General features: G+C 62.6%; 106 protein-coding genes, 1 tRNA gene and 1 riboswitch (1 of these 108 running past the window's edge). Of the genes, 63 read left to right on the top strand and 44 right to left on the bottom strand.

The genetic code is table 11. The features are described from left to right. A protein-coding gene (hmgA, locus tag KHO30_RS28200) for a homogentisate 1,2-dioxygenase (RefSeq protein ID WP_211702961.1) crosses the window boundary here: on the bottom strand, positions 1-197 show its 5' end (the start). The gene continues 1150 nt to the left of window position 1, outside the view; 197 of the gene's 1347 nt are visible here — the first part of the coding sequence; it begins with the start codon at positions 195-197; the stop codon falls past the left edge of the window. A 47-nt stretch (positions 198-244) separates the two neighbouring features. Continuing rightward, positions 245-1609, bottom strand: a complete 1365-nt coding sequence (locus KHO30_RS28195; protein ID WP_093644699.1) for an MFS transporter — start codon at positions 1607-1609, stop codon at positions 245-247. Positions 1610-1962: 353 nt separating this feature from the next. Between KHO30_RS28195 and KHO30_RS28190 the strand changes: the two genes are divergently transcribed. After that, positions 1963-2796: an EAL domain-containing protein gene (locus KHO30_RS28190; RefSeq protein WP_093644739.1), complete on the top strand. Its 834-nt coding sequence runs from the start codon at positions 1963-1965 to the stop codon at positions 2794-2796. A gap of 45 nt (positions 2797-2841) precedes the next feature. Here KHO30_RS28190 and KHO30_RS28185 read toward each other — a convergent pair whose 3' ends face one another. Next, positions 2842-3627 carry an IclR family transcriptional regulator gene (locus KHO30_RS28185; RefSeq protein ID WP_093644697.1) on the bottom strand — a complete coding sequence of 262 codons (786 nt, stop codon included), beginning with the start codon at positions 3625-3627 and terminating at the stop codon, positions 2842-2844. Positions 3628-3744: 117 nt separating this feature from the next. Between KHO30_RS28185 and KHO30_RS28180 the strand changes: the two genes are divergently transcribed. Beyond that, positions 3745-4935 (top strand): acyl-CoA dehydrogenase, encoded by a 1191-nt coding sequence (locus KHO30_RS28180; protein ID WP_093644695.1) that lies wholly within the window; start codon positions 3745-3747, stop codon positions 4933-4935. A 156-nt stretch (positions 4936-5091) separates the two neighbouring features. Here KHO30_RS28180 and KHO30_RS28175 read toward each other — a convergent pair whose 3' ends face one another. Further along, positions 5092-5730: a peroxiredoxin gene (locus KHO30_RS28175; RefSeq protein ID WP_211702960.1), complete on the bottom strand. Its 639-nt coding sequence runs from the start codon at positions 5728-5730 to the stop codon at positions 5092-5094. A gap of 342 nt (positions 5731-6072) precedes the next feature. On the opposite strand from KHO30_RS28175, the gene KHO30_RS28170 reads away from it, so the two are divergent. From KHO30_RS28170 to KHO30_RS28160, 3 genes are all read left to right on the top strand, one after another. Next, positions 6073-6375 (top strand): ElaB/YgaM/YqjD family protein, encoded by a 303-nt coding sequence (locus KHO30_RS28170; RefSeq protein ID WP_028198798.1) that lies wholly within the window; start codon positions 6073-6075, stop codon positions 6373-6375. A 140-nt stretch (positions 6376-6515) separates the two neighbouring features. Beyond that, complete coding sequence (locus tag KHO30_RS28165) at positions 6516-6902, top strand: phage holin family protein (protein WP_211702959.1); 387 nt, start codon at positions 6516-6518, stop codon at positions 6900-6902. Positions 6903-7031: 129 nt separating this feature from the next. Further along, positions 7032-7511 (top strand): DUF3318 domain-containing protein, encoded by a 480-nt coding sequence (locus KHO30_RS28160; RefSeq protein WP_093644689.1) that lies wholly within the window; start codon positions 7032-7034, stop codon positions 7509-7511. 122 nt (positions 7512-7633) lie between these two features. On the opposite strand, the gene KHO30_RS28155 is transcribed toward KHO30_RS28160, so the two are convergent. The 7 genes from KHO30_RS28155 to glyA all read right to left on the bottom strand — a co-directional run bounded on the left by KHO30_RS28155 (position 7634) and on the right by glyA (position 12417). Next, a complete protein-coding gene (locus KHO30_RS28155) occupies positions 7634-8065 on the bottom strand; it encodes a type IV pilin protein (RefSeq protein WP_200619324.1) in 432 nt (143 codons plus the stop codon). 10 nt (positions 8066-8075) lie between these two features. Continuing rightward, positions 8076-8657 (bottom strand): pilus assembly PilX family protein, encoded by a 582-nt coding sequence (locus tag KHO30_RS28150; RefSeq protein WP_408312473.1) that lies wholly within the window; start codon positions 8655-8657, stop codon positions 8076-8078. Beyond that, positions 8654-9463 carry a PilW family protein gene (locus KHO30_RS28145; protein ID WP_211702957.1) on the bottom strand — a complete coding sequence of 270 codons (810 nt, stop codon included), beginning with the start codon at positions 9461-9463 and terminating at the stop codon, positions 8654-8656. The genes KHO30_RS28150 and KHO30_RS28145 overlap by 4 nt, the downstream gene beginning before the upstream one ends. Further along, a complete protein-coding gene (locus KHO30_RS28140) occupies positions 9460-9891 on the bottom strand; it encodes a type IV pilus modification PilV family protein (RefSeq protein ID WP_093644735.1) in 432 nt (143 codons plus the stop codon). Before KHO30_RS28140 ends, KHO30_RS28145 begins: the two co-directional genes overlap by 4 nt. 23 nt (positions 9892-9914) lie before the next feature. After that, entirely contained in the window at positions 9915-10481 is a 567-nt protein-coding gene (locus KHO30_RS28135; RefSeq protein ID WP_425312919.1) for a GspH/FimT family pseudopilin, read from the bottom strand. 199 nt (positions 10482-10680) lie between these two features. After that, positions 10681-11163, bottom strand: coding sequence for a transcriptional regulator NrdR (gene nrdR / locus KHO30_RS28130; protein WP_027799387.1), 483 nt, complete (start codon positions 11161-11163; stop codon positions 10681-10683). A gap of 6 nt (positions 11164-11169) precedes the next feature. Beyond that, positions 11170-12417, bottom strand: a complete 1248-nt coding sequence (glyA, locus tag KHO30_RS28125) for a serine hydroxymethyltransferase (RefSeq protein WP_093644683.1) — start codon at positions 12415-12417, stop codon at positions 11170-11172. A gap of 166 nt (positions 12418-12583) precedes the next feature. Next, positions 12584-12692: riboswitch (ZMP/ZTP riboswitch) on the bottom strand. A 238-nt stretch (positions 12693-12930) separates the two neighbouring features. Between glyA and ydfG the strand changes: the two genes are divergently transcribed. From ydfG to KHO30_RS28070, 11 genes are all read left to right on the top strand, one after another. Beyond that, a complete protein-coding gene (ydfG, locus tag KHO30_RS28120; protein WP_093644681.1) occupies positions 12931-13677 on the top strand; it encodes a bifunctional NADP-dependent 3-hydroxy acid dehydrogenase/3-hydroxypropionate dehydrogenase YdfG in 747 nt (248 codons plus the stop codon). Positions 13678-13747: 70 nt separating this feature from the next. Further along, the gene (gene ybgC / locus KHO30_RS28115; protein ID WP_093644679.1) at positions 13748-14227 is read left to right on the top strand and encodes a tol-pal system-associated acyl-CoA thioesterase; all 480 of its coding nucleotides are present in this window, start codon (positions 13748-13750) and stop codon (positions 14225-14227) included. Positions 14228-14382: 155 nt separating this feature from the next. Continuing rightward, positions 14383-15060: a protein TolQ gene (tolQ, locus tag KHO30_RS28110; protein ID WP_012431821.1), complete on the top strand. Its 678-nt coding sequence runs from the start codon at positions 14383-14385 to the stop codon at positions 15058-15060. 10 nt (positions 15061-15070) lie between these two features. Beyond that, entirely contained in the window at positions 15071-15514 is a 444-nt protein-coding gene (gene tolR / locus KHO30_RS28105; protein ID WP_093644677.1) for a protein TolR, read from the top strand. After that, the gene (gene tolA / locus KHO30_RS28100; protein WP_093644675.1) at positions 15511-16503 is read left to right on the top strand and encodes a cell envelope integrity protein TolA; all 993 of its coding nucleotides are present in this window, start codon (positions 15511-15513) and stop codon (positions 16501-16503) included. The genes tolR and tolA overlap by 4 nt, the downstream gene beginning before the upstream one ends. A gap of 139 nt (positions 16504-16642) precedes the next feature. Beyond that, the gene (gene tolB, locus KHO30_RS28095) at positions 16643-17935 is read left to right on the top strand and encodes a Tol-Pal system beta propeller repeat protein TolB (RefSeq protein ID WP_093644673.1); all 1293 of its coding nucleotides are present in this window, start codon (positions 16643-16645) and stop codon (positions 17933-17935) included. 32 nt (positions 17936-17967) lie between these two features. Beyond that, complete coding sequence (gene pal, locus KHO30_RS28090; RefSeq protein WP_035552920.1) at positions 17968-18477, top strand: peptidoglycan-associated lipoprotein Pal; 510 nt, start codon at positions 17968-17970, stop codon at positions 18475-18477. A gap of 19 nt (positions 18478-18496) precedes the next feature. After that, positions 18497-19246 (top strand): tol-pal system protein YbgF, encoded by a 750-nt coding sequence (gene ybgF / locus KHO30_RS28085; RefSeq protein ID WP_093644671.1) that lies wholly within the window; start codon positions 18497-18499, stop codon positions 19244-19246. Between the two features lie 199 nt (positions 19247-19445). Beyond that, positions 19446-19521: transfer RNA gene (locus tag KHO30_RS28080), tRNA-Lys, on the top strand. A gap of 433 nt (positions 19522-19954) precedes the next feature. After that, positions 19955-20326, top strand: a complete 372-nt coding sequence (locus KHO30_RS28075; protein WP_200619347.1) for a hypothetical protein — start codon at positions 19955-19957, stop codon at positions 20324-20326. 193 nt (positions 20327-20519) lie between these two features. Then, positions 20520-21332 carry a mechanosensitive ion channel family protein gene (locus tag KHO30_RS28070; RefSeq protein ID WP_211702955.1) on the top strand — a complete coding sequence of 271 codons (813 nt, stop codon included), beginning with the start codon at positions 20520-20522 and terminating at the stop codon, positions 21330-21332. 169 nt (positions 21333-21501) lie between these two features. On the opposite strand, the gene KHO30_RS28065 is transcribed toward KHO30_RS28070, so the two are convergent. Beyond that, positions 21502-22176: a DedA family protein gene (locus KHO30_RS28065; RefSeq protein WP_093644667.1), complete on the bottom strand. Its 675-nt coding sequence runs from the start codon at positions 22174-22176 to the stop codon at positions 21502-21504. 273 nt (positions 22177-22449) lie between these two features. Between KHO30_RS28065 and mutL the strand changes: the two genes are divergently transcribed. Together mutL and miaA are read left to right on the top strand one after the other, a co-directional pair. Next, complete coding sequence (gene mutL / locus KHO30_RS28060) at positions 22450-24495, top strand: DNA mismatch repair endonuclease MutL (RefSeq protein ID WP_211702954.1); 2046 nt, start codon at positions 22450-22452, stop codon at positions 24493-24495. A gap of 43 nt (positions 24496-24538) precedes the next feature. Next, positions 24539-25495, top strand: coding sequence for a tRNA (adenosine(37)-N6)-dimethylallyltransferase MiaA (miaA, locus tag KHO30_RS28055; RefSeq protein WP_211702953.1), 957 nt, complete (start codon positions 24539-24541; stop codon positions 25493-25495). Positions 25496-25567: 72 nt separating this feature from the next. Here miaA and purM read toward each other — a convergent pair whose 3' ends face one another. Further along, on the bottom strand, positions 25568-26635 hold the full coding sequence (gene purM / locus KHO30_RS28050; RefSeq protein ID WP_211702952.1) for a phosphoribosylformylglycinamidine cyclo-ligase: 1068 nt from the start codon (positions 26633-26635) through the stop codon (positions 25568-25570). A gap of 157 nt (positions 26636-26792) precedes the next feature. Between purM and KHO30_RS28045 the strand changes: the two genes are divergently transcribed. The 7 genes from KHO30_RS28045 (at position 26793) to panB (ending at position 33125) form a co-directional block, all read left to right on the top strand. Then, positions 26793-27869, top strand: coding sequence for an AI-2E family transporter (locus KHO30_RS28045; RefSeq protein ID WP_093644661.1), 1077 nt, complete (start codon positions 26793-26795; stop codon positions 27867-27869). Positions 27870-27973: 104 nt separating this feature from the next. Then, the gene (hda, locus tag KHO30_RS28040; protein WP_054040965.1) at positions 27974-28747 is read left to right on the top strand and encodes a DnaA regulatory inactivator Hda; all 774 of its coding nucleotides are present in this window, start codon (positions 27974-27976) and stop codon (positions 28745-28747) included. Next, positions 28740-29426: a histidinol-phosphatase gene (locus KHO30_RS28035; RefSeq protein WP_093644659.1), complete on the top strand. Its 687-nt coding sequence runs from the start codon at positions 28740-28742 to the stop codon at positions 29424-29426. Before hda ends, KHO30_RS28035 begins: the two co-directional genes overlap by 8 nt. Beyond that, the gene (pcnB, locus tag KHO30_RS28030) at positions 29423-31000 is read left to right on the top strand and encodes a polynucleotide adenylyltransferase PcnB (RefSeq protein WP_211702951.1); all 1578 of its coding nucleotides are present in this window, start codon (positions 29423-29425) and stop codon (positions 30998-31000) included. Before KHO30_RS28035 ends, pcnB begins: the two co-directional genes overlap by 4 nt. Positions 31001-31048: 48 nt before the next feature. Continuing rightward, complete coding sequence (gene folK / locus KHO30_RS28025; RefSeq protein ID WP_200651164.1) at positions 31049-31597, top strand: 2-amino-4-hydroxy-6-hydroxymethyldihydropteridine diphosphokinase; 549 nt, start codon at positions 31049-31051, stop codon at positions 31595-31597. Then, positions 31594-32274 carry a deoxynucleoside kinase gene (locus tag KHO30_RS28020; protein ID WP_200619332.1) on the top strand — a complete coding sequence of 227 codons (681 nt, stop codon included), beginning with the start codon at positions 31594-31596 and terminating at the stop codon, positions 32272-32274. The genes folK and KHO30_RS28020 overlap by 4 nt, the downstream gene beginning before the upstream one ends. A gap of 35 nt (positions 32275-32309) precedes the next feature. After that, positions 32310-33125, top strand: coding sequence for a 3-methyl-2-oxobutanoate hydroxymethyltransferase (gene panB, locus KHO30_RS28015; RefSeq protein ID WP_211702950.1), 816 nt, complete (start codon positions 32310-32312; stop codon positions 33123-33125). A gap of 360 nt (positions 33126-33485) precedes the next feature. Here the strand turns inward: panB and pabB are convergent, their stop codons facing one another. The 5 genes from pabB to grpE all read right to left on the bottom strand — a co-directional run bounded on the left by pabB (position 33486) and on the right by grpE (position 39781). Then, the gene (gene pabB / locus KHO30_RS28010; protein WP_211702949.1) at positions 33486-35366 is read right to left on the bottom strand and encodes an aminodeoxychorismate synthase component I; all 1881 of its coding nucleotides are present in this window, start codon (positions 35364-35366) and stop codon (positions 33486-33488) included. A 24-nt stretch (positions 35367-35390) separates the two neighbouring features. Next, positions 35391-36533 carry a molecular chaperone DnaJ gene (gene dnaJ, locus KHO30_RS28005; RefSeq protein WP_054040973.1) on the bottom strand — a complete coding sequence of 381 codons (1143 nt, stop codon included), beginning with the start codon at positions 36531-36533 and terminating at the stop codon, positions 35391-35393. Positions 36534-36799: 266 nt separating this feature from the next. Beyond that, a complete protein-coding gene (gene dnaK / locus KHO30_RS28000; RefSeq protein WP_175052137.1) occupies positions 36800-38755 on the bottom strand; it encodes a molecular chaperone DnaK in 1956 nt (651 codons plus the stop codon). 153 nt (positions 38756-38908) lie between these two features. Next, positions 38909-39127 carry a hypothetical protein gene (locus tag KHO30_RS27995; RefSeq protein WP_372342033.1) on the bottom strand — a complete coding sequence of 73 codons (219 nt, stop codon included), beginning with the start codon at positions 39125-39127 and terminating at the stop codon, positions 38909-38911. A gap of 69 nt (positions 39128-39196) precedes the next feature. After that, positions 39197-39781, bottom strand: a complete 585-nt coding sequence (gene grpE, locus KHO30_RS27990) for a nucleotide exchange factor GrpE (RefSeq protein ID WP_054040977.1) — start codon at positions 39779-39781, stop codon at positions 39197-39199. A 377-nt stretch (positions 39782-40158) separates the two neighbouring features. Between grpE and KHO30_RS27985 the strand changes: the two genes are divergently transcribed. After that, positions 40159-40320 carry a hypothetical protein gene (locus tag KHO30_RS27985; RefSeq protein ID WP_012431795.1) on the top strand — a complete coding sequence of 54 codons (162 nt, stop codon included), beginning with the start codon at positions 40159-40161 and terminating at the stop codon, positions 40318-40320. Here KHO30_RS27985 and KHO30_RS27980 read toward each other — a convergent pair. The 3 genes from KHO30_RS27980 to hrcA all read right to left on the bottom strand — a co-directional run bounded on the left by KHO30_RS27980 (position 40292) and on the right by hrcA (position 42974). Continuing rightward, positions 40292-40699 (bottom strand): RNA-binding S4 domain-containing protein, encoded by a 408-nt coding sequence (locus KHO30_RS27980; protein ID WP_054040979.1) that lies wholly within the window; start codon positions 40697-40699, stop codon positions 40292-40294. The genes KHO30_RS27985 and KHO30_RS27980 overlap by 29 nt on opposite strands. Before the next feature lie 8 nt (positions 40700-40707). Then, positions 40708-41778, bottom strand: a complete 1071-nt coding sequence (hemH, locus tag KHO30_RS27975) for a ferrochelatase (RefSeq protein ID WP_093644645.1) — start codon at positions 41776-41778, stop codon at positions 40708-40710. 176 nt (positions 41779-41954) lie between these two features. Beyond that, positions 41955-42974, bottom strand: a complete 1020-nt coding sequence (gene hrcA, locus KHO30_RS27970; protein WP_054040981.1) for a heat-inducible transcriptional repressor HrcA — start codon at positions 42972-42974, stop codon at positions 41955-41957. 213 nt (positions 42975-43187) lie between these two features. Here hrcA and KHO30_RS27965 point away from each other — a divergent pair, with 213 nt between their 5' ends. Both KHO30_RS27965 and recN read left to right on the top strand, forming a co-directional pair. Further along, positions 43188-44090, top strand: a complete 903-nt coding sequence (locus KHO30_RS27965) for an NAD kinase (protein WP_093644643.1) — start codon at positions 43188-43190, stop codon at positions 44088-44090. A gap of 94 nt (positions 44091-44184) precedes the next feature. Continuing rightward, complete coding sequence (recN, locus tag KHO30_RS27960) at positions 44185-45855, top strand: DNA repair protein RecN (protein ID WP_211702948.1); 1671 nt, start codon at positions 44185-44187, stop codon at positions 45853-45855. A 29-nt stretch (positions 45856-45884) separates the two neighbouring features. On the opposite strand, the gene glnE is transcribed toward recN, so the two are convergent. After that, positions 45885-48677 carry a bifunctional [glutamate--ammonia ligase]-adenylyl-L-tyrosine phosphorylase/[glutamate--ammonia-ligase] adenylyltransferase gene (gene glnE, locus KHO30_RS27955; RefSeq protein WP_211702947.1) on the bottom strand — a complete coding sequence of 931 codons (2793 nt, stop codon included), beginning with the start codon at positions 48675-48677 and terminating at the stop codon, positions 45885-45887. Positions 48678-48862: 185 nt separating this feature from the next. Here glnE and KHO30_RS27950 point away from each other — a divergent pair, with 185 nt between their 5' ends. The 6 genes from KHO30_RS27950 (at position 48863) to KHO30_RS27925 (ending at position 57984) form a co-directional block, all read left to right on the top strand. Then, positions 48863-53056: a YhdP family protein gene (locus KHO30_RS27950; RefSeq protein ID WP_211702946.1), complete on the top strand. Its 4194-nt coding sequence runs from the start codon at positions 48863-48865 to the stop codon at positions 53054-53056. Between the two features lie 123 nt (positions 53057-53179). Then, on the top strand, positions 53180-54070 hold the full coding sequence (locus KHO30_RS27945) for a carbon-nitrogen hydrolase family protein (protein WP_211702945.1): 891 nt from the start codon (positions 53180-53182) through the stop codon (positions 54068-54070). Between the two features lie 96 nt (positions 54071-54166). Then, complete coding sequence (tldD, locus tag KHO30_RS27940) at positions 54167-55633, top strand: metalloprotease TldD (RefSeq protein ID WP_054037784.1); 1467 nt, start codon at positions 54167-54169, stop codon at positions 55631-55633. Between the two features lie 404 nt (positions 55634-56037). Further along, complete coding sequence (aroG, locus tag KHO30_RS27935; protein ID WP_093644635.1) at positions 56038-57111, top strand: 3-deoxy-7-phosphoheptulonate synthase AroG; 1074 nt, start codon at positions 56038-56040, stop codon at positions 57109-57111. Positions 57112-57309: 198 nt separating this feature from the next. Further along, positions 57310-57648: a type II toxin-antitoxin system RelE/ParE family toxin gene (locus tag KHO30_RS27930; protein WP_054037780.1), complete on the top strand. Its 339-nt coding sequence runs from the start codon at positions 57310-57312 to the stop codon at positions 57646-57648. Between the two features lie 3 nt (positions 57649-57651). Further along, a complete protein-coding gene (locus KHO30_RS27925) occupies positions 57652-57984 on the top strand; it encodes a helix-turn-helix domain-containing protein (RefSeq protein WP_063494819.1) in 333 nt (110 codons plus the stop codon). Positions 57985-58042: 58 nt separating this feature from the next. On the opposite strand, the gene hmpA is transcribed toward KHO30_RS27925, so the two are convergent. Beyond that, the gene (gene hmpA / locus KHO30_RS27920) at positions 58043-59248 is read right to left on the bottom strand and encodes an NO-inducible flavohemoprotein (RefSeq protein WP_200651172.1); all 1206 of its coding nucleotides are present in this window, start codon (positions 59246-59248) and stop codon (positions 58043-58045) included. 98 nt (positions 59249-59346) lie between these two features. Continuing rightward, entirely contained in the window at positions 59347-59901 is a 555-nt protein-coding gene (locus tag KHO30_RS27915) for a cob(I)yrinic acid a,c-diamide adenosyltransferase (RefSeq protein ID WP_093644725.1), read from the bottom strand. Positions 59902-60124: 223 nt separating this feature from the next. On the opposite strand from KHO30_RS27915, the gene KHO30_RS27910 reads away from it, so the two are divergent. From KHO30_RS27910 to proC, 6 genes are all read left to right on the top strand, one after another. After that, positions 60125-61540 (top strand): FAD-linked oxidase C-terminal domain-containing protein, encoded by a 1416-nt coding sequence (locus KHO30_RS27910; protein ID WP_093644631.1) that lies wholly within the window; start codon positions 60125-60127, stop codon positions 61538-61540. Between the two features lie 115 nt (positions 61541-61655). Further along, positions 61656-63149: an FAD-linked oxidase C-terminal domain-containing protein gene (locus tag KHO30_RS27905; protein ID WP_093644629.1), complete on the top strand. Its 1494-nt coding sequence runs from the start codon at positions 61656-61658 to the stop codon at positions 63147-63149. Between the two features lie 270 nt (positions 63150-63419). Continuing rightward, positions 63420-64508 carry a glycolate oxidase subunit GlcE gene (gene glcE / locus KHO30_RS27900; RefSeq protein ID WP_093644627.1) on the top strand — a complete coding sequence of 363 codons (1089 nt, stop codon included), beginning with the start codon at positions 63420-63422 and terminating at the stop codon, positions 64506-64508. A gap of 8 nt (positions 64509-64516) precedes the next feature. Further along, positions 64517-65743: a glycolate oxidase subunit GlcF gene (gene glcF, locus KHO30_RS27895; RefSeq protein ID WP_093644625.1), complete on the top strand. Its 1227-nt coding sequence runs from the start codon at positions 64517-64519 to the stop codon at positions 65741-65743. A gap of 151 nt (positions 65744-65894) precedes the next feature. Beyond that, complete coding sequence (locus KHO30_RS27890; protein ID WP_093644623.1) at positions 65895-66593, top strand: YggS family pyridoxal phosphate-dependent enzyme; 699 nt, start codon at positions 65895-65897, stop codon at positions 66591-66593. A 52-nt stretch (positions 66594-66645) separates the two neighbouring features. After that, entirely contained in the window at positions 66646-67461 is an 816-nt protein-coding gene (gene proC / locus KHO30_RS27885) for a pyrroline-5-carboxylate reductase (protein ID WP_211702944.1), read from the top strand. A 117-nt stretch (positions 67462-67578) separates the two neighbouring features. Here the strand turns inward: proC and ubiA are convergent, their stop codons facing one another. From ubiA to recG, 7 genes are all read right to left on the bottom strand, one after another. Beyond that, positions 67579-68442 (bottom strand): 4-hydroxybenzoate octaprenyltransferase, encoded by an 864-nt coding sequence (gene ubiA / locus KHO30_RS27880; protein WP_093644619.1) that lies wholly within the window; start codon positions 68440-68442, stop codon positions 67579-67581. Positions 68443-68669: 227 nt separating this feature from the next. Beyond that, the gene (locus KHO30_RS27875; protein WP_027777895.1) at positions 68670-69158 is read right to left on the bottom strand and encodes a Dps family protein; all 489 of its coding nucleotides are present in this window, start codon (positions 69156-69158) and stop codon (positions 68670-68672) included. 154 nt (positions 69159-69312) lie between these two features. Beyond that, entirely contained in the window at positions 69313-69474 is a 162-nt protein-coding gene (locus tag KHO30_RS27870) for a hypothetical protein (RefSeq protein ID WP_200651176.1), read from the bottom strand. An 80-nt stretch (positions 69475-69554) separates the two neighbouring features. Next, complete coding sequence (locus KHO30_RS27865; RefSeq protein ID WP_211702943.1) at positions 69555-71009, bottom strand: catalase; 1455 nt, start codon at positions 71007-71009, stop codon at positions 69555-69557. 73 nt (positions 71010-71082) lie between these two features. Further along, on the bottom strand, positions 71083-71232 hold the full coding sequence (locus tag KHO30_RS27860) for a hypothetical protein (RefSeq protein WP_167378513.1): 150 nt from the start codon (positions 71230-71232) through the stop codon (positions 71083-71085). Between the two features lie 182 nt (positions 71233-71414). Next, positions 71415-72374 (bottom strand): hydrogen peroxide-inducible genes activator, encoded by a 960-nt coding sequence (locus KHO30_RS27855; protein WP_054037761.1) that lies wholly within the window; start codon positions 72372-72374, stop codon positions 71415-71417. Between the two features lie 124 nt (positions 72375-72498). Next, entirely contained in the window at positions 72499-74805 is a 2307-nt protein-coding gene (gene recG, locus KHO30_RS27850) for an ATP-dependent DNA helicase RecG (protein ID WP_211702942.1), read from the bottom strand. 148 nt (positions 74806-74953) lie between these two features. Between recG and queA the strand changes: the two genes are divergently transcribed. From queA to secF, 5 genes are all read left to right on the top strand, one after another. Next, positions 74954-76012, top strand: coding sequence for a tRNA preQ1(34) S-adenosylmethionine ribosyltransferase-isomerase QueA (gene queA, locus KHO30_RS27845; RefSeq protein ID WP_093644723.1), 1059 nt, complete (start codon positions 74954-74956; stop codon positions 76010-76012). Between the two features lie 88 nt (positions 76013-76100). Further along, positions 76101-77306, top strand: coding sequence for a tRNA guanosine(34) transglycosylase Tgt (gene tgt, locus KHO30_RS27840; RefSeq protein ID WP_093644611.1), 1206 nt, complete (start codon positions 76101-76103; stop codon positions 77304-77306). A 205-nt stretch (positions 77307-77511) separates the two neighbouring features. After that, positions 77512-77841, top strand: a complete 330-nt coding sequence (gene yajC, locus KHO30_RS27835) for a preprotein translocase subunit YajC (RefSeq protein WP_007179286.1) — start codon at positions 77512-77514, stop codon at positions 77839-77841. A gap of 118 nt (positions 77842-77959) precedes the next feature. After that, positions 77960-80008: a protein translocase subunit SecD gene (secD, locus tag KHO30_RS27830; RefSeq protein ID WP_211702941.1), complete on the top strand. Its 2049-nt coding sequence runs from the start codon at positions 77960-77962 to the stop codon at positions 80006-80008. A gap of 18 nt (positions 80009-80026) precedes the next feature. Then, positions 80027-80977 carry a protein translocase subunit SecF gene (secF, locus tag KHO30_RS27825; RefSeq protein WP_211702940.1) on the top strand — a complete coding sequence of 317 codons (951 nt, stop codon included), beginning with the start codon at positions 80027-80029 and terminating at the stop codon, positions 80975-80977. 89 nt (positions 80978-81066) lie between these two features. Here secF and KHO30_RS27820 read toward each other — a convergent pair whose 3' ends face one another. The 4 genes from KHO30_RS27820 to KHO30_RS27805 all read right to left on the bottom strand — a co-directional run bounded on the left by KHO30_RS27820 (position 81067) and on the right by KHO30_RS27805 (position 84423). Further along, the gene (locus KHO30_RS27820; RefSeq protein ID WP_211702939.1) at positions 81067-82344 is read right to left on the bottom strand and encodes an MFS transporter; all 1278 of its coding nucleotides are present in this window, start codon (positions 82342-82344) and stop codon (positions 81067-81069) included. A 293-nt stretch (positions 82345-82637) separates the two neighbouring features. After that, on the bottom strand, positions 82638-83207 hold the full coding sequence (locus tag KHO30_RS27815) for a YceI family protein (protein WP_093644721.1): 570 nt from the start codon (positions 83205-83207) through the stop codon (positions 82638-82640). An 83-nt stretch (positions 83208-83290) separates the two neighbouring features. Continuing rightward, the gene (locus tag KHO30_RS27810) at positions 83291-83854 is read right to left on the bottom strand and encodes a YceI family protein (RefSeq protein ID WP_093644603.1); all 564 of its coding nucleotides are present in this window, start codon (positions 83852-83854) and stop codon (positions 83291-83293) included. An 8-nt stretch (positions 83855-83862) separates the two neighbouring features. Further along, positions 83863-84423 (bottom strand): cytochrome b, encoded by a 561-nt coding sequence (locus KHO30_RS27805; protein ID WP_093644601.1) that lies wholly within the window; start codon positions 84421-84423, stop codon positions 83863-83865. A 448-nt stretch (positions 84424-84871) separates the two neighbouring features. Between KHO30_RS27805 and KHO30_RS27800 the strand changes: the two genes are divergently transcribed. The 8 genes from KHO30_RS27800 (at position 84872) to KHO30_RS27765 (ending at position 94265) form a co-directional block, all read left to right on the top strand. Beyond that, a complete protein-coding gene (locus KHO30_RS27800) occupies positions 84872-85627 on the top strand; it encodes a paraquat-inducible protein A (protein ID WP_211702938.1) in 756 nt (251 codons plus the stop codon). Between the two features lie 7 nt (positions 85628-85634). Then, positions 85635-86285 carry a paraquat-inducible protein A gene (locus KHO30_RS27795; RefSeq protein WP_211702937.1) on the top strand — a complete coding sequence of 217 codons (651 nt, stop codon included), beginning with the start codon at positions 85635-85637 and terminating at the stop codon, positions 86283-86285. Beyond that, entirely contained in the window at positions 86278-87936 is a 1659-nt protein-coding gene (locus KHO30_RS27790; protein WP_093644597.1) for a PqiB family protein, read from the top strand. The genes KHO30_RS27795 and KHO30_RS27790 overlap by 8 nt, the downstream gene beginning before the upstream one ends. After that, positions 87933-88649, top strand: coding sequence for a PqiC family protein (locus KHO30_RS27785; protein ID WP_211702936.1), 717 nt, complete (start codon positions 87933-87935; stop codon positions 88647-88649). Before KHO30_RS27790 ends, KHO30_RS27785 begins: the two co-directional genes overlap by 4 nt. 711 nt (positions 88650-89360) lie before the next feature. Then, positions 89361-91466: a site-specific recombinase gene (locus tag KHO30_RS27780; RefSeq protein ID WP_211702935.1), complete on the top strand. Its 2106-nt coding sequence runs from the start codon at positions 89361-89363 to the stop codon at positions 91464-91466. Between the two features lie 94 nt (positions 91467-91560). Then, entirely contained in the window at positions 91561-92856 is a 1296-nt protein-coding gene (locus KHO30_RS27775; RefSeq protein ID WP_054037740.1) for a THUMP domain-containing class I SAM-dependent RNA methyltransferase, read from the top strand. A 218-nt stretch (positions 92857-93074) separates the two neighbouring features. Beyond that, the gene (locus tag KHO30_RS27770) at positions 93075-93458 is read left to right on the top strand and encodes a VOC family protein (protein WP_093644591.1); all 384 of its coding nucleotides are present in this window, start codon (positions 93075-93077) and stop codon (positions 93456-93458) included. A gap of 66 nt (positions 93459-93524) precedes the next feature. After that, on the top strand, positions 93525-94265 hold the full coding sequence (locus KHO30_RS27765; protein ID WP_211702934.1) for a helix-turn-helix transcriptional regulator: 741 nt from the start codon (positions 93525-93527) through the stop codon (positions 94263-94265). Between the two features lie 57 nt (positions 94266-94322). Here KHO30_RS27765 and KHO30_RS27760 read toward each other — a convergent pair whose 3' ends face one another. Genes KHO30_RS27760 through KHO30_RS27750 form a run of 3 tightly spaced genes read right to left on the bottom strand, consistent with a single transcriptional unit; the run spans position 94323 to position 97262 of the window. Further along, complete coding sequence (locus tag KHO30_RS27760) at positions 94323-95777, bottom strand: NAD(P)(+) transhydrogenase (Re/Si-specific) subunit beta (RefSeq protein ID WP_175052100.1); 1455 nt, start codon at positions 95775-95777, stop codon at positions 94323-94325. Beyond that, positions 95777-96109, bottom strand: a complete 333-nt coding sequence (locus KHO30_RS27755) for an NAD(P) transhydrogenase subunit alpha part 2 (protein ID WP_028198874.1) — start codon at positions 96107-96109, stop codon at positions 95777-95779. The genes KHO30_RS27760 and KHO30_RS27755 overlap by 1 nt, the downstream gene beginning before the upstream one ends. A 10-nt stretch (positions 96110-96119) precedes the next feature. Continuing rightward, positions 96120-97262: a Re/Si-specific NAD(P)(+) transhydrogenase subunit alpha gene (locus KHO30_RS27750; RefSeq protein ID WP_171926300.1), complete on the bottom strand. Its 1143-nt coding sequence runs from the start codon at positions 97260-97262 to the stop codon at positions 96120-96122. A 235-nt stretch (positions 97263-97497) separates the two neighbouring features. Here KHO30_RS27750 and KHO30_RS27745 point away from each other — a divergent pair, with 235 nt between their 5' ends. The 9 genes from KHO30_RS27745 to KHO30_RS27705 all read left to right on the top strand — a co-directional run bounded on the left by KHO30_RS27745 (position 97498) and on the right by KHO30_RS27705 (position 107716). Continuing rightward, positions 97498-97980: an NUDIX hydrolase gene (locus KHO30_RS27745; protein WP_211702933.1), complete on the top strand. Its 483-nt coding sequence runs from the start codon at positions 97498-97500 to the stop codon at positions 97978-97980. A 118-nt stretch (positions 97981-98098) separates the two neighbouring features. Continuing rightward, the gene (gene mnmA / locus KHO30_RS27740) at positions 98099-99244 is read left to right on the top strand and encodes a tRNA 2-thiouridine(34) synthase MnmA (RefSeq protein WP_054037731.1); all 1146 of its coding nucleotides are present in this window, start codon (positions 98099-98101) and stop codon (positions 99242-99244) included. A gap of 226 nt (positions 99245-99470) precedes the next feature. Beyond that, entirely contained in the window at positions 99471-101081 is a 1611-nt protein-coding gene (locus KHO30_RS27735; RefSeq protein ID WP_093646557.1) for an FMN-binding glutamate synthase family protein, read from the top strand. Between the two features lie 161 nt (positions 101082-101242). Next, positions 101243-102088, top strand: coding sequence for an FkbM family methyltransferase (locus KHO30_RS27730; RefSeq protein WP_244864148.1), 846 nt, complete (start codon positions 101243-101245; stop codon positions 102086-102088). A gap of 206 nt (positions 102089-102294) precedes the next feature. Next, positions 102295-103302, top strand: a complete 1008-nt coding sequence (gene glyQ, locus KHO30_RS27725) for a glycine--tRNA ligase subunit alpha (protein ID WP_093646553.1) — start codon at positions 102295-102297, stop codon at positions 103300-103302. Between the two features lie 15 nt (positions 103303-103317). Next, positions 103318-105417: a glycine--tRNA ligase subunit beta gene (glyS, locus tag KHO30_RS27720; RefSeq protein WP_211702931.1), complete on the top strand. Its 2100-nt coding sequence runs from the start codon at positions 103318-103320 to the stop codon at positions 105415-105417. A gap of 10 nt (positions 105418-105427) precedes the next feature. Further along, entirely contained in the window at positions 105428-105982 is a 555-nt protein-coding gene (gene gmhB / locus KHO30_RS27715; protein WP_211702930.1) for a D-glycero-beta-D-manno-heptose 1,7-bisphosphate 7-phosphatase, read from the top strand. A gap of 40 nt (positions 105983-106022) precedes the next feature. Continuing rightward, a complete protein-coding gene (locus KHO30_RS27710) occupies positions 106023-106781 on the top strand; it encodes a lysophospholipid acyltransferase family protein (protein ID WP_093646546.1) in 759 nt (252 codons plus the stop codon). A gap of 44 nt (positions 106782-106825) precedes the next feature. Next, on the top strand, positions 106826-107716 hold the full coding sequence (locus tag KHO30_RS27705) for a M48 family metallopeptidase (protein WP_175052091.1): 891 nt from the start codon (positions 106826-106828) through the stop codon (positions 107714-107716). A gap of 79 nt (positions 107717-107795) precedes the next feature. Here the strand turns inward: KHO30_RS27705 and KHO30_RS27700 are convergent, their stop codons facing one another. The 5 genes from KHO30_RS27700 to KHO30_RS27680 all read right to left on the bottom strand — a co-directional run bounded on the left by KHO30_RS27700 (position 107796) and on the right by KHO30_RS27680 (position 112463). After that, complete coding sequence (locus tag KHO30_RS27700; RefSeq protein WP_093646541.1) at positions 107796-108194, bottom strand: hypothetical protein; 399 nt, start codon at positions 108192-108194, stop codon at positions 107796-107798. 26 nt (positions 108195-108220) lie between these two features. After that, positions 108221-108607, bottom strand: a complete 387-nt coding sequence (gloA, locus tag KHO30_RS27695; protein WP_093646538.1) for a lactoylglutathione lyase — start codon at positions 108605-108607, stop codon at positions 108221-108223. 116 nt (positions 108608-108723) lie between these two features. Then, positions 108724-110544 (bottom strand): alkyl sulfatase dimerization domain-containing protein, encoded by a 1821-nt coding sequence (locus tag KHO30_RS27690; RefSeq protein WP_211702929.1) that lies wholly within the window; start codon positions 110542-110544, stop codon positions 108724-108726. Positions 110545-110653: 109 nt separating this feature from the next. After that, on the bottom strand, positions 110654-111343 hold the full coding sequence (locus tag KHO30_RS27685; protein ID WP_211702928.1) for a TetR/AcrR family transcriptional regulator: 690 nt from the start codon (positions 111341-111343) through the stop codon (positions 110654-110656). Positions 111344-111506: 163 nt separating this feature from the next. Further along, positions 111507-112463, bottom strand: a complete 957-nt coding sequence (locus tag KHO30_RS27680; RefSeq protein ID WP_211702927.1) for a LysR family transcriptional regulator — start codon at positions 112461-112463, stop codon at positions 111507-111509. A 102-nt stretch (positions 112464-112565) separates the two neighbouring features. Between KHO30_RS27680 and KHO30_RS27675 the strand changes: the two genes are divergently transcribed. Then, positions 112566-113912, top strand: a complete 1347-nt coding sequence (locus KHO30_RS27675; protein WP_211702926.1) for an MFS transporter — start codon at positions 112566-112568, stop codon at positions 113910-113912. Between the two features lie 107 nt (positions 113913-114019). On the opposite strand, the gene KHO30_RS27670 is transcribed toward KHO30_RS27675, so the two are convergent. Next, entirely contained in the window at positions 114020-115129 is a 1110-nt protein-coding gene (locus tag KHO30_RS27670; RefSeq protein WP_093646529.1) for a porin, read from the bottom strand. Positions 115130-115343: the final 214 nt, after the last annotated feature.

Raw genomic sequence — 115343 nt, 5'->3', positions numbered from 1 at the left:
CGCGGCGCGGTGAACGCGGTGCCCGACAGTTGCTCGGCGTACAAGCCATAGGCCGCGCGTTGCGGCGAATTGCGGCCTTCGGGCAGCGCGCCCGGCAAAGCCTCCGTAGCGAATTCGTTCGCGAATCCCGACTGATAGCCCGGCTCGATTTCGAGTCGCGAGCTGGCGGTATTCGGCGTGCGGGTTGAGGTATCCATACAAGGTTCTCCGTTGATACTTGATCTGTCGACGTGCGCTGTCTGTCTCAGGCCGTCTGGGGCTCTGACGGGCTGCCGCGTTGCCGCGTGGCAGCGGCCAGCGCGATCACCAGCAACGCGGAGCACAGCACCGGTACCGCAGCCGCATGAAACAACGATTCATTCGACCAGTTCAGCGCGATCAGTTGTCCACCGACCAGCGGCCCGATCACCGAGCCAATGCGGCCGATGCCGAGGCTCCAGCCGATCCCTGTGGAACGCAACGTGGTCGGATAAAAATGACCGGCCAGCGCGTTGACCGCCGGCTGTCCGCCGACCACGCAGAAGCCGCCCGCGAATACGACAAGCAACAGCCACGGCAGCGCATGCGCGACCGTTCCGATGGTGCCGACCGCCAGCGCCGCGCCCGCGAAACACACGAACAGCACACGCACAAAACCAAAGCGCTCAATGAACCAGCCGAGCAACAAGGTGCCCACCACGCCGCCCGTCTGCAATACCGTGCCGACGATCACCGCCGTGCTCGGCGAGTAACCGGCATCGCGCATCACGGTGGGCAGCCAGTTCGACAGGAAGTAAAGATCGATCAGGTTCATGAAGCTGATCGCCCACAAAATCAGCGTGACCGGGCCACGACCCGCGCGGAACAGTTCGGCGACGGGCGCGCCGCCGTTGCCCTTTTCACGCACAACGATACGTGTATTCGCGTCAATCGGTAGCGCCGGATTGAACTTCGCGAGCCAGCGCAACGCGCGATCGCTGCGCCCTTTGAGGACCAGAAACTGCAGCGACTCCGGCAATGCGGCCAGCATCGCGAACGCGAGCAGCAAAGGCACGGCGCCGCCCACCCAGAACACCGCGCGCCAGCCGTACGCTGGGATCAGCCCGGCGCTGATGAAACCACCCAAAGCCGCGCCCAGCGTGAAGCCGCACGACACCAGCATCATGCGCTTGACGCGATGCGCGGGGGTCGAGAATTCGCCGACCAGCGCCATCGCATTCGGCATGATGCAGCCGAGTCCGAGGCCCGTGATGAAGCGCAGCGTGATCAATGCGGGGATCGTCTCAACGAAGGGCGTGGCCAGCATCGATAGCGCGAAGAAAAACGTCGCGCCAATCAATACCGGGCGCCGGCCAATGCGGTCAGCCAGCACCGACAAGCCCAACGCACCCAGCAACATGCCGAACAGACTGGCGCTGAACACGGGCCCGAGCGCCGCCTTCGAGACATGCCATTCACCGATCACGCTCGGCGCGACGTAGCCCATCGCTTGCGCGTCGAAGCCGTCGATCACGAGGCATAGCCCGCATAGCGCGAGCAGCATCAACTGGAATGCCGGGTGATGCGTTTCGCCGAGCACGCGCTCGACTTCGATCACATTGGCGGCGGCCACGGCCGGTTTGGCGCTCATTGGGTCGTCTCCTCGTCCTGACTGGATTGTTTGGGTTTGGTCGCGGCGCGCGCCCGGTCGGTCCGCGGTCAGGGACCACGCCCTTTCCCGCAAAGGAGACACAAACACGCCCGCCATCGCAGCCGCGCTGCAATTTACGTATAGTAAAACGAATTACGTATAGTGAAATTAACGTATACCCTGGAAACTCGCCGCGAAATCCGCGGCGGCCTGTGCCGACAAGCGTTCGGCCGATAACGTTATGAGCATTTTGTTCAAGTGCGCGCGGCGCGGACTGCTACCATCAATGGATGCGGCAACCGAGTCGCGTTGCCGAGCGCCGAGTGCGCACCTATCGCCATCCATTCGCCTACATGATTCCGCCGACCATCCCCAACCTGATTGCACGCGCCGCCGATCACCCATTTCTCGGTGAACATCTGGTGATGGGGACCGGCGTGCATAGCGATGTCGCGCTGGCGCAGTTCGACGGCTTCGAGCTCGCCAGTGCCTATGAGCCGATCTTCGATATCAGCGTGCATGCGTTGGCGCAGTCGTTGTCGTCGGGCGCCGAGGGCGTGGATCGTTTCGGCGATGAGCTCGGGTTCCAGGCCGTCACGCAGCGCCTCGACGGCGCGCCCTTCGATGCCTTCGATCCCTTCGACCGTATTGCAGACGATCAGGAACTAGTCGCCCTCGACCGCATGTCACGCGCGCTGCACGCCATCAATTTCTTCGGCGCGCAACGGCACGGCTTGCTATTTCTGCGCGTGCACGAGCGCCTGCTCAAGAGCGTCAAGTACGACCATGGACGGCATTTTTCGAGCGTGCTGCTGTCGTTCGGACTGAACCCGTCGCGTGTGGTAATCGAGTTGCCGGCGTCCGCGGTCGCACATAAGACATTCCTCGGCTATCTGACCACGAGCTATCAGCGCTATGGCTTCAAGGTGGCGGGAAATCTTTCGAACGCGGGGCAGATTCTGTCGGTGTCAGAAACCGCGCGGCTCGACTTCATCAAGATGGATGCGGCGGTCGCATTGCGCGACGCGATGGTGAAGCCGCTGGTCGGCTATGCGAGCCGGCTGCGGGTTCCGCTGATCTTCAATCGGGTGATGGATGAGCCGCAGTTCCTCGCGCTGCAGCAGTACGACGTGCGCTTCGTGCAAGGGCCGTTATTCACGGCCCATTATCACGATCGGGCGGTGTGAGTATTTCTTGTGCTGACGCTGCGCGGCGCAGCGCGGCCCGGTGCTTCAGCCGGTATCGCCTAATCGCCGCGCCAATGCCTTCAGCCGCGGCGCGACGCTTTCCCGGAACACCTCCTCTCCCATCGAAGACGCCGGCCCGCTGCAACTGAGCACCAGCCAGCGGCCTTCGCGCGGCTCGCGAAACGGCACCGCGACCGCGTTCACGTCGTCATGCCAGGCGCGGAACGAATAGCAGCAGCGCTCCTGGGCGAAGGCTTCGATTTCCTTTTCGGCATCGGCCAGCAACGCAGCGCCCTCTTTGCCCGCTAATTTCTTGAGCTCGACCAGCAAGGCGGCGCGCACGTCCAATGGCTGCACCGCCAGATACGCGCGCCCCATCGAACTGGTCAGCATCGACAGTTTCGAGCCCGAGGCGAGTCCAAGCGTCAGCGCGGTTTCACTGCGGATCGTCTCGAGATAAATCATGTCGAGGCCGTCACGGCATCCAAGCGACACCGCCGCGCCCACTTCGCGCGCGAAAGTGCGCATGTGCGGACGCGCGAGTTCGAGCGTATCGGTGCCCGAGAGCAGCGCGAAACCGAGCGAGAGCACGCCGGCGTCCAGCGCATATTTGCCAAGTGTTTCGTCGAGCCGCAGATAGCCGAGCACGGTCAGCGTGTAGGCCAGACGGTTGACGGTCGCCTTCGGCAAGCCCGTGCGTTCGACGAAATCGCGATTGCCGAGCATGGTTTCGCCCGGCTTGAACGCGCGCAGCAAATCCAGCCCGCGAGCAAGGGCGACGACAAATTTGCGCTCGTCGAGCGGTTCGGAGAGAGTGGATATGGGCGTCATGTGGTGATACACTCGGGCGTGGTTTGCAAAACATTGTTTCGCATAGCGGAACTTAAGTCAAGCTCGAACACGTTTAACGAACACGTTCAAGTCAAGCAGGAAATCAGGAGATACGTCATGGCAGAGGCCGCGCAGTTTCACTGGGAAGACCCGTTGCTGCTGGATCAGCAGCTCACCGAAGACGAACGCATGGTGCGCGACGCCGCCGCCGCGTACTCGCAGGACAAGCTGCAGCCCCGCGTGCTCGAAGCGTTCCGTCACGAGAAGACCGACATCGAGATCTTCCGCGAGATGGGCGAACTCGGCCTGCTCGGCCCGACGATTCCCGAGCAATACGGCGGCCCTGGTTTGAACTACGTGGCGTATGGTCTGATCGCGCGTGAAGTGGAGCGCGTCGATTCCGGCTACCGGTCGATGATGTCGGTGCAGTCGTCGCTCGTTATGGTCCCGATCTACGAATTCGGCTCGGAAGCGCAAAAGCAGAAGTACCTGCCGAAGCTCGCCACCGGCGAATGGATAGGCTGCTTCGGCCTGACCGAACCGAACCACGGCTCCGATCCCGGCAGCATGATTACGCGGGCGAAGAAGGTGGACGGCGGCTATTTGCTGTCGGGCGCGAAGATGTGGATCACCAATTCGCCGATCGCCGACGTGTTCGTTGTGTGGGCCAAGCTCGAAGAGGACGGCAAGGATTCGATCCGCGGCTTCATTCTCGAGAAGGGGTGGAAGGGGCTGTCGGCGCCGACCATCCATAGCAAGGTGGGTCTGCGTGCGTCGATCACCGGCGAGATCGTGCTCGACGACGTGTTCGTGCCGGAGGAAAACCGCTTCCCCGAAGTCAGTGGCTTGCGCGGCCCGTTCACCTGCCTGAATTCGGCGCGCTACGGTATTGCCTGGGGCGCGCTCGGCGCGGCGGAAGCGTGCTGGCACACGGCGCGTCAGTACGTGCTGGATCGCAAACAGTTCGGCCGGCCGCTTGCCGCCAACCAGTTGATCCAGAAAAAACTCGCCGACATGCAAACCGAAATCACGCTCGGCCTGCAAGGCGTGCTGCGTCTCGGCCGCATGAAAGATGAAGGCACGGCTGCCGTCGAAATTACGTCGATCATGAAACGCAATTCGTGCGGCAAGGCGCTGGACATCGCACGGCTCGCGCGCGACATGCTCGGCGGCAACGGGATCTCGGACGAGTTCGGCATCGCGCGTCATCTGGTCAATCTGGAAGTCGTGAACACCTATGAAGGTACGCACGACATTCACGCGCTGATTCTCGGGCGCGCGCAGACGGGGATTCAGGCGTTTTTCTGATGCATTAAGCTGAGTGCTTCGATGGCGGCGTTTCGTGCTGGCCGCTGAACGGAAGATCGAACAGTAGAAAAGGAAAGGCCGGTTCTTTTGAACCGGCCTTTTTTCGTTGCGCCGCCGCGTTACAGCTAGCGGTGCGTTTCGTGACGCGTCAGCCGCTTACTTGTTCGGCTGCGGTGTCAGACGCAGATACGGGCGCAGGGCCTTGTAGCCCTTCGGGAATTTCTGCTTGATGACTTCTTCGTCTTTCAACGACGGCACGATCACCACATCGTCGCCCTGCTTCCAGTTGCCAGGCGTTGCGACTGAGTGGCTGTCGGTGAGTTGCAGCGAGTCGATCACGCGCAGCACTTCGTCGAAGTTGCGCCCGGTGCTGGCCGGGTAGGTAATGGTCAAACGCACTTTCTTTTTCGGATCGATCACGAACAGCGATCGGACCGTGAAGGTCTCACTGGCGTTCGGGTGGATCATGTCGTAAAGCTCAGCAACCTTGCGATCGCCGTCGGCGAGAATCGGGAAGCCGACACTGGCGGCTTGCGTCTCGTTGATGTCCTTGATCCATTCCTTGTGCGACTCGGCGCTGTCGACCGACAATGCAATCGTCTTCACATTGCGCTTCTCGAATTCGTCGGCCAGCTTCGCCGTCAGACCCAGTTCGGTCGTGCAAACCGGCGTGAAGTCAGCGGGGTGCGAAAACAGCACACCCCAACTGTCGCCCAGCCAGTCGTGGAACTTGATGCGGCCGACACTCGACTCCTGCTCGAAATCCGGTGCGATATCGCCAAGACGTAGACTCATATTGCAGCTCCTTGATTGTATTCGGACATTCCGCGCGAGCATTCGCTCGCGACGCGCAGCAAAAATACAGCATACGGGAGTGACAGTGAACAACTAACCAACATCGCGTCACTACTTTATGCGTTTTTGTAATTTTCACCGATTTAGTGGAAACTTTGCGGGACAGATCAACTCCATCTTATGCAAACTTCGCAACCCTGTGCCGCACAGGGTGGAGTTTTTAAGGTCTTGCTTCAACCAGGAACGGTTCGTGCGATTGTTCATGAATCGAGCGCTGCGCTCGCCAGCAGCCGTTTCTTTGGTTACGATTCACGCGTGGCGTGAGACGAAGGGGAGCTGTCAATGTCGGAAGTCAACAAGGAGAGATTGATGTCGGATATCAAAACCGTCCTCGCGGACGCTGAAGATTTGCTGAAACAGGCCGCGAGCGCAACTGGCGAGCGCGCTTCGGAACTGCGTGAAACGGCGCTTACGCGCCTGAAGCAGGCTAAGGAAAAGGCGGCTGACGTGCAGGTCGTGGTGGTCGAGAAAGGCAAGAAGGCCGCACGCGCCACCGACGACTACGTGCATGAGCATCCGTGGGCATCCATCGGCATCGCCGCGGGCGCCGGCGTATTGCTCGGGCTGTTGATCAACCGCAAGTAACACTGGTGAGGCTGCCGGGGCGAATCCGCCTCCGGCACATCAGCGAATCGAGTTGACCGGCGCACGTTTGGCCGGTCCGCTTCTTTTGGCGCGCTCGTTTTCACGCGCCGGTTAAGCATTCACGCGCAACGCCCAGAGCCATGACGATCGAAACACAATCGCAGCACGGCGAACATAGTCCGTTGCGCCGTATCATCGGATCCGTGTTTGCTATTTTGCAGACACGGCTTGAACTGGTCGGCATCGAACTCGCCGAAGAAAAAGACCGTCTGCTCGGCGTGCTGTTCCTCGGCCTCGCGGCCATGATGCTCGCGACGATGGCCTTGATCGCATTGACGGCGCTGATCGCCATCGCATTCTGGGACACCTACCGGTGGCAAGCGCTCGCCGGCATCACGGTGGTTTATGCCGTCGCAGGAATAGCCTGTGCACTAAAAGCGCGCAGTGGTTTGCGCAATGCTCCCATGGTGTTCGAAGCCACGCTTGCCGAGTTCGAAAAAGACCGCGACGTGTTCCGCAAACCGTGACGCAGCAGGCATAACAATGGGCTCATGGGCGGATGTCAACTGCCCTGCGCCTTCGAAGAGACTTCGCCAATACCTCGAGCGATTTGCAGCACAGTTTTACTGCCCCACCTCCACTGCCGCCGACACGCCATGAGCCAAACCCATTCCGATACCGCATTCCGCAACAAACGCCACCAGGTCAGAGATCTGAGTGCGCCGCACCTGCGAGCGCTACGCAAGGAACTGCTGCTGGTACGCGCGGATGTCGAGCGCATGGAACTCGCTCAGGCAACCATCGAATTGCGGCAGGCAGTCACGCATTTCAGCTGGCTCAAATTCATTCTGCCGGGCTTCGGCGGCATGCGCGTGGGCCGCGGATCGAAGGCGGGCTTCCTCAACGCGGGGAGCATAGGCGCGCTTCTCAAACAGTATCCGCTAGTCAGTTCGATCGCTTCGCTGGTGTTGGCGAAGCCGCTGCGCGCGACCATTGCAGCAGGTGCAAAACCCGCACTCAAATGGGGCAGCCTTGCACTTGCCGGCTGGGAAGCGTATCGAATCTGGAAGCAGATAAAGAGTGATTCCGCCGCGTCTGCCGATGACAAGAAAGAGACGGTTGATAGCGGGTACTGAAGCGCGGGGATAGTCGACCGGTTCCTGCGTGGGGCTTGCAGCAGTAGCGTGTCGCTTGGCCCTGCGGTTCGCAGGCACTAGAACGCCTCGACTCGCCAACCCTCGTTCTGCAGTAAGGGTCCCTAGCTTGTATTCCAGCACTCGCCGCTTGCCGGTGCTGTGCCGTTTGTTCCACTTCTATTGCCTCGCAGCCCTGTCGCATCCAGCGTGAAGGTGCCGCAGGCGTCGTCTCGCATAGGGCCGGCTTCGGCCGGCACGGCCTCTACCGAATAACCACCGTTTGCATCGTCTGCCGGCAGCACTTGCAACCGGTAGATCGGTGTGCCGAACTGGGGAGCCTGATCCAGGCCCATCGGCAATGTCGCGGGGCCGTCGCTTGCCGATCCCTCGACGAATTGCGCCGCGCGATAAAGGGCTGACGCAGCGTCGACCCGATGTGCTCGCGCGACATGGCTCCGATACGAGGGCACGGCAAACGCAAGCAGCGTGGCGGCTATTGCCAGCGCGATCATCAGTTCCAGTAGCGTGAATGCGGATGTGTGCGGTCTCGCCATAAACCTCCCGTCAAAATGGGTGTGCGGCAACGCGACGCCAATGGCGCTCGATCTGCTCGCCTGTGATCACGAGCTCCATCTGCAACCACACCTGCGACTCTCCGGTCCGGCCGAAGCCACGCGAAGTCAGCAAATAAGCTCGGGCATCGGTGCGAGTGCCCAGACGCCACGCTTCGATCAAACATTGCGGCGCTCGCAGCGATCCGGGCCATTGTGCGACGGGCGTGACGGCGCCGGCTTCAAAGGCGGCTTCGTGCGTCCATTGCATCGGCTCGCCGGGTGGAAGCGACGCCACCGGTTGCGGCTCGAAAGCTGCCGCGGCGACGACGCTCCGGGCGCATAAGGTCAGCGCCGAGTCCGCGGCATGAAATGCCTGCAAATAGTCGCGCACGTTGCTGGCGCCGCGCGCCGCTGCAAGCGATGTCTCAAACCAGGCCGCGGAGGTGGTCAACATCATCGCGGAAATCAGCAAAACGATCGGCAGGACAGTGCCGCTATTGAGAACGCGTGAGCGACGACCCGTGCAGGTAAGACGCGTCAAATGTTGCGACGACGCGCGGCGGTGCGTTGGATTGCAAAGTCTTTCCGTCACAGGAGATCCTCCGCGTGATTACGTATCGCCACCCGCCGCCAGAAAGCCTGCCGCGCCCGCATGTCGGCGCCAAGCACGCTCGCACCTTCGCAATCTACATAGCGCATACGCCGTCCTTGCGGCGCTCCCCGGACGAGCACGCAGAGATCGACCGCGACGATCTTTGCCCATTGACTGTCCGTCACCGCCGATGCATCTACTGCGGCCAGCCCACCGGCCAGCCAGTACCTGAATCGCACTCGCTCGACGCCTTCGACCAAGGGTTGCGCGGACCCTGCCTTTCCGTTGCCTTCGCAGTAAAGCTCCGGCTCACCTGTCGACGCGCTGACTCTCGCGAAGTATCGGTTGACCACCAATACGCCCTGGTCGCCGAGTGCCGCGTTGTTGTTCGTTACAGCCTGGCCGAGACAGTCGGTCGTTTGGCCGGTCGCTGACGGCCACGTCGAAACGGCGTCCCCGACATAACGGACCACGATGCCATCCGAGCGACCCGGCAACGCCTCGCAGGCGACGCTGTCGTCCGCGCCGGTCGGGCGACCGCCAGAACAACCGAACAACGGCGGTGGACTATTGAACCTCACGACGTCCGCGGGCACGAAGCCGGCCATTTGAATTTGCTGGCCCATCAGCGTAAGCGCGCTCAGGCCGGCTTCGCGGATCCGCATCGCATCGCCCGCGCGCTCGAACACGTTACGCTGCGTTGTATAAAGCGCGACCGCGCCGGCGGTCACCACCAACCCCAACGCAATTGCGATCACGAACTCGACGAGCGTATGCCCACGCGCGGTAGCCATACGTCGTGTCATTTTGCGAACGCCAGCACAACGCATGAGGAGCCCGCTGGAACATCCACCCCACCGCACGACTCGGGCTTGTCGATGACATCGCCGGCGCGTGGCGTGTCACGCAGGGTCGCCCACGTAACGCGTGCGGCAGATACACCGCCACTCTCGCCTACCGAAGCCTCACCATGCGGCAACAAGACCGTTGCACGCGCGCTCCATTGCCTGATCGCAGAATCGCCTGCCGAAGGCTCGCGCATTGCTTCGACAACGGAATCGGCTATCCATGCTGCGTGCTCGCGCATTGCCATCGCACGGGCTTCGCGCGCAGTCCACAATTGACCGGCGATCAACCCGAGCGCTGTCACTGCCATCAAGGCAACGGCCAGCATCACTTCGATCAGCGAACTACCCCTATGCCTCGTTGAGCGCGTTGCTGCGCGGTTGCGCACCCGTAAGTTGGACGGATATCGGCTCACGACGCCGCTCCACACGCGCCCTCGACAATCCGCGCGCGCCCGCCCGCCGCGATGCGGATGCAGCGCCGCCACTTGTCGCCTTGCGTCGCGTTCGACGGCACGCGCGGCGCGATCTCAAAGCTGCGAAAGGTGCCGATCAGCTGCCCCGCCGGTGGCGTAAATGTGAGATTTATCTGCGTCCCGGTGATGCTGACTGCTGCGAGCAAAGGGTGCGCGCGCAGCAGTGAGAGCGTGCCACCGCGTTCGGCCAATACGGCCCAGCCACACGACCAGTCCGTGACGCCGTTGCCACAAGCTTGCCCTGCGGCAAGACAACGCCGTGCCGCGTCGATCCGGCATACGGTGACGCGAGCACCGCGGCGCAATGCCTCGCTGCGCGCATAGGCGAGCGTTGAGGCAAGCGCTTTCGCACGTGCGTCAACCTGGTCCCGCAGGTGCCATGCAACGAACGACGGTGTCGCCATCACCGCGACTATCGCCAGCAGCGCGACAACAGCCAGTGTTTCGACAAGCGTAAAGCCGCGGCGCGGCCGCAAACAGACTGCATCCCATTTCATCTGCATCCCTGATCGTTTCAAAGCACGCAGCCAATCTAGCGATTCGCAAGCGGGTCAACAATCGGCCGAATGGCCAGGTGGCACTCAGACGCTATCCCGCGCAAAAATGCACGCGTGACGAACCATAACGGGAGCGGAGATGCAGATGCGCGAACCTACGCAGCGGAAAACAGAACCTGGCGCGCAACTTCAGGCGCGACAGAAATCAGCGCTTGCGGGACGGCTTGGGAGGAGAGGAGGCGCGGCGAAATTCCTCGATCACGTCCTCGAATTCGGAGACGTCTTCGAAGCGCCGGTAGACAGAGGCGAAACGAACATAGGCAATCGTGTCGAGCGCACGCAACTCGTTCATCACGAGTTCGCCGAGGCGCTCGCTGCGCACCTCGCGCTCGCCGCTGCCGAGCAGTTGATACTCGATGCGGGCGACTGCCGCATCGATCGCGTCCGCTGCCACTGGCCGCTTACGCAGCGCCAGTTGCATGCTTGCGACGATCTTGCGGCGATCGAATTCCGTGCGGCTGCCGTCCTTCTTGACGACCGACGGCAACGCCAGCTCAACCCGCTCATACGTCGTGAAACGTTTGTCGCAGGCCGGGCAGCGGCGGCGCCGGCGAATCGTCGCGCCGTCTTCGGATACGCGGGAATCCACAACTTGCGTATCGGCGTGACGGCAGAAGGGGCAGTGCATGGCGGCTTAGCGGTAAACCGGGAAGCGCTGGGTCAGCTCGGCGACTTGCGCGCGCACACGTTCGATCGTGGCTGCGTCTTCCGGGTTGTCCAGCACGTCGGCGATCAGGTTACCTACCTGCTCCGCTTCCTTCACGCCAAAGCCACGCGTGGTCATGGCCGGCGAGCCGAGACGCACACCGCTCGTAACGAACGGCTTTTCCGGGTCGTTCGGAATCGCGTTCTTGTTGACCGTGATGTGTGCCGCGCCGAGCGCCGCTTCCGCTGCTTTGCCGGTGATTTTCTTCGCGCGCAGGTCGACCAGCATCACATGGCTTTCAGTGCGACCGGAGACGATGCGCAGCCCGCGCTTGACCAGCGTTTCCGCCAGCACGCGCGCGTTCTCGACGACCTGTTGCTGATACGCCTTGAACTCCGGCGACAGCGCTTCCTTGAACGCGACGGCCTTACCGGCGATCACGTGCATCAGCGGACCACCTTGAATGCCCGGGAAAATTGCCGAATTGATCTGCTTTTCGAACTCGGCCTTCATCAGGATCACGCCGCCGCGCGGGCCGCGCAGGCTCTTGTGCGTGGTGGTGGTGACGAAATCAGCGTGCGGCACCGGGTTCGGGTAGACGCCAGCGGCGACGAGGCCGGCATAGTGCGCCATGTCGACCATGAAATACGCGCCGACCGACTTGGCGATCTTCGACATCCGTTCAAAGTCGATGCGCAGCGAAAACGCCGACGCGCCGGCCACGATCAGCTTCGGCTTGTGTTCCTGAGCCAGTTTCTCAGCAGCGTCGTAGTCGATGTCTTCGGCTTCGTTGAGGCCATAGCTCACCACGTTGAACCACTTGCCCGACATGTTGACCGGCGAACCATGCGTGAGGTGACCGCCGTGCGCGAGGCTCATGCCCATGATCGTGTCACCCGGCTTGAGCATGGCGAAGAACACGCCCTGGTTCGCCTGCGAACCGGAGTTCGGCTGCACGTTGGCGGCGTCGGCGCCGAACAGTTGCTTAACGCGGTCGATCGCCAGCTGCTCGGCGACGTCCACGAACTCGCAACCGCCGTAGTAACGCTTGCCCGGATACCCTTCGGCGTACTTGTTGGTGAGTTGCGAGCCTTGCGCAGCCATCACGGCCGGACTCGTGTAGTTTTCCGACGCGATCAGTTCGATGTGCTCTTCCTGACGGCGGTTTTCCTGCTCGATGACCTTCCAGAGTTCAGGATCGACGTTGGCGATGGTGCTTTGGGCTCTATCAAACATACGGATTCCGTTGAGTGTGTGCAGGTTGACCGGATCGTGCGCCGAATCTTGCGTAGAGGGTACGCAGCGCTGCTGGCGGCTGGGCCAGCCCTGACGTGGCGGATGGAGAGTCGCCGCACACGCGAGGCAGGACAGCCACCGTCAGCGCAGATCAATGCGCGCGGATCACGGCTGCCCAGGCGAACGGCAAAACGGCTCCCTGCGCTTCACGGTGGGTTGCTCCACCTTGAACCCGATTGCTCGAATCGGTTCTATCGCCAGTCACGCAGGGATGAGCGCGTTAGTTTATTGGAAGAGGATCGAATAGGCAACCGGCTTCCTGCCGGGCCCGCGGATGCTCGCGAAGCCGGTCCTGGCGCCGCTGCGAGCGGCGCACAAACGTCTGATGAAAGCGCGCCCGGAAGCCGCTCCGCGTCATTGCCGCAGCCACTCGTGCGACTGGTTCATCCTTGCCGCAGCGCCGCATTGGAAGTAGGCTTGGGGCCTTTCTCTCCTACCAACCAGGGAACTGCAATGATCGTGTTCGTCACCGGAGCGTCCGCAGGATTTGGCGCCGCTATCGCTCGTGCTTTTGTCAAGGGCGGCCATCGTGTCGTCGCCACCGCGCGCCGCAAGGACCGCCTGCAGGCACTCGCCGACGAACTCGGCGATGCCCTTCTGCCGTATGAACTCGACGTGCGCGACCGCGCCGCCGTCGAGGCCGTGCCGGCCTCGCTGCCCGCCGATTTCGCCGCACTCGACGTGCTCGTCAATAACGCCGGCCTCGCGCTCGGCATCGAACCGGCGCAAAGAGCGAGTCTGGACGAGTGGAACACCATGATCGAGACCAACTGCACAGGCCTCGTGCAGGTCACGCATGCGCTCCTGCCCGGCATGGTGGAGCGCAACCGCGGGCACATTTTCAATCTGGGCTCGGCGGCCGGCAGTTGGCCTTACGCGGGCGGCAACGTGTACGGCGCAACCAAGGCGTTCGTGCGCCAGTTCAGCCTGAATCTGCGGGCCGATCTGGCCGGCACGGCACTGCGCGTGACGGACATCGAGCCGGGCCTGTGCGGCGGCACCGAGTTCTCGAACGTGCGTTTCCGCGGCAACGACGAAAAAGCGGCCAAGATGTACGAGAACGTACAACCGCTGACACCCGAAGATATCGCCGACTCGATCTACTGGATCGCCACGCGTCCCGCTCACGTCAACATCAACACGATCGAGCTGATGCCGGTGGCCCAATCCTTCTCCGCTTTGTCCGTTCATCGCGGCTGAAATCCCGGCTGAGGCCCGCCAGACGGGGCGCACATCTTGAAACAGACCTCGGGGTGTGCGTTCCGGTAAAATGCGCCGCATGAATATGTCGACCAGCCAGCCCGGCACGGAAATCGGCTTCACGTGGCCAATCCGCGTGTACTACGAAGATACCGACGCCGGCGGCATCGTGTTTTACGCGAATTATCTGAAGTTTTTCGAACGTGCGCGCACCGAATGGCTACGCGCGTGCGGCGTCGACCAGAACCGTCTCGCCGGCGAATCGGGCGCAATTTTCATCGTGCGCAGCACCGCAGTCGACTATCGGGCACCGGCCCGGCTCGACGATGTCGTCAAAGTGGTGAGCCGAATCGAACGTCTTGGCCGCGCGTCGGTCGATTTTGCGCAGGAAGCGTGGCGGGACGGCACGCTGCTTGCTACCGGTTCCATCCGGGTCGGCTGCGTCGAGCGCATTGCGCTGCGGCCGGTCGCGATTCCTCCGCCGGTTCTCGCGGCTTTGCGGCGTGGGCCGGGCGTGAACGACGGTGGCATGTCAACGGACAACGACTGAACCCCGTTGTTACGGGGCCAGTGAACTCGTATCGATCAAGCAACACAAAGCATGGTTCGGCTTGCAATATCGCCGATGCTTCCGTTTTGCTCACGGCAAGCTTCGAGTGACCTTGCAGCCGGACGCCCCCTTCCGGGACGTTAAAACGAACCTTTATGAACACTACACAAGATCTGTCGATCGTTTCTCTCGTACTCAATGCGAGCCTGCTGGCGCAGGCCGTCATGGCGCTGCTGCTTCTGCTGTCGCTGTTGTCGTGGACTTTCATCTTCCGCAAGTGGTTTGCGATCCGCCGGGCGCGCGCGCAAACTGAACGCTTCGAACGCGATTTCTGGTCGGGCGGCGACCTGCAGGCGCTCTATCAGAGCGCCGCGAACAACCGCCACACGATCGGCGCACTGGAGCGGATTTTCGAGTCCGGCATGCGCGAATTCCTGAAGGGCAAGGAAAAGCGCTTGAACGATTCGGGCGCGATTCTCGATGGCGCACGCCGCGCCATGCGCGCCGCGTTCCAGCGTGAAATGGACGTGCTCGAGGCAAATCTGGCATTTCTCGCGTCGGTCGGTTCGGTCAGCCCGTATATCGGTCTGTTCGGCACGGTGTGGGGGATCATGAATGCGTTCCGCGGCCTCGCCAACGTCCAGCAGGCTACGCTTGCGAACGTAGCTCCAGGCATTGCCGAAGCGCTGACCGCTACCGCAATCGGCCTGTTCGCGGCGATTCCGGCCGTGGTCGCCTACAACCGCTACGCACACGACATCGACCGTCTGGCGATCCGCTTCGAGACCTTCATCGAAGAGTTCTCGAACATTTTGCAGCGTCAGGCACAGTAAGGAGTCCACGATGGCAGGCTCTTCCTCCAGCATGCGCGGCTCCCGTCAGCGCCGCGCGATGGCCGACATCAATGTCGTGCCGTACATCGACGTGATGCTCGTGCTACTCGTGATCTTCATGGTGACCGCGCCGCTCGTCGCCCCGTCGATCGTCAATCTGCCGACCGTCGGCGGCTCCGCGCCTCAGCAGCAGACCCCGCCGGTGATCGTCAATATTCGCGCGGACGGCAATATGAGCGTCAAATACAAGGACGACGCGGGCGCGCAGCAGCAGGAAGACATGACCAAGGCCGATCTGCACGGCTTTATCGCGGACCGCGCGCAGTCGCACCCTGACCAGCCTGTCGTGATCGCCGCCGACAAGACCGTGAAGTACGAAGTCGTGATGAACGTGATGTCCGAGTTGAAGGCTCAGGGTGTCAAGCGCGTTGGATTGCTCGTCAAATCACAATGATCCGCAAGAATTCCGAATACCCGCTTCAGCCGCCGCGTGAACGCGGCACCTGGCGAGCCTTTGTGTTCGCCCTGGTGATGCACGCGCTGCTCGGTTTCTTCCTGTATCACGGCATTCAATGGCAGAACAGCACGCCTGAAGGCGCGGAAGCAGAACTGTGGACCGAGGTGCCGGATTCGGCTATTCCGCGCCCGCCCCCACCGCCACCCGTTCCTGTCGCCCCTGCCCCGCCGCTGCCGGATGAACAGGCCGACATCGCGCTGCAGGAAAAGAAACGCCAGCAGCAGGAAGCGGCCCGTCAGGCGCAACTGGCCGAGCAACTGCGTCAGCAGAAGCTGCAAGCCCAGCAGGAAGCCGAGGCGAAGCGCCAGCAGCAACTGGCAGCCGATCAGGCTGCGCAAAAAGCCGCGGCGGCCAAGCAGAAACAGTTGCAACAACAGCAACAGCAGCAGGCCGACAAGCTGAAACAGCAGCAATTGGCCGATCAGCAAAAGCAGCAGCAGGAACAGCAGAAACAGGCCGACGCAGAGGCGCAGAAGAAGGCTGATGCGCAGAAAGCGGCGAAGGCCAAGGCTCAGGCCGATGCAGCGGCACAAGCCAAGAAGCTTGACGCGGAACGTCGTGCGCGGCTGGCCCAGATGCAAGGTTCGGCGGGCGCTCCTGGCTCGACCGGCAATGGACTTGCGAAGAGCGGCACGGGTAGCGGCTCGGGTGGCACGGCGACATCGCCGGGTTACGCGGACAAGGTGCGCCGTGTGGTGCGTCCGAACATCTCGTGGGGTGGCGAAACGGAAGGTCTGGAGACAGTCATCTCCGTGCGCTGCTCGCCGACAGGCACGCTGTTGGACGCGCAGATCGCGCACAGCAGCGGTAACTCGGCGTGGGACGATGCGGCACTGCGGGCCGTCCAGCGTTCCAATCCGATGCCTCAGGACATCGACGGGAAGACGCCGACCAGCTTCAAGATTACGTTGCGCCCAGCAGGTTGATTGCAACAGTTTGACAGTCAGTTGACAGCAGACGCCGCGCCCCGCCCAGCGCGGCGCGCCCGGGAACGAATTAGATGTTTTCGGGTCTCTCTGCTGTCATGAAGTGTTAGTAAAACCGTTTTTGGGGAAACCATTCAGCATGAGTTTGATGACCAAGCTAGGCCTGCGGACACTTGTAGCATCGTGTTTGATCGCCGTCGGCGGCGCCGCCCACGCACAACTCAACGTCCTCGTGACAGGCGTCGGGTCCACCCAGTTTCCAATCGCAACGGCGAATTTCGCCAATGAAGCGAACTCGCCGCAGCAGGTCAGTACGATCGTGCGTCAGGATCTGCAACGCAGCGGCAAATTCACGAATATCGACGCGGGCAGCACGCCCGTCGCAGAAACCGATTCCGTCGACCTCGGCAGCTGGAAGGCCAAGGGCGCCAACGCGTTCGTGTCGGGCAGCGTGAACCGCTTGCCGAACGGCCAGTACGAAGTGCGCTTCAAGCTGTACGACACCGTCAAGGGCGAAAGCCTGGGTGGCCTCGTGCTGGTGAGCCCGGAAAGCGGCTTGCGCATGAGTGCGCACAAAGTCGCGGACTATATCTACGCGAAACTGATGGGCGGCCGCGGCGTGTTCGCCACGCGCCTCTCGTACGTCATCAAGACCGGTGGCCGTTATCAGTTGCAGATCTCCGATTCGGACGGCCAGGACGCGCACATCGCGCTGTCGAGCCCCGAGCCGATCATCTCGCCGGCATGGTCGCCTGACGGCACCAAGGTCGCTTACGTTTCGTTCGAAAAGAAGAAGCCGATCGTCTACATCCACGACCTGCCTACGGGCCGGCGCGTGGTCGTATCGGACCAGAAGGGTAACAACAGTGCGCCGGCATGGTCGCCAGATGGCCGCACGCTGGCCGTCGCGCTCTCACGCACCGGCAACACACAGATTTTCGCCGTCAATGCAGACGGCAGCGGCCTGCGGCGCCTGACGCAAGGCAGTTCGATCGACACCGAACCGTGCTTCTCTCCTGACGGCCAGTCGATCTATTTCACCAGCGACCGCGGCGGTCAACCGCAGATCTACAAGATGTCGGCCCAAGGAGAAAACGCCGGCGCCGCGCAACGCGTGACCTTCACGGGCAGCTACAACACCAGCCCGCGCGTGAGCCCGGACGGCAAGCAACTCGCCTATATCTCGCGCGTCGGCGGCGGCTTCAAGCTGTATATCCAGGACCTGCAAGGCAACACGGCAACGGGCCTGACGGACACCACACACGACGAATCGCCGAGCTTCGCGGCGAACGGTCAGTACATTCTTTACGCCACAGAGGTGAACGGCCGTGGCGTGTTGGCCGCAGTATCGACCGACGGTCGCACTCGGCAGGTCCTGTCCGTTCAGGGTGGCAGCGTACGCGAGCCATCCTGGGGCCCGTTTATGCAGTAACGTTCATGCAACAACACAAGGAGAGTAACAAAATGATGTCAAAACTTCGTTTCGCATTTGCCGTATTGATGGTCGGTGCGCTGGCCGCATGTCACTCGGGCGTCAAGCTCGACGAAAACGCTAACAAGGGTGGCGCAGTTTCGACGCAACCGAATCCGACCGATGTCGCTCAGGTCAACGTCGATCCGCTGAACGATCCGAACAGCCCGCTCGCCAAGCGCAGCATCTACTTCGACTTCGACAGCTACTCGGTCAAGGACGACTATCAATCGCTGCTGCAACAACACGCGCAATACCTGAAGAGCCATCCGCAACGTCACGTCCTGATCCAGGGCAACACCGACGAACGCGGCACCAGCGAATACAACCTGGCACTCGGCCAGAAGCGTGCAGAAGCGGTTCGCCGTTCGCTGTCGCTGATGGGCGTGACGGACTCGCAAATGGAAGCCGTGAGCCTCGGCAAGGAAAAGCCGCAAGCTACCGGTCATGACGAATCGTCGTGGGCACAAAACCGCCGCGCCGACCTCGTGTACCAACAGTAAGTAACAGGTGATGAGCCGAATGACGCATCGTTTCTCCTGGCTGCGGTTTGCCGCAGCGGCCTGCGTCGCGGGCACGGCCTTCGCGGCTGTGCCCGCGCATGCAGGCATCTTCGACGACGATCAGGCCCGTCAGGCCATTCTCGATCTGCGCTCGAAGACCGATAGCCTGTCGAGCCAGCTGTCGGCCGCACAACGCACGATCCTCGATCAGTCCAACCGCCTCGATCAGCTGAATCAGCAGGTCGCGACGTTGCGTGGGCAGAACGAAGATATGGGCAACCAACTCACCACGCTGCAAAAACAGCAGAAGGACTACTACACCGACCTGGACACGCGCCTGAAGAAATTCGAGCCGCAGCAACAGACGGTGGACGGCGTCCAGGGTGAGGTGCAGCCGGGTGAAACCGATTCGTTCAACGCGGCTTCACAGCAGTTCCGCAACGGCGACTTCAAGAATGCGGCGGCGTCGTTCCGCAGCTTCATCGCCAAGTTTCCGAACAGCCCCTACCAGCCGACCGCGCAGTACTGGCTCGGCAACGCGCTGTACGCGCTGCGTGACTACAAGGGCTCGACGGCGACCTGGCAAGGTGTGGTGGCCAAGTATCCGCAGCATCCACGTGCGCCGGAAGCGTTGCTCGCGATTGCGAACAATCAGCTCGAGCAAGGTCAGAAGGCTGCGGCCAAGAAGACGCTGGAGCAGATCGTTGCGCAGTACAGCGGCACGGACGTCGCGCAGTCGGCTCAGAGCAAGCTGTCGCAGATCAAGTAGTCAGTCGTACAAGGTTTGGCAGTTGATGTAACGCGCAGTGGCCACGCAGTCTTCAAATCAATAGTCACGCGCGCCTCTCGCTGGAAAGCCCAGGGTAGCGATACCTTGGGCTTTTCACTATCTGAAGTGCAGAAAATTCGACCCACCACCATGGGTTGACAACCTGCGGGTGTCATCGCTATAATCTCGCTTCTCTTTTGGGTCGTTAGCTCAGCTGGTAGAGCAGCGGACTTTTAATCCGTTGGTCACAGGTTCGAATCCCGTACGGCCTACCAAAAGATTCAAGGGCTTGCACGCGTCAGCGTCGCAAGCCCTTTTCTTTTTGCGGCTCGAATCCGCGCGAGGTCCGGGCGAATCACGCCCTCACCGTTCACACCGTATCGCTCGCATCACCCCGACCGAATGACGTCGCGAAAACGCCGTTTGAGTGATGAGCGAAATCGGTGAAATCGAAACGATATCGCCGCACCCTTTACACGCGCGCGAAGCATTCTCACAGCGTCAATCACAAAACCTCACGCAACCACGAGACCTCTCTTACATCACGCCTCTCCGATCCTGAACAGATACAACGGACTCCGAACATTGATATTTATTGAGACATAAAGACGTGCAATGATCGCCGCCGATTCTGCGAATCACGCTGCAACGCTGCGTGAGCAAACGCTTTGGCAACGCCACATACCTCTGCGCTTTCATTCCGTCAACATGACCAATTTTCTGTTCGACCTCGTCTCAAACCTCGTTTTGCTCGCTATCGTGCTGAGCGCATGTCATCTGTGCAACCGGCTCGTACCCAGCGCTGCGCTCAATGGCGCGCACATTTTCGTAGCGCTGGTTTCTGCCGCCTTGCTACTCGACGCCGCGCTGACCTTCCTCGTGTTCGCCGATGCGCAGAGCCGCTACGGCAGATTCAGCACGCCTACCGCGTTCTTCGAACGCGCCGGCGCGTATGCGCTTGCAGCCATTGCCGCATTGGCGTCGCGCTACGTGGCACGTCGCGCGCGCACCGTCAAAACTAACCACAACACGCTGGTCATTCGAACGTCCCCGTATTCCGAATCTCATCTGCCGATGTAAGCCCACGCAGCCCGCTTTCTTCCATTACGCAATCCGCATCATCAACAGGAACGGACCTTGCGGTTGCGCGCGCCGTCGCGTATAACTTTCGAAGACCGAGATTTACCGTGTGCGCCCGTCGCCGGGCATTTGCCGCTGTATTGCACTACCGCCGTTCAATCAGTCGAAGGCAACTCAACCAGCGAGGAACATCTTGGATCTCGAAACCGTACGCGTATTCATCATGACCCGAGGCATCGACCTCGGCACCAAGGTACTCGGCGCAATTGTCTTGTGGATCGTCGGCCGGTGGGTCATTGGCCTCATCACCGGCTTGCTTCGCAAACTGTTGTCGAAAAACGGCCGCGTCGATCCAACACTCGCTCATTACCTCGGTTCGATTCTCGGCGCACTGCTGAACCTGCTGCTGATCCTTGCAATCCTGCAGGTGTTCGGCGTCCAGACTACTTCGTTCGCCGCGTTGCTCGCCGGCCTCGGCCTTGCAATCGGCACGGCGTGGGGCGGCTTGCTCGCCCATTTCGCGGCAGGCATCTTCATGCAGGTGCTGCGGCCGTTCAAGGTGGGGGATTTCGTGATGGCGGGCGGCGTCACGGGCACGGTCTCGGAACTGGGGCTATTCGGCACGACCATCGTAACGCCCGACAACGTGGTAACCATTGTGGGCAACAACAAGATCTTTTCGGACACAATCTCGAACTACAGCGCATTGCCGGTGCGGCGCGTCGAGCTGACCGCGAAGATTGCGAACGGCGTCGATCCTACGGATGCGATGGTCCGGTTGAAGGCGGCTGTTACGCAGATCCCCAACGTGGCCGAGAGTCCCGCACCGGATATCGAAGTACTAAGCTTCACGCCAGAAGGACCGCTACTGTGCGTGCGGCCCTACACGCACACCGACCACTATTGGCAGGTCTACTTCGACACCAACCGCGCGATCATCCAGACCTTCAAGGATGCAGGCTATCCGACACCGGAAACACCGATTGCACCGCGCATCGTCAGTTGAGCATGATCGGGGTTTAGTAGGTCTCTAGATCCAGCCCGACGTCCGCTAAGGTGAAGCGTTCTTCGCTGTCTCAGCGCTTCAACCGATCAGACGCCAGAGCGCAAAACGAAAACGGCGTCGCGAGATTCGCGACGCCGTTTGTTCGTTCAGCTTCTTACTAGGTGAAGCGTTAGTGGCTACCCGGCTTGGCCGCGGCGTTCTTACGTGTCATCTTCCATACCGCGCCGAGCACAACCGGCACCACGGCCGCGCCGATACCCACCAGCACGATCAGGTTCAAATACTGACGGATGAACGGAATGTTGCCAAAGAAGTAACCGAGAAACACTAGCAACAACACCCAAAGCAGCGCACCCAGAATATTGAAAAGCTGGAACCGGCTAACCGTCATCTCCGACGCGCCCGCCACGAATGGGGCGAAAGTCCGCACCACCGGAATGAAACGCGCCAGCACGATGGTCTTGCCGCCGTGTTTTTCGTAGAAGTTATGAGTTTTCTGCAGCGCACTGCGGTCGAGGAAGCGTTCAAGGAAAGGGATGTGCGAATTGAACACCCGAGGCCCGATAGACCGCCCGACCATGTAATTAACCGTGTTGCCGACGACCGCAGCGATGAGCAGCAGCACGATCAGCAAACCGAGATTCATCTCGCCGGTCGCGCAAAAAGCGCCACCGATGAACAGCAGCGAATCGCCCGGCAAAAACGGCAGAACGACCAGCCCGGTTTCGCAGAACACGATCAGAAACAGCACCGCGTAGACCCAGGCGCCGTACTCGTGAATAAAGACTCCCAGAAACTTGTCGATGTGCAAGACAAGGTTGGCGAACTGTAGCAGCGTGTCCAAAAAGCGTCCTTTATTAAGCGAATGTGAGCGTGGCGGGAGCGGCCGCGTCAGCAGCCTTGCGGGCGATGCGCAGCGAGCGCGTGCTCGCCGCCGGAAATTGACCGCGTCATGATACCGAAAGTGCCCGGCTGCGATTAAAAAACTGCCGCATGCGGGCAATTTCGGCGCCGCGCAGCGATTCGGCAGTTCTGTGGTCCCCGGCCGCAAGACCGCGGCGATTCCTACCTTCGGCCCGCATCCAGCCTGTTCGCGCCGAATCGCTATAATTTCGCCATGTCAGAATTCTCCGAAACGCCTGCCGGCACCGCCGACGCGGCCGCAGTTTCCGCCGCAGCGCCCGTCCCACGCCCGTTGCGGGCGATCCAGCCCCTGCCCGATCAGTTGATCAGCCAGATTGCCGCCGGCGAAGTGGTCGAGCGGCCGGCCTCGGTGGTCAAGGAATTGCTGGAAAATGCGCTCGACGCCGGCGCGCAGACGCTGCGCATCCTGCTCGACGAAGGCGGCGTCAAACGCATCTCTATCACCGACGACGGCTGCGGCATCCCCGAAAACGAGCTCGCGCTCGCGCTGATGCGTCACGCGACCAGCAAGATCCGCTCGCTCGCCGAACTGGAAGCGGTTGCCACGCTGGGGTTTCGCGGTGAGGCGCTGGCGTCGATTGCATCCGTCGCGCAGATGGCCATCACGAGCCGCACGGCCGACGCACCGCACGCCGTGCGCGTCGACGCGCAGACCGGAGTGCTCAGCCCCGCCGCGGGCACCCAGGGCACCACGATCGAAGTCCGCGAGCTGTACTTCAACACGCCCGCGCGCCGCAAATTCCTCAAAAGCGAGCAGACCGAACTCGGCCATTGCCTCGAACAGATTCGCCGCGCTGCGCTGGCGCGGCCGGATGTGGCGATTTCGGTCCTACACAACGGTAAGGCGGTCGAACACTGGAACGCCAGCGAACCGCCCGCGCGGGTCGCCAAGATTCTCGGCGAGACCTTTGCGACGGCTCATTTGCCGCTCGACGAATCCGCTGGACCCCTCGCCGTCTACGGCTGCGCCGGCTTGCCGACCGCGAGCCGCGGACGCGCCGATCAGCAGTATTTCTTCGTCAATGGCCGGTTCGTGCGCGACAAGCTGCTCACGCACGCCGTGCGCGCCGCCTACGAAGATGTGCTGCACGGCGACCGCTATCCGTCCTACGTGCTGTTTCTCGATCTGCCGCCAGAAGCGGTCGATGTGAACGTGCATCCGTCGAAAATCGAAGTGCGGTTTCGCGATTCACGCTCGATTCACCAGTTCGTATTCCACGCCGTGCAGCGTGCGTTGGCGCGGCACGCGGGCGCGTCGCCGGAAACGACCGCCGGTGGGCACGCGGCGCATCTGGAAGCGTCTCTGGGTGGTCCGGCTTCGTTCGGCGCTACACCGCTCGGCGGCGCGGGCGTTGGAAGCGGCGGTGGCTTTGGCACCAGTGCAGGCGTAGGCGGCCTGGGCGGCGGCTTTGCTAGCGGATCCGGATCCTCGCAACCGGGCAATACCTGGATGCGCCAGGCGCGCATGACACAAGGCACGCTACCGGTTGCCCAACCGTTGGCCTTCTACGACGCCCTTTTCGGCCGTAGAGACACGAACACCGGCACAGCGGAAGGCGCTACGCTCTTCGAAGCGCGCGACTCGGCTACGGACGCGCCGTCCCTGTACAACACCGCAGCGCCATACGCATCGCCTGCGTTCAATGTCTCGGACGAGCAGCCGCTGGGCTTTGCCCTCGGCCAGATTCACGGCATCTATGTGCTCGCGCAGAACGCGCATGGCCTCGTGATTGTCGACATGCACGCCGCGCACGAGCGCATCCTGTACGAGCAGTTCAAGAACGCGCTAGCCGATCGCACGATTGCCGTGCAGCCGCTGCTGATCCCGCAAACCATGCAGGCCGATCCGATCGAAATCGGCACAGTCGAAGAAGAGCGCGACACGCTGGACGCACTCGGCTTCGACCTCGCCGTACTGTCGCCAACTACGCTCGCGATCCGCGCCGTGCCCGCCTTGCTGAAAGACGCCGATCTGCAGGCGCTGGCCCGTGCGGTCCTCTCGGACCTGCACGCGTTCGGTGGCTCACGCGTATTGACCGAGCGTCAGCACGAACTGCTCGGCACGCTCGCCTGCCATCACGCGGTGCGCGCGAACCGGCGTCTGACGCTCGACGAAATGAACGCCCTGCTGCGCCAGATGGAGGCGACCGAGCGCGCCGACCAATGCAACCACGGGCGTCCGACGTGGTATCAGTTGACGCTGTCCGATCTCGATCGGCTGTTCATGCGTGGGCAATGACGGTGCGCCTGATTACGTTGATTTGGTGCGCGCCGTCTTGCCCATGACCTCAAGCATTTCACGCACACCCACGCCGATCCCTTGCCTGCTCGGCCCGACCGCATCCGGTAAAACCGCTGCCGCGCTGGCGCTGGCCGCGCGGCGCCCGGTAGAAATCATCAGTGTCGATTCAGCGCTGGTGTATCGCGAGATGGATATCGGCACCGCCAAGCCCACTGCGGAAGAACGGGCGGTGGCGCCGCATCATCTGATCGACATCGTCGATCCGACGGACGCATATTCGGCGGCGGAATTTCGCAGTGACGCGTTGCGCCTGATCGGCGAGATCAGTGCGCGTGGCCGGCTGCCCTTGCTGGTCGGCGGGACGATGCTGTACTACAAGGCGCTCACGCAAGGGCTAAACGACCTGCCCGGCGCCGATGCCGACGTGCGCGCGACACTCGATGCCGATGCCGCACGCGAAGGCTGGCCCGCAATGCATGCGCGACTTGCCACTGTCGACCCCGTTACGGCCGCGCGTCTGGCGCCGAACGATTCGCAGCGAATTCAACGCGCGCTCGAAGTTTTCATGCTGACGGGGCAAGCGATGTCCGCTTTGCTGGCCGCGCCCGCTCGAACGGACGACGCCGCTTTGGCCTGGCGCTTTGTGCCCATTGCGCTCGAGCCTTCCGAACGGAGCTGGCTGCATGCGCGCATCGAAAAGCGCTTTGACGCCATGCTGGCCGACGGCTTTATCGACGAAGTGGTGAAATTGCGCGAACGTGGCGATCTGTTGCCCGAGATGCCGTCCATGCGCTGCGTGGGATATCGGCAGGCCTGGGAATATCTCGACGGAGCGGTCGATTACTCGACCATGCGGGATAAGGGGGTGTTTGCTACCCGGCAATTGTGCAAACGGCAGCTCACGTGGTTACGCAGCATGACAGAGCGGGTTGTTGTTGATTGCTGCGACCCCAATGCTACCGGGCAGGTCGTGAGCTTGATTGAAGAGCTAATTTGAGGTTTTACCCGCGCGACGCGTTCTTTCTGTACGCCGCGCAGGCAAACAAACCTTGAGTCAAGCAGGGGCTGGTTAGACGACTACCGTCTGAGCTTCGCCGGCCGCGCTTTCGCGAATCACGCCGATTTTCCACACCTGCTCGCCAGCCGCCGACAAAGACGCGATCGCAGCGTCAGCATCCGCAGCGGCAACCACGACCGCCATGCCGATCCCGCAATTGAACACGCGGTGCATTTCCGCATCCGCCACGCCACCGTGCTTCTGCAGCCACGAGAACAGCGGCGGCATCGGCCAGCTACCCTGATCCAGCTCAGCCGTCAGACCTTCGCGCAAAACGCGCGGAATGTTCTCGACCAAACCACCGCCGGTGATATGCGCCATACCCTTCACAGCGATCTGCTGCATCAAGGCCAGCAAAGGCTTCACATAAATATGCGTGGGCGCCATCAGCGCATCGGCCAGCGAGCGGCCGTCGAAATCCGCATTCAGATCCGGCTGTGCGCGCTCGATGATCTTGCGCACCAGCGAAAAACCATTCGAATGGATGCCGCTGGAGGCCAGGCCCAGCACCACATCGCCGGGGGCGATCGTGCTGCCGTCGATAATCTTGCTCTTTTCCACCGCACCGACCGCAAAACCGGCCAGATCGTATTCACCGTCCGGATACATACCCGGCATTTCAGCCGTCTCGCCGCCAATCAGCGCGCAACCCGACAGTTCGCAACCATGCGCGATACCCTTCACGACCGTTGCCGCGGTACCGACGTCCAGCTTGCCGCAGGCGAAATAATCGAGGAAGAACAGCGGCTCAGCGCCCTGAACCAGAATGTCGTTCACGCTCATCGCCACCAGATCCTGGCCGACGGTGTCATGTTTGTTCAGTTGGAATGCGAGGCGCAGCTTGGTGCCGACACCGTCGGTGCCGGAAACCAGCACCGGTTCCTTATATTTCTTCGGCACTTCAAACAGCGCGCCAAACCCGCCGATGCCACCCAGTACGCCGTCGCGCATCGTCTTTTTGGCAAAGGGCTTGATCGCGTCGACAAGGGCGTCGCCTGCGTCGATGTCCACGCCAGCGTCGCGATACGACAAACCTTGGGCCGAATCAGTTGAATTCGGGGCGGATTTCGGTTGATTCATGGGGAAGCGCTCGAAGGTCGGTAAAATGCGATTTTACCCGATGCCGACCAGAGTTGGCGCTTCGGCGCTTACTCTGATCCCATACAGTTGCCGGCCGGCTGGCTGGAATTTGAATCATCCTGAATCCTCCGGTCACGACGACACCAGGGAAATAACTTTGCAACAGAACTCCTCGATCCTGACACCTGTGCAGCGCCGCGCCTTTATCTGGCTGGCGATCGCGCTAGTCGTCGGCATTCTGCTCTGGCTCCTGAGCCCGGTCCTCACACCGTTCCTGCTGGGCGCCATTCTCGCGTACATTCTGCAACCGGGCGTCGCGTGGATGGTGCGCCGGCGCGTGCCGCGCGGACTCGCCGCCTTGCTCATGATGCTGCTGTTCTCGTTGCTGATGACGCTGCTCGTACTGCTGGTGCTGGCCGTCATCCAGAAAGAAGGGCCGCAACTGAAACAGCAGGTGCCCGTGCTGTTCGCCCACGTGAGCGCCTGGCTGCAACCCAAGCTGGCGCTGCTGGGCCTCGCCGACTCGCTCGATTTCGCCAGCATCCGCGATCTCGTGATGGGCCAGCTCGAAGGCAGCGCGCAGCAGGTCGCGCTCTACGTATGGACCTCCGTTCGCACCAGCGGCAACGTGATGATGACGGTGGTCGGCAATCTCGTGATGGTGCCGCTCGTGCTGTTTTATCTGCTGTACGACTGGAACCGCATGCTCGCTCGCATGCAGAGCACGGTGCCGCGCCGCTGGCTCGACAAGACGCTGCAACTCGCGCGCGACATGGACCAGATGCTGTCGCAATACCTGCGCGGCCAGCTGCTCGTGATGGGCGTACTCGCGGTCTATTATGCGATCGCGCTGACCATCGCCGGCTTCGAGATTGCGCTGCCGGTGGGTATTTTCACGGGCCTCGCCGTGTTCATCCCGTACATCGGTTTTGCAACCGGTCTGGCGCTGGCGCTCCTCGCGGCGCTGCTGCAGTTCGGCGACTGGTACGGCTTCGGCGCGGTCGCGCTGATTTACGGCGTCGGCCAGATCGTGGAGAGCTTTTATCTCACGCCGCGCCTCGTCGGCGAACGGATCGGCCTGCACCCGCTCGCGGTAATCTTCGCGTTGCTCGCGTTCGGGCAGCTGTTCGGCTTTTTCGGTGTGTTGCTGGCGTTGCCGGTCAGCGCCATTCTGTCGGTAGCCATGCGCGAGTTGCGTCAAAGCTATCTGACGAGCACGCTTTACAACAACTGAGTCACTGATTGCTCATTGACTGCTCATTGACTGTTTAGGGACGTTTTAGGGCCCGCGATCCGGGCCATTTGCGGCCTAAGCCTCATTTTCGGCATTAACCTACTGTGCTTCGTCAACTGACGCTCGATCTCGGCACCCCGCCGCCATCGACATTCGACAATTTCTTCGCCGGCGCCAACGCCGAGCTGGTCACGCGGCTGCGCGAGCTCGACAACGCGCTCGCGGCCGGGCCAGTGGCCGATCGCACCTTCTATGTCTGGGGCGAAGCCGGCAGCGGGCGCACGCATCTGCTGCAGGCGCTGGTCCACGAAGCGCCGCCGGGTCATGCACGTTTTGCCGGTCCACAAAGCAGCCTCGCCGCTTTCACGTTCGACCCGCGCGTCGCGCTGTATGCGATCGACGATTGCGACGGCCTGTCTGCGGCACAGCAGATTGCCGTGTTCAATCTGTTCAACGAAGTGCGCGCACATCCTACCAGCGCGCTCGTCGCCGCAGGCAATGCGGCACCGATCGGCATGACGGTACGCGAGGATCTGCGCACCCGCCTCGGCTGGGGCCTCGTGTTTCACCTCGCGCCGCTGCCGGACGAAGGCAAGGCCGCGGTGCTGAAACACGCGGCGCGCGAGCGCGGCATCATGCTCGCCGACGACGTCCCCGCCTACCTGCTCACGCATTTTCGCCGCGATATGCCGAGTCTGATGGCCTTGCTCGACGCGCTCGACCGCTTCTCGCTCGAACAGAAACGCGCGGTTACGCTGCCGCTCCTGCGCACCATGCTGGCCTCGCCCGACGCCGACGATCGGCGAGCCGCGCCGCCTTCATCCGCCTCATCCGCGTCCCCCGCCGCCGCTTCAAGTAAAATAGGCCCCCATGGCTAACCTCGCACTCTTCGACCTCGACCACACCCTCATTCCCACCGACAGCGACCACGAATGGGGCCGCTTCATGGTGAAACAAGGCATGGTCGACGCCGAAAACTTCGCTCGTGAAAACGACCGCTTTTTCGCCGACTACAAGGCCGGTAAGCTGGACATTCACGCTTATCTGATCGCCATGCTCACGCCGCTCGCCAAGTACACGCGCGCCGAGCTCGCCGACCTTCACGCGCAGTACATGCATGAAGTAATCAAGCCGGCGATCTTTCCGGTCGCGCTGGAGCTGGTCAGGGAGCACCGTGAAGCCGGCGATCTCTGCTGTGTGGTCACGGCAACCAACGAATTCATCACCCGTCCGATCGCGCAGGCGTTCGGCGTCGACGCGCTGATTGCCTGCGAAGCGGAAACCGTCGACGGCCAGCCGCATTCGCCGTACACGGGCCGCCCCACCGGCACGCCGAGCTACAAGGAAGGCAAGATCGTCCGTACCGAGGCGTGGCTGGCATCGCTCGGCAAAACCTGGAGCGACTTCGAGCACAGCTATTTCTATAGCGACTCGCACAACGACATCCCCCTGCTCGAAAAGGTCACCGATCCGATCGCGACCAATCCCGACGACACATTGCGCGCCCATGCGCAGGCCAAAGGCTGGCGCATCCTCGAACTCTTTCAACCCTCGTGATCAAAAAACTTATCCGCAAGCTATTCGGCCAGGACCCGGCGCCCGCTGACGACACCCCGCCCGCCGAAGCAGACGAAGCCGGCGAGGCGCCGGCACGCAACGCGTCCAGCGCCACCAAAGCGCGCCGCAAACCGGCGCGCCCGGCCGCCAAAACCGTGCGGGACCCCGACGTGCCAGTCATCATTCCGCACGACGTGCATGGCATCGATCAGTCGCTGATCTCGAGGAACGCGATTCGCGTCACCGAGGGTCTGCAGGAAGCGGGGCATCGCGCGTTTATCGTCGGCGGTGCGGTGCGCGATCTGCTGCTCGGCATCAAGCCGAAAGACTTCGACGTCGCAACCGACGCCACGCCAGAACAGGTGCAGAAGCTGTTCCGCCGCGCGCGCATCATCGGCCGCCGGTTCCAGATCGTGCACGTGCAGTTCGGCCAGGAAATCATCGAAACCTCCACGTTCCGCGCGCTGGTCGATCCGCCCGCAGCCGACGCGGCGCCGCCGCGCCGCCTGAAGCGCGACGAGCTCGACCGCCGCACGCACGCGGTGGATGCCAGCGGCCGCGTGCTGCGCGACAACGTCTGGGGCGAGCAGCACGAAGACGCCACGCGCCGCGACTTCACGATCAACGCGATGTACTACGATCCGGCCACGCAAACCGTGCTGGACTATCACAACGGCATGGCCGACATGCGCGCGCGTCTGTTGCGCATGATCGGCGACCCGGCCACGCGTTATCGCGAAGATCCAGTGCGCATGCTGCGCGTGGTGCGTTTTGCCGCCAAGCTCGAGTTCGAGATCGAAGACACGACCCGCGCACCGATCGCCAAAATGGCCGATCTGATCAACAACGTGCCGGCCGCGCGTCTGTTCGACGAGATGCTCAAGCTGATGCTGTCGGGCCACGCGCTTGCCTGTTTGAAACGTCTGCGCCAGGAAGGCTTGCATCACGGTCTGCTGCCGCTCCTCGACGTGGTCCTGGAGCAGCCGATCGGCGAGAAATTTATCACGCTCGCGCTGACCAATACGGACGCCCGCGTACGCGGCGGCAAGCCCGTTTCACCTGGCTTCCTGTTCGCCACGCTGCTGTGGCACGACGTACAGACGCGCTGGCAGCAATTTGAAGCGAACGGTGAGTATCCGGTGCCTGCCCTGCATCGCGCGATGGACGAAGTCCTCGACATGCAAACCGAGAAACTCGCGATCCACAAGCGCTTTTCGTCGGATATGCGCGAGATCTGGGGTCTGCAGCTGCGCCTGGAGAAACGCTCGGGAAGAAGCGCGCTGAAGCTGCTGGAACACCAAAGATTTAGAGCGGGGTATGATTTCCTCCTGTTGCGCTGCGAATCGGGCGAACTCGAAGAGTCGGTCGGAGCGTGGTGGACGGAGTTCATCGAAGGAGACGTCGCTGCGCGTGAGACATTGCTCACGCAAGGCGGGAAGGACCGAAGCCCCAGAAAACGACGGCGGCGCAGCAGTGGCGCGAGGAGCCGCAAACCGGGCGACGGAATGGAGGGCGGCACGCAAGCCGAACGCACAGCCAGCGATGCGGGTCATGACGGCCCGCACGAAGACTGACACAGCGTTGGCTATTGCCGTCGAACGATAGTTGCAGGAAGTTATGCCATGACGGTTGCCTATCTCGGCCTCGGCGCGAATCTCGGGGACGCGCGCCAGACCCTGAAAGACGCGGTGGTGTGCCTGGCACAACAGCACACCATCTCCGTGCTCGCCAAGTCGAGCCTGTATCGCACTGCCCCGATCGACGCGGGCGGTGACGACTATTTCAATTGTGTCGTGAAGGTCGAAACGACGCTCCCCGTGCGGCATCTGCTAGCGCTATGCCACAAAATCGAGCATCAGTTCGGCCGTGAACGGCCATTTCGCAACGCCCCGCGCACGCTCGATCTGGACATCCTGCTATACGGCGATCAATCGATCGACGAAGCCGATCTGATCGTGCCGCATCCACGTTTGATCGAACGCGCCTTTGCACTCGTGCCGCTCATCGAGATCGACCCGACGCTGATCATCCCGCAACACGGCCGTGCCGAGGCGCTGCTGAATGGCGTGAGCGATCAACGCATCGAAAAGGTGAAGGGCCCCTGCCAGTGTCCGATGCTCAATGCATTGAGCGCCGGCGCCCCAACTGTGGACAAGGGCCGTTGCGAATGAATTCGCCGCCACTCACTGTCACTGCGCCTCAATTACGACCGCCCTTCGGCTATCTGGCGATCGAAGGGCCGATCGGCGTCGGCAAAACCTCACTCGCGCGGCGGCTCGCCCAGCGCTGGTCGATGCAGGAACTGTTCGAGCGGCCGCAGGACAATCCCTTTCTCGAACGCTTTTATCGCGACACCACGCGTTATGCGTTGCCTACGCAATTGCACTTCGCGTTGCAGCGCGCACAGCAGGCCCAGGACGTGGCAGCCGCGCATGTGGCGGGCACACCGCTGATCGCCGATTTCATGACGCAGAAGAACGACATTTTCGCGCGTCTGACACTGCAGGAAGACGAGTGGCAGCTTTATCGCGCCCTCGCCGCGCGAATCGACGTGAGCGCGCCAGCGCCGGATTTCGTGGTCTACCTGCAGGCCAGTCCCGAAGTGCTGTTCGCGCGCATCCAGAAACGCGCGGTGCCAATGGAACTGCAGATTTCCGATGCATATCTGCACGCGCTCTGCGACGCCTACAACGAGTTTTTCTATCACTACGACCGCACACCCGTGCTGACGGTCAACGCTGAACACCTGAATCCGCTCGACTCGGACGCGGACCTTGCGCTACTCGCCGAACGCATCGAAACCATGCGCGGCCGCAAGGAATTCTTTGTCAAAGGCACGTCGCTTTAAGCGACGCGCCGCTCTTCTTTCCAACGGATTTCCCCATGACCTATTTGCAGGAAGCGAGCCGGAACGCCATCACCGTGCCGAAACTGCAGGCAATGCGCGACGCCGGCGAAAAGATCGCCATGCTGACCTGTTACGACGCGAGCTTCGCCGCGCTGCTGGATCGCTCGGGCGTCGACGTGCTGTTGATCGGCGACTCGCTCGGCAATGTGCTGCAAGGCCAGACGACCACGCTGCCGGTCACGCTCAGCGAAATCGCGTATCACACGGCGAGCGTCGCGCGGGCGCGGCCCTCGGCGCTCGTGGTCGCCGACCTGCCGTTCGGCACGTATGCCACACCGGAAGACGCCTTCAGGAGTTCCGTGGAACTCATGCGCGCCGGCGCGCAGATGGTGAAACTCGAGGGCGGTGAGTGGCTCGCGGACACGGTGCGCTTCCTGGTCGAACGGTCGATTCCGGTGTGCGCGCACGTCGGCCTTACGCCGCAATCGGTGCATGCGTTTGGTGGCTTCAAGGTGCAGGGCAAGACCGACGCCGGCGCGAGCCAGGTTCTGCGCGATTCCCTTGCCGTGCAGAATGCAGGCGCCCAACTGATCGTGATAGAAGCGATTCCCACGCTGCTCGGCAGTGAAGTCACCAAGCAATTGCGGATTCCGACGATCGGCATCGGCGCGGGTCTGGATTGCTCGGGTCAGGTGCTGGTGCTGCACGATATGCTGGGAATTTTCCCAGGCAAGCGGCCACGCTTTGTGAAAGATTTCATGCAGGGGCAGCCGAACATTCAAGCTGCAGTGGAAGCGTATGTGCGTGCCGTAAAGGACGGCTCGTTTCCGGGGCCGGAGCATACGTTCTGAACATGCGGTCCGTTCGCGCACTAAATTGATCGGGCGCGGTTGCGCCTGTTTGAGACCCGTCTGATATCGCCTGAAAACGTGGTCGTCTATCTTCGTCTACCCATTAACGCGGCGCTGCCGCGAGCCGAAGAGAGATGACCATGAGCCCCTTTTGCCTGATCGACGTAGCGGGAATCCGCGAGCACGCCACCGCACCGCATGACGTGCGGGAATCGACTTGGCGCGCACGCCTGTCTGGATGGGTGATGCGCGTGCTACATGTTCGCCAGAGTTGAGTTGGCGCGCGGGTTTCGTGGCGTTCAAAGGCGGCGGCACGACTGGCTTTAAGCCTCAGCCCTGCTCTTAGTAGCCCTCCCTGCCTTAGCCCAGCACGCGCGCCTTTACCGCGCCTCGCAGTGCGTTGCACACCAGAAGCGCTTCAGCATTCTGCACATCGACTCGAGTCAGCATGCGTTCAGCAGCACGAAGGCCGAGATCCTCCAGCAACACACCTCGCATGATCCCGGGCAGTACGCCCGACTCCAATGGCGGCGTCCACCACCGTCCCGCCAGCTTCACAAACACGTTCGACCGGCCGCCTTCGGTCAACTCACCGCGCTCGTTGAAGAACAGCGTGTCGAAAGCACCCTTCGCTTCGGCTTCACGCCAGCCGCGATCGTATGCGGCGCGGCGCGTGGTTTTGTGGCGCAGCAGCGGATCATTGGCGTCCATCGTGGGGAAATTGTGATCCGGCCCGAGCAGCACGCCGACCGTCGCGTCGACCAGCGGCGTCAGCACTACCGTCGTTATTTGTAGCGTGCCGTCTTTGCTCAACGCGAGTCGCATACGGTGCGGAGTTTGCATTGGCAACGCCGCACATTTCTCCGCGATTTGCGCGCGAATGTCGTTTTCGTCGTCGAGCTTGAAACCCAGCGTCGCGGCGCTCGCCGAGAGTCGCGCGAGATGACGCGACAGATGCCGCACGCCTTCTTCCCGCGTCGCATACATCGTTTCGAAGAGCTCGAAACCCGGCTCGGCGCCGGTTAGAAAGCTGGCCTTCAATTGGCACTCCGCATATTCGTCGGCAGCGACGCTGTCGAGCACGATGCCTGCGCCGACCCCCATCTTGCCTTGCAGTTCGCCCGGTTGTGCGCTCGGGGTCAAGGTCAACGTGCGGATCGCGACGGATAGGCAAAAGTTGCCGCAAGCGTTTTCGCTTGTAGTGGCATCGAGCCAGCCGATCGCGCCAGTGTAGAGGCCACGCGGCGTGCTTTCCAACTCCTCGATCAGTTGCATCGTGCGATGCTTCGGCGCACCGGTGATCGAGCCGCATGGGAACAGCGCACGCATGATCTCGGCGAAAGACGTGCCGGCGCGCAACGTCGCATGCACCGTCGACGTCATCTGCCAAACCGACGCATACGGCTCGACCGAAAACAGCGCCGGCACGCTAACCGAACCCGTCTGCGCCACGCGCGACAGATCGTTGCGCAACAGGTCGACGATCATCACGTTTTCAGCGCGATTCTTCGGGTCGTTCGCGAGGAAATCGGCGGCACCACGATCGACGACAGGATCTTCCGAGCGTGGCGCCGTGCCTTTCATCGGACGGGCGCGCAACAACGAGCCTTCCTTCTCGATGAACAACTCCGGCGAGCACGACAGCACCCACTCGTCGCCCGGCAACCCGATCAACGCGCCGTACGGAACCGGTTGACGCACTCGCAGCCGCCGATAAAGCGCGGTCGGCGAGCCGAATACATCGAAACCAAGCCGATACGTGTAGTTGACCTGATAAGAATCGCCCGCGCGCAGAGCGGCATGGATCGCATCGATCGCTTCGTTAAATTGCTTTGGATCGACGCTCGCACGCACGTTTGCGGTACCCGCCACCGACGCCTCAACGGTTCCGCCGTCGCGCGCCATGAGCCATGCGTCGACCTCGTCGCGTGACAGCTTTTCGCAACGTTCGAACAATAAAAAACGCAGCGTGGCATGGCCACGCTGCGTTTCTTTCAATGCCTGGTGAGAAAGGCCGCCGTCCAGAAGATGCCGGCCAAACTCATAGTCGGCGAGCACGACAGCATGCAAACCACACCGTGTGTCCGCGGCCACAGTCTCGCACACATTTTCGAGTTGCGCGGCGTCCGCACAAACCCGTTCATGCACAAAACCCGTGTACAGACGACTCGAACGGCGCGCCGCCGTCGCGTCGCAGTCGTCGAGCAACGCGAACACTGCGTCGCGCTCATCTGCCGTCATGCTTACCGCCACATCAAACCGCTATTAATCGAAGAAGCTCTTCACCCGATCGAACCAGCTCTTGCTCTGCGGGCTATGCCGCGCGCCGCCTTCCACGAGTGCCTTCTCGAATTGCTGAAGCAACTCGCGCTGCGGCTCGGTGAGCTTGACCGGCGTTTCGACTTGCACGTGCACGTAAAGATCGCCGGCAATACTCGAACGCAGCCCCTTGATCCCCTTACCGCGCAGACGGAACGTCTTGCCCGACTGCGTGCCTTCCGGCACCGTGAAGCTCGCGCGGCCCGCGAGGGTCGGCACTTCGATTTCGCCGCCAAGCGCCGCCGTGGTAAACGGAATCGGCATCTGGCAATGCAGGTCGTCGCCGTCGCGTTCGAACACCGAGTGCTGCTTGATGTGAATCTCGACGTACAGATCGCCCGACGGACCGCCGTTGATGCCCGGCTCACCGTTGCCGGCCGAGCGGATTCGCATGCCGTCGTCGATACCTGCCGGGATCTTCACTTCCAGCGTCTTGGTTTCCTTCACCTTGCCCGCGCCGTGGCAATGGCCGCACGGCTCAGGGATATAGGTGCCGGTGCCGTGGCACTTCGGGCAGGTCTGCTGGATGCTGAAGAAGCCCTGTGACATCCGAACCGAACCCGAACCGCTACAGGTCGGGCAGGTCTCCGGCTTGGTGCCGGGCTTCGCGCCCGAGCCGTGACAGATTTCACACGACACCCAGCTCGGCACGCGAATCTGCGTGTCGTAGCCGTGCGCGGCCTGTTCCAGCGTGATTTCCATGCTGTAGCGCAGATCGGCGCCGCGATACACCTGCGGGCCTGCGCGGCCGCCACCGCCGCGTGCGGCACCGCCGGCCGCCTGGCCGAAGATGTCGCCGAAAATATCGCCGAATGCATCGGCAAAACCGCCGAAGCCTTGCGCACCCGCGCCGCCCATATTCGGGTCGACGCCCGCGTGACCGTACTGATCGTACGCAGCACGCTTTTGCGAGTCCGACAGCATTTCATAGGCTTCCTTCACCTCTTTGAAATGCTCTTCCGCATCCTTGTTGCCGGGATTGCGGTCGGGGTGGTGCTTCATCGCAAGCTTGCGATAAGCCTTCTTGATTTCGTCGTCGCTCGCGTTCTTTGCGACGCCCAGAACCTCGTAGTAATCCCGTTTCGCCATATCGGTTCAACGCCACTCGCGCAATGCGACGCGGTGGCTCCTCTTGAATGCTGGAGTCTTGCGACTCGTCCGGCCGCTGCTCACGCCGTTTTTACGCGGCTTAAACAACGCCCTCCATAAAACAAATGTGCCCGGAGAGCCCAAAAAGGCTCACCAGGCGCGATAACCGCTTTGCAGGTTCATGCACCCGGACGGGAGCAAACCGTTTTGCAGCCAGGCCGCACACATCGCTGTGTGCGGCTTTACGGTCAGATTGCGACCCGGCTTTAGTCTTTCTTCACTTCCTTGAACTCGGCGTCGACCACATCGTCCTGCTGCTGGTGGCTCGCGCCACCTGCCGATGCGCCCGCACCTGCCGCGCCCGCTGCCGCAGCTTCGGCACCTTGCGCAGCCTGCATGTCGGCGTACATCTTTTCGCCCATCTTCTGCGAGGCGGTGGCCACCACTTCGATCTTGGCTTCGATCGCAGCCTTGTCGCTCGAACCGCTCTTCAGCGTTTCTTCGAGGTCCTTCAGCGCGGTTTCGATCGCTTCCTTCTCAGCGGCTTCCAGCTTGTCACCGTACTCGGTGAGCGCCTTCTTCGTGCTGTGGACCAGCGCGTCGCCCTGGTTGCGGGCATCGGCCAGCTCACGCAGCTTGTGATCTTCTTCCGCGTTCGCTTCGGCGTCCTTCACCATCTTCTCGATTTCGGCTTCGGACAGACCCGAGTTCGCCTTGATCGTGATGCGGTTTTCCTTGCCGGTCGCCTTGTCTTTCGCACCGACGTGCAGAATGCCGTTCGCGTCGATGTCGAAGCTCACTTCGATCTGCGGCGTGCCGCGCGGTGCCGGCGGAATGCCTTCAAGGTTGAACTCGCCCAGCAGCTTGTTGCCCGCTGCCATTTCGCGCTCGCCCTGGAACACCTTGATCGTCACGGCACCCTGATTGTCGTCAGCCGTCGAGTAGACCTGTGCGTGCTTGGTCGGGATCGTGGTGTTCTTGTTGATCATCTTCGTCATCACGCCACCGAGCGTTTCGATGCCGAGCGACAACGGGGTCACGTCGAGCAGCAGAACGTCCGTGCGGTCGCCCGACAGAACCTGGCCTTGAATCGCGGCGCCAACGGCCACGGCTTCGTCCGGGTTCACGTCACGGCGCGGGTCCTTGCCGAAGAATTCCTTAACCTTTTCCTGCACCTTCGGCATGCGCGTCATACCGCCGACCAGAATCACGTCGTCGATTTCGCCGACCTTCACGCCTGCGTCCTTGATGGCCATGCGGCAAGGTTCGATCGTGCGTTCGATCAGTTCTTCAACCAGTGCTTCCAGCTTGGCGCGCGTAATTTTCAGGTTCAAGTGCTTCGGACCCGACGCGTCGGCCGTGATGTACGGCAGGTTGATTTCCGTTTGCTGGCTCGACGACAGTTCGATCTTCGCCTTTTCAGCCGATTCCTTCAGGCGTTGCAGCGCGAGCACGTCTTTCGACAGGTCGACGCCTTGTTCCTTCTTGAACTCGCCGATGATGTAATCGATGATGCGTTGGTCGAAGTCTTCACCGCCGAGGAACGTATCGCCGTTCGTGGACAGCACTTCGAACTGCATTTCGCCGTCAACGTCAGCGATTTCGATGATCGACACGTCGAACGTACCGCCGCCCAGGTCATACACCGCGATCTTGCGGTCGCCCTTTTCGGCCTTGTCCAGACCGAATGCCAGCGCAGCTGCGGTCGGTTCGTTGATGATCCGCTTCACTTCCAGACCGGCGATGCGGCCTGCGTCTTTGGTAGCCTGACGCTGGCTGTCGTTGAAGTACGCGGGAACCGTAATCACAGCTTCGGTGACCGGCTCGCCGAGGTAATCTTCAGCGGTCTTCTTCATCTTGCGCAGCGTTTCCGCCGAGATTTGCGGCGGTGCGAGCTTCTGGTCGCGCACTTCGATCCATGCGTCGCCGTTATCGGCTTTCATGATCTTGTACGGCATCAGCGCGATGTCTTTCTGCACTTCCTTTTCCTCGAAGCGACGGCCGATCAGGCGCTTAACCGCGTACAGCGTGTTCTTCGGGTTCGTGACCGACTGACGCTTCGCAGGCGCGCCGACGAGAATTTCGCCGTCTTCCATGTAAGCGATGATCGACGGCGTGGTGCGCGCGCCTTCCGAGTTCTCGATCACCTTGACCGAATTGCCTTCCATGATCGCCACGCACGAGTTGGTCGTGCCGAGGTCGATGCCGATGATTTTGCCCATTTTTACTAATCTCCTGACTTTGATCGCTGCGGGAATCGCCGTTTTTGCCCATCTGGCGGTACGGCGATCCGCTCTGAATTCCTACCTGCACTCAACATAAGTGCGTCCGCATCGTTTTCAAGACCTCTTTTACGATGCGGTCTTTAATTTTTTTCAATCGGTCGAACTTTTGCCGCTTTTTTCACCATTTGCCGTGCTGCCGACCACATTGGCCGCACGGATCGTTTCCCGCGCGACCACAACCGCCGCCTCGAACTGCCCGAGACTGCGCCAGCCGGCTGCCCGGCCGAGCCGCTTGCCTCGATAAAAGAAGAGCCATGTGGGCACGCTGTGAAGCATGACCGCAGTGGCGTCGACGGGAATGTTGGCCATGACGGCGCCTGTCAGGCCGACCGGCTGATAAACGGCTTCTGCTGCGGCCCGTGCCGCAGCTTGGGCTGATTACTTCGGCGCCGCGACAGTCACGAGGGCCGGACGCAGCACGCGGTCGGCGATCACGAAGCCTTTTTGCAGCACAGCAACGACGGTGTTCGGCTCCTGGTCGGCCGGCACCATCGAAATAGCCTGGTGACGGTGCGGGTCGAATTTCTCGCCAACCGGGTTCAGGGCGACGACGCGGCCCTTCTCCAGCGCGCCGGAGAGCTGGCGCAGCGTGAGCTCGACGCCTTCGCGAACCTTCTGCAGGTCGTCGGACGAGTGGGCAACCGCTGCTTCGAGGCTGTCGACCACCGGCAGCAAATGCTCAGCGAAGCTTTCGATCGCGAACTTGTGGGCCTTGGCGACATCTTCCTGGGCGCGGCGGCGCACGTTCTCAGTCTCCGCCTTCGCCCGCAGGAAGCTCTCCTGCATCTCGGCAAGCTTCGCTTCTGCTTCGGCCAATGCGGCTTCCGCGCCGGTTGCCGGCGCTTCGGGCGCTGCGTTTGCAGCCGCGTCCTGCTGGGGTGCCGCAGCCTCGGCGGCCTGGCGCGCGGTTTCGTCGGCGGGCGTGGGATTCTGGCTCGTCGGGTTCTCTTGCGTGTTTTCCATGTCGCTGAAAGTCGTTTAAAAGTTAAAGCTATCGGTGGCGGCAACGCGTCAAAAACTGCCGCAATTTGTGCGTTGCAAAATTGCGACAGACAACTTACTACGTTAACGCGTATCGAAACGCCAGATGGGGCCGGAAAGACCCAATTCAAGCGCCTCTCCCGGAACTTTTCACACCGCGGACGTGCGGCAGAAATGCCCGGTTACAACCATTATTGCGTCGCAATCAGATTGAGATTGAGTGCGCTCAACAAGTGGCCTATGCTCCATTAAAGCGTCGGAAAAGACACGTTAACCCTAATCTAACGTAAGCCTTACCGATAATTTTCAATTCCACCTGATTCGCCTGTTTCCATCTGAATCTTCCCAAGGGGAGTACCGTGAAACTGACCTTTGCAATATCGGTGGTCGCATTGGTACTGATCGCGGGCACCACGACCATCTGCATGTCCGGGGCCGTCAACGATCACACCACCGAGTACGGCGGTGTGCACGCGACGATGGAACAATTGTTCAATCCCCACCTGAAAGTTTGTCGATAGTGCGCCGGTCGCGCTTTGTCGGTCTGCCGTGCAAAGCGGCGGCCGGTTCGCGGTATGTCTTGCGCCGCTCCTGCTCGACCTGTCGCTTCACCTTGCTCTCTTCCGTTTCCGCATAGAGCGTCTGCGCGACGCTGGCCGGGCCGCGCACGTCGCACACGCCCAGCACTTCCACCTGCCAGACAATCCGCTCGATTTCGATCTCGACCAGGTCGCCTACGCGCACCTCCTTGGCCGGTTTGACGCTCGCGCCGCCGATGCGCACGTGCGCTTTTTCGACGGCATCCGCCGCGAGCGAGCGTGTCTTGAAGAAGCGCGCCGCCCAAAGCCATTTGTCGATGCGCAGCTTCGCGCCCGGTTCGGTTGAAATCCTGTAGTTCATGAGCCTGCTTAAGCCCCAGTCGTGTGCGGCACCGGCACTGCTTGCACGGGCCAGCCCTGCAGATTCTGCGCGACGATCTCGCCAAGCGCGGCAATCCACGGCTGCGAGGCGTTCAGGCAGGGAATCCGATGAAACTCCTTGCCGCCCGCCTGCAGGAACTCGTCGCGCACCTCCATGCCGATTTCTTCGATCGTTTCAAGGCAGTCGGCGGTAAAACCCGGACAGAACACGTCGGCACGCCGCACGCCCGCCGAGCCCAATTCCTTCAGCGTGGGCGCGGTGTACGGCTGCAACCACTCGGCCTTGCCGAAGCGCGACTGAAACGTGACGCGGCATTCCACCTGCGTCAATCCCAGCGCCTGCGTCAACAACGCGCCGGTCTGCTGGCATTGCTCGTGGTACGGATCGCCGAGATCCATCGTGCGCTTGGGCACGCCGTGGAAGCTCAGCACCAGCTTGTCGCCCGCCGCGAAATCCGGCCGGCCGTGCTGATGCCAGTAGTGGTGCACCTGAGCGGCGAGCGCGGCGATATACGCCGGATGATCGGCGTACTGCCGCACCGTGCGGATTTCCGGCTGATTGCGCATGCGCTTCAAGGCCGAAAAGGCGTCGTCGAAAGCCGTGGCCGTGGTCGACGACGAGTATTGCGGATACATGGGCATCAGCAGCACGCGCTCGGCGCCCGCCAGCTTGAGCTGGTTCAGCATGGCCGGAATGCCCGGCGTGCCATACCGCATTGCGTAGTCGACCAGTACCGTGTAGTCGTTCAATTGCAGCAGATGGCGCAAACCCTCCACCTGCTTCTCGGTGAAGACACGCAGTGGCGAGCCTTCCGGCATCCACACGGCCGCGTACTTCTTCGCCGACGCGGGGCTCCGGAACGGCAAAATCAACGTGCGCAGGATCACCTGCCACAGCAGCGCCGGAATTTCGACCACACGCGGATCGGACAGGAACTGCGCAAGATAGCGCCGGACCGCACGCGGCGTCGGCGCGTCGGGCGTGCCGAGATTGATCAGCAACACGGCGACACGGTGTGACGTGGCGTTCTGTGATGGCCGCTCGAGGTCGAAGCGCATAGGCAGCAGGGATAACCGCTTGGGGCGGAGAGTCGGTTCAGGTGGAATTCATTATAGCGGCGCGGTCCATTGCAAGGTCCGCCAGGGCCCCCTGGCCATTCGGCCAATTGGCAAGCCGCGCGCCGTCGCGCATTATTTGCAGCATGAGATGTGCCGCAGCCAACGGTGACCGCAGGTTACTGCTGGCTGAGCGTCAGGGAAAGCAGCCGCGCAGTGATGTCCACGATGGGGATCACGCGGTTGTAAGCCATGCGGGTCGGCCCGATCACGCCGAGCGTGCCGACAATCTTGCCGTTCACCTCATAAGGCGCGGTGACGACGCTCATTTCCTCGATCGGCACGAGATTCGACTCGCCGCCAATGAAAATCTGCACGCCCGCGGCGTGACTCGACACGTCGAGCAACTGAAGGAGACTGGTCTTTTGGTCGAATACATCGAACAGCTTGCGCAAGCGCGCCATGTCCGACGACAGGTCGGCGACTTCGAGCAGGTTGCGCTCGCCGGAAATCAGCACGGTCTCGCCGGTGTCGGACTCATCCGTGCTGGCCGTGACTGCGGCGTGCATCAGCGTGGTCATGTCGCCGCGCAATTCGTCGATTTCTTCGCGCAGGCGGCGGCGCACGTCGTCGAACGAGAGGCCCGCGAAGTGCGCGTTGATGTAATTGGAGGCTTCCACCAGCTGCGACGGCGAAAAGTCGCGCTGGGTGGCCATGATGCGGTTCTGTACGTCGCCCTCGGGCGTCACGATGATCAGCAGGATGCGCTTGTCCGACAGGCGCATGAATTCGATCTGCTTGAACACGTGGCTGCGGCGCGGCGTGAGCACCACGCCGGCGAACTGCGACAGATTGGACAGCACACTAGCCGCTGCGGCGACGACTTTCTGCGGTTCGCCCGCCTGCAGCGTAGTCTTGACGATACGCATCACCGCTTCTTCGTCCGCGGCGGATTCCACCGTCAGCATGGTGTCGACGAACAGCCGGTAGCCGCGCGGCGTCGGGATCCGGCCCGCCGATGTATGCGGACTGATTACGAGCCCCAGGTCCTCGAGATCGGACATCACGTTGCGGATCGTGGCCGGGCTCAGTTCGAGGCCGGAGTAGCGTGACAACGTGCGCGAGCCGACCGGCTGACCTTCGGCGATGTAGCGCTCGATCAGCGTTTTGAGGAGGGTTTGTGCGCGGGGATCTAGCATGACGGAAAATTTTAGCTCAATGGCGCGGCTACAGCGAGCGCTAACGGCGCCAACCCCTGACTATCGCGCCGCCGGTTGGCGGGGCAGCGCCTGTCATCAATGTTTCACCATTCTAACGATAATCCTCCAATGCGCTGGCAGCCCGTTTGCGCAGGCCCGTCACCGGGTCTGTCTGCGGTTCTTTTCAGGCCCTACCTATGGTGTAATGCCGGCATGCAAGTGACCAGCCAGTTCAAGACCGTCGCGCTCGTCGGGCGCAACAATACGCCGGGCATCGGCGAGCCGCTGACCGCGCTCGCCTCGTGCATCGCGAAGCGCGGCTTCGAGGTCGTATTCGAAGCCGACACCGCCGCCGAAATCGGCGTCACCGACTATCCGGCGCTGCGCCCCGCCGAGATCGGCGCGCGCGCCGACGTTGCCGTGGTGCTAGGCGGCGACGGCACGATGCTGGGCATTGGCCGCCAGCTTGCGCCCTACCGCACGCCGCTGATCGGCATCAACCACGGCCGCCTGGGCTTCATTACCGACATTCCGATCTCCGACATGCGCGAGATCGTGCCGCAAATGCTCTCGGGTAACTTCGAGCGCGAAGAGCGCATGTTGCTCGAGGCGCGCATCATGCGCGACGGCGCCCCGATCTATCACGCGCTTGCCTTCAACGATGTGGTGGTCAACCGCAGCGGTTTCTCGGGGATGGCGGAACTGCATGTCTCGGTGGACGGGCGCTTCATGTACAACCAGCGCTCGGACGGCCTGATCGTCGCCACGCCAACGGGTTCGACCGCCTACGCGTTGTCTTCGCAGGGGCCGATCCTGCATCCGCAACTACAAGGCATCGTGCTGGTGCCGATCGCGCCGCATGCGTTGTCGAACCGGCCAATCGTGCTGCCGGACGACTCGAAGGTGAGCATCCAGATCGTCTCGGGCCGCGAAGTAAACGTCAACTTCGACATGCAGTCGTTCACTTCGCTGGAATTGGGCGACACGATCGAAGTGCGCCGCTCGCGCCATACGGTGCCGATGCTGCATCCGGTCGGTTACAGCCATTTCGCCACGCTGCGCAAGAAACTGCACTGGAACGAATACCCGTCGCACGAAGAAGATACCAAGCCCTGAGCGGTCCCCGAGCGCCGGAATGCCGGACCGCCGGGCTATCGGAACACGAACGCCGCTGCCGAACCCTGAATCTCAAGCTCACCAGACGACCTCCATGCTTCGCCACCTCTCGATACGCGACTTCGTCATCGTCGCCGCGCTCGACCTCGAATTCGACAGCGGCTTTACCGTTTTCTCAGGCGAAACAGGCGCCGGCAAGTCGATCCTGATCGACGCGCTGGCCCTCGCGCTCGGCGCCCGCGCCGAAGCAAGCGTGGTGCGCACCGGCGAGAGCCGCGCCGACATCACCGCGGAATTCGAGACGCATGCGCAAGTCGAGCAATGGCTCGATGAGCAGGCGCTCGGCACGACCGCCGACGACGGCCATCACGGCAGCACCGTCATGCTGCGTCGCGTGGTGGACGCAAATGGCCGCTCGCGCGCGTTCATCAACGGCACGGCGGCGACGCTCGCGCAGTTGCGCGAAGTCGGCGAGATGCTGGTGGACATTCACGGGCAGCATGCGCATCAGTTGCTGATGCGTCCTGACGCGCAGCGCGAACTGTTCGACACCCACGCCGGCCTCACGGAAACCGCGGTAGCTGTCACGCGGGCATGGCGGTCGTGGCGCGACAAGGTGCAGGCCGTGGAGCATGCGCAAACGCGCGACCGCGAGCTGCAACTGGAGCGCGAGCGTCTCGCCTGGCAGCTCACCGAACTGGACAAACTTTCGCCGCAACCGGGCGAATGGGAAGAGGTCAACGCCGAGCACCGGCGCCTGTCGCACTCGGCCAATCTGATCGACGGCGTGCAAGGGGCGCTCGGCGCGCTGTCCGAATCTGACGAAGCGATGATCACGCATCTCGCCTCGATCGTGTCGAAGGTGCGCGACCTCGCCGAGATCGACCCGGCGCTGAACGACGTGCTGGCGGCGCTGGAACCGGCTGAGATCCAGTTGCAGGAAGCGGCCTATTCGCTCAGCCACTACGCGCAGAAACTCGAACTGGATCCCGACCGGCTTGCCCAGGTCGAAAAGCGTCTCGACGCGCTGCACTCGGCCGCACGCAAATTCCGCCTGCGACCCGAGACGCTGCCTGAAGAACACGAAGCACGCCGCGCGCAACTTGCCGCGCTCGACGCCGCCGCCGATCTGGACAGCCTCCACGCAGCCGAAGCCAAAGCCAAAGAAGCCTTCCTCGCCGAAGCGAAAAAGCTCTCGAAGGCGCGCGCGAAGGCTGGCAAGGCTCTAGGTGCAGCGGTAACCACCGGCATGCAGGAACTGTCGATGAAAGGCGGCAGCTTCGATGTGGCGCTGGTGCCGTTGCCGGAAGGTGGCGCGCATGGGCTCGAACAGGTCGAATTCCGCGTCGCAGGTCATGCCGGCGTGCCGTTGCGGCCGCTCGCGAAGGTCGCCTCAGGCGGGGAACTGGCGCGGATCAGCCTCGCTCTCGCGGTCATTGCGAGCGCCGCGAGTCCGACTCCAACCCTGATCTTCGACGAAGTGGATACGGGAATCGGCGGCGGCGTCGCGGAAGTGGTTGGACGCTTGCTGCATCAACTGGGAGAGGCACGTCAGGTGCTGTGCGTCACGCACTTGCCGCAAGTCGCCGCGCGCGGCGACCATCATTTCCAGGTGGCGAAGTCGGGCAACGGCAAGGGCGGCACGGTCAGCAGCGTGACTTCGCTCGATCGCGCGAGCCGCGTCGAAGAAGTCGCGCGCATGCTCGGCGGCCTGGAGATCACCGCCACCACCCGCAAGCACGCGAAGGAAATGCTGGCGGCCTAGGAACGCGGGCTGGAAATCGTCGCGGAGCCTCAGCCGAACACCCGACTCCACAGCTTCAGCACCGCTTCACGCTCCGTCACCACCAGCGCGGGATCGACCCGCGCCTTTTCCATCCCGTCCAGCCGCAGCTGGTGCTGCAACTTCCGATAGGTCCGATACGCCGCCCCGACCGTCTCCGCTTCCGCCTCGCTCATCAAGCCGAAGCGCGACACTTCGCGCAGCAACGCGATATTGCCGGTATTGCGGATCAGTTCAGGATCGCTCGCCGCATGCAGCAACACCCAGTACTGCACGGTGAATTCGATATCGACCATGCCGCCGCGATCGTGCTTCAGGTCGAACAGCGCCGTATGGTTCGGATGCCCTGCCTCGACGCGCTCGCGCATCTCGACGATTTCCTTCGCGAGCGGCGCGGCCTCACGCGGCGTGGTCAGCACCTGTTCGCGAATCTGCTCGAATTTCGCACCGATTTCGGCGTCGCCCGCGCAGTAGCGCGCGCGGCTCAATGCCTGATGCTCCCAAACCCACGCGGTATTCGCGGCGTCGCCTTCACGCAGTTGATAACGGCGGAACGCATCCAGATCGGTGACGAGCAGGCCCGACTCGCCGTTTGGCCGCAACCGCAAGTCGACGTCGAACAAGGTGCCCGCGCCGGTCGCCGTCGTCAGCCAGGTGATGAGGCGGCGGGTGTAAGTGGCGTAGACGTCCGCAGCGGCATCGTCCGGATCGTCGTAGAGGAAGATGACGTCGAGGTCGGACGCGTAGCCGAGCTCCTTGCCGCCCAGCTTGCCGTACGCGATCACCGCAAACTTCGGCACCTCGCGATGGCGTTTGGCCAATTGGTTCCAGACGGCTTCGAGCGTGACGTCGAGCACGGCATCGGCGAGCTCGGACAGGCGGTCGCTCACATGCTCGACGCTCAACTTGCCGGCCAGATCGATCAACAGGATGCGGAACACCTCGGCCTGGTGCGCGTGGCGCAGCAGATCCATCTGTTGCTCGATGCCATCCGCCGCGGCCAGACGCAAGCGCAGCGTGCGCTTGAATTCAGGCCAGTCGAACGGACTGTCCATCGCCTCTTCGTCAAGGAGTTCGTCGAGCAATTGCGGGTGGCGGATCAGGTAGCCGGCGGCCCAGTGTGAACCACCCAGCACCGACAGCACCCGATGCAGCGCCTGCGGATATTCCGTCAACAGCGCAAGGTACGCGCCGCGCCGGCTCACGGCTTCGAGCAAGTCGAAGAAACGCGCCACCGTATCGCCGCGCCGTTCGACCGGCTCCAACGTACGCGCGGCTTCCAGCGCACGCTGCGCGACGATATCGAAGCGCTGGCGGCTACGCTCGGCGAGCCCCGCGTAACGCGACGACTGCCATATCGCACGCAAGCGCGCCAGCAGCTCGTCCGGCTCGGAAACACCCAGTTCGATCAGACGCGCGCGAAGCGCGTCCTCAGCGCTGTCGTCGGCGAGCGCGCTGCTCCAGATCCACACCGCCGCGCCGTCTTCCGGTGCGCCGCAGCCATCGCGGCCGCTCACCTTGTCGGCGAAAATCTGGTCGAACTGCTGTTCGACGAACTCGCGGTGCGCGTCGAGCTTGAGCATCAGCGCGGCATAGTCGTCGCAACCCATGGCTTGCGCGAGCGCCACACGCTCCTCAGGATCGACCGGCATCGCGTGAGTTTGCGCGTCGTTGCGGTATTGCAGACGGTGCTCGAGTTCGCGCAGGAAACGGTAAGCCTGTGAAAGCTTCACGCAGACCGAGGTATCGAGCAGCCCGTGCGTGGCCGCGTGCCGCAAGACTGCGAGCGTCGGTCGAACCCGGAAGCCGGCATCCTGGCCGCCGCGGATCAACTGAAACACCTGAGCGCTGAATTCGATTTCGCGGATGCCGCCGCGGCCCAGCTTGATGTCGTCGGCCTTGTCGGGGCGCATCGAGGCACGCCGCTGCGCTTCCTGGCGAATCTGCAAATGCAGCGCGCGGATTGCGCTGATCACACCAAAGTCGAGATAACGCCGATAGACGAACGGCGTGACGATCGCATCGAGCTGCTTCTGCAGGCGCCGCGCTGCGTCGCTAGCCCCTTCGGACACGAGCCGGCCCTTGATCCACGCATAGCGCTCCCACTCGCGGCCCTGCACGTAGAAATACTCTTCGAGCATGCCGAGGCTGCACACGAGCGGCCCGGAATCGCCGTTCGGCCGCAAGCGCATATCGACCCGGAACACGTAACCGTCGGCGGTCACCTCGGCCAGTGCGCCGATCAGGCGCTTACCCAGTCGCGTAAAAAAGTCCTGCGTCGCAATCGGCGAACGCTGACCGCCCGCGGTCTCACCGTCCTCTTCATAAATGAAGATCAGGTCGATATCCGACGACACGTTCAGCTCACGCCCACCCAGCTTGCCCATCCCGACCACGCCGAGCGCGAGCCGTTCGCCCTGCGGTCCGCGCGGCTCGCCGTAAAGCGTTTCGAGTTCAGCAGACACGACCGCGAGCGCACGCTGGATCGTCGTCTCCGCCAGATCGGTCATCGCGCCGGTGACTTCGGCGACATCCGCCTCGCCCGCCAGGTCACGCTCCATCACGGCGCAAAATACCTCCGTGCGCAATTGGCGTAAGGCCCGTTTGAGTGCATCCTCGCTCAACGGGCCGTCGGCCGCGCCGGCTGCCTCGGCGCACAGTGCGTCAAAGCGCGCGTCGATCCGTTCGCGCGTGAGGGGGGCGGAGGCGAGCGCCACCACCTGCGCCACGATTTGCGGACGGGCCGCCGCGGCACGCGCCGCGTAATGTGAATAGTTGGAACTCAGGAGTGTTGCGTCAGTCATCAAGGGTCTGGCTCGCTCGTTGCTTTATCAGCGTTGTTCAGTTCGCCGCAACACACAGGTCCGGCAGCCTCGCGCAGGTCGCGAGACGGCATGGAGAAAGGGTTTGCCGGAGGTCCGCCGACGCTTTCCCGTGTGTTACATTTCGTCGTTAATTCGCAAAACTACCATACGCCACCCGCCGCAGCATGTCCGAGCGAAACGAATCCGCCGACCCGCACGAAACCAGGCAGGTCCGGCCTGCGAGCGGAAGCGCCCACATGGTGCTGCATCGGACGTCCCATGTAGTGCTGGCGCTCGCACTCGCCTTCTACTTTATCGCGGCGGGTCTGTTTCTCGGTTTGCGTTATGTCCTGCTGCCGCGCGTCGACTCGTTCCGCCCGCGCATCGAAGCCATCGTTTCCGAGAAGCTGCACGCACAGTTCACCATCGGCAAGCTGGCGCCGCACTGGAGCGGCTTTCAGCCAGGCCTCGACGTCACCGATATCGTCATCCGCGACCCGGAAGGCAAAGCGGCCCTAACCATTCCGCACGCCACCGCCGCGCTTTCGTGGAAGTCGCTCTGGCAGTTCCATCCCGCGCTTTCCAGCCTGATCGTCGATCAGCCGGACGTGCTGGTGTCGCGCAGCAGCGACGGCGTGATCTCGGTAGCGGGCGTGCCGGTGCCCACCCGGCACAGCGGCAACGACACCCTGTCCACATGGCTGTTGCGCCAGCAGGCGATCGTGGTGCGCGGCGGCGTGCTGCGCTGGCGAGATGCCGAGCATGACGCACCGGAACTCGCCCTGCGCGACATCCGGATCGCGATTCTCAACGAAGGCTACGATCACCGCCTCGCGTTGCAAGCGCCCGCAGACGGCCATGTCCTGCACGGACCGATCGACTTCCGTACGCATTTCAAACACGCCCGGCTCTCGGCGATCGGCAAGCCGGTCAACTGGGCGGGCCAGGTCTATATGTCGACCGGTCCGGTCGATCTGCCGACCCTCGCGCGCTACATCAACTTCCCAATCGAGATGTTCGCCGGCCGCATCGACAATGCGATCTGGGCCGACTTCGCCGATGGCCGCATGAAGTCGGCGAGCGGGCAACTGGCCGGTGCGGATGTCTCGATGCGGGTCCGCCCGACCCAGCCCAAGCTGGTGGTACCGATCGCCAATTTCTCCTGGGGTCTCGACGTCAACCAGGGCGACTACACGCTGCAACTGAACCACTTGCGCGCCGAGCTCGGCCAGCCGCCGCTCGACGACGGTACGCCGCTCACCCGCACCCTCGCGCTAACCACGCTGCACGGCCGCTATCGGACCGCCTCGCTGCAGCATGGGCAACTCGTCAGCGTCAGCGGCGACCGCGTCGACCTGGGCATCCTCGCCGAATTCAGCCGCGCGTTGCCGTTGCCGCGCCCCCTGCTGAACAACCTGGTGCGCTTCAATCCACGCGGCATGGTGTCGAACTATGTGATCGAGGTCGAACGCGGCAAACCGGAATCGGGCGAAGCGGGCAGCGACCACCGGCCAAGCGGCGCCGAGCCGATCGAGCGCTATCGTTTCAAGGGCGATCTGCAGGGCATCAGCATCGCCGCGCAGGAACCGCCGCCGGGGCTCACCCCGCTGAATCACCCGCGTGCAGGCATTCCCGGCATCGAGAACCTGTGGGGCAGCGTCGATGCAGACGAAAACCACGGCACCGCGACGCTCAACACCTCCAACGTCGCGATTACGTTGCCGGGCGTGTTCGACGACCCGCGCCTGACACTCGACCGCCTGCATGGCCGGGCGGACTGGACCATCACGCCGAAGGCGCCGGGCGAAAATCACCCCGCCTTCACCGTCAAGCTGGCCGACTTCGGTATCTCGAACGCGGACGCCGACGCCACCGCCACCGTCGACTACAGCAACCCCGGCCATGGGCGCGGCTCGCTCAACCTGAAGGCCGACTTCCAGCGCGCACAGGTCACGCGCATCGTCCGTTATCTGCCGACCAGCATCAGCGAAAAGCTGCGCATCTACCTGGGCCATGGGCTGCAAGCCGGCGTCTCGCGCGGCGCGACGATCGAAATCCACGGCGATCTAACCAAATTCCCCTACTCGCGCGCCCCTGAGGCCGGGGTCTTCCATATCGTCGCGCCGTTCAAGGGTGGCAAGTTCGACCCTTCGCCGTACCCGCCGCGCAAGATGAAGAACGGCACGCCGAACGTGTGGCCACCGCTGGATGGCATCGACGGCGTGTTCGAACTCAAAGAAAACTTGCTGCGCTTCGATATCGACCGCGCCCATTACAAGCGGGTCGCTTTGAACAAGGTGAACGGCAAGATCGACGATCTCGGCACCAGGGCTTCCGACCTCATCATCACGGGCAACGGCCGTGGGCCGCTTGCCGACATGCTCGACTACGTCAACGAAAGCTCGCTCGGCATCATGTCCAAACATGCGACCGAGAAAGTGCGCGCCGAAGGGCCCGCAGCGCTGGCGCTCAAGCTGACCGTACCGCGCACGCCGAAGCCGCACATCGCTGTGGAAGGCGCAGTGGGCTTCCAGAACAACCGTTTGACGGTCGATAACGTGCCGCCGTTGTCGCAACTCAACGGTAAAGTCCGTTTCACCGAACATACTGCGCAGGTCGACCGGCTCTCGGGCCAGTTCCTCGGCGGCGATGTCCACGCGAACGGCGGCCTGAAACAGGACGGCACGTACGCACTCGACCTCGGCGGCCATATCGCCGTCGACGCCGCGCGCGGCCTGAACCTGCACGGTCCGGCCGCGCAGGTGCTGACGCGCATGAGCGGCAGCGCGCCCTATGCGCTCAACGTGCACGGCGCCAAGGGGCGCTTGCCGGAAGTCACGGCGAACTCCGATCTGACCGGGCTCGCGCTCGACTTCCCCGCGCCGTTCAACAAGCCAGTCGGCACGCCGATGCCGCTGCACTTCGCTGTCAGCCCGTTCACCAGCGCAAGCGAAGCCGATCTGGAACGAGCCGACCTCACCTTCGGCCCGATCGCCGCCACCTACCTGCTGCGTTACCAGCCGAAAACGCCGCCGACGGTCGTGAGTGGCGCGATCGGCGTCAACAAGCCCGCCGACTTGCCGTCCGAAGGCGTGATCGCCGCCGTCGACGTCGAAGCGTTCGACGCCGATGCCTGGCGCGCGCTCGTCACGCAGATGCGCAACAAGGACGCGCCCACTCCCGCGCCCGCCGCTGCGCCGGCGACGCCGAATCCGACCCTCGCGCAATTCCTGCCGAGCCGCTTCGCGGTGCACGTCGGCACGCTGACACTGCTCAAGCGGCACTGGGACAGCGTGATCGTCGGCGCGTCGCATGCGGACGGCAAATGGCAGGCCAACATCGCGTCGAACCAGGTGTCGGGTCACGTGTCCTGGCTGCCGGGCGCGAACAAGGAATCGCCCGGCACGCTGCAGGCGCGCTTTGCCCGCGTTGTGATCCCCTCGGCCACGGATAAAGACCTGCTCGGCCAGGCCATTTCGGCGCCGGCGCAGAACATGCCGTCGATCGATCTGGTGGTCAATGAGCTGATCGTGCGCGATCGCGACATAGGCCGGCTCGAAGTCGACGCGCACAACTTCGAAGAAGACGGCGTACCGGTCTGGCAGCTCGACAAGCTGGACATCACCAACCCCGCCGCCACGCTGACCGCGACCGCGAACTGGCGCACGTCGACGGGCCTCGGCAATACCGCTGACGAAGTGACGCCGCGCCGTACCGTGTTCGATTTCAAACTCGACATCAAGGACGCCGGCGGGCTGCTGGAGCGCTTCGGCCAGCCGCACACGCTCAAGGCCGGCAACGGCACGCTGTCGGGCAAGGTGGTGTGGCGCGGCGGCCCGACGACCATCGACTATCCAACGCTCAACGGTAATCTCGCCGTCGATCTGCGCCATGGGCAGATTCTCAAGGTCGACCCGGGCGTCGCGAAACTGCTGGGCGTACTCAGCCTGCAAAGCCTCGCACGCTTCGCCACGCTCAATTTCCGCGACGTCATCGGCGAAGGGTTGCCGTTCGAGCGCGTCACAGGCACGGGCGAGATTCACAATGGCATCGGCCGCACCGAGAACTTCGAGATGGTGACGGCGCCGGCGCGCGCCGAAATGAAGGGCTCGGTGGATCTCGCGCAGGAAACCCAGGATCTGCACGTGCAGATTGTGCCGACCGTCAGCGCCGGCGCCGCCGTGATCGCCGCGACCGTGATCAATCCGCTGCTCGGGCTGGGCGCGCTGGTGGCCGATTTGGCGTTCAGCAAATCGGTGTCCACGGCGTTTGCACGCGAGTACGCGATCACCGGTCCGTGGTCGAAACCGCACATCGAGCGGGTGAAGGGCGATCGCGGTAAGATGGACGCTCCGGCTTCGACCGTGGAAGCGCACTGAGCCCGATCCTGTGTTTGATCAGAAGAGCGCCGTGCCGTGCCGCGGTCCCCAGCCAGCCTTGAACGACGTATGCGGCGCCTACGGTTCGCGCCGCCGCCTTGCCGGGAGTTTTTCGAAACGCTCATGAGCGAAACACACGTCTCTTCATCCTCGTCCACCGCTTCGTCCACTGCCTCGCCCGGCGCGGCGTCCTGCGGGTCTTCCGAAAGCGTGTTCCGCGTGGCCGCGCTGCAAATGGTGAGCACGCCAGATCGCGAACGCAACCTGGCCGAAGCGGAGCGCCTGATCGCCGAAGCCGCCGCCGACGGCGCGCAACTCGTCCTGCTGCCCGAATACTTCTGCTTCATGGGCTTCAAGGACACGGACAAGCTCGCCGTGCGCGAGCCCTATCAGGACGGCCCGATCCAACGCTTTCTCGCCGACGCCGCGCGCCGCCACAAGGTGTGGGTGATCGGCGGCACCTTGCCGTTGATGTCGCAGGAACCCGCGCGCGTACTGAACACCACGCTGGTGTTCGACCCACAAGGCAACGAGGCCGCGCGCTACGACAAGATCCATCTGTTCAATTTCGAAAAGGGCGAAGAGTCGTTCGACGAGGCACGCACCATCTGCCCCGGCGGCGAAGTCCGCACCTTCGAGGCGCCGTTCGGCCGGGTCGGCCTGTCGGTCTGCTACGATTTACGCTTTCCGGAGCTGTACCGGCGCATGGGCGACTGCGCGCTGATCGTGGTGCCGTCGGCGTTCACTTACACCACCGGCCGCGCGCATTGGGAGATGCTGCTGCGCGCCCGGGCGGTCGAAAACCAGTGTTACGTGCTGGCCGCCGCGCAAGGCGGCAAACATGAAAACGGCCGCCGGACATGGGGCCACAGCATGCTGATCGACCCGTGGGGCGAAATCGTCGCGGTGCGCGACGAAGGCGCCGGCGTGGTGAGCGGCAATCTCGAGCGTGCGCGCATCGACGAAGTGCGGCAGAGCCTGCCCGCCTGGCGTCACCGCGTGCTGAGCTGCTGACGTATTACCTGACATTGAAAGTGCGGCGCCCATCACTCATATAAGGGTGATAGAAGCGCTAACCGAATCCTTCGTATCGAGCAGAACATACTTCGCATGAACATCATCGAACCCGGTATCCGTAATCTCGCCACCGCCAAGGACATTCTCCTGACGCCCTACGGTCTCGACGAATCCCTGCTCACCCGCACGCTCGCCGAGATCTTCACGCACAAGATCGACTACGCCGACCTGTACTTCCAGTACACGCGCAGCGAAGCGTGGAGTCTCGAAGAAGGCATCGTGAAGTCGGGCAGCTTCAGCATCGACCAGGGTGTCGGCGTGCGCGCCGTGGCAGGCGATCGCACTGCCTTCGCGTATTCGGACGATCTGTCGCCCGAAGCAATTCGTCAGGCGGCGCTCGCCACCCGTTCGATTGCCAAGGCGGGCGGCGGCAAGCAGAAGATCAAAGTGGCCTCGTCGCTGACCGGCATCGCCGGGCGCGATCTGTACTTGCCGTCCGATCCGCTGCACTCGCTCGATGCGACCGCCAAGGTCAAGCTGCTCGAGCGTATCGAACAGATGGCGCGCGGCCGCGATCCGCGCATCCAGCAAGTGATGGCAGGCCTCGCCGGTGAATACGACGTGGTTCTGGTCGCGCGCAGCGACGGCGGCTTTGCGGCCGATATCCGTCCGCTCGTGCGCGTGTCGGTCACGGTGATCGCCGAGCAGAACGGCCGCCGCGAAATCGGCAGCGGCGGCGGCGGTGGCCGCTTCGACTACGGCTATTTCACCGACGAAGTGCTGTCGGGTTATGTCGACGACGCCGTGCATGCGGCGCTCGTGAACCTCGACGCCCGCCCGGCTCCGGCCGGCGCGATGACGGTCGTGCTCGGACCGGGCTGGCCCGGCGTGCTGCTGCACGAAGCGATCGGCCACGGCCTCGAAGGCGACTTCAACCGCAAGGGATCGTCGGCGTTTGCGGGTCGAATCGGCGAGCAGGTTGCGGCCAAGGGCGTGACCGTGGTCGACGACGGCACGCTGCCGAACCGCCGCGGCTCGCTGAACATCGACGACGAAGGCAATCCGACCCAGTGCACGACGCTGATCGAAGACGGCATTCTGAAGGGCTACATCCAGGACACGCTGAATGCACGCCTGATGAAGATGCCGGTCACGGGTAACGCACGCCGCGAATCGTATGCTGCGCTGCCGATGCCGCGCATGACCAACACGTACATGCTCAACGGCGACAAAGACCCGCAGGAAATCATCGCGTCCGTGAAGAACGGTTTGTATGCAGTGAACTTCGGCGGCGGCCAGGTCGACATTACGAATGGCAAGTTCGTGTTCTCGGCCTCCGAGGCGTACATGATCGAAAACGGCAAGGTCACCTACCCGGTCAAGGGCGCGACGCTGATCGGCAGCGGGCCGGAATCGCTCAAATTCGTCAGCATGATCGGCAACGACATGAAGCTCGATTCGGGCGTCGGCGTGTGCGGCAAGGAAGGCCAGAGCGTGCCGGTGGGCGTCGGTCAGCCGACGCTGCGTATCGACAAGATGACGGTCGGCGGCACGGCCTGATTTTGATGTAGACGCATACTTCGTGCATATAACGCTCGAAGTATGCGGATTTACCGCATTTTTACACCCTGCAGCTTGCCAGCCGAGCTTGCACGGGTTATAAAGTCACTCACCCTTTTTGACCAGCGACCCAATTTCGCCATGTCCGCCAAGTTTTACTTTTACTTTTTTTGGCATCTCAGACCGCTGGCGGATCGAGAGGGGTGTTAGTGCACGCAAGACACCCAGAATTCACGAAAACCGCCAGCTAGCCTGGCGGTTTTTTTTTCGCCTCACGCCTTTGAAACTTTTGCCGTTGAAATCTTTTTGATTGTTGTTCGCCGTGGCATCGCTGCCTGATTGCCGTCTGATCGCAGCCTTCATTGCCCGCGCGAACACGCTACGACCGATTCAGGAGAATAAACATGCCCCCGCACAACACCGACGATGTCCGCATCCGCGAATTGAAAGAACTCACGCCGCCCGCTCACCTGATCCGCGAATTCGCTTGCGACGAAACGGTGTCCGACGTGATCTACAACTCGCGCAACGCGATGCATCGCATCCTGCACGGCATGGAAGACCGTCTGATCGTCATCATCGGACCGTGCTCGATCCACGATACGAAGGCGGCGATGGAATACGCCGGGCGTCTCGTCGAACAGCGCAAGCGCTTCGCCGGCGAACTCGAAATCGTGATGCGGGTGTACTTCGAAAAACCGCGTACGACGGTGGGCTGGAAGGGTCTCATCAACGACCCGCATATGGACAACAGCTTCAAGATCAACGACGGCCTGCGCACCGCGCGCGAACTGCTGCTGCGTATCAATGAGCTCGGCCTGCCGGCCGGCACCGAATACCTCGACATGATCAGCCCGCAGTACATCGCCGATCTGATCTCGTGGGGCGCAATCGGCGCGCGCACGACCGAATCGCAAGTGCACCGTGAGCTGGCTTCGGGACTGTCGTGCCCGGTCGGTTTCAAGAACGGCACGGACGGCAACGTCAAGATCGCTGTGGACGCAATCAAGGCCGCGTCGCAGCCGCACCATTTCCTGTCGGTTACCAAGGGCGGCCACTCGGCGATCGTCTCGACCGCCGGCAATGAGGACTGCCACATCATCCTGCGCGGCGGCAAGACGCCGAACTACGACGCGGACAGCGTCAATGCGGCGTGCGCCGACATCGGCAAGGCGGGTCTCGCGGCGCGCTTGATGATCGACGCGAGCCATGCGAACAGCTCGAAGAAGCACGAGAACCAGATTCCGGTGTGCGCGGACATCGGCCGTCAGATTGCTTCGGGTGACGAACGGATTGTCGGCGTGATGGTGGAATCGCATCTGATCGCGGGCCGCCAGGATCTGCAGGAAGGCTGCGCGCTGACCTACGGCCAGAGCATCACCGATGCCTGCATCGGCTGGGACGAAAGCGTCGCCGTGCTGGAAGGTCTCGCCGAAGCCGTCAAGCAACGGCGTGTGACGCGCGGCAGCGGCAACTAAAAAGTCTCTGCGCGACTCTGCGCGATCGCTGTAGTTGATTCATCGAAAACCCGGCTCATGCAGCCGGGTTTTTTGTTAGCCGAACGGACGAATGGTGCTCCGTGCGCCGCCTCTGTACCGTAACAACTCGTTGCCGGGTCGGATACGACTTGACCAGGCTGGGTGTTGCGTATAAGATTTTGTACATGAAAGGCGGTTATGGAGCACGAAAAAGAAATTCGCTGGATGGGTTCCAGCTATCACGATTTACTCGCCTTTCCCGAAGAGCCACGTCGGCGAGCCGGATTTCAGCTTGGCAAGATTCAGGCAGGTCTCGACCCAGACGACTGGAAGCCGTTTGACTCGATCGGCGCTGGAACACGCGAGATTCGCATCAAGGAGGCCGACGGTATTTACCGCGTGATGTATGTCACGAAGTTCGTGGAAGCGCTGTACGTCCTGCATTGCTTCCAGAAGAAGACGCAGAAGCTACCGCCGCAGGATAGAAAGATTGCCGAGATGCGGTACCGCGCCATCATCAATGATAGGAAAACTTAACAAATGACGATCGACACAAAAATCCGTCACGTAACAAAACCCGGCGCAAACCTGTTTCTCGAACTCGGTTTTTCCGCCGAAGAAGCGAAGCGCCTGCACGCCGCTTCGCAGAAACAGATCAACGACACGCGGCTGCTCAAGGAACAACTGATGACCGAGCTGTCCAGCTGGATCGAGCAACATCATCTGAAGCAGGCCGAGGCGGCCGAGATTCTGATGGTGTCGCGTCCGCGCGTGTCAGACGTGGTCAACAAGAAGACCACCAAGTTCACTATCGATACGCTGGTCGAAATGATGAGCCGGATCGGCAAGCCGGTCACACTGGCTGTTGGGTAAGGTGGATGGCGCGGCGCCCTAGCGTGCTTTCGCACGTCGCTTGCCGCGCGCCCTTGTTTTACTGCACCGCGCCTGAACCGAACACTTCGGTGTGAATCCGCGCCACATCCACACCGAGCGAGGCCAACGCCTCGCATTGCGCGCGCATGAACGGCACCGGTCCGCAGATGTAGTAATCCGCATCGGGAACGATCACCTTGTCGGCGATTTTCATGAGGTCGAGGCGGCCTTCGAAATCGTAGTCGATAGCAGCGCGATCACAGGCTTCAATGGCTTCGTAGAACACCGCACGCGTGACGTTGGGATGTGCTGCGACCGTATCGTTCAGCCACTGCCGGAAAGCATGCACGCGGCCATTGCGGCAGGCATGCACGAAGGTCACGCTGCGCTCACTCTGGTCGGCAAGTAACGTGGAGAGCATCGAGGTCATCGGGGTCACGCCCACGCCGCCGCTCATCAGCACCACGGGTGTCCTCTTCTTGCGATCCAGCGTGAAGTCGCCCGCTGGTGCGCTGACATGCACCACCGCGCCCACTTCCACACCGTCGTGCAGGAGGTTCGATACGTGGCCGGGTGCCATATCTTCCCGACCGGCTTCGCGCTTTACCGAGATACGCAGCCAGTTGCCGTTCGGCGCATCCGACAAGCTGTACTGCCGCGGCTGATCGACGCCGAGTTCATCCACGAAACGCTTCACGCTCAGATATTGGCCAGGCTCGAAACCGCAGGCCGGTGAGCCATCGGCGGGCGTCAGATAGAACGACGTGATTTCATCGCTCTCCACTTCCTTGCGTGCAACCTTGAAGGGCCGGAAGCCGCTCCACGCCGCACCTTCGTAAAGCTTGGCCTCTGTGCCGATAAAAATATCCGCGAGCTGCCCGTAAGCGACTTCCCACGCGCCGAGCGTCTCCTGATCGACTGCGTCGCCGAGCACATCAACGATTGCGCCTAACAGGTGGCGTCCCACGATCGGATACTGTTCCGGCCGGATATTCAGACTCACGTGCTTATGCGCGATGCGTGAGACGGTGGGACCAAGGGCGCCGAGGTTATCGATATTGGCGGCATATGCGTATACCGCCTTCGCCAGCGTCTCCGGCTGATTGCCGCTCTTCTGGTGAGTCTGGTTGAACACGTTCTTCAACTCAGGATGGTGCGCGAACATGCGCTTGTAGAAGCGTTTGGTGATGGTCGTGCCGTGCACGGCAAGAACGGGAACGGTGGCTTTGACGCGGGCGATCTGGTCGGCGGTGAGTGCGGTCATAACGACTTCTCCTTAAAGATACATTTACAATACATCTTTAAGGAGAAGCTTTGCCCGGACAGATTGTCACAGGAGCTTAAAGGGACTGAAGCGCCGTGTTAGCCGACGCTACGATCGTGCTGCCACAGCACGTCGCTGCCGCCGTCCGCGCGATTGAGCACCCGCGCGAGCACGAACAGCAGATCGGACAGCCGGTTCACATACTGACGCGGCGCCTCATTGACCGCCTCGCTTTCACCGAGCGCGACGATCGACCGTTCGGCGCGCCGGCACACCGTGCGGCACACGTGCGCAAGTGCGGCTGCGCGCGAGCCGCCGGGCAGAATGAATTCCTTCAATGGCGGCAGGGTGGCGTTGTAATCGGCCAGCCAGTCGTCGAGCTGGCCGAGATGCGTGTCGGTAATCATTGTGTGGCCGGGAATGCAGAGCTCGCCGCCAAGATCGAACAGGTCGTGCTGAATCGCAACCAGCGCCGCCCGCACCGTGTCGGGCAGCGTTTCGCACAGCAACACGCCAAGATTCGAATTGAGTTCATCGACGTCGCCGATTGCGGCAATGCGCGCGCTGTCTTTGCGCACGCGCCGGCCATCGCCGAGGCCGGTGCTGCCGTCGTCGCCCGTACGAGTGGCGATTTTGCTCAAGCGGTTGCCCATGATGTCTCCCATGCATTCATTCAGTAACGATGCGTCTGCGCGGCGGCGGTGAATCCATCCGGCGAACCTGGTAAGCAAGCCACCGGGTTATCCATATTGCGCGCATCGTGAGGTCGCCGCCATTATAGGAGCGGCAGCCGTCCCCAACGCCGGCCCGCGGGTGATCGGCGTAAAATGAAGCACAAGCTGTAGAACAGCTCCGCCCCAATATCAGGAGACATGCGTGAATCATCCCGTGCCGCCGGCCCCGCTACGCCGGCCGTTTCCCGCCGAGTTACTGACTGCCCTCAAAGCCGTTTTCGGCGAACGCGTGTCCACCGCCGAAGCCGTGCGCACCCACCATGGCCGCGACGAATCGCCGTTCGATCCCCAACTGCCCGACGCCGTCGTATTCGCGCGCAATACGGAAGACGTGCAAACCATCGTCAAGCTGTGCGGCCAGTACAACGTACCGATCATCCCCTACGGCAACGGTTCGTCGCTCGAAGGACATCTGCTGGCAGTGCAAGGCGGCGTGTCGATCGATCTGTCGGAAATGAACCGGGTCTTGTCGATCAACGCTGAAGACCTGACCGTCACCGTCGAACCCGGTATTTCGCGCAAGCAGTTGAACGAAGCACTGCGCGACACCGGCCTGTTTTTCCCGATCGACCCGGGTGCTGACGCGAGCATCGGCGGCATGTCGGCCACGCGCGCCTCGGGCACCAACGCCGTGCGCTACGGCACGATGCGCGAAAACGTACTCGGACTGACGGTGGTTCTCGCCGACGGCCGCGTGATCAAGACCGGCACGCGTGCGCGCAAATCGTCGGCGGGTTACGACCTCACGCGTCTGTTTGTCGGCTCGGAAGGCACGCTCGGCGTGATTACCGAAATCACCGTTCGGCTGTATCCGCAACCGGAAGCGGTCTCGGCGGCGGTCTGCACGTTCCCGTCGATGGGCGATGCGGTGCGCGCGGTCATCGAAACGATTCAGATGGGCGTGCCGATTGCACGTGTCGAGTTCGTCGACTCGCTCGCGATCCGCTCGATCAATCGCCATTCGAACCTCACGTTGCGCGAGGCGCCTACGCTGTTCTTCGAATTCCACGGCACCGAAGCCGGCGTGAAAGAGCAAGCCGAACTGGTGCAGGAGCTCGCCGCGCAGAATGCCGGCGAAGGCTTCGAATGGGCAACCCGGCCGGAAGACCGCAGCCGCCTGTGGAACGCGCGCCACAACGCGTATTTCGCGATGCTGCAACTGAAGCCCGGCTGCCGCGCCGTCACGACAGATGTCTGCGTGCCGATCTCGCGCCTGGCGGAATGCGTGATGGAAACCGAGCAGGATCTGAAGACGTCGCCGCTGCCCTGCCCGATCGTCGGCCATGTCGGCGACGGCAACTTCCATGTCGCGATCCTGATCGACCCGAACAAGCCGGAAGAGCTCGTCGAGGCCGAGCGCCTGAACCATCTCATCGTGCAACGCGCGCTGCGCATGGACGGCACCTGCACGGGCGAGCACGGGGTTGGTCTGCATAAGATGAACTTCCTGCTCGAAGAACACGGCGAAGTCGCGGTCGACACGATGCGCTCCATCAAGCACGCACTCGATCCGCATAATCTGATGAACCCGGGCAAGATCTTTTCCTGGGCGGCTTGACGCTTCATCAGCACTCAGCTCAGCTCAGTTGCATCGGCGGCAGCGGCAACGCCTGCTGCCGCACAACGAGGCTTGACCGGGCACGCAGCGTGAAAGACACCAGGAGACAAGTCATATGAACGCACCCGTCGAACTGACGGCCGAAGTTCTCGCCCAGCGCCAGCGCGAAGTCGTGCAGGCGCTGATGGCCGTGCTGCCGAACCATTGTCTGCTGTATCGCGAAGAAGACACCGTTGCCTACGAGTGCGACGGTCTCGCCGCGTACCGGCGTCTGCCGCTCGCGGTCGCCTTGCCCGAGACGGAATCGCAGGTCCAGCGCATCGTGCAGATCTGCCACCGGCTCGACGTGCCGATCGTGCCGCGCGGCGCGGGCACCGGTTTGTCCGGCGGGGCGATGCCGATCCGGCACGGCGTGGTGGTGTCGCTCGCGCGCTTCCGCAAGATCGTCGAAGTCGACTCGTATGCCCGGACCGCGACCGTGCAACCGGGGGTGCGCAATCTGTCGATCTCCGAAGCCGCCGCGCCCTACGGCCTTTACTACGCACCCGATCCGTCGTCGCAGATTGCCTGCACGATCGGTGGCAACGTCTCCGAGAATTCCGGCGGCGTTCACTGCCTCAAGTACGGCCTGACCGTGCATAACGTGCTGCGTGTTCGCGCCGTGACGATGGAAGGCGACATCGTCGAATTCGGTTCGCTCGGGCCTGACGCGCCCGGGCTCGATCTGCTCGCGGTGCTGATAGGCAGCGAAGGCATGTTCGCGATCGTCACCGAAGTCACCGTCAAGCTGATCCCGAAGCCGCAAACGGCGCAGGTCATCATGGCCAGTTTCGACGACGTCGTGAAAGGCGGCAACGCGGTCGCTGGCATCATCGCGGCGGGCATCATTCCGGCCGGTTTGGAGATGATGGACAAACCGGCTACCCGCGCGGTCGAAGAATTCGTCAACGCGGGCTACGACCTCGACGCGGCGGCGATCCTGCTGTGCGAATCGGACGGCACGGCTGAAGAGGTCGCCGACGAAATCGTGCGCATGACCGCGGTGCTGCGCGAACAGGGTGCAACCCGCATCCAGATTTCGCGCTCAGAGAATGAACGGCTGCGCTTCTGGTCCGGGCGCAAGAACGCCTTTCCCGCGGCAGGCCGCATTTCGCCCGACTACTACTGCATGGACGGCACCGTGCCGCGCCGCAGTATCGGACCGCTGCTGGCGCGCATCGAAGTCATGGAGAAGAAATACGGCCTGCGCTGCATCAACGTGTTCCATGCCGGCGACGGCAACATGCACCCGTTGATCCTGTTCAACGGCAACGATATGGACGAGTGGCACCGGGCGGAAGCCTTCGGTTCCGACATTCTCGAAACCTGCGTGGAGCTGGGCGGCACGGTAACCGGCGAGCACGGCGTGGGCATCGAGAAAATCAATTCGATGTGCGTGCAGTTCTCGCCCGAAGAGCGCGACGCATTCCACGCGGTCAAACGCGCCTTTGACGCGCCGGGCTTGCTCAATCCCGACAAGGGCATTCCCACCCGCGCGCGTTGCGCCGAGTACGGCAAGATGCACGTGCGCGGCGGCTTGCTGCCGCATCCGGACTTGCCGCGGTTTTAAGACGGTTGACGACGCTGCCGGCCCAAGACGGGCTCGCAGCGTTGCATGGCGCGGCCGCCGCCCGGCTCCGTGCCGCCCGTCCACATATCGGGACCCCCGCCCACGACCAGCCAGCCTCCCCGCACGCCCGTTCCCCACCGGCACGTCCACAAGTCCCAAGCCCCAAGCGCTTCCCCGCTCCCACCCTGATTACCCGATGCGGGTCCGCTCCGGGTTGCCAGCGCGCCGCCGCCCGGTACAATCAATCGAAACACAACGAAGCAGGACACCATGGAAGAGGACGACATCGTCGCCGTTTGGTCTGAACGCGTGCGTTCAGCCAGCGCCGAAGGGCGCACACTGCGCATCCGTGGCGGCGGCACCAAAGACTGGTACGGTCAGACGCTGGAAGGTGACATCCTCGACACGCGCGCTTATCGCGGCATCATCGCCTACGACCCGGCCGAGCTGGTCATCACGGCGCGCGCGGGCACGCCCCTGCTGGAGATCGAGGCCGCCCTCGCCGAACACCATCAGATGCTCGCCTTCGAGCCGCCGCACTTCGGGCCGCAGGCCACCTTCGGCGGCTGCATCGCGGCGGGCATCGCCGGTCCACGCCGCCCGTCGGCCGGTGCGGCGCGCGACTTCGTGCTGGGTGCGGTCATCATGAACGGCCAGGGCCAGGTCCTGCATTTTGGCGGCCAGGTGGTGAAGAACGTCGCCGGATACGACGTCTCGCGCTTGATGGCGGGTTCGCTGGGCACCCTTGGGCTGATCCTCGAACTGTCGGTCAAGGTCCTGCCGCTACCGCAGGCCGAAACCACGCTCAAATTCGACATGAACGGCACCGATGCGGTCCGCAAGCTCAACGAATGGGGCGGTCGCCCACTGCCGATCACGGCGAGCGCATGGCGTCACGGCACGCTGGCCGTGCGGATGGCCGGCGCGGAAGCCGCGGTCAAAGCGGCGCGCACGGCGCTCGGCGGCGAAGTGGTCGATGCCGTCGAAGCGGAGCGCTTCTGGGCCGGCCTGCGCGAACAGACCGACTCGTTCTTTGCGGCCATCCCGCCGAAGGCCGCGCTCTGGCGCCTCGCGCTGCCGTCCATCACCGAGCCGATGCAATTGCCCGGCGCGCAACTGATGGAATGGGGCGGCGGCCAGCGCTGGTGGATCACCGACACCGACGCGCAAACCGTGCGTATCAGCGCCAAACAGGCCGGCGGCCACGCCACCATCTTTCGTAGCGGCTACGGCTACGACCGCAACGCCGGAGTCTTCACACCGCTGCCCGCACCGCTGATGAAAATTCATCGCGGCCTGAAAACCGCCTTCGACCCGGCCCGCATCTTCAATCGCGGCCGCCTCTACCCCGACTTCTGAGCGACGCGATGCAAACCAACCTCGCGGACTTCATTCGCAATACACCCGATGGCGACGAAGCCGACGCCATCCTGCGCAATTGCGTGCATTGCGGCTTCTGCACCGCGACCTGCCCGACCTATCAGATACTCGGCGACGAACTCGACGGACCACGCGGCCGCATCTATCTGATCAAGCAGATGGTGGAAGGCGCGGCGGTGACGCGCAGCACCCAGGTTCACCTGGACCGCTGCCTCACTTGCCGCAACTGCGAGACAACTTGCCCTTCCGGTGTGCAATACGGCAGGCTGGTCGAGATCGGCCGCAAGATCACCGAGGAAAAGGTCACACGCCCGTTCGGCCAGCGGATGGTGCGCCGGCTGCTTGCGAGCTTCGTGCCGAACAGCGCACTGTTCACGCCGACCATGCGAATCGGTCAGCATATCCGCCCGCTCCTGCCGAAGAAACTGCGCGACAAGGTGCCCGCGCGCCAGCGTCCGCTCGAATGGCCGACCGCGAAACATCCGCGCAAGATGTTGATGCTCGCGGGCTGCGTGCAACCGTCGATGATGCCGAACGTCAATGTCGCGACGGCACGGGTGCTCGATGCGCTCGGCGTGGAAACCTTGATCGCGCCCGAAGCAGGCTGCTGCGGTGCGATCCGTCTGCATCTGGGCTACAACGACGAAGCGCTCGACGACCTGCGCGCCAACATCGACGCGTGGTGGCCTTATATCGAACAAGGTGTGGAAGCGATCGTAATGAACGCGTCCGGCTGCGGCGCAACGGTCAAGGAATACGGGCATCTGCTGCGCAACGACCCTGCGTATGCGGAGAAGGCGCGCCGCGTGACCGAACTGACGCGCGACGTCGCGGAGATCCTGCCGGAGTTCGAAGAAGCGCTCGTCGCCGTGACGCGCCGCCGGGCGATCCATACGGTGGCGTTCCATCCGCCATGCACGTTGCAGCATGGTCAGCAGGTGCGCGGCAAGGTCGAACATTTGCTGACGGCGCTCGGCGTGGAAGTGCGCCTGCCCGCCGACAATCATCTCTGCTGCGGTTCGGCCGGGACCTATTCGCTGACCCAGCCCAAGCTCTCGTACGCGCTGCGCGACCAGAAGCTCGAGCGGCTGCAGGCGCAGGAGCCGCAGGTGATCGTGTCGGCCAACGTCGGCTGCATTGCGCATCTGCAAAGCGGCACGTCTACGCCGGTTGCGCATTGGATCGAACTGGTGGAGCACATGCTGTCCGCCTAAGGCGATCGATTTTGACAATAAGCACGGCACGTGGCTTGCGGTACATCACCGCAAGCGCGTCCGCCTGTCCCGCGGCGGCATAAAGCGGCACGACATGGCGGCGTCCGTATAATTCGATCATCGCCTTTCGCCAGACTTCCGGTTCCGCTCCATGCCCGATCTGATTCACAACCTCGAAGCGGTGCAGCAGCGCATCGCCCTCGCCGCGCAGGTAGCCGGACGCGACCCGCGTTCGATCACCCTTCTCGCGGTCTCGAAGACGTTTCCCGCCGAAGACGTACGCGCCGCCTACGCAGCCGGCCAACGGGCGTTCGGTGAGAACTACGTGCAGGAATCCATCACCAAGATCGAAGCGCTGGCCGATCTGCGGGCCGCGCTCGAATGGCATTTCATCGGACCCTTGCAATCGAACAAGACGCGCCCGGTTGCCGAGAATTTCGACTGGGTGCATTCGGTCGACCGCCTGAAAATCGCACAACGGCTGTCTGAGCAGCGTCCAGACAACCTGCCGCCCTTAAACGTCTGCCTGCAGGTCAACATTAGCGGCGAAGCGTCGAAAAGCGGTGCGAGCATTCCCGAGGCCGTCGAAGTCGCACAGGCAATCGCTGCACTGCCAAAGCTGAATCTGCGCGGCCTGATGGCGATTCCGGAGCCGGCCGGCAGCATCGAAGAACAGCGCGTGCCGCACCGGCAACTGCGTGAACTGTTCGAGCGTCTGCGTAACGACGGCCTCGAACTCGATACGCTCTCGATGGGCATGTCGAGCGACCTCGAAGCCGCCGTGCTGGAAGGCGCGACGATCGTGCGCGTCGGCACCGCGATCTTCGGCGCGCGCGATTACTCTCACTGACCGTTTCAGACCTTCCCTTCTCGACACCTCTCCGCACTTCTTTCGGAACATCATGAAAATTGCTTTTATCGGCGGTGGCAATATGGCCGCCGCGTTGATCGGCGGTCTCATCAAGCGCGGCGTCGCGCCCACTGACCTGTACGCAATCGACCCCAACGAAGACGCGCGCAAACGCAACGAGCAGCAATTCGGCGTCAAGACCGGCGCCGCCGCGGACGCTGCGCTCGCGTCGTACGACGCCGTCGTGCTGGCGGTGAAGCCGCAGATCCTGAAGAGTGTCGCCCAGGCACTGGCGCCGCATCTGACAGCGTCGCAACTAGCGATCAGCATCGTCGCGGGCATTCGCATGGACGACATGTCTCGCTGGCTGAACGGCCACGCGCGCATCGTGCGCGTGATGCCGAATACGCCGGCGCTGATCGGCATGGGCGTCACGGGCCTCGTGGCGACCGGCAGTGTCGACGAAGCCGGCCGCGCGCTCGCGTCGCAGGTGCTGGGCGCAGTTGGCGAAACCGTCTGGTTCGACGACGAAGCGAAGATCGACGCCGTCACCGCGATTTCGGGCAGCGGTCCTGCTTACGTGTTTTATTTCATCGAGGCGCTGCAGGAAGCCGCGCGCCAGCTCGGTATGGATGAAGCGCAAGGCCGCGCGCTGGCGGTCGCGACCTTCACCGGCGCGGCACAATTGGCCGCGAACTCGGACGAGCCGCCGAGCCTGTTGCGCGAACGGGTGACGTCGAAGGGCGGCACCACGGCGGCCGCGCTGGCCTCGTTCGACGCGAGCGGGATCAAGGATGCGATCGTCCGCGGCGCGCTTGCCGCCAATGCGCGCGCCAAGGAAATGGGCGACGAGTTCGGCAAGCTGTAAGGGCGATCAGCTGGCAATTGCCAGCACGACGGCAGGAAAGTAGAAAGTACGCCCAAGGACGCTGCGCCTCGAACTCATCCGAGGCGGCGTCCGCGGCGGAACAGAAGCGCGCAAGAATTAAAACGAAGCCGCCGCGTAGTGCGCTGCGATACCGACAAACAACGCGCCGCCCAGCCAGTTGTTATGACGGAACGCCGCGAAGCACGCCATGCGCTCGCGATTGCGGATCAGCGTGTAGTGATAGATTGCGCAGCCCACCGCCGCCGCCCATCCCAGCCAATACAACACACCGAAGCTGAGCATGACGCCGATGCCGACGTAAATCCCCAGCGTCGCCGCATAGCACAGCATGATCGCCGCCACGTCGAAGCGGCCGAAGGTGAGCGCCGACGTGCGGATACCGATCTTGATGTCGTCGTCGCGATCGACCATCGCGTATTCCGTGTCGTAGGCAACCGACCAGAACACGTTGGCCAGCAGCATGACCCAGGCGAGCATCGGCACGTGATCCTGAATCGCGGCGAACGCCATCGGAATGCCGAAGCCGAACGCGATGCCGAGATACGCCTGCGGAATCGCAAAGAAGCGCTTCGTGAACGGATACGAACCGGCGACGAACAGCGCCGCCACCGACAACTCCTTCGTCAACGTATTCAGCGGCAGAATCAGCAGAAAGGCCAGCAGCGACAAACCGGCCGCCAGCGCCACCGCTTCCCATGCCTTGATCTTGCCCGATGTGATCGGGCGGTTTTCCGTGCGCTTCACGTAGCGATCGAAGTCGCGATCCGCGTAGTCGTTGATCGCGCAACCCGCCGAGCGCATCAGCACCGTACCCACCGTGAAAATCACCAGCAGCGGCCACGACGGATGACCGTCGGAGGCAATCCACAGCGCATTGAGCGTCGGCCACAGCAGCAGCAGGCTGCCGATCGGCTTGTCCATGCGTACGAGGCGCAGATACAGGGGAAGTCGGGCGAACATGGGCGGATTCGGTGAAGTGCAGACGGTGCCGCTATTTTACGGGATGCGGACCGAAGGTAGCCGTCAGGCGGGCGAAGCTGGCCTTCTGGGTGCCAGAACCGGGGCCGCAACCGTAGCCGGGCCTCGAGCTACAGCTGAATGCAGATCGGGCACCGCAAAAAACAAAGCCTCCCGCAAAGGGAGGCTTTGTTTGTTTTGCTACTCAACTCAACTTAACGCTAAAGCATTTAAGCCAGCATCGAGCGCAGCATCCACGCGGTCTTTTCGTGCGTTTGCATGCGTTGCGTCAGCAGATCAGCGGTCGGCTCGTCGTTAGCGGCTTCCGTCGACGGGAAAATCGCGCGTGCAGTACGCACCACGGCTTCCTGACCTTCCACCAACTGGCGGATCATTTCTTCCGCCGCCGGCACGCCGTCCGCTTCCGGAATCGACGACAGCTTCGCGAATTCCTTGTAGCTACCCGGCGCATGCACGCCCAGTGCGCGGATGCGTTCAGCGATCGAATCGACCGCGAGCGCCAGCTCGTTGTACTGCGTTTCGAACATCAGATGCAGCGTGTTGAACATCGGACCCGTCACGTTCCAGTGGAAGTTGTGGGTCTTCAGATAAAGCGTGTAGGTGTCGGCGAGCAAGCGCGACAGACCTTCTGCGATCTTCTTGCGATCCTTGTCGCTGATTCCGATATTGACGTGCTGTACAGCTTCTTTCTTGGCCATGATGACTCCTTTGAAGAGTGATACGAACCGGTAGGTAGAGTGACGGCGTGCGGCTAGCAAACCCGGCACGTCGAACGCCCGCCAGTTTAGCTTAGAAAGCCGCTGCGTTCGTGTGACGCGTGGTCGCTTGCCCCACCCGCGGTCTCGCGTTCAATCACGCACCCAATGCATGTTGCACGGCTTGCGCAACGATCACCACGAGTCCGCTCGAGAAGATCGCGAATCCGACTGCCTTGCGCAGCGTCGATGCGTAGTGCCGTTGCTTGCCGCGAGCGGCCGGCGAGCCGCCAATGGTGGACATCATCATCTGGATCATGATCGTGCTTCCTCGATTCGTATCAATACTGGCGGGGCGCCGATGCGCCCCGTCCTGCTGCATCAACCCACTTCAACTGCTCACTTCTTGCCGCCTTCGGCAAGTTCGGCCAACGCGGCGATCACACCTTCCGCATAGGCCGGATCGGCGCGACGGAAATGCTCGATCTGACGCGCGACGATCTCTTGCGGCACACCGTTGATATGGCGTGCGATGTTGCCGAACAGACGCTGACGCTGTGCCGCATCGAAGAGCGCAAACAGCATGCCCGGCTGCGTGTAGTAGTCATCGTCCTCGCGATGCTCGTAACGATCGACCGTACCCGCTGCGAGCGGTGGCTCCGCTGCGTTGGTGTCCTGCGCGAAGTCACCGAAGCGATTCGGCTCGTAGTTCACGTTGCCGCCGAGGTTGCCATCCGTGCGCATCGCGCCGTCGCGATGGAACGAATGGTGGACTGGACAGCGCGGCGCATTCACCGGAATCTGATGGTGATTGATACCGAGGCGATAGCGCTGCGTGTCGCCATACGAGAACAAACGGCCTTGCAACAGACGGTCCGGCGAGAAGCCGATACCCGGCACCACGTTGGCGGGCGTGAACGCGGCCTGCTCCACATCCGCGAAATAGTTCGCCGCGTTGCGATTCAACTCGATCGTGCCGACGTCGATCAACGGGTAGTCCTTCTGCGACCACACCTTCGTGATGTCGAACGGATTGAAGCGATAGTTCGCGGCTTCCGCTTCCGGCATCACCTGAATCGCAAAACGCCATTTCGGGAAGTTGCCTGCGTCGATGCTCGTGAGCAGATCCTGTTGCGCGCTTTCTCGGTTCTGTGCGACCACTTGCGCTGCTTCGGCATCGGTAAAGTTCTCAATGCCTTGCATCGACTTGAAGTGGAACTTCACCCAGAAGCGCTCGTTGTTGGCGTTGATAAACGAGTACGTGTGCGAGCCGAAGCCGTGCATCTGGCGGAAGTTCTGCGGAATGCCGCGATCGCTCATCAGGATGGTGATCTGATGCAACGACTCCGGATGACGCGACCAGAAATCCCATGCCGCGATATTGCTGCGCATGTTGGTGTACGGGTCGCGCTTTTGCGTGTGGATGAAGTCCGGAAACTTCAGCGGATCGCGGATGAAGAACACCGGCGTGTTGTTGCCGACCACGTCCCAGTTGCCTTCTTCCGTGTAGAACTTGATCGAGAAACCGCGCACGTCGCGTTCCGCGTCGGCGGCGCCGCGTTCGCCCGCCACCGTCGAGAAGCGCATGAAGAGCGGCGTGTCCTTGCCGACCTCAGCGAACACTTTCGCCTTCGTGAAACGCGAGATGTCATGCGTGACTTTCAGCGTGCCGAATGCGCCCGAACCTTTGGCGTGAACGCGGCGTTCCGGAATCACTTCGCGATCGAAGTGAGCGAGTTTTTCGAGCAGCCAGACGTCTTGCAGGACGACCGGACCGCGCGCGCCGGCGGTCATCGAATTCTGGTTGTCGGCGATGGGTGCGCCGGCTGCATTGGTGAGCTTACGTTCGGACATGCGGTACTCCTGAGTGGCTTTGATCGGAAACGGAATGCGGGGAGAGGTGCGGCGCGCTGATGATGCCTACGGCTTATGCGGACAGGGCCCGATCGACCAGCAAGGACAATGCAACCGTGCCCATGCCGCGCACCGACGCCGCGAACGTGCCAGTGCTGCCGGTGGTCATGCGGACGGGTTGAGCGAGGACAGTTGGGACTTGCTGCGAGTTCGGCTGCGTCATGATTTCCTCCGGGTCTGATGGGATCGGGCGATCCATGGAGGAAACTATAACAATGCTATCGAATTAACGTGTTTGATTAATTTTATCTATTCGATAGGGAGTGCGGCTATCGGCGCCTTGGTTATCGCCGGACCGGCTGCACAGAGCGTGCGGCGGACCGGCGTGGGCGCGAGCGTAGCCGTTCAGTTGACGGCGACAGGCAGATCGAGCTTTTTGACGCCCGTCAGATCGCAGGCGTTGATGGCATCGCAGATGGCGTCGATAGCCGGTGTCCGCGTGAAGCTCTTACGCCAGGCAAGCACCACACGGCGATCCGGCACCGGCTCGTCGAAGGCGACGTAGCTGAGCAGGCCGGCGTCGATACCGCCGGCGTGCGGCTTGACCTCCTGAACCGACATGCGCGGCAGCACGGTAATGCCGACGCCGCTCGCCACCATATGGCGGATGGTTTCCAGCGACGAACCTTCGAAGGTCTTCTGGATGCCGTCCGCGTTCTGCGAGAAGCGCATCAGTTCCGGGCAAACGCCCAGCACATGGTCGCGGAAGCAGTGGCCGCTGCCGAGCAGCAGCATGGTTTCCTGCTTCAGATCCTCGGCGTCGATCTTTGCGCGGTTTTCCCACGCGTGACCGGAGGGTAGTGCGACGACAAACGGCTCGTCATAGAGCGGGCGTTGCATGAGACCTGTTTCCGGGAACGGCAGCGCCATGATGGCGACATCGATTTCGCCCTGCTTGAGCAGTTCGATCAGCTTGACCGTGTAATTTTCCTGCAGCATCAGCGGCATCTGCGGGACGCGCTTGATCATCTGTTTGACGAGCGTAGGCAGCAGATACGGCCCGATCGTATAGATGACGCCGAGGCGCAACGGCCCGACCAGCGGGTCTTTGCCCTGTTTCGCGATCTCTTTGATGGCGAGCGTTTGTTCGAGGACGCGCTGTGCTTGCGTGACAATCTGTTCGCCGATCGGCGTGACACTGACTTCGCTGGTGCCGCGTTCGAAGATCTGTACGTTGAGCTCGTCTTCGAGCTTTTTGATGGCCACCGACAGGGTCGGCTGGCTAACGAAACACGCTTCGGCGGCCCGGCCGAAGTGCCGTTCGCGGGCAACCGCGACGATGTATTTCAATTCGGTGAGCGTCATTGGGGGACCAATCAGTGCGATGAGTTCGATAGGTTCTAGTTATACACCTATAGGGTCGGTTCGCCAACTTTTTGGTCCTTTGCCGGCCTGGCTGACGAGCGTATCAGCCGTCAAGGACCTGTCGTCAAGCCTTCAAATACTGCTCCCGCGCCCCGAGCCAGCGGGCCAGATGCTGCAACACCACCTCCGGATACTTTTCGAGCAAAGCCGCGGCGGCCTCTCTGGCCGGCTCGATGAGCCACTGGTCATTCTGGAGATCGGCAAACCTCAACATGGCCGCGCCCGACTGTCGGGCGCCAAGAAACTCTCCCGGACCGCGAATCTCGAGGTCGCGCCGGGCGATTTCGAAGCCGTCGGTCGTCTCCCGCATGGTCTGCAAGCGCGCCCGCGCCGTCATCGAGAGTGGACCGGTATAGAGCAACACGCAGACCGAAGCTGCACTCCCGCGCCCCACCCGCCCGCGCAACTGATGCAGCTGTGCGAGACCGAAGCGCTCGGCATGCTCGATCACCATTAGCGAGGCATTCGGCACATCCACGCCCACTTCGATCACCGTCGTCGCCACCAGAAGCTGCACTTCGTTGCGCGTGAACGCATCCATCACCGCGGCCTTCTCCGCCGGCGCGAGACGCCCGTGCACCAGTCCGACATTCAATTCGGGCAACGCGGCCACCAGCGTCTCGTAGGTCTCCACCGCGGTCTGCAACTGCAAGGTCTCGCTTTCCTCGATCAGCGGACACACCCAGTACACCTGGCGACCCGTCAACGCAGCTTCACGCACTCGGCCGATCACCTCTTCGCGCCGCGCGTCGGAAACGAGCTTGGTCAGAATCGGCGTGCGCCCAGGCGGCAATTCGTCGATGGTCGAGACATCGAGGTCGGCGTAATAGGTCATCGCGAGCGTGCGCGGAATCGGCGTCGCCGACATCATCAGTTGATGCGGCTGGAAATCGCGCGCCCCGTCAGCGGCGTTCTGCGCCTTGGCGCGCAAGGCGAGGCGCTGCGCCACGCCGAAGCGATGCTGTTCGTCGACGATCACCAACCCCAGTCGCGCGAACTCGACCGCGTCCTGGATGATCGCGTGCGTACCAATCACAAGCTGCGCCGTGCCAAGCGCTGCTGCTTCGATCGCGGCGCGCTTTTCCTTCGTCTTAAGACTGCCGGCGAGCCACGCGACGCTTACGCCGAGCGGCTCCAGCCAGCCGCGCAATTTGCGCGCGTGCTGTTCGGCGAGAATTTCGGTCGGCGCCATCAGCGCGGCCTGGTAGCCGGCGTCGATCGCCTGTGCCGCTGCCAGCGCGGCCACGATCGTCTTGCCGCTACCGACGTCACCCTGCAGCAAGCGCTGCATCGGATGAGGCTGCGTCAAATCGAGCGCGATCTCGCCGCCCACGCGCTCCTGCGCCGCCGTCAGCGAAAACGGCAGCGCCTTCAGCAACCGCGCCACCAGTGCCGCTTCGTCGCCCAGCTTGCGGCGTGGCATGGCCGGCGCCGCGCGCGTGCGGCGCTCGTCATGGGCGCGCTTCAACGACATCTGCTGCGCCAGCAATTCTTCGAACTTGATCCGTACCCACGCTGGATGCGTGCCATCCATCAGCGCGTTTTCATCGGCCTGCACGCCCGGGTGATGCAGCGTGCGCACCGCCTCCATCAGCGCCGGCACGCCAAGCGGCTGCAAATAAGCCTGCGCGATCGGCTCGGGCAGCAACTCCGGCAACGAGGTGCGCGACAACGCGTTGTCGATCGATTTGCGCAGATACGCCTGGGTCACGCCCGCAGTGCTCGGATAGACCGGCGTTAGCGCCTGCGGCAGCGGCGTGTCTTCGTCGACCACGCGCACCGCCGGATGCACCATCTCCATGCCGAAGAAACCGCCACGTACGTCGCCGCGCACGCGCAGCCGCGCGCCGATCGCCATCTGCTTGACCTGCGAGCCGTAGAAATTCAGAAAGCGAAGGACAAGTTCGTCGCCGGCGTCGTCGCGCAGTTTCACCAGCAGCTGGCGGCGCGGGCGATAGGCGATCTCGTTGTCGAACACCACGCCTTCGGTCTGCGAGATGCCACCCGGCAGCAGATGCCCGATCGGCGTCAGCGAGGTCTCGTCTTCGTAGCGCATCGGCAGATGCAGTACCAGATCGATGTCGCGCGTGAGGCCGAGTTTGGCGAGCTTGTCGACGGGTTTGGCCGCGGGCTTGGCGCCGGCTTCGGCTGCAGGCTTCCTGGCGGCTTTGCCCGCGGATTTGCCGGCAGGCTTGTCGCCGAATGGGTCAACCATTTCGCCTTCACGCGCGGCTTGGTCGCTCTCCGGCGCGACACCCCCGCCAAGGTCGTTCTGGTCGGCCGCCGCTGCTTTGCCCCGCGAGACGCGGCGCTTCGGCTCGGCGCTCACTTCATCGGTAGCGGAGGGCAATCGGCGTTCGGACAAAGGCATGGGTTGCTTCGCAAGTACAATATCGGCTGTCAAAGGTGTCGCCGCCAAGCAGCACGCGGGCTCGCGGGCCGCTCCGGCGTCCCGCAATCATAGCCGCCCGGCTCCGGCTTCGGCTCAATTCAGTCCCAATTCGCTTCCAGTCGTCCGCATGTTTACGCTTTCCGATTTCGATTTCGATCTGCCGCCCGAGCTGATCGCGCAAGTCGCGCTGCCCGAGCGCAGCGCCAGCCGTCTGCTCGAAGTGGCCCACACGGCCGACGCGACCGACGCCGCGCACCTGATCGACCGCCGCTTTGCCGAGTTGCCCGAGTGCATCGCGCCCGGCGATCTGCTGGTCTTCAACGATACCAAAGTCCTGAAGGCGCGCTTCCTCGGCCAGAAGGCCAGTGGCGGCAAGATCGAAGTGCTGGTAGAGCGCCTCACGGGCGAACGCACGGCGCTTGCGCAGATCCGGGCGAGCAAGAGCCCGCAGCCGGGCACCACGATTCGTCTCGCCGACGCGTTCGACGTGACGGTCGGCGAACGCGTCGAGCCGTTCTACACACTGCATTTCCCGGACGACTGCCTCACGCTGATCGAGCAATTCGGCCGCCTGCCACTGCCGCCGTACATCGAGCACGACCCCGACGCGACCGACGAAACCCGCTACCAGACGGTGTTCGCGCAAAACCCGGGCGCGGTGGCCGCACCCACCGCCGGCCTGCATTTCGACGACGCACTGCTCGCGCGACTCGACGCTCGCGGCGTGGAGCGCGCGACGCTAACGCTGCACGTCGGCGCGGGCACCTTCCAGCCGGTGCGGGTGGAGAATCTGGCCGAGCACAAGATGCACAGCGAGTGGTACCACCTGCCGCAATCGCTCGCCGACAAGATCGCGGCGACGCGCGCGCGGGGCAACCGCGTGATCGCGGTGGGCACGACGTCGATGCGCGCGCTCGAAGCCGCCGCGCGCGATGCCGAAGCCGCCGGACGCCCGCTCGGCGCGGCCAGCACGGAAACCGACATCTTCATCACGCCGGGCTATAAATTCCGCGTGGTCGACAGGCTGGTGACCAATTTCCATTTGCCGAAGTCGACATTGCTGATGCTGGTGTCGGCGTTCGCAGGTGTCGAAACGATTCGCGAGGCTTACCGCCACGCGATCGAACAGCGTTACCGCTTCTTTAGCTATGGCGACGCGATGCTGCTCACGCGCCGCGACGCTTGAACCATTGTTTTTTACCCAGCCGCCGTGGCCTACCCGGCGGCGTTCACCATTTGCGCCGGACTGTTCTCCGGTAGCACAGGAGTCCCCCATGACCGACGGTCATACCCACGATACAAGCGGTACCTGCAGCACCTGCGCGAGCCACGGCGAGCGCCCTGACAACGGCCTCAAATTCGAACTGCTCGGCACCGACGGCCAGGCACGCCGCGGGCGCGTTACGCTGAATCATGGCGTGGTCGAAACGCCGATCTTCATGCCGGTCGGCACCTACGGCACGGTGAAGGCGGTCCAGCCGCGCGAGCTCGAAGAAATGCACGCGCAGATCATCCTCGGCAACACCTTCCACCTGTGGCTGCGCCCGGGCCTGGAGACGATCGAGGCTCACGGCGGCCTGCACGGCTTCATGGGCTGGAAGAAGCCGATCCTGACAGATTCGGGTGGTTTTCAGGTGTTTTCACTCGGTGATCTGCGCAAAATCACCGAAGATGGCGTCACGTTCGCATCACCTATCAACGGCGACAAGCTCTTCCTGTCGCCGGAAGTGTCGATGCAGATCCAGAAGGTGCTGAACTCGGACATCGTCATGCAGTTCGACGAATGCACGCCCTACGCGACCAACAACGTGCCGACGTCGCATCAGGAAGCTGCCGATTCGATGCGCATGTCGATGCGCTGGGCCCAACGCTCGATTAACGAATTCAACCGCCTAGGCAATCCGAACGCGTTGTTCGGCATCGTCCAGGGCGGCATGTTCGAAGACCTGCGCGACGAGTCGCTGGCGGGTCTCGCGGAGATGGACTTCCACGGTCTCGCGATCGGCGGCCTGTCCGTCGGAGAGCCGAAAGAAGACATGATGCGCGTGCTGAACCATATCGGCCCGAAGCTGCCGGCCGACAAACCGCACTACCTGATGGGCGTCGGCACGCCGGAAGATCTGGTGGCGGGCGTGGCCGCCGGCGTCGACATGTTCGACTGCGTGATGCCGACCCGCAACGCGCGCAACGGCTGGCTCTTCACCCGTTTCGGCGACATCAAGATCCGCAACGCCGCGCACAAGAACTCGCTGCGCCCGCTCGACGAGCAATGCGGCTGCTACACCTGCCGAAATTTCACACGCGGCTACCTCCACCATCTGCATCGTGTAGGGGAAATCCTCGGTGCGCAGCTGAACACGATTCACAACCTGCACTACTACCTCGAGTTGATGCAGGAAATGCGCGACGCGATCGACGCAAAACTGTTCGAGCCTTTCCGCAAGCGCTTCCACGAGGACCGCGCGCGCGGCATCGATTAGCCGGCATTTGGGAATCAGCTGACGAAATTGCCGGAGGAATCTGCTGGCGTCGCGCGGAAAACCTTACAATTAACTTTCGCGCACGGCAAAAAGGCCTTAAACGGTTGATCGGAAAGCCGATTCGCCGCGCCGACCCCTGTCAGGCCAGTGGTAGAATAACCGGCTGATTTTTTTGATCGTTTTGATTTATAACGGAGAGACCAACGTGTCGTTCATTTCCAATGCCTTTGCCCAAGGCACAGCAACAGGTGGCATTGAATCGAACCTGATGAGTTTCCTGCCGCTGATCCTGATGTTCGGCGTGCTGTACTTCATCATGATTCGCCCGCAAATGAAGCGCCAGAAGGAACACCGCAATATGCTCGCCGCCATGGCCAAGGGCGACGAAGTGGTGACGAATGGCGGCATCGTCGGCAAGGTGACCAAGGTAGGTGAAGCTTACGTCGGCGTCGAAATCTCGGAAGGCACGGAAATCACCGTGCAAAAAGCGTCGGTCACGACGATTCTCCCGAAGGGCACGATCAAGTCGCTGTAAGGCCTGCTCTCTCGCGTCCGGCGCGGCCTCGCCGGCAGTTCTCGCAGCACAACGCTGAACTGCCCGCGCTCATCGCCGGACGCATCGCTTCCAAGCCAACCTTCCCGTTGGACCACTCATGAATCGCTACCCCCTCTGGAAATACGCCGTGATGCTGGTGGCTCTGGTCATCGGCCTCGTGTACACGCTGCCCAATCTGTTCGGCGAAGCGCCGGCGGTGCAGGTGTCGAGCGGCAAGGCAACGGTCAAGCTCGACTCGACCACGCTGTCGGCAGTCGAAACGGCGCTGGCCGCCAATCAGATCAAGCCTGACGAAGTCACGTTCGACAACTCGTCGACCAACGCGAACATCCGCGTGCGCCTGCTGGACACCGACACGCAACTGCGCGTGAAGGATCTGCTGCAGAAGTCGCTTAACAGCGACCCGACCGACCCGCAATTCATCGTCGCACTGAACCTGCAAAGCGCGTCGCCGCGCTGGCTGACCGCCCTGCATGCGCTGCCGATGTACCTCGGTCTGGACTTGCGCGGTGGCGTGCACTTCCTGCTGCAGGTCGACATGGCCGGCGCGCTCAACAAGAAGCTCGACTCCGACGCCTCGGATGCACGCACCATGCTGCGTGACAACAACATCCGCGACGGTGGCGTAAACCGCGTCAACCAGACGGTGGTGATCAATTTCGCCGACCAGGCCACGGCAGACGCCGCATCCAAGCAACTGGGCCGCGGCATCAGCGAACTCCAGTGGACCTCGCAAGCGAACCCGGACGGCGGTGTGCAACTGGTCGGCACGTTCACGCCGGCGGTGCAGAAAGCCGTGCAGGACGCCGCGCTCAAACAGAACATCACCACGCTGCATAACCGCGTGAACGAACTCGGCGTGGCCGAACCGGTGATCCAGCAACAAGGCTCGGACCGTATCGTCGTCGAACTGCCGGGTGTGCAGGACACGGCGAAGGCCAAGGACATCATCGGCCGTACGGCAACGCTCGAAGCGCGCCTCGCCGACCCGGTCAACACGCATCCGAATCCGTCCGATCCGGTGCCGCCAGGTGACGAGCTATTCACCCAAGGCAACCAGACGCCGGTGCTGCTGCGCAAGCAGATCATCTTCACGGGTGACCGCATTATCGACGCGTCGGCAGGCTTCGACGAACATCAGCGTCCGTCGGTGAACATCCGCCTCGACTCGGCCGGTGGCCGCGCGGTGCGCAGTGTCTCGCGCGACAACATCGGCAAGCCGATGGCCATGGTGCTGTTCGAAAAGGGCAAGGGCGAAGTGCTGACGGTGGCGACCATCCAGTCGGAACTGGGCGACCGCTTCCAGATCACCGGCCAGGCCACGCCGCAAGGCGCCGCCGACCTCGCGCTGCTGCTGCGCGCCGGTTCGCTGGCAGCGCCGATGGACATCATCGAAGAACGCACGATCGGCCCGAGCCTCGGCGCGGACAACATCAAGAAGGGCTTCCACTCGGTGGTGTGGGGCTTCGTGGCAATCGCCGTCTTCATGATCGCGTACTACATGCTGTTCGGCGTGATCTCGATGATCGGCCTGTCGGTCAACCTGCTGCTGCTGATCGCCGTGCTGTCCATGTTGCAGGCCACGCTCACCTTGCCGGGTATCGCCGCTATCGCGCTCGCGCTCGGTATGGCGATCGACGCGAACGTGCTGATCAATGAGCGCGTGCGCGAAGAACTGCGCCACGGCGCGCCGCCGCAACTGGCGATCCAGAACGGCTACGCGCATGCATGGGCGACGATTCTCGACTCGAACGTCACCACGCTGATCGCCGGCCTCGCGCTGCTCGCCTTCGGCTCCGGCCCGGTCCGCGGCTTCGCGATGGTCCACTGTATCGGCATCTTGACCTCGATGTTCTCGGCTGTGTTCTTCTCGCGCGGTATCGTCAACCTCTGGTACGGCGGCAAGAAGAAGCTCAAGTCGCTGGCTATTGGCCAGGTGTGGCGTCCGCAACCGGAAGGTATCGACGGCGCCGCCGCTTACCTCGGCAATGAAGACGCCGCGACCGACACTGCACGTGCCGTCGCTGCGGCAAGCGCCAAGCCCAAGACCAAAGCTACGGCCCAGGCGCGCACCAAGCCGACCGTGCGCCGTCGCGATGCGTCGGGTTCGTCGAACACGCCGCAGAAACCGGGTTCATCCCGCTGAGTCCCGGAGAACAAGACCATGGAATTTTTCCGTTTTCGCAAAGACATTCCGTTCATGCAGCGTGCGTTGCTGTTCAACGCAATCTCGCTGCTGACGTTCGTCGCTGCTGTGTTTTTCCTGCTGCATCGCGGGCTGCATCTCTCGGTGGAATTCACCGGCGGTACCGTCATCGAAGTGCAGTATCCGGGTGCGGCGCCGCTCGAACCGGTGCGCGGCACACTCGGCAAACTCGGTTATGCCGACGCTCAAGTGCAGAACTTCGGCACCTCGCGCGACGTGCTGATCCGTCTGCCGCTCAAGCAGGGCTACACGTCAGCTCAACAGAGCGACCAGGTGATGGGCGCGCTGAAGGCCGAGACGCCGGAAGTGCAATTGCAGCGTGTCGAGTTCGTCGGCCCGCAGGTCGGCAAGGAACTCGCAACCGACGGCCTGCTCGCGCTGGCCTGTGTGGTGGTCGGCATCGTGATCTACCTGTCGTTCCGCTTTGAGTGGAAATATGCAGTAGCCGGCGTGATCGCTAACTTGCACGACGTGATCATCATTCTCGGCTTCTTCGCGTTCTTCCAGTGGGAGTTCTCGCTGTCGGTGCTGGCCGCCGTGCTCGCGGTGCTCGGCTACTCGGTGAACGAATCCGTCGTTATCTTCGACCGGATTCGTGAAACCTTCCGCCGCGAACGCAAGCTGACCGTGATCGAGGTGATCAACCACGCGATTACCAGCACCATGTCGCGCACGATCATCACCCACGGCTGTACGCAGATGATGGTGCTGTCGATGTTCCTGTTCGGCGGCCCGACGCTGCACTACTTCGCTCTGGCGCTGACGGTCGGTATTCTGTTCGGTATCTACTCGTCGGTATTCGTGGCCGCGGCGCTCGCCATGTGGCTCGGCGTGAAGCGCGAAGATCTGATCAAGGACAAGAAGGAACGCGTCGATCCGGACGATCCAAACGCAGGCGCGCAAGTTTGAGCTTGCTGTAGTCAGACGTAGCAATAAGAAAGGCCGGTTCTCTCGAACCGGCCTTTTACGTTTACCGCGTTTATCGCCTTTGCCGCGCGTTAGCGAAACCCGAGCTTACGCCGCGCCGCCATCAGCGCCACCAAGCTCACGACCGCGGCAAATATCATGTAGTAGCTCGGCGCCGCCTTCGACCCCGTGAAGCTGATCAGCCACGCGATGATGAACGGCCCAAAGCCGCCGAAGATCGTCACGGCGATGTTATAGGCCAGCGACATGCCCGTCGTACGCGTCTGCACCGGGAACATCTCGGAGAGCAAACCCGGCAGCGCCGCAAAGTAGCCGGTCATCAGAAAGCCGAACACCACCTGCAGCGCGATCAGCGTGCCGAAGGTCGGATGCGCGACCAGATACACGAACGCCGGATTGATCAGTACGAGCAGCAACAGCGCCGAGATCAGCATGATCGTGGTGCGCCCGTGGCGGTCCGACAGATGGCCGACCAGCGGCGAAAACACCATCTGGATCACACCGGTCAGCGCAATCGCCGCGAACGCAACCGAAGGCGCCAGCCCCAACTGCTTCACGCCATAAGTCGGCATGAACAGCACCAGATAGGTCGACACGGTACCGAGCACGACCACGCCGATCGCAATCACGAGACGCAGCTTCTGGCTCGCGAACGTGTCGCGCAGCGGCGTTGTGGTGGTTTCCGCCGCGAGGAACTCGGGTGTTTCGTCGAGCTTGGTGCGGATATACCATGCGACCGGTCCGATCAGAAGACCAAAGAAGAACGGCACGCGCCAGCCCCACGAGGCCATCTGCTCAGGCGACAGCTTGCCGGTCAACAGCACACCGAAACCGGCCGCAAGCAAAGTTGTGAGCCCCTGGCTCGCGACCTGCCAACTCGCAAAGAAACCGCGCCGCCCCGGCACGTGTTCCGCGAGAAAAGCCGTGGCGCTGCCGAACTCGCCGCCGGCCGAAAAGCCCTGCATCAGGCGCGCCACCACGAGAATCACGGGTGCGGCAATGCCGATGCTCTGATACGTCGGCAGAAGCGCGATGATCAGCGTGCCGCACATCATCAGCAGGATCGACAGCGTGAGCGCCGCTTTGCGTCCGGCGCGGTCGGCGTAGGCACCGATCACGATCGCGCCGAGCGGCCGCATGAAGAACGACACACCGAAGGTGCCGAGCGTCAGCAGCAGCGAGATCGTGTCGTTACCCGCCGGGAAAAACAGCTTCGCGATGGTGACCGCGAAAAAGCCGTACACCACCAGATCGAACCATTCCAGCGCGTTGCCGATCGAGGCGGCGACCACCGCGCGCCACGAATTCCGCCGACTCCCCGCCAGGCTTGCCGCTGTCGTTGTATTCATGCAGATCTCCAATGCGCGCGAAATATTATTAACGTAGGTTTTACGCTGGATCTTGCCGAACTGGGTGCGCGCACAACCAATGCGGTGTCAGCGCTCTATGTACCTGAAAAATTAAAACGACGCGAGCGGCAAATCGCTCGCGGCCATTGCACAAGGCTTCCGGCGTTTCAGGCAGGCAATAAAAAAAAACCGCTTCATCCCAAAAGCGAACGAAGCGGTTTTTTTGTTGCGACGCAACGGCCGCACCATAAGCGACATTGAATACGAGCCGGCTAAAAGGCTCGTTACAGCGCTTATTGCTTGATGCCTTCGGCCTGAATATGCAGCTTGGTATCCATGCTGAAACCGTACTTGGCGCCGAAATCCATGCCGTAATCGCTACGGTTGAAATGCGCGCTCGCTTCCACGCCGCACACTTCGCGCTTGAGCACCGGATGCTGCATGCACTTGAACGATTCGATCGTCAGATTCAGCGGCTTGGTCACGCCATGCATCGTCAGGCTGCCGACCACCTGGACCGGCTTGTCGCCGTCGAACTTGATATCGGTGCCCTTGTAGGTCACCGACGAATACTTGGCCACATCAAAGAAGGCGTCCGTCTTCAGATGCTCGTCGAGCTTGGTGTTGCCGGTTTCGACCGAAGCCGGGTCAACCGTGACGTCCACCGTGCCGGTCTTCGCTGCGCGATCGAGCGTGACCGTGCCGGAGCTCTTGGTGAACTTGCCGCGCCACACCGAGAGGCCGCCGAAGTGATCCGCCTCGAAGCTCGGATACGTGTGGGTCGGGTCGAGCTGATAGGTGTCGGCAGCAGCAAACGCGCCGAGCGAGAAAGAAGAAGCCAGTGCGCCGACGGCGATCAACAGGGATGTTTTCAATTCATGCTCCTTATGGTTCCGGAATTCCCGACTTGAAGGAAAGCGGCCGCGCCCAGAGAGCGCGGCGAACGTCACTTGTGTGCTGCAACGATATGAAACTTGATCACCACGTCATCGGCCACCACCGAGGTGTCCTTCCATTCGCCGGTGCCGATATCGAATTGCGAACGCTTGATCGGCAGCGAGCCGTCGAACGTCTGGTTCGCGCCCTGCTGGGTGACCGTAACCGGCACCACGACGGTCTGCGATTTACCCTTGATGGTCAGCTTGCCCGTGACCTTGAACTGATTGCCACCGGCCGGCGCAATCGCGCTCGATACGAAGGTTGCAGTCGGATACGTCTTCGCGTCGAACCAGTCCTTGCCGCGCACCTGATCGTTGTAGCTTTCGTCACCGAGATCGTAGCTGGCCACGTCGATGCTGAACTGCGCGCTGCCGTCGGCCGGTTTTGCCGGGTCGAACTTGACTTGTGCGGTGAACTTGCCGAACTTCCCTTCCACCGGCACGTTCATCTGCTTCGAGGTTGCCGTCACCGAACTCTTCGCGACGTCGACCTGGGCCAGCGCACTGCCGGCGGCGGTCAGCGAGGCCGCAGCGAACGCGGCGAGCATGTAGCGATAAAACGAAACTTTCATGGTTATCCTTATTTGATGAAAGGGAGCATGCGCGACAGCAGGCCGTCGCGGTCCAACCATTGATGCTTCAGGGCCGCCGCAACGTGCAATGCGACCAGCACGAGCAACGTGTAATTCAGGGCGATATGCACGTTCTTCAGCAACTCCTTGAGATGCGGGTCCGGTGCGATCAGGCGCGGCAGCGGAATCAGGCCGAGGTACACCACCGGGATGTTGGCCGCCGAGCTATACAGATAGCCGGAAGCGGGAATCACGATCATCAGCACGTACAGCAACAGATGCGTGAGATGCGCGGCGCCGCGCTGCCAGCCCGGCATGCGGCGCGGCATCGGCGGGGCCGCATGGGTGGCGCGCCACAGAACGCGCAGCACGGCGAGCGCGAACACCGTCACGCCGATCCATTTGTGCCAGGAGAAATAGCGCAGCTTGGTGGGCGTGAAGCCGGGGATGTCGGTCATCACCCAACCCAGCGAGAAGCCGCACACGATCAGCAGCGCGATCAGCCAGTGAAGGGCAATAGCAGTCCGCGTGTACGATTCCCGGCCACCGAAAGAAGGATTGTGTGCCATGACAGGTCAACGCAAGCTAAGAGAGGTTAACGGCGCAGTCGGCCCTGCTATTCCACGCCCGCCAATGCATGCTGCATTGCGCGACGCGATAGAAAACATGGCGGCTGCGGCACACGCCAAGGCCGCCATGCTACCGCAAGCGGAAAAAGCTGGCAGTGTCGACCAGAGTTAGCGCTTCAGCGCTTACTCCGGTCTCATGCAGAGCCCAGCACCCGGAAAGTTTTCCCGCGAGCAGAACGGTATTGAACAATTAGGGCCGGACGGTGTCAGAGGTAAGCTTTTATGTAAGACTATTCCGATTCCGAAGCCGCCTGGCCGGGCGCTTGCGCGAGAAGCAACGGCCTGCCCTCGGCGAAGCGCGTTTGGTACTATTGCTCCACGCTTTCTGCAGCCCTGCCCTGAAACGGGCATTGCACGCCTCCCATCACGTCGTTAGCCCTTCTGCCGTATGGACCATGACAACCTGATCGCGTGCCATGAATGCGATACGCTGTTCCGCAAGCCCCGGCTTGTCGGACGGATGGTCGCGCGCTGTCCGCGCTGCGGCGCGACGCTCTATCGGGGCGTCTCCCGCAAGCTCGACAGCATCTGTGCGATGACGCTGGCCGCGCTGATCACCTTCGTCATCGCCCAAGCCTGCCCGATCGTCGAACTCGATGCCAACGGCATCACCTCGCAAACCACGCTGTTCGGCGCGCTCGTCGCGTTATGGGGCGAGGACATGCAGATCGTCGCGGTCATGGTGTTCTGCTCGACCATCCTGTTCCCGCTGACCGAACTGGTCGCGCTGCTCTATGTGCTGATCCCGCTGCGCTCGGGCTACGTGCCACCCGCCTTCAACCGTGTGTTGCGCGCCATTCAATTCGTGCGGCCGTGGGGCATGATCGAAGTCTTCATGCTCGGCGTGCTGATCACCATCGTGAAGATGGTGAGTCTCGCGCGCGTGATTCCGGAAGCGGCGCTATTCGCGTTCGGCGTGCTGACGCTGATGATCGCAGTGGTCGTCACGTTCGATCCGCGCGTGCTGTGGGATCTCGCCGACGAAATGGGCGAACGCGGTCAGCGGCCGTTGCCGCGTACTTCCGCGGACAGCGCGGCGGCTGCCGTCAGTTCGGTCGCCGGGCCGCCCGCGCCACCGGAAGTGCAAGGCGGATCGCAACCCGCCCTACCGCCGGGCGCGCCGCCGGCCCCGCATCAGGGATGAGCGCACGATGAAATACGTCACCGCGAAGCGCGCGGGCCTCGTCTCCTGCCATGCATGCGGGCGTGTCGAGCCGCGCATCCGCTCCGTCACGCCGCAGCACTGCAGCCGTTGCGGCGCGGTGCTGCACCGGCGCAATCCCGACAGCCTGATGCGCACGTGGGCGCTGCTGATCGCCGCCGCCTTGCTGTATATTCCCGCGAATCTGCTGCCGGTGATGCATACGGCGTCGCTGCTCGGTTCGGAAGACGACACCATCATGAGCGGTGTCGTGTACTTCTGGACCTCGGGCGACTGGCCGCTGGCCGTGATCGTGTTCATCGCCAGCATCATGGTGCCGATGCTCAAGCTCAGTGTGCTGGTGCTGCTCACCGCCACCGCGCAGCGCCGCTCGCGCTGGCGGCCGGAGCAACGCACCACGTTGTACCGGATGGTCGAACGGATCGGGCGCTGGTCGATGCTCGACGTGTTCGTCGTCACGCTGACCGTCGCGCTGGTCCGTTTCAAGTCGCTTGCTGTGATCACGGCCGGCCCGGGCGCGATCGCCTTCGGCTCGGTGGTGATTCTGACGATGATGGCATCCATGCAATTCGATCCACGGCTCATCTGGGACAACGTGGAAGGCAGTACTACAAAACCTCAGGACCTCGACCATGACTAGCCCGCAAGGACCGACGCCCGCCTCCGATGCGCCGCGCAACGATTCGAACGGACCCAAGCTGCCGCCCCAACTGCCAGACCCCGACATCGAGCCGAAGAGCCGCTGGCTACCCTCGCTCGTCTGGGTGATTCCGTTGATCGCCGCGCTGATCGGCCTCGCGCTCGTGATCAAGTCGGTGACCGAAAGAGGCCCGACGATCACGATTACGTTCACCAGCGCCGAAGGCCTCGAGCCCGGCAAGACCAAGGTCAAGTACAAGGACGTCGACGTCGGCTCGGTGAAGACCATCACGCTCTCGAAAGATTTGTCGCACGTGCTGGTTCAGGTGCAGCTCACCAAGGAAGGTGAAGACTTCGCGGTCAAGGATTCGCGCTTCTGGGTGGTCCGCCCTCGCGTCGGCGCGAGCGGCGTATCGGGCCTGACCACGCTGCTCTCGGGCGCGTACATCGGCGCGGACGCCGGCCATTCACCGGACACCGAGAAGAACTTCGTCGGCCTCGAAACGCCGCCGCCTATTACGGGCGACCAGAAGGGCCACCAGTTCATTCTGCACGGCGACTCGCTCGGCTCGATCGACATCGGCTCGCCAATTTTCTACCGGCGTGTGCAGGTCGGCCAGGTGGTGGGCTTCTCGCTCGACAAGGACGGCACCGGCGTGACGATGCAGGTTTTCGTGTCCGCACCGTTCGACCAGTACGTCGGCACCAATTCGCGCTGGTGGCATGCGAGCGGCGTCGATCTGCGGCTCGACTCGAGCGGCTTCAAGCTGAATACGCAGTCGCTTGCGACGGTGATCGTCGGCGGCCTGTCGTTCCAGTCGCCGCCGGGCCAGGGCGTGGGCGCGCAGGCGCCGAACAACATGACGTTCCGCCTCGGCTCGGATGAACAGGACGCGATGCGCGAGCCCGACGGCGTGCCGTTGCGCGTGGTGATGAATTTCAATCAGTCGCTGCGCGGGTTGTCGGTCGGCGCGACGGTCGACTTCCGCGGCATCGTGCTGGGCCAGGTGACCAACATCGGCATCGACTACGATCCGAAGACGCGCAGCTTCACGATGCCGGTGACGATGAACCTGTACCCGGACCGCCTCGGCAAGCGCTTCCGCGAAACCGCGCCGACACCGGGCAGCCTCGCGGGTCAAACCTTGCTGCAACAACTCGTCAAGCATGGTCTGCGCGGCCAGTTGCGCACCGGCAATCTGATTACGAGCCAGTTGTACGTGGCGCTCGATATCTTCCCGAAAGCGCCGCCGGCCACGGTTGACGTCACGGGCGATCCGCTCGAGTTGCCGACCATTCCGAACTCGCTCGACGAACTGCAGGTGCAGGTTGCCGACATTGCGAAGAAGCTCGACAAGGTGCCGTTCGACCAGATCGGTTCGAACCTGAACAGCGCGTTGAAGAACGCCGACCAGCTGTTCACGCGACTCGACAAGGAAGTCGTGCCGGAAGCGCGCGACACCTTGGCCGCGGCGAAGCAGACCTTCGGTTCGGCCGAGGCGACGTTGCAGCAGGACTCGCCGTTGCAGTCGGATGTTCATCAGGCGTTGCAGGAACTGACACGCACGTTGCAGTCGCTGAATGCGTTGTCGGATTATCTGGAGCGTCATCCGGAATCGCTGTTGCGCGGTAAATCAGGAGATAAACCATGATGTTTGCCCGGCTCCCCCGCCCGCCGCGCGGGCTCGTGCGCGGCGCTGTTTATGTCGGCGCTCTGGCCGGACTGGTGGCGATGGCGGCGTGTTCGTCGCCGAGCAGCCGCTTTTATACGCTCGGCGCCGATGGCGCGCCTGCTGGCGCCGCGGCGCCGGTTAGCGCCCGGACTTCGGCTGCGCCGGCGTGGCTGATCGAAGTCGCGCCGATCGATGTGCCGCCGCAGGTGGCGAAGAATCAGCTGGTGGTGCAGACGGGACCGACGCAGGTCCAGGTGCTTGAACAGGAGCGATGGGCTTCGTTGCCGGGTGACGAGATTCGGCGGGCTTTGTCGACCAGTCTGACGCAGCAGTTGGGCACGATTGACGTGTATGGCACTGCGTATCCGGATACGACGCCGGTGTACCGGGTCAGCATGAATGTGCAGCGGTTCGAGTCATGGCCGGGGTCGCATGCGTTGATCGATGCGGTCTGGAGTGTTAGGGCTGTACGTGGTACTGGGGTGATGACCTGTCGGAGTGTGGTGAGTGAGACGGTTAGCGGCGGCTACGATGCACTTGTTAATGGGCATCGCGTGGCGTTGCAGCGGATTGCTGTGCAGGTTGCTGCTGCTGTGCAGATGATGGCGGCTGTGGCGCCTAAGGGTGGTTCTGCTGGGAAGGGGGTTGCTGTTGCTGTGCCGGCTTGTCCTTCTGCTGTTGTTAGTAGCTGAGAGGGGTTTTTGCCTGCGCGGCGCTTATTGTCAGTGTTCTTGGGGCGTTGGCCTTTCCTTGATTTGTTAGTGGTTTATTAGCGTTCCCCCTGTGCGGGGGGGCACCTACTTTTCTTTGCCGCCGCAAAGAAAAGTAGGCAAAAGAAAGCGGCTAGATGCTCCTGCTAAGCGGGTCTCGCAGCTCACTCAGGGTAGTGGTGCATCTGGAATCTGTGCTCGTGCCCGTGCATAAGCTTGTGACAAGGGCGTCATACTTCCGGCGGCGCTGCGCGCGCCGAAGAGCCATTCATAAAACCGATCGCCACGTTTTCACGTTCGCGCCTCGCCATCGGGTTTCTGGCGCGAGTGCAGAGGCGCCTCGCCGAGGCGAAGCCGACGGCTCCCACGGCCCTCAACCGAAGCAGGAGGTTTCCCATGCAGACCCGTCCGCGACGCACGCAGTGCGGAGTGGGAGCTGATGACTCCTTTGTCACTAGCGCCGAATGTGCGAGAGCACGGATTCCAGTCGCACCACTACCCCAGGCAACCCACGGTGCCCGCTTAGCAGGGGCTTCTAGCCGCTTTCTTTTGCCTACTTTTCTTTGCGGCGGCAAAGAAAAGTAGGTGCCCCCCCGCACAGGGGGAACGCTAATAGACCACTAACAATTCAAGGAAAGGCCAAAGCCCTAAGAACACAGACAAACAAGCACCGCAGGCAAAAAACCCCAAGAGATGCTCACTTCATTCAAAACCCTAGTAAAAAAATGGCGCGCCTCCCGCGACAGCGGCCACCAGCTAGACGCGCTGCTAGCGATCGCCGACAAGACGGCACGATACCCAGACCGTAGCGAATGGCTGATCGAACTCGCCCACTGGATCCACCGCGGCCGCGCAGTCCACCCCGAACAACCAGGCACCGCCAGCCCTTCCCCAGCTCACACAAGAATCCGCTACATGCTCAATGTGCTGGACCGCAACCCAGCCTGGAAGAGCAACGTCGCCGGGATTCTCCGCGCGCTCCTGCGCGAAAGCGACGGCCTCTCGCTCCTCTGCGATGCAGGCATGCCCGTGCACTCAGGCTTCTTCGGCGCCCTCTTCGAGCGCCTCGAAGCCTCCCTGATCCCGCCCGCACCAAACCGCCGCGACCTGCGAGCAATCGTCACCCTGATGTTCAGCCAGGAACGCGACGCCGAATGGATCGCCAATCTGCCCACCGATCTGCTCACCCGCATCCGCACGCTCTTCGATTACGAACAGGACGACAGCGAACTACGCGACACCACCCCGTTCTCGCTCGACCTGCTGGCCGCCCTGCACAACCTCACCTGCCAGATCAGCTCGACCGGCCTGTCGCAAACCGTCCGCAGCCGTCTCGGTGAAGTCGACGTCGGCGATGCCGGCGATGTGCGCGTCGCCATGGAAAAGCAGCCGTTCTACCGGCTCACGCGCGCCATGCTCGCTGTCGAAGCAGCCCATCAAGCCGTCAGCGAAGGCTCGCCGCAAGAGAAGCTGCTGCATGAGGTCAACTATCTGCGCCTCCTGCTCGACGAATGCCGCAGCGCCACCGACAACGTCTTCGCCCATCTCTATCGCAACGGCGTCAGCGTCGATATCGTGTTCCAAGTCGAACGGATGCGCATGCGTATCGTGCGCGCGGAGCACCTGCTGAACGCCTGGATGGCGCAGGACGATCCGCATGCCGGCGCACGTCTAACCGCCGAATTGGTGAACGCGAATCACGCGAGCCAAAGCGTGGCGCACCTCGTACGCAGCAATTTCTCATTGCTCGCGCGCAAGGTCGTCGAATACAGCGCCGATACCGGCGAACACTACATCGCCCGCGATCGCGCCGAATACCTGAAGATGCTGCGCATGGCGGCCGGCGGCGGGCTCGTGACCGTCGTCACGGTCTGCGTGAAATTCGCCATCACCGGCGCGCATCTGCAATCGATGTTCGAAGGCCTGCTCGCCGGCATCAACTACGCGGCGAGCTTCCTGCTGATGCACTTCCTGCACTTCTCGCTCGCCACCAAACAACCGGCGATGACGGCGCCCACCCTCGCCCGCGAATTGGACGGCGTCGGCACGCCGGCGGGTGTCGACAGCTTCGTGAGTTCGGTGACCGCATTGATGCGCACGCAGGCAGCCGCGGTGCTCGGCAACGTGATGCTGGTGTTTCCGGTGTGCTTCGGCGTGCAATGGGCGTGGCATGCGCTCTTCAACGCCAACATCATTTCGCCCGAGAAGGCCCACGCCACCCTGCACTCATTCTCTCTGCTCGGGCCGACGCCGTTCTACGCCGCGCTGACGGGCGTGCTGCTGTGGTCGTCGAGTTTGCTGTCAGGTTGGGCGGACAACTGGTTCGTCCTGCATCGCGTGGCAGATGCGCTCACCTACAACCGGCGCCTGCGCATGACGCTCGGCGCGGCCGGCACCGCCCGGCTCGCCGCGTTCTGCCGCTCGAATGTGGCGGGCGTCGTGGGCAATATCACGCTCGGCCTGATGCTCGGGCTCGTGCCGGCGATCCTCACCGCCTTCGCCTTCACTTTCGAGGTGCGTCACGTCACGCTCAGCGCCGGTTCGATCGGTATCGCGCTCGGTGTGCTCGGCAAGGACGCGTTGAAGTTGCCGGAGCTTTGGTGGGCGGTCGCGGGTGTCGGCAGCATGGCGATCCTCAACGTGGCCGTGAGTTTCGCGCTCGCCTTCTACATGGCGGTGAAATCGCGCGACCTGCGGCGCAATGCGGTGCGCTCGCTGCGCGGCGCGATCTGGCAGCGAGTGTTCAGGCATCCGCTGGAGCTGGTATGGCCGGCCAAAGCGGCGCCTCAGAGCAAGTAGAGGTCACGCGCAGGGTGGCCGGGAACAGCCCCGCCTGGCCCGCCACCCCGACCGCGTACAATAGCGCCTTATCTAACGCCTTCCGGCAACCTCAATGTCCTTCGATTTCTTCCTTCCCTGTCCGCGCGGCCTTGAAGCCTCGCTCGCCACCGAGCTCGCCGAAATTGCCGCGAAACACCTGAACGGCGCGCCGTTCACAGCCGGCGCGCAAGTGCCCGGCGGCGTGCATTTCCGCGGCGGCTGGGCAGCCGGCATGGCCGCCAACCTGCACTCGCGCCTCGCGAGCCGCGTGCTGCTGAAAATCGCGCATCGGCCGTATCGCAGCGAACAGGATATTTACGCGCTCGCGCTCGAACAGCGGTGGGAACAGTGGTTCTCGGCAAACGAAACGCTGCGCGTGGACGTCACCGCTATCAAGTCGCCGCTGCGCAGCCTCGAATTCACAACGCTGCGTGTCAAGGACGCAATCTGCGACCGTCTGCGCGAAGTCAGCGGCGCGCGGCCGAACATCGACACCGCCGCGCCCGACGTGCGCGTGTTCGCATTCCTGACCGCCACCGAATGCACGCTCTACCTCGACACCTCCGGCGATCCGCTCTTCAAGCGCGGCTGGCGGCTGGACAAGGGCGCGGCGCCGCTGCGCGAGAACCTCGCGGCGGGCATCCTGCGTCTGACCGGCTGGACCGCCGGCACGCCGCTATACGACCCGATGTGCGGCAGCGGCACCTTCCTCGCGGAAGCCGCGCAAGTGGCGCTGAATATCGCGCCGGGTGCGGAACGTCGCTTCGGCTTCGAGAGGCTCAAGCAATTCGACGCCAAGACCTGGCAACCGCTGAAGGCCGCCGCGCTCGACGCCAAGCACGCCGCGCGTACCTCGCGCGCCGATCTGCAGATCTTCGGCAGCGATATTTCCGGCGACATGCTCGACAAGGCGCGTGCGAACTTCCAGCGCGCCGGTCTGCCGTCGATTCCGCTCAAGCAGGTCGACGCGCGCGGTATGACGGCGCCGTCGGCTGAGCCTGGCATCCTCGTTGCGAATCCGCCGTATGGCGAGCGGATCGAAGTGCGTGGCCGCAACGCACGCGGTGAAATCCGCGAAGGCCGCGCCACGCGCGAAGGTCGCGATGACGACAGCTTCCATCGCGCCCAGGAAGAAGCACCGGACAGCGAGTTTTTCCAGTCGCTCGGCGATGCACTGAAGCAGCGCTTCACCGGCTGGCATGCGTTCATCCTGACGTCGGATCGCAAGCTGCCGGGCCAAATGCGTCTGCGTGAATCCACCAAGACGCCGCTCTTCAACGGCGCGCTCGAATGCCGGCTGTTCCGCTTCGATCTGATCGCGGGCAGCGTTCGCCAGCGGCCACAGAACAACGACACGCCGGCAGCGTAAGCCTGAGCAGAGCAGCATCGAAAAAACCGCGGATCCTGGTCCGCGGTTTTTTTTCGCCTGTGCCTCGACGATCGGCCCTCCGGTCCGCTCATCGTCCGCCATATTCTGTTGCCACGCCCGTTCCCTACTGACACTACGCTGTCAGTAGCCCCCACGCACACTCCTTCTCACGCCATCCGGCGCTTTGCACGGCTTACCGCCATCCCCAGGAGAGTGTCATGTCCGCATCATCCAAAGTTGTTGCATGGTTTGAGATTCCGTCCGTCGATTTCGAGCGCGCTGTGCGCTTTTACGAAGCCGGGCTCGACGTCAAACTGAATCGTCAGGAAGTCGGCGGCCAGCCGATCGCCATCTTCGGCTACGAAGAACCGGCCACCGGCGGCGCGATCATCCATAGCCCGTCGATGACGCCCTCCGACGACGGCGTGCTCGTCTATCTAAACGCCCAACCGACCGTCGACGCCACCCTCGCCCGCATCGAAAAGGCCGGCGGCAAGACCGATGGTCCGGTGATCAAGCTGCCGCAGGACATCGGCTACATCGCGTTCTTCACCGACACGGAAGGCAACCGCCTTGGCCTGCATTCGCTGACCAACGGCTAACAGCCGACGCGGCGCACCAGCGCGGCGGCCAGCAGGCGCCGCGCAGAACGCCGACCGGAGCGCGGCATGCGGCGCTATCATCGCGGGACTGTTCCTGTCCTTTTCTACAAGACGCCCACGATGACGCGCCGCGCCGACCGTCTGTTCCAGATCGCCGAACTGTTGCGCGGACGGCGTCTGACCACCGCGCAACAACTCGCCGACTGGCTGCATATCTCACTGCGCACGGTCTATCGCGACGTGCGTGATCTGCAACTGTCAGGCGTGCCAATCGAAGGCGAAGCGGGCATCGGCTACCGGTTGAGCCGCGCGGCGAGCCTGCCGCCACTCACCTTCACCGTCGATGAACTGGCCGCGCTAGCGGCGGGCGCACGCATGCTCGAATCGTGGGGCGGCGCCGGCTTCGCGAGCGGCGCGCGCGGGGCGTTGGCGAAGATTGCCTCGGCCATGCCCGCCGACAAGCGCGCAACGATCGAACGTCTGGCGATCTTCGCGCCGTCGTTTCATATCAAAGCGGAGTTTTCAGCGAAAGTGGACGTGCTGCATCGGGCGATCGATGCACGTCAGGTGGTGAGTTTTGCCTATACCGACGCGAATAGCGCAGAAACCGAGCGGCGCGTGTGGCCGCTGTCGCTAGCTTATTGGGGCGCGCGCTGGACGCTCGGCGCGTGGTGCGAACTGCGCAGCGATTTCCGCAATTTCGGGTTGGAGAGAATCCGGGATCTTGCGGTACTCGAATCGTATCCGGATCAGGAAGGACGACGCCTGGCGGATTGGCTGCGTCATGTGAATGCGAAGCCGCGGTGAAGATGTAAATGCGGTTCGCGGCCCGCCGCGAGGCAGGCCGCCTGGCACAGTGGCGCGTTATTCCACCGCCTTCACCATGTCCTCAATCACCTTCTTCGCATCGCCGAACACCATCATCGTCTTGTCCATGTAGAACAGGTCGTTGTCGAGGCCGGCGTAACCCGCTGCCATCGACCGCTTGTTCACGATGACCGTGCGCGCCTTGTACGCTTCGATGATCGGCATGCCCGCGATCGGCGACTTCGGATCGTTCTTCGCGGCCGGATTCACCACGTCGTTTGCACCGAGCACCAGCACCACGTCGACCTGACCGAACTCGCCGTTGATATCGTCCATTTCGTAGACCATGTCGTACGGCACTTCGGCTTCGGCGAGCAGCACGTTCATGTGGCCCGGCATCCGTCCGGCCACCGGGTGAATCGCGTACTTCACCTCGATGCCCTTCTCGACCAGCTTGTCGGTCAGTTCCTTCAGTGCATGCTGCGCTCGCGCCACGGCGAGGCCATACCCCGGCACGATCACCACGGTTTCAGCATTGCCGAGCATGAACGAAGCATCATCAGCAGACCCGGATTTCACTGGACGCTGCTCTGCCGACCCACCCGCCGCTGCCGCACCTGCCTCGTTCCCGAAGCCACCAAGAATCACGTTGAAGAACGAGCGGTTCATCGCCCGGCACATGATGTACGACAGGATCGCACCCGACGAGCCCACCAGCGAGCCCGCGATGATCAGCATCGGATTGTTCAGCGAGAAGCCGATGCCCGCCGCCGCCCAGCCCGAGTACGAGTTAAGCATCGACACAACCACCGGCATATCCGCGCCGCCGATCGGGATGATGATCAGCACGCCGAGCACGAAGGCGATGATCGTCATGATGATGAACGGCAGCCAGGATTGCGTGAGGAAGAAGATCACGCCGAAGCCGAGCATCGCGATCGCGAGCAGCAGGTTGATCAGATGCTGCCCTGCATAGACGACCGGTGCGCCCTGGAACAGTCGGAACTTGTACTTGCCCGACAGCTTGCCGAACGCGATCACCGATCCGGAGAACGTGATCGCGCCGACGAATGTGCCGATGAACAGCTCGACGCGATTGCCGTATGGCAGGAAGCCCGGAATCGGATTGTCCGGATCGACCAGACCGAAGGCCGACGGCTCCGACACCACCGCATACGCAATACACACGGCCGCAAGACCGATCAGCGAGTGCATCGCCGCGACCAGTTCCGGCATCTTGGTCATCTCGACGCGCGCGGCGACAAACGCGCCGATCGCGCCGCCGATCACCAGTGCGACCAGCAACAGGCCGAGCCCTAATCCAAGATTCGAGCCGAGCGCATTCGCCTGTTTAACGATCAGCGCGATAGTGGTGAGGATCGCAATCGCCATCCCGACCATGCCGAAGGTATTGCCGGTGCGCGCCGTCTTCGGATTCGACAGCCCCTTGAGCGCCTGGATGAAACAGACCGACGCAACCAGATAAAGCAGCGTGACGACGTTCAGACTCATTACGCGTTCTCCTTGGCCGTCTTGTCAGCGATGAGCTTCTTCGGCTCTTTCTTCCTGAACATCTCCAGCATTCGCCTTGTCACCAGGAATCCGCCGAACACGTTCACTGCGGCGAGCGCGACGGCCAGCGTGCCGAAGAACTTGCCGGTGTCGCCCACGGTGAGGCCCGCTGCAAGCATCGCGCCGACGATCACGATCGCCGAGATCGCATTGGTCACGGCCATCAGTGGCGTGTGCAGCGCGGGCGTGACGTTCCAGACGACGTGGTAGCCGACGTAGATCGCCAGCACGAAGATGATCAGGTTAATAACGGTGTGGTTGATGACTTCCATCGCCGTTCTCCTATGCCTTGCGCGTGACTTCGCCGTCACGGGCCAGCAGCGTGGCCGCGACGATGTCGTCTGCGAGATCGATGTTCAGGGCGCCTTCCTTGGTGATGATCAGCTTCAGGAAGTCGAGCAGGTTGCGTGCGTAGAGTGACGACGCGTCGGCGGGGACCATCGAGGCCAGATTCGTATAGCCGACGATCTGCACGCCATGTTTCAGGACGACCTGATCCGCCTCGGTCAGCGGACAGTTGCCGCCACGACGGCCTTCGTACTCGGCGCCGCGTCCTGCCGCGAGGTCGACCAGCACGGAGCCGGGTTTCATCGCCTGCACGGTTTCTACCGAGATCAGCGTCGGTGCGGCGCGGCCTGGGATCAGGGCGGTCGAGATCACGACGTCAGCCTGTTTGGCCCGTTCGTGAACCAGTGCAGACTGACGCGCAAGCCACGAAGGCGGCATCGGCCGCGCGTAGCCACCGACGCCCTGCGCGGCTTCACGCTCCTCATCGGTTTCGTAAGGGACATCAAGGAATTTGGCGCCGAGCGATTCGATCTGCTCTTTCACCGCCGGACGCACGTCCGAGGCTTCGATCACGGCGCCCAGGCGCTTGGCGGTCGCGATGGCCTGCAAGCCCGCCACACCCGCGCCGAGAATCAGCACACGGGCCGCTTTCACGGTCCCGGCTGCCGTCATCAGCATCGGCATGAAGCGCGGATAAAGCGTGGCCGCCAGCAGCACCGCCTTGTACCCGGCGATGTTCGCCTGCGACGACAGCACGTCGAGGCTCTGCGCGCGGGTGGTTCTTGGCGCGGCTTCGAGCGCGAACGCAGTTATGCCCGCAGCCGCCAGCTTTGATGAGTTTTCGGTATTAAACGGATCGAGCATGCCGACCAGCGTCGCGCCGCGCTTCAGAAGCGGCAACTCGGCATCGGTCGGGGACTGAACCTTGAGGACCAGATCAGCCCCAAAGGCAGTAGCCGCATCGACGATTTCCGCGCCGGCGGCTGTAAAAGCTTCGTCAGGAAAGCTTGCGCCGGTGCCGGCGCCGCTCTGGATCGTGACCCGGTGGCCCTGGGTCACATACTTCTTGACCGTTTCGGGCGTCGCGGCGACGCGGGTTTCGTGCGCGCGCGTCTCGGCTGGCACTCCGATGTGCATCTTTTCTCCTCCTCGACTTCCTGTTTTACGACAGAGCTGCCGACGAGGCACGCCGGCTTGCAAGTGCAACGGCTAACGGCGTCACTTTAACCGAAACCTGGGGGTGCGCAGAAATCGGGGACAATCCGGGGGTGCCCGGCGACCGAGGTGGCTCGCCGGCTGCGGCTGGGCGGCACTCGCAGCCGTCCGCTCGCTTCCGGGCAGCCCAGGCCCATAAACGGTAAAATGCGCACCCATGAAACCGGAAACCTGGCTGCCGCACGTCACCGTTGCGGCCATCGTCGAGCGTGACGGGCGTTTTCTCGTGGTCGAGGAACATACCGCCGACGGCCTGCGCCTGAATCAGCCCGCCGGCCATCTGGAAGCGGGCGAAACGCTTCTGGAAGCGGTCATCCGCGAAACGCTCGAGGAAACCGCGCATCCGTTCACGCCCGAGGCGCTGGTCGGCATGTATATGACGCATTTCGAGCGGCCCGGCAGTGAGGGCGTGACGTATCTGCGCTTCACCTATTGCGGCACGAGCGGCACAGCGGATACCGAGCGCGCGCTCGATCCCGACATTGTCCGCACGCTGTGGATGAGCGCCGATGAATTGCGCGCCTGCCCCGAACGGCATCGCACGCCGCTTGTCATGCAATGTCTCGACGATTACCTCGCGGGACGGCGTTTCCCGCTCGACTTCGTGCACACGCATTCGGTCGGGCGCAAACAGGCGTAAATAGACGTACATAACCCGTCACAAACGGGCCTGATCCGTCACAAGCGGCCAGGCAGACGACAGGGCAACACGGTCAACCCACGATCAACGAAGTCACGCAGTACCCAGTGAGCACCTTATGAGCAAGCAGAAAGTCGTAGTAGGCATGTCGGGCGGCGTCGATTCGTCGGTTACCGCATGGCTGCTGAAGGAACAGGGCTACGACGTAGTCGGCCTGTTCATGAAAAACTGGGAAGACGATGACGACAGCGAGTACTGCTCGACGCGGCAGGACTGGATCGACGTCGTCTCGGTGGCGGACCTGATCGGCATCGACGTCGAAGCGGTCAACTTCGCCGCCGAATACAAAGACCGCGTGTTCGCCGAATTCCTGCGCGAATATTCGGCCGGCCGCACGCCAAATCCGGACGTGCTGTGCAACGCCGAAATCAAGTTCAAGGCCTTTCTCGATCACGCCATGTCGCTCGGCGCGGAAACCATCGCGACCGGCCACTATGCGCGCGTGCGGGAGAACAACGGCCGCTTCGAACTGCTGAAGGCCTTCGATCATACGAAAGACCAGTCTTACTTCCTGCATCGGCTGAATCAGGCGCAATTGTCGAAAACGCTGTTTCCGTTGGGCGAGATTCCGAAAACCAAAGTCCGCGAGATCGCCGAACAGATCGCGCTGCCGAATGCGAAGAAGAAAGATTCGACCGGCATCTGCTTCATCGGCGAACGGCCGTTTCGCGACTTCCTGAACCGCTATCTGCCGACCAAACCCGGTCCGATGAAAACTACCGACGGCAAAGTGGTCGGCGAACACATCGGCCTCGCCTTCTACACCTTCGGGCAACGCAAGGGCATCGGGCTCGGCGGCAGCAAGGAAGGCAGCGGCGAGCCGTGGTTCGTCGCCGGGAAGGATATTGCGTCGAACACGCTGTATGTCGCGCAAGGCCACGACCATCCGTGGCTGCTGAGCCATACGCTCTCAGCGGGCAATACGAGCTGGGTCGCGGGCGAGCCGCCGGCCGATGGTTTCGCGTGCGGCGCGAAAACCCGTTACCGGCAAGCGGACGCCCCGTGCTCCTTCAGCGCGGCAGGTGCCGGCGAGGGCCTTTTCGAGCTGAATTTCGACGCCGCGCAATGGGCTGTCACACCGGGGCAATCTGCGGTGCTCTACGATGGCGACGTATGTCTCGGCGGCGGCATCATCGAACACGCGGTGACCGGGCAGCCAACGGCGCGCCAGCCGCAACAGGCAGCGTTGCTCACCGCCCGTTGAACCATGAATTCGATCGTGCGGCAACGCTTTAGCGCCGCCGCACGCGCTTTACCTGCATGCCTCATCTTCAAGCTTCAGACTTCACGCTTCACCGATGCGCTTCACCTTCGAGCCGCAGCTCGTTTCACCATAACAAACAGGTGTTCGTTCCCCTCGCGGCAGACTCCGTTTGCGCCGACAGCGTTGACGATCCCTCCGCGACGATCCTCACTGCACTGGAGTCCCCATGTTTTCTCGACGTTATCTGGCGATGTGGTGCGCAGTCGTGCTGTTCGCCATCTGCGCTCTGTTTGCCGCGACGAATCACATTTCGTGGTTCTGGATCATCGTGCCGGTGGCGCTCGTCGCACTCGGCCTGTTCGATCTGACGCAGCAGCATCACGCGATTCTGCGTAACTATCCGTTGTGGGGCCACTTCCGTTTCCTGTTCGAATTCATCCGCCCGGAAATCCGCCAGTATTTCGTCGAGGACGATACCGACGAGAAACCGTTCTCGCGCGCACAACGCAGCATCGTCTATCAGCGCGCGAAGAACGACGTGGACAGCCGCCCGTACGGCACCGAGCTCGACGTCAAAGCCGTCGCGCACGAATGGATCAGCCACTCGCTCGCGCCGACCACGCTCGACAACCACGACTTCCGTATCGTGGTCGGACCCGATCGCGCGCAGCCTTATTCGATGTCGATCTTCAACGTCTCCGCGATGAGCTTCGGCTCGCTGTCGGCGAACGCGATCATGGCGCTGAACCTCGGCGCGAAGAAAGGCAATTTCGCGCACGACACCGGCGAAGGTTCGATGTCGAAATACCACCGCGAGCATGGCGGCGACATCATCTGGGAAATCGCCTCGGGCTACTTCGGCTGCCGTAACGACGACGGCACCTTCAGCGCGGAGAAGTTCGCGAAGCAGGCCGCCGAGCCGCAAGTGAAGATGATCGAGGTGAAGCTCTCGCAAGGCGCGAAGCCTGGTCACGGCGGCGTGCTGCCGGCCGCGAAGATCACACCCGAGATTGCGGAAACGCGCGGCGTGCCGATGGGCCGCGATTGCATCTCGCCCGCCACCCACTCCGAATTTTCGTCGCCGCGTGGCCTGCTCGAATTCGTCGACCGCTTGCGCACGCTGTCTGGAGGCAAGCCGACCGGGTTCAAGCTGTGCATCGGGCATCCGTGGGAATTTTTCGGCATTGCCAAGGCGATGCTGGAAACCGGGATTCTGCCGGACTTTATCGTGGTCGACGGTGCGGAAGGCGGCACGGGCGCCGCACCGTTGGAGTTCACCGATCACGTCGGCGTGCCGTTGCAAGAAGGCCTGCTGCTGGTGCACAACACGCTGGTCGGTATCGGCTTGCGTCAGCGCATCCGCATCGGCGCGAGCGGCAAGATGATTACCGCGTTCGATATCACCAAGACGCTGGCGATCGGCGCGGATTGGGTCAACGCGGCGCGTGGCTTCATGTTCGCGGTCGGCTGCATTCAGGCCCAGACCTGCCACACCGGCCGCTGCCCGACGGGCGTCGCGACGCAGGATCCGGTGCGTCAGCGTGCTTTGGTGGTGCCGGACAAGGCTGATCGTGTCTTCAACTTCCATCACAACACGCTCCATGCGCTGAAGGAAATCATTCAGGCGGCGGGGCTCAAACATCCGGCGGAACTGCGTGCGCATCACATCGTGCGGCGCGTGTCGTCGCATGAAGTGCGGTTGATGTCCGATCTGTTGAAGTATCTCGATCCGAACGATCTGCTGAACGGCAACTATCGCTACACGTTGTACGAGAAATATTGGCCGATGGCGCAAAGCGATTCGTTTGCGCCGAAAGTTGAACTGGCTGCGACGTAAGGCAATTGTGGCGACGATTGGCTTGTGAACCGGTCGCCGCCTAAGTCTTAGATTTTGACGACGAGTTCTTGCAGAAAGATAAGAATCCTTAAGAGCTCGTCTCATATACAAGGACAGCGGCGAATCGTACATTTGCGTGATCTTTTTCCCGCTCAATGTCCATGGTTACGCCCTCCCCTGCTTTGGTGCCGCTTGGCGCTCATACGCAACTCGTCCAGACCCGGCACGGCTGGATGCTCGCCAATCCGAACGACTTCTATCTAGGCCGCGCGCTCATCGAATACGGCGAATGCAGCGAACTCGAATCTGCCGTGTTGCGGCAGTTGCTGGTGCAGCCGGGCATCGTCGTGGAAGTCGGCGCGAATATCGGCGTGCATACGATCATGCTGGCGCGTGAGGCGCAGGCGCGTCGCCAAGTACTCGTCGCCTTTGAGCCTCAGCCGGTGATCTTTCAGAACCTCTGTGCGAATCTCGCGGCCAATGGTGTGCGTAACGTGCTCGCGTGGCCGTACGCGTGCGTGGCCGCAGCCGGGACGCTGTATTTCGCGCAACCGGACTACGATGCGCTGGGCAACTTTGGCGGCGTGTCGATGCAGACCGAGGCCGCAGCGAACACGCTCCCGGTTCCGTGCGTGCGGCTGGACGATGCGCTGCGCTCACATACCGTGGGGCTGCTGAAGCTCGACGTGGAAGGGTTCGAGTTGAACGCGTTGCTAGGCGCGCAAGAGACCATCACCCGCTCGCGACCTGTGATTTATGTGGAGAACGACCGGTTCGATCGGTCGCAAGCGTTGATCGAGTGGTTGTGGTCGAAGGAATACCGGTTGTGGTGGCACTTGCCGCCTTTGTTCAACCCAGACAATTTCTTTGAACGTGCGGAAAATATCTACGGTCGCTTGCTGTCGTGCAATATGCTCGCGCTTCCGCGGGAACTGGAGATGGAGATCGACGGGTTTGTCGAAGTGACGGACTCCGCCACGCACGCATTGATGAGTTTGAGCAGTTAGCGGACAGGACACCCCGACGAAACGAACAACTATCGGCCGCCTGAAGCGGCCTTTTTTCGTTTGAAGAACACTTCAATCCCCGTCCGACCCCGCAAAACGGACACCCCCCTCCCTTTCCGTTAAAATCTACGGTTTAGCACTTCGCTCCACGGCCAGCTCGCGCGCTCCGGCGTTTGCGGCGCGGCCCTATGCCCGAAAGGCACTTCATGCTCACGTTTCAGCAAATCATCCTGACACTGCAGTCCTACTGGGACAAGCAGGGTTGCGCGTTGCTCCAGCCGATCGATATGGAAGTCGGCGCGGGCACGTCCCACGTCCATACTTTCCTGCGCGCGATCGGCCCGGAACCGTGGCGAGCCGCCTACGTACAGCCGTCGCGCCGCCCGAAAGACGGCCGCTACGGCGAGAACCCGAACCGTCTGCAGCATTACTACCAGTACCAGGTCGTGCTGAAGCCAGCGCCGGAAAACATTCTCGACCTGTACCTCGGCTCGCTCGAAGCGCTCGGCTTCGATTTGAAGCAGAACGACGTGCGCTTCGTCGAAGACGACTGGGAAAATCCCACGCTCGGCGCCTGGGGTCTCGGCTGGGAAGTGTGGCTGAACGGCATGGAAGTCACCCAGTTCACTTACTTCCAACAAGTCGGCGGCCTGGATTGCAAGCCGGTGCTGGGCGAAATCACCTATGGTCTCGAACGTCTCGCGATGTACCTTCAGAAGGTCGAGAACGTCTACGACCTCGTCTGGACCGAGTGGGAAGAGCAAGGCCCGAACGGCCCGGAACTTCGCCGCCTGACTTACGGCGACGTGTACCACCAAAACGAAGTCGAACAGTCGACCTACAACTTCGAGCATGCGAACGTCGATCTGCTGTTCACGTTCTTCAACAGCTACGAAGCGGAAGCCAAGCGCATGATCGACGCACAGATCGCGCTGCCCGCGTATGAACTGGTGCTGAAGGCCGGCCACACGTTCAATCTGCTGGATGCCCGCGGCGCGATCTCCGTCACGGAACGCGCGGCGTATATCGGCCGGATTCGCGCGCTGTCGCGTCTGGTTGCACAGGCTTACTACGACTCGCGCGAAAAGCTCGGTTTTCCGATGCTCGGCAATCCGGTGCACGGCGTGCCCGGCCTGACCACCGACGCACAGGATGCCGCGATGCCCGCGTGGGCGCCGCCGCTCAAAATCGAACGCAAGATCGATCCGGACTGACGAGAACACCAAGAAATGACTCAACCCCATCAAGCTACCCTGCTCGTCGAGCTGCTGACCGAAGAACTGCCGCCGAAAGCGCTCGCGCGTCTCGGCGACGCGTTCGCCGAAGGCATTGCGCAGCGCCTCGCGGCGCGCGACCTGATCGAAGGCGAACTGTCGTTCGAACGTTACGCCACGCCGCGCCGTCTTGCCGTCACGATCAAGAACGTGCGTTCGGTCGCGCCGGAAAAACACGTGCGCGAAAAAGTGCTGCCGGTTTCCGTCGCGCTCGATAAAGACGGCCAGCCCACCGCGCCGCTCGCGAAGAAACTGGCTGCGCTCGGCTTCCCCGATTTTTCGGTGAACGACCTGGAGCGCGCGCAGGACGGCAAGGCCGAAGCTTTCTTCCTGCGCTACGCCGCGCCGGGCGCTACGCTCGCCGAAGGCCTGCAAGCCGCGCTCGACGAAACGCTCGCCAAACTGCCGATCCCGAAGGTGATGACGTATCAGCGCCCGGACGGCACCAATGTGCAGTTCGTGCGTCCTGTCCACCGTCTGACCACCTTGCACGGCGAACAGGTCGTGCCGGTCACGGCACTGGGCGTCGATGCAGACGACACCACACTCGGCCACCGCTTCCTGTCCGAAGGCCTCGTGCAGATCCAGCACGCGGATTCTTACGCCGACACGCTGATGCACAAGGGCCGTGTGGTCGCGAATTTCGCCGACCGCAAGGAAGCCATCCGCACGCATCTGCTCGCGCAAGCCGACGGCGACCAGGTCGTCATGCCCGAATCGCTGCTGGATGAAGTGAACTCGCTGGTCGAATGGCCGGTGGTTTACGCCTGCCGCTTCGAGGACGAATTCCTGCAAGTGCCGCAGGAATGCCTGATCCTGACAATGCAGACGAACCAGAAATACTTCGCGTTGACGGATGCGAACGGCAAGCTGCGCTCGCGCTTCCTGATCGTGTCGAACATCGAAACGAAAACGCCTGGCGATATCGTCGAAGGCAACGAACGCGTGGTGCGTCCGCGTCTGGCCGATGCCAAGTTCTTCTTCGAGCAGGACAAGAAGAAGCCGCTCGCCGATCGCGTGCCGCTGCTCGCGAACGTCGTGTATCACAACAAGCTGGGTTCGGCGCTGCAACGCGTCGAGCGCGTCGAAGCGCTGGCGGGGGCAATTGCCTCGCTGATCGGCGCGGATGTCGCGCTAGCGAAGCGCGCTGCGCGTCTGGCCAAGGCCGACCTGATCACCGACATGGTCGGTGAATTCCCCGAGCTGCAAGGCACGATGGGCACGTACTACGCGCGCCACGACGGCGAGCCGGAAGAAGTCGCGCTGGCATGCTCGGAACATTATCAGCCGCGCTTCTCCGGCGATGCCTTGCCGGCCACGGCAACCGGCACCGTCGTCGCGCTCGCCGACAAGCTCGAAACACTGGTCGGCATCTGGGGCATCGGCCTGCAACCCACCGGTGAGAAAGACCCGTTCGCGCTGCGCCGTCATGCGCTCGGCGTGTTGCGGATTCTGGTCGAGAAGCAATTGCCGGTCGATCTGATCGAATTGCTGCGCACCGCTTACGCGCAATTCGCCGCCGTGCCGGGCGTCGCCGATTCGACGCAAGCAATCTACGAATTCAGCATGGACCGCCTGCGCGGTCTGCTGCGCGAACGCGGCTACGCGCCGGGCGAAATCGACGCAGTGCTGGCACTGAACCCGACGCGCCTCGACGATATCGTCGCGCGCCTGGATGCAGTGCGCGAATTCGCAGCGCTGCCGGAAGCCGCATCGCTCGCGGCGGCCAACAAGCGGATTTCGAACATCCTGAAGAAATCGGAAGGTTCGGCGACCAGCGGCGTGCAGGTTGCACTGCTGACCGAAGCGGCCGAAAAAGCCTTGTACGCGCAACTCGAACAGGTTGCACCGCGCGTGCAGACGCAACTCGCCGCACGCGACTACACGGGCGCACTCACCGCGCTCGCCGCGCTGCGCGAACCGGTCGACACCTTCTTCAACGACGTGATGGTCAACGCCGAAGATCCGGCGTTGCGCGCCAACCGTTTGGCTTTGCTCGGCGCGCTGCATCAGCAGATGAATTGCGTCGCCGACATTTCCCGACTCGCCGCCTGAGCCCCGCGCCATGCCGACCAAAAAAGTGGTGATCCTCGACCGCGACGGCGTGATCAACGTCGATTCCGACGCGTTCATCAAGTCGCCGGACGAATGGGTTGCCCTGCCCGGTTCGCTCGAAGCGATCGCGCGCCTCAACCAGGCAGGTTATCGCGTGGCGGTCGCGACCAACCAGTCGGGCATCGGCCGCGGTCTCTTCGACATGAACGCGCTCAATGCGATGCATCTGAAAATGCATCGCATGGCGGCGGCGGTCGGCGGTCGCATCGACGCCGTGTTCTTCTGCCCGCACACGGCGCAAGATCACTGCGAATGCCGCAAACCGAAACCCGGCATGCTCAAGATGATCGCCGAACGTTTCGAAGTCGATCCGCACCATACGCCGGTGGTCGGCGACGCGATGCGCGACCTGCAAGCGGGCGCCTCGCTCGGCCATCCGACGCATCTGGTGCTGACCGGCAAGGGCCGCAAGACGCTTGCAGCGGGCGGCTTGCCCGAGGGCGCGCGCGTGCACGACGACCTGCGCGCGTTCGCACTCGACTTCCTTTCCGACGCTCACGAGTGACGCGCGCCACGCGCGTCCCCAACTCTCACCGACCACGCCGATGCGCTTCATCCGTTCTTTGCTGCTGCTGATCTACTTCGTGCTCTTCACGGTGCCGTACGCAACCGCGTGCTTCATCGCGTTCCCGTTCATGCGCGCCGACAATCGCTACTGGATGGCGGCCGGCTGGTGCCGCGCCACGCTTCACACGGTGCGCTGGCTGAACGGCATCCGCTACAAGATCGAGGGCTATGAGAACCTGCCTAACGGTCCGGCCGTGCTGCTGTCGAAGCATCAATCAGCCTGGGAAACGCTGGCGTTTCCGGCACTGATGCCGCGGCCGCTGTGCTACGTGTTCAAGCGCGAGCTGCTGTACGTGCCGTTTTTCGGCTGGGCATTGGGCATGTTGAAAATGGTCCATATCGACCGCAAGGAAGGCAAGTACGCGTTCGAATCCGTCATCAAGCAAGGCAAGCAACGCATGGCCGAAGGCGCCTGGGTCATCATGTTTCCGGAAGGCACACGTACGCCGACCGGCAAGCAAGGCAAGTACAAAACCGGCGGCGCGCGTTTTGCGATTGCCACCGGCGCGCCGGTCGTGCCGATCGCGCACAACGCCGGACGTCTGTGGCCGCGCAACTCGTTTCTCAAATATGCGGGTATAGTCACAGTGTCGATCGGCAAGCCGATCGACACGACGGGGCTCACGCCCGATGAAGTGAACACGCGCGTCGAACAGTGGATCGAAGCTGAAATGCGCCGCATCGATCCTACTGCGTACCGCGCGGCGGAAAGCAGCTCCGCCGCCGCACCAATCTGACGCGCCCGCGCCCTCGAAGGCGCATTTGCGCGAAGCCGAATCCGATGCAGAAGTCTCCTACGTCGCAGCCCGCTGCGGCGCTCGATAACCGGCAGCTCGATCTCCCGCTCTTCGCCGAGCCGGGGTCGACGTCGTCGTCCCCAACACCCTCGGCACCATCAACGGGCTCGCAGAGCGGGCAGCAGCCGGCCGTGCCACTCGCACCGGACGGCACCAAGCTGCGCAGCCTCACCATCGGTTCGCGCACGCTGCACTATGCGCTCAAGCGCTCGGCACGCCGCTCGATCGGCTTTGCGATCGACAGCACCGGCCTGATGATCACCGCACCACGTTGGGTCACGCTCGCCGATATCGAAACCGCGATCACCGAAAAGCAACGCTGGATTTTCGCGAAGCTAATCGAATGGCAAACGCGTGTCGAACAGCGCGCGTTGCCCAAGGTCGACTGGAAAGATGGTGCCGAAGTGCCGTATCTCGGCCAGCCGGTGCGCGTGAAGCTCGGTTCGCCGCAAGGCACGCTCGCGTTCAATGCGGATGAAGCCGCACTGCAAGTGCCGCTGCCGTTGCAAGCGGACCCGCAGCAGATCAAGGATCGTGTGCAGGGCTGGCTGCAAGGTGAAGCAAAGCGCCTGTTCGGCGAGCGCCTTGCAATCTATGCCGAGAAGCTCGGCGTCAACTATCGCGCGTATGCGCTCTCTTCGGCGGCCACGCGTTGGGGCAGCTGTTCGAGCGATGGGAAAATCCGCCTGAACTGGCGGCTGATTCACTTCCCGCTGTCGATCATCGATTACGTCGTGGCGCACGAACTCGCGCATCTGCGCGAGATGAATCACAGTCCGCGCTTCTGGCAGACTGTGGAATCGATTTTTCCGGAATTCCGCGAAGCGCGGCAGACGTTGAAGTCGCATCCGCCGGAATTGCTGCCGACGCTTTGAGGCATTCGGGCTATCTTCGGCCATGAAGCCTTGAAGCTGGCGCCTCGACGCGAAGCGCCAGTTTTCTGAAACCCGCAGATCACTCCGTGCAGAAAGTTTCCTGCAAGTGACGCCACGTCACCTTGCCGTGCGCGTCGAGATCCATCACCGCCGTCGAGCGCCGCACGTTCGCATTGCCCGCGTTGTCGCGTTGATACTCCCGATATTTCACCACCGCGCCCGACGGATACTCGGACACGATCTCCATATCGCGAATCGTGATCTGCGAGCCGGGACGCGCACCGTTCAGCTTCGCAAAAATCTCGCGCAGGCCAGCGTGGTCCAGTGCGAGACCGGAAGGCATCACCAGCGTGAATTGCGGAGCGAAGCGCGCCATGATGCGATCCAGCGCGCCGTGATCCGCGGAGCCGTCGAACAAAGTCTGGATTTCGACGTGGATGTCGTCGAGTTCTTTGAAGTAGGGATTGCCGTTATTCATTGCGTGTCCTCGCCCGGCCGCTTCCGTCACTTTTTCTTCTGGATGAACTCGATCTTGTAGCCGTCCGGATCTTCGACGAAAGCGATCACGGTGGTGCCGTGTTTCATCGGACCGGCTTCGCGGACAACCTTACCGCCCTGGGCCTTGATCTTGTCACAGGCAGCGTATGCGTCAGCGACTTCGACGGCGAGGTGCCCGAAGCCGGAGCCGAGGTCGTACTTCGGCGTGTCCCAGTTGTGCGTGAGTTCGAGAACGGTGCCGTCACGTTCGTCTTCATAGCCGACGAAAGCCAGCGTGAATTTGCCTTCCGGATAATCGTCGCGGCGCAGCAATTTCATCCCGAGCAGCTCGGTGTAGAACGCAATCGAACGGTCCAGGTCGCCGACCCGGAGCATGGTGTGAAGCAGGCGCATCGTGTACTCCCAAGTGCGTGATGTCGAGAACGACAATGTACCCGGAATCACGCTGCGCTGCAGGGAGCGCCGCAGCCGTTTTCGGTGCTGCGCCGATACGCCGATGCGAGCCGCTTCTATCGCGTAGTGAGTGCGGGCATACGCTGCGCGGGCCGGTCGAAGCAATCGAAGAATCTGCGCAACAGCTCGGCCGTGCCGCGCTCCAGTACTACTGTGCCGTTCTCGATGCACTTGGGCAACTGCGACGCCATGTCGCGCAACATGCCGTACAGGGTGCTGGTTTCCAGCGCGAGTTGAACATCGATCGCCGATGGTGTGCGCTCGTGAATCTGCAACACGCCACGCCGCAATTCGAGCGCATGCGTTTCGTTGCGATCCGTCACGCGGAATGCGAGTGTCATCTGCACATCGGCGCAACGTTCCGGATCGACGTTCACGCTAAAGCGCTGGAACACATTGCGCAGCGGTTGGGCACGCAACACGTCGGTCGAGGCGAGGCTCGAGCTACCCGCGAACGGTAGCTCATCGTAGGCGTGTTCGAGTTCGCGCGCCGCGCTCAGATACCAGTTGCGCCAGTTGGTGTTCACCGTGCGGTAGCCCAGCTCGCGCAACGCGCTCGCCTTGATGTTGCGGGCGTCGGCGTCGTTTGTATCGAGGCGCACCAGCAGCGTGGCCAGTTCCGCGGCCCAGCGCCAGTCGCCGTCACCCAGGGCGATACGTGCAGCGGCACGCACCGCCTCCACGCCGCCCATCATCTTCACCATGCGCTGCGAACGTTCGGCGCGCGGCAGCGGATCGAGTGACGCCGGATCGCCATCGAACCAGCCGAGCTGGCCGCTATACACCTGCCGCACCGAATGCTTGACCGTGCCGTAATACTCGCCAAGCCACGCGTGTTCCGCGAGATGCGGCGGCAGCGCGGGAATCGCCTCAGCAAGTTCGTCCGGGCTCAGGCCGAAGTTCATGTGGCGAATGGTCTGGTCGTGGATGAACTGGATGGCGTCGCGATACACGCACAGCACCTCGGCGACATACTGCGCGCCCGATACCGGACGGCCATGCGCCGGCACCATATGCGCCGCGTTGAAGCCGCGCATCATATCGATTGTCTGATACCAGCGCACCGGGTCGCGATAACGCGTGCCGCGCAGCGTGTGCACGTTCGCGAGACACTCACCCTGGATCACTTCCGCTGACAGCAGCACGCCAAGCTCAGGCAGCCACATGACGATTTCGTCGTCGGCTTCGGAAGGCGCGTAGCGGAACTCGAAACGCACGCCGGCTAGCACGATATCGAGCTTGTCGTCGAACACGCGGGTCGGCGCAAAGAAGCTCGCCGGCTCGGCGATCAGCACCGGCCCGATGCCCGCGTTGACCTTACCGGTCGCGCCGGCCGGCAGCAGCGTGCCGAAGCTGTAGGCCGAACGCGTGGCGAGAATCGGTGCGACGAGGTTCGCGTTGTTGATCACCGTGTCCATCAACGAGCGATGCGCGATGATCTCGACGCTACCCGCCTCGAGCGCGGCTTCATCGACGAAAGCGCGCACGCCGCCGGTGTGGTCCGTGTGGTTGTGCGTATAGACGACCGCCTTGACCGGCAGATCGGCATGACGCGGATCGATCGCGCAGAAGTCTTCATAGATGCGCTTCGCAGCCGACACCGCCTCAGTCGCATCGATGACCACGACGCCGTCGTCACCCACCACGAAGATGATGTTCGCGATCGCGTAGCCGACCGCGCAATACACGCGTTCGGCGACACGATAGAGACGCTGCGCCATGCGCCGCGAGTGTTCGGTCAGGCGCGGCGGCACGGTTGGTGCGGCGACGGCGTAGGCGAGATTCACGCCTGCATCGAACGCGACATCGAGCGGCTCGCCGATATGCGGCGCATCGAAGGCGGGATTGCGGACCCGTTCGGGGCAACATGAGTTCATGCGGTGTCTCCTTGAATATTTGTCCGCGCGTTATGGCAATCGCGCGATATCAGCATGTGTTTTCGATTAATGGAACCGGAATTCTGATTCCGATTTTTAGGCAAAAAAATCAGCCGTCCGGCAAACCGAGGCAGCGCCGCACCCGAATTTGCAGCCACGACCGCAGTTGCCGGCTGGAGAGCGATAACGGCCCCGGATCGTTCAGCACGCTGTTGACCAGCATGCCGATGATCATCTGCAGCGTGGCGCGCACTTCGAATTCGAGCGACTGGATCGCGTCGCCGCCGGCCTTAATGCCTCGCGACTGTGCCAGCGCGCTAACGAGACGCGGCACGATCATCGCCAGCACCTCGTGATTGGTCGATTTCACGGCGTCCCAGCTGGCTTTGCGTTGCGACGCCCGTAGTAACGACGCGTGATACAGCCCGCGATTGCGCCGGAACGTGATCACGTAAAACGAAATGACGGCGTCGGCGAGCGTGCCCGCATCGTTCGAACGCCAGGCCGGGTCACGCTCGACGGTCTCGCGTACGTGCGCGAGCCCCTCCTGCATCGCCGCGTCCTGGACGACTTCGAAGAAACTGTCCTTGTTGTCGAAGCGCCGATAGAACGCGCCGATCGATGTACCTGCGCGCTCGACGATGTCGTTGATCGACAGGTCGTCGAGATTGCCGCTCGCTTCGATCAACTCGCGTCCGGCTTGCAGCATGCGAACGAGTCCCTGCTGACTGCGCGTCTGACGTGGTGCGGCGATGGCGCTGGGCTGCGCTTCGCGGCCGCGCGGTGAAGTCGTCGTCATGCGGTGTTCAGCCTCGGTTCGCTATTCTGAAAAATTGAAGACTCACGGCAAACCGGAATCTGGATTCCGGATCGTCCGCGATTGGGATCGCTGTGTCAACCGCATCCAGGGTAATCACGAGGGCCGGTCATGCGATCAACCGACCGGCCGTGCAGCGGTCCATTCACGTCGCCAATGACTCGGGATGCAGCAAACCCCGCGCGGCGCGGTTGGCGTCCTCCATCACCTGTTCGGCGAGTCCCAACGCGGAATACGCGGCGGGCGAAGGCGTGCGCTCGGCCAGATACACCAGCGCGAATTCCAGCGCGAGACGCGGCGGATTGACGAGCGGAATGCGCGCCAGCCGCCGCGTTTCCAAATCGCGCCGCACCGCGGACGCCGTGGAAAACAGCACGGCATCGGTCTGCGCCACGACGTCCTTCAGCACCGCTACGTCGTTACATTCGATCTGCAACGGAATCTGCTCGTGTGCACGGTACTTGAGCAGGCGATGCAGGGCGTCCTTCATGAACGCGGGCAAGGTCACCGAGACCAGCGGGAACTCACGCAACGCCGCAAGCTGCACCGTGCCGCGCGCGAACAATGGATGGTCCGGCCGCGCGAACCAGCCGCCCTCGTGACGCGGCAGACGCTGCAACGTGACATCTGGCGTGACGGGCGGCACACGGCGGTCGGTGACGAGAAAATCGACCTGCTCGGCGCGCAGCTTGGCGAACAGCGCATCGCCTTCGCCAAGTTCGATCGACACCTTGATCTTCGGAAAGCGCCGCGTGAACTCCACCAGCAGGTCCGGCAGCAACACGACGGCCGCGTAAGGCCCGAGGCCGATGCGCACCTCGCCGAGCTCATGCGTCTTCAGCAGTTCGACGTCGCGGAACAGGCAGCGCGTTTCGAACAGCACGCGCCGGGCGCGCTCGACCAGCAGCCGCCCGGCCGCCGTCATCGCGACGCCGCGCGCGGCGCGGTCGAACAGCTTCATGCCGACTTCCTCTTCGAGCGCCTGAATGCTGCGGCTCAATGCGGGCTGGCTTAAATGAACCCGCTCTGCCGCGCGCGCAAAGCTGCCTTCCTCGGCGAGCGCGATCAGATGAGTAAGGCGGCGGGAATTGACCTCATGCATAGTTTGCAAGCTCCCGATAACGAGAATGCACTTGAACAATTCAGTTATACCACCTCAAATGGGCGAAAACCCAGCGCCCCGCGCCAGAAATGGAGACACCTTTTGCCCACTTTCCTCAGCAGCACGAAGCGCTGCACGGCGCTAGCCGCCGACACAGCGTCGGCTTATCCCACCCAGGCTCGCGAGACCGCGCAAGGACGCCGCTGGATGATCGTCGCCTCGCTGTTCCTGTTCATGCTGATCAACTTCGCCGACAAGGCCGTGCTCGGTCTTGTCGCGATCCCGCTAATGCATGACATGCAGTTGACGCACAGTCAGTTCGGCCTCGTCGGCAGCGCGTTTTTCCTGTTGTTCTCGATCTCGGGTATCGCCGTCGGTCTGATCGCCGACCGCGTCAATATGAAATGGCTGCTCGCCGCGCTTGCGTTGATCTGGGCGGTCGCGCAATTGCCGCTCGCATGGCCGACGAGCTTTGCCGTGCTGCTGCTGTGTCGCGTTCTGCTGGGGGCGGGCGAAGGACCCGCCTCGCCGCTCGCACTGCATGTGGTCTACACCTGGTTCGACGACCACGAACGCAATCTGCCCACGGCCATCGTTCAACAAGGAGCGACTGCGGGCGTCATCATCGCCGGGCCGTTGCTCACCTATATCTCGCAGCGGTGGCACTGGCACGCGACATTTCTCACGCTCGGCGCCGTCGGCATCGTCTGGACCGTTTTGTGGCTGTGCCTGGGCAAGACGGGTAATCGTCAGCACAACCCGTCACCCGCGTTTGTCGCCGCAGCGGCCGGTCCACGTGCTGCGTCATTGCGCTTTCGGCGCATGCTGAGCGACCGCACGGTTATCGGCGTGATGCTGCAATGCTTTGTTGGCTATGCGGTGATCGCGATTGGCTTCACCTGGGTGCCTGCGTATTTCCGGCTCGGCCTTGGCTTTGGCGCGACCCAGGCGGGTTGGTTGTTCGCGCTGCAAGTCGCGGCGCAGATCCCGCTCGGCATCGCGCTCGCGATGGCTTCGCATCGCATGCTCAAGCGCGGCGTGCCGTCGAAGGTGGCGCGCGGCAAACTGATCAGTGCCGCATGCGTGGTGAGCGGTTTGGCGTACTGCTCGCTGCTGCTCGGTGCGCCGCCGTTCCTCAAGGTGGCGTTGATGGGACTCGCCAGCGCGTTGGCGATCCAGACGTTCACCTTCGGCCCGATGCTAGTCGCCGAAGTCGCACCGGCGGCACGGCGCGGTGCCCTGCTCGCCATCACCAACTCGATCGTTACCACCGCCGGACTGATCGGCCCCGTCGCGATGGGCAAGCTGCTCGGCGCCGCAGGCGACGTGCGTGGCTATGAGATCGGATTCGCGGTAACCGGCACGTTGTTGCTGATCGTGGGTACAGCAGGTTTCGCGTTGATCGATCCGCAACGGTCGAAGCGGCGTATGGAGGGCGCGGCGGGGTGAGACGCGCGGCAGCATGTTCGCCACCGCGAGTTACACCGTGAACGTGAACGGCGAACATCTCAGCACGGTAGAGGGCAATCTGGGCGCGCACCGAAGTAGGCAAGTACTCAGAACTGATGCCGCATGCCCGCCATCAAACCGATCTGGCTACCCTTCTGCGCAAGCCCGACACCGTTGACGCCCTGCAACTGCGCGCCGATCAGGTCACCCCGGTACAGCGAGTAGTCGCCTTCCAGATAGATATCGGTACGTAGAGACAAGTTGTAGTCGGCGACCAGTTGGTACTGCCATGCCGAACCGTTCTGCGCGGCAGTTTTGCCGTCCTGCAGCGTGCGCCAGACATTCGCGGCGAAGTGCCACTTGTTGCTGACCTGCTGTGTGATACCGCCCATGATCATGCGGCGCCGCGAAAAGTCCGTGTACTTGAGCGCGGCCAACGCGGGTGCGGTGAATGGCCCGTTGGCGAAATTCGAAAAGCCGGCGTCATTCTGATCGACGATATAGCCGACGGAGAACCGGGTCAGGTTCCACGTGTACGACCCGCCGAAGGTCCACGCTTTCGCGGCCGCGCCGTTGACCGAATCTTTCGACTCCTGATACGCGCCGCCGAAGGTGAATGGCCCACCCGGCGCGTAAGCCAGCGCCATGCCGATCTGGCTGCCGTACGAATTGCCCGCGTTGCCGCCAAATGCGTAGCCGGCGGCAACATGGAAACCGTTATATTTCGCCTGATACTGCACCTGGTTGCTGGTCCAGATGCCGCCTGTCATCGTCACTTCCGGCTGGAAGCTGAAATCGTATGGAATCCAGATATTGCTGCCGTAGCCGCCGATGGTAATGCCCTCGATCATCACGTTGTACTGACGGCCGAAGATCACCTGCCCAAGGGAATCCGAGCGCACGCCCACTTGCGCTTCATTGAAGAACGGCAAGGTGGGATCGCTTTGGCCGGTATTCATGTAGAAGCGGTTTTCGAGCTTGAAGAACGTCGACCAGCCGCCGCCCAGATCCTCGACGCCCCTTATCCCCCAGCGGCTTTCCGTCATGCCGCCGTTACCGAGTCCGATCGACGAATCGCCGGCCTGGTTTGCGTGGGTCAGATAGTGCACACTTTCGTCGATCACGCCGTAGAGCGTCACACTCGATTGAGCGTGCGCCATTTGACACGCCAGCGCTGCCGGCACCACCGCCATCGCCCACTTGCTTACGCGCTTCATTTCGTCTCCTCATACAGATTCCCGCTTTTCACGGATATTTCGACACCGCCACGCCTGCTGCAAAGTACCGGCACGCTGTTCATCTGAGGCCGCGCAAATCGACAGGTAGGATGCGAAGTCCGCGTTGGAACCTCGCACAACAGCCAATTCAGACTGTTTGAATAAGCTGACGAAATGCGTGTGGGTGAACCTTAGCGCGAAATAGGGGCTGTAA

Source organism: Paraburkholderia aspalathi, from assembly GCF_905220735.1.
In the GTDB taxonomy this organism is placed as follows: domain Bacteria; phylum Pseudomonadota; class Gammaproteobacteria; order Burkholderiales; family Burkholderiaceae; genus Paraburkholderia; species Paraburkholderia aspalathi.
This window is presented reverse-complemented; position numbering and strand designations above follow the sequence as displayed.

Excerpts from the sequence above, each read along its gene's own strand:
- KHO30_RS27785 (WP_211702936.1), top strand. The coding sequence starts at position 87,933 with ATGATGTTTGCCCGGCTCCCCCGCCCGCCGCGCGGGCTCGTGCGCGGC.
- aroG (WP_093644635.1), top strand. The coding sequence starts at position 56,038 with ATGCCCCCGCACAACACCGACGATGTCCGCATCCGCGAATTGAAAGAA.
- ybgC (WP_093644679.1), top strand. The coding sequence starts at position 13,748 with ATGCGCCGCATGAATATGTCGACCAGCCAGCCCGGCACGGAAATCGGC.
- KHO30_RS28135 (WP_425312919.1), bottom strand. The coding sequence starts at position 10,481 with ATGCAGATGAAATGGGATGCAGTCTGTTTGCGGCCGCGCCGCGGCTTT.
- queA (WP_093644723.1), top strand. The coding sequence starts at position 74,954 with ATGTTTACGCTTTCCGATTTCGATTTCGATCTGCCGCCCGAGCTGATC.
- hmpA (WP_200651172.1), bottom strand. The coding sequence starts at position 59,248 with ATGACCGCACTCACCGCCGACCAGATCGCCCGCGTCAAAGCCACCGTT.
- KHO30_RS28165 (WP_211702959.1), top strand. The coding sequence starts at position 6,516 with ATGACGATCGAAACACAATCGCAGCACGGCGAACATAGTCCGTTGCGC.
- panB (WP_211702950.1), top strand. The coding sequence starts at position 32,310 with ATGACCTATTTGCAGGAAGCGAGCCGGAACGCCATCACCGTGCCGAAA.
- ybgF (WP_093644671.1), top strand. The coding sequence starts at position 18,497 with ATGACGCATCGTTTCTCCTGGCTGCGGTTTGCCGCAGCGGCCTGCGTC.
- glyA (WP_093644683.1), bottom strand. The coding sequence starts at position 12,417 with ATGTTTGATAGAGCCCAAAGCACCATCGCCAACGTCGATCCTGAACTC.
- hrcA (WP_054040981.1), bottom strand. The coding sequence starts at position 42,974 with ATGCTAGATCCCCGCGCACAAACCCTCCTCAAAACGCTGATCGAGCGC.
- KHO30_RS27930 (WP_054037780.1), top strand. The coding sequence starts at position 57,310 with ATGGAGCACGAAAAAGAAATTCGCTGGATGGGTTCCAGCTATCACGAT.
- tldD (WP_054037784.1), top strand. The coding sequence starts at position 54,167 with ATGAACATCATCGAACCCGGTATCCGTAATCTCGCCACCGCCAAGGAC.
- KHO30_RS27950 (WP_211702946.1), top strand. The coding sequence starts at position 48,863 with ATGTCCGAGCGAAACGAATCCGCCGACCCGCACGAAACCAGGCAGGTC.
- ydfG (WP_093644681.1), top strand. The coding sequence starts at position 12,931 with ATGATCGTGTTCGTCACCGGAGCGTCCGCAGGATTTGGCGCCGCTATC.
- KHO30_RS28170 (WP_028198798.1), top strand. The coding sequence starts at position 6,073 with ATGTCGGAAGTCAACAAGGAGAGATTGATGTCGGATATCAAAACCGTC.
- pabB (WP_211702949.1), bottom strand. The coding sequence starts at position 35,366 with ATGACGGCAGATGAGCGCGACGCAGTGTTCGCGTTGCTCGACGACTGC.
- KHO30_RS27685 (WP_211702928.1), bottom strand. The coding sequence starts at position 111,343 with ATGACGACGACTTCACCGCGCGGCCGCGAAGCGCAGCCCAGCGCCATC.
- KHO30_RS27765 (WP_211702934.1), top strand. The coding sequence starts at position 93,525 with ATGCGGCGCTATCATCGCGGGACTGTTCCTGTCCTTTTCTACAAGACG.
- KHO30_RS27770 (WP_093644591.1), top strand. The coding sequence starts at position 93,075 with ATGTCCGCATCATCCAAAGTTGTTGCATGGTTTGAGATTCCGTCCGTC.
- KHO30_RS27865 (WP_211702943.1), bottom strand. The coding sequence starts at position 71,009 with ATGTCCGAACGTAAGCTCACCAATGCAGCCGGCGCACCCATCGCCGAC.
- KHO30_RS27670 (WP_093646529.1), bottom strand. The coding sequence starts at position 115,129 with ATGAAGCGCGTAAGCAAGTGGGCGATGGCGGTGGTGCCGGCAGCGCTG.
- KHO30_RS27760 (WP_175052100.1), bottom strand. The coding sequence starts at position 95,777 with ATGAGTCTGAACGTCGTCACGCTGCTTTATCTGGTTGCGTCGGTCTGT.
- KHO30_RS28180 (WP_093644695.1), top strand. The coding sequence starts at position 3,745 with ATGGCAGAGGCCGCGCAGTTTCACTGGGAAGACCCGTTGCTGCTGGAT.
- KHO30_RS27870 (WP_200651176.1), bottom strand. The coding sequence starts at position 69,474 with ATGATCCAGATGATGATGTCCACCATTGGCGGCTCGCCGGCCGCTCGC.
- KHO30_RS27905 (WP_093644629.1), top strand. The coding sequence starts at position 61,656 with ATGAACGCACCCGTCGAACTGACGGCCGAAGTTCTCGCCCAGCGCCAG.
- KHO30_RS27735 (WP_093646557.1), top strand. The coding sequence starts at position 99,471 with ATGTTTTCTCGACGTTATCTGGCGATGTGGTGCGCAGTCGTGCTGTTC.
- nrdR (WP_027799387.1), bottom strand. The coding sequence starts at position 11,163 with ATGCACTGCCCCTTCTGCCGTCACGCCGATACGCAAGTTGTGGATTCC.
- KHO30_RS27995 (WP_372342033.1), bottom strand. The coding sequence starts at position 39,127 with ATGGCCAACATTCCCGTCGACGCCACTGCGGTCATGCTTCACAGCGTG.
- glyS (WP_211702931.1), top strand. The coding sequence starts at position 103,318 with ATGACTCAACCCCATCAAGCTACCCTGCTCGTCGAGCTGCTGACCGAA.
- tolQ (WP_012431821.1), top strand. The coding sequence starts at position 14,383 with ATGAACACTACACAAGATCTGTCGATCGTTTCTCTCGTACTCAATGCG.
- KHO30_RS27890 (WP_093644623.1), top strand. The coding sequence starts at position 65,895 with ATGCCCGATCTGATTCACAACCTCGAAGCGGTGCAGCAGCGCATCGCC.
- gmhB (WP_211702930.1), top strand. The coding sequence starts at position 105,428 with ATGCCGACCAAAAAAGTGGTGATCCTCGACCGCGACGGCGTGATCAAC.
- glnE (WP_211702947.1), bottom strand. The coding sequence starts at position 48,677 with ATGACTGACGCAACACTCCTGAGTTCCAACTATTCACATTACGCGGCG.
- secF (WP_211702940.1), top strand. The coding sequence starts at position 80,027 with ATGGAATTTTTCCGTTTTCGCAAAGACATTCCGTTCATGCAGCGTGCG.
- mutL (WP_211702954.1), top strand. The coding sequence starts at position 22,450 with ATGTCAGAATTCTCCGAAACGCCTGCCGGCACCGCCGACGCGGCCGCA.
- KHO30_RS27730 (WP_244864148.1), top strand. The coding sequence starts at position 101,243 with ATGGTTACGCCCTCCCCTGCTTTGGTGCCGCTTGGCGCTCATACGCAA.
- KHO30_RS27925 (WP_063494819.1), top strand. The coding sequence starts at position 57,652 with ATGACGATCGACACAAAAATCCGTCACGTAACAAAACCCGGCGCAAAC.
- KHO30_RS27710 (WP_093646546.1), top strand. The coding sequence starts at position 106,023 with ATGCGCTTCATCCGTTCTTTGCTGCTGCTGATCTACTTCGTGCTCTTC.
- KHO30_RS28175 (WP_211702960.1), bottom strand. The coding sequence starts at position 5,730 with ATGAGTCTACGTCTTGGCGATATCGCACCGGATTTCGAGCAGGAGTCG.
- mnmA (WP_054037731.1), top strand. The coding sequence starts at position 98,099 with ATGAGCAAGCAGAAAGTCGTAGTAGGCATGTCGGGCGGCGTCGATTCG.
- KHO30_RS28195 (WP_093644699.1), bottom strand. The coding sequence starts at position 1,609 with ATGAGCGCCAAACCGGCCGTGGCCGCCGCCAATGTGATCGAAGTCGAG.
- KHO30_RS27800 (WP_211702938.1), top strand. The coding sequence starts at position 84,872 with ATGGACCATGACAACCTGATCGCGTGCCATGAATGCGATACGCTGTTC.
- dnaK (WP_175052137.1), bottom strand. The coding sequence starts at position 38,755 with ATGGGCAAAATCATCGGCATCGACCTCGGCACGACCAACTCGTGCGTG.
- pal (WP_035552920.1), top strand. The coding sequence starts at position 17,968 with ATGATGTCAAAACTTCGTTTCGCATTTGCCGTATTGATGGTCGGTGCG.
- KHO30_RS28185 (WP_093644697.1), bottom strand. The coding sequence starts at position 3,627 with ATGACGCCCATATCCACTCTCTCCGAACCGCTCGACGAGCGCAAATTT.
- KHO30_RS27790 (WP_093644597.1), top strand. The coding sequence starts at position 86,278 with ATGACTAGCCCGCAAGGACCGACGCCCGCCTCCGATGCGCCGCGCAAC.
- glcF (WP_093644625.1), top strand. The coding sequence starts at position 64,517 with ATGCAAACCAACCTCGCGGACTTCATTCGCAATACACCCGATGGCGAC.
- purM (WP_211702952.1), bottom strand. The coding sequence starts at position 26,635 with ATGAATCAACCGAAATCCGCCCCGAATTCAACTGATTCGGCCCAAGGT.
- KHO30_RS27795 (WP_211702937.1), top strand. The coding sequence starts at position 85,635 with ATGAAATACGTCACCGCGAAGCGCGCGGGCCTCGTCTCCTGCCATGCA.
- recG (WP_211702942.1), bottom strand. The coding sequence starts at position 74,805 with ATGCCTTTGTCCGAACGCCGATTGCCCTCCGCTACCGATGAAGTGAGC.
- tolA (WP_093644675.1), top strand. The coding sequence starts at position 15,511 with ATGATCCGCAAGAATTCCGAATACCCGCTTCAGCCGCCGCGTGAACGC.
- KHO30_RS28155 (WP_200619324.1), bottom strand. The coding sequence starts at position 8,065 with ATGGCGAGACCGCACACATCCGCATTCACGCTACTGGAACTGATGATC.
- glyQ (WP_093646553.1), top strand. The coding sequence starts at position 102,295 with ATGCTCACGTTTCAGCAAATCATCCTGACACTGCAGTCCTACTGGGAC.
- KHO30_RS27810 (WP_093644603.1), bottom strand. The coding sequence starts at position 83,854 with ATGAAAGTTTCGTTTTATCGCTACATGCTCGCCGCGTTCGCTGCGGCC.
- KHO30_RS27680 (WP_211702927.1), bottom strand. The coding sequence starts at position 112,463 with ATGCATGAGGTCAATTCCCGCCGCCTTACTCATCTGATCGCGCTCGCC.
- KHO30_RS28035 (WP_093644659.1), top strand. The coding sequence starts at position 28,740 with ATGGCTAACCTCGCACTCTTCGACCTCGACCACACCCTCATTCCCACC.
- KHO30_RS27780 (WP_211702935.1), top strand. The coding sequence starts at position 89,361 with ATGCTCACTTCATTCAAAACCCTAGTAAAAAAATGGCGCGCCTCCCGC.
- proC (WP_211702944.1), top strand. The coding sequence starts at position 66,646 with ATGAAAATTGCTTTTATCGGCGGTGGCAATATGGCCGCCGCGTTGATC.
- folK (WP_200651164.1), top strand. The coding sequence starts at position 31,049 with ATGACGGTTGCCTATCTCGGCCTCGGCGCGAATCTCGGGGACGCGCGC.
- KHO30_RS27750 (WP_171926300.1), bottom strand. The coding sequence starts at position 97,262 with ATGCACATCGGAGTGCCAGCCGAGACGCGCGCGCACGAAACCCGCGTC.
- KHO30_RS27745 (WP_211702933.1), top strand. The coding sequence starts at position 97,498 with ATGAAACCGGAAACCTGGCTGCCGCACGTCACCGTTGCGGCCATCGTC.
- secD (WP_211702941.1), top strand. The coding sequence starts at position 77,960 with ATGAATCGCTACCCCCTCTGGAAATACGCCGTGATGCTGGTGGCTCTG.
- KHO30_RS27860 (WP_167378513.1), bottom strand. The coding sequence starts at position 71,232 with ATGACGCAGCCGAACTCGCAGCAAGTCCCAACTGTCCTCGCTCAACCC.
- KHO30_RS27690 (WP_211702929.1), bottom strand. The coding sequence starts at position 110,544 with ATGAACTCATGTTGCCCCGAACGGGTCCGCAATCCCGCCTTCGATGCG.
- tgt (WP_093644611.1), top strand. The coding sequence starts at position 76,101 with ATGACCGACGGTCATACCCACGATACAAGCGGTACCTGCAGCACCTGC.
- KHO30_RS27755 (WP_028198874.1), bottom strand. The coding sequence starts at position 96,109 with ATGGAAGTCATCAACCACACCGTTATTAACCTGATCATCTTCGTGCTG.
- ubiA (WP_093644619.1), bottom strand. The coding sequence starts at position 68,442 with ATGTTCGCCCGACTTCCCCTGTATCTGCGCCTCGTACGCATGGACAAG.
- KHO30_RS28160 (WP_093644689.1), top strand. The coding sequence starts at position 7,032 with ATGAGCCAAACCCATTCCGATACCGCATTCCGCAACAAACGCCACCAG.
- KHO30_RS27875 (WP_027777895.1), bottom strand. The coding sequence starts at position 69,158 with ATGGCCAAGAAAGAAGCTGTACAGCACGTCAATATCGGAATCAGCGAC.
- KHO30_RS27855 (WP_054037761.1), bottom strand. The coding sequence starts at position 72,374 with ATGACGCTCACCGAATTGAAATACATCGTCGCGGTTGCCCGCGAACGG.
- gloA (WP_093646538.1), bottom strand. The coding sequence starts at position 108,607 with ATGCGCCTGCTTCACACCATGCTCCGGGTCGGCGACCTGGACCGTTCG.
- KHO30_RS27915 (WP_093644725.1), bottom strand. The coding sequence starts at position 59,901 with ATGGGCAACCGCTTGAGCAAAATCGCCACTCGTACGGGCGACGACGGC.
- glcE (WP_093644627.1), top strand. The coding sequence starts at position 63,420 with ATGGAAGAGGACGACATCGTCGCCGTTTGGTCTGAACGCGTGCGTTCA.
- hemH (WP_093644645.1), bottom strand. The coding sequence starts at position 41,778 with ATGCGCTTCGACCTCGAGCGGCCATCACAGAACGCCACGTCACACCGT.
- KHO30_RS28145 (WP_211702957.1), bottom strand. The coding sequence starts at position 9,463 with ATGACACGACGTATGGCTACCGCGCGTGGGCATACGCTCGTCGAGTTC.
- KHO30_RS28020 (WP_200619332.1), top strand. The coding sequence starts at position 31,594 with ATGAATTCGCCGCCACTCACTGTCACTGCGCCTCAATTACGACCGCCC.
- tolB (WP_093644673.1), top strand. The coding sequence starts at position 16,643 with ATGAGTTTGATGACCAAGCTAGGCCTGCGGACACTTGTAGCATCGTGT.
- dnaJ (WP_054040973.1), bottom strand. The coding sequence starts at position 36,533 with ATGGCGAAACGGGATTACTACGAGGTTCTGGGCGTCGCAAAGAACGCG.
- tolR (WP_093644677.1), top strand. The coding sequence starts at position 15,071 with ATGGCAGGCTCTTCCTCCAGCATGCGCGGCTCCCGTCAGCGCCGCGCG.
- KHO30_RS27965 (WP_093644643.1), top strand. The coding sequence starts at position 43,188 with ATGCAAGTGACCAGCCAGTTCAAGACCGTCGCGCTCGTCGGGCGCAAC.
- miaA (WP_211702953.1), top strand. The coding sequence starts at position 24,539 with ATGACCTCAAGCATTTCACGCACACCCACGCCGATCCCTTGCCTGCTC.
- KHO30_RS27805 (WP_093644601.1), bottom strand. The coding sequence starts at position 84,423 with ATGGCACACAATCCTTCTTTCGGTGGCCGGGAATCGTACACGCGGACT.
- KHO30_RS27775 (WP_054037740.1), top strand. The coding sequence starts at position 91,561 with ATGTCCTTCGATTTCTTCCTTCCCTGTCCGCGCGGCCTTGAAGCCTCG.
- KHO30_RS28075 (WP_200619347.1), top strand. The coding sequence starts at position 19,955 with ATGACCAATTTTCTGTTCGACCTCGTCTCAAACCTCGTTTTGCTCGCT.
- KHO30_RS27820 (WP_211702939.1), bottom strand. The coding sequence starts at position 82,344 with ATGAATACAACGACAGCGGCAAGCCTGGCGGGGAGTCGGCGGAATTCG.
- recN (WP_211702948.1), top strand. The coding sequence starts at position 44,185 with ATGCTTCGCCACCTCTCGATACGCGACTTCGTCATCGTCGCCGCGCTC.
- KHO30_RS27945 (WP_211702945.1), top strand. The coding sequence starts at position 53,180 with ATGAGCGAAACACACGTCTCTTCATCCTCGTCCACCGCTTCGTCCACT.
- KHO30_RS27705 (WP_175052091.1), top strand. The coding sequence starts at position 106,826 with ATGCAGAAGTCTCCTACGTCGCAGCCCGCTGCGGCGCTCGATAACCGG.
- grpE (WP_054040977.1), bottom strand. The coding sequence starts at position 39,781 with ATGGAAAACACGCAAGAGAACCCGACGAGCCAGAATCCCACGCCCGCC.
- KHO30_RS27980 (WP_054040979.1), bottom strand. The coding sequence starts at position 40,699 with ATGAACTACAGGATTTCAACCGAACCGGGCGCGAAGCTGCGCATCGAC.
- KHO30_RS28190 (WP_093644739.1), top strand. The coding sequence starts at position 1,963 with ATGATTCCGCCGACCATCCCCAACCTGATTGCACGCGCCGCCGATCAC.
- KHO30_RS27700 (WP_093646541.1), bottom strand. The coding sequence starts at position 108,194 with ATGAATAACGGCAATCCCTACTTCAAAGAACTCGACGACATCCACGTC.